Annotated in this window: 111 protein-coding genes, 2 tRNA genes and 1 pseudogene (1 of these 114 cut by a window edge); 56 read left to right on the top strand and 58 right to left on the bottom strand. The window is 38.0% G+C overall.

Going from position 1 to position 115,343, the window contains the following annotated elements; genetic code table 11:
* From NG743_RS11830 to hemB, 5 genes are all read right to left on the bottom strand, one after another.
* Positions 1-356: the 5' end (the start) of a GUN4 domain-containing protein gene (locus tag NG743_RS11830; RefSeq protein ID WP_257122033.1), read on the bottom strand. It extends 1,192 nt beyond the left edge of the window; the window shows 356 of its 1,548 coding nt (coding positions 1-356); the start codon lies at positions 354-356; the stop codon falls past the left edge of the window.
* Between the two features lie 518 nt (positions 357-874).
* The gene (locus NG743_RS11825; RefSeq protein ID WP_027404406.1) at positions 875-1,834 is read right to left on the bottom strand and encodes an IS110 family RNA-guided transposase; all 960 of its coding nucleotides are present in this window, start codon (positions 1,832-1,834) and stop codon (positions 875-877) included.
* Positions 1,835-2,195: 361 nt separating this feature from the next.
* The gene (locus NG743_RS11820) at positions 2,196-3,656 is read right to left on the bottom strand and encodes an S-layer homology domain-containing protein (protein ID WP_257122032.1); all 1,461 of its coding nucleotides are present in this window, start codon (positions 3,654-3,656) and stop codon (positions 2,196-2,198) included.
* Positions 3,657-3,869: 213 nt separating this feature from the next.
* Positions 3,870-4,292, bottom strand: a complete 423-nt coding sequence (locus tag NG743_RS11815) for a helix-turn-helix domain-containing protein (protein WP_257122031.1) — start codon at positions 4,290-4,292, stop codon at positions 3,870-3,872.
* 229 nt (positions 4,293-4,521) lie between these two features.
* Positions 4,522-5,499, bottom strand: coding sequence for a porphobilinogen synthase (gene hemB, locus NG743_RS11810; RefSeq protein ID WP_015078649.1), 978 nt, complete (start codon positions 5,497-5,499; stop codon positions 4,522-4,524).
* Between the two features lie 189 nt (positions 5,500-5,688).
* Between hemB and NG743_RS11805 the strand changes: the two genes are divergently transcribed.
* On the top strand, positions 5,689-5,880 hold the full coding sequence (locus NG743_RS11805; protein ID WP_027402990.1) for a hypothetical protein: 192 nt from the start codon (positions 5,689-5,691) through the stop codon (positions 5,878-5,880).
* Positions 5,881-5,905: 25 nt separating this feature from the next.
* On the opposite strand, the gene NG743_RS11800 is transcribed toward NG743_RS11805, so the two are convergent.
* Positions 5,906-6,265 (bottom strand): DUF4870 domain-containing protein, encoded by a 360-nt coding sequence (locus NG743_RS11800; RefSeq protein WP_257122030.1) that lies wholly within the window; start codon positions 6,263-6,265, stop codon positions 5,906-5,908.
* Between the two features lie 35 nt (positions 6,266-6,300).
* Positions 6,301-6,726 (bottom strand): Fur family transcriptional regulator, encoded by a 426-nt coding sequence (locus tag NG743_RS11795; RefSeq protein WP_027402988.1) that lies wholly within the window; start codon positions 6,724-6,726, stop codon positions 6,301-6,303.
* A 214-nt stretch (positions 6,727-6,940) separates the two neighbouring features.
* Here NG743_RS11795 and NG743_RS11790 point away from each other — a divergent pair, with 214 nt between their 5' ends.
* From NG743_RS11790 to NG743_RS11750, 9 genes are all read left to right on the top strand, one after another.
* Positions 6,941-7,513, top strand: a complete 573-nt coding sequence (locus tag NG743_RS11790) for a peroxiredoxin (RefSeq protein ID WP_027402987.1) — start codon at positions 6,941-6,943, stop codon at positions 7,511-7,513.
* Between the two features lie 452 nt (positions 7,514-7,965).
* A complete protein-coding gene (locus tag NG743_RS11785; RefSeq protein ID WP_027402986.1) occupies positions 7,966-8,190 on the top strand; it encodes a hypothetical protein in 225 nt (74 codons plus the stop codon).
* A 330-nt stretch (positions 8,191-8,520) separates the two neighbouring features.
* On the top strand, positions 8,521-8,778 hold the full coding sequence (locus tag NG743_RS11780; RefSeq protein WP_027402985.1) for a hypothetical protein: 258 nt from the start codon (positions 8,521-8,523) through the stop codon (positions 8,776-8,778).
* Between the two features lie 187 nt (positions 8,779-8,965).
* On the top strand, positions 8,966-9,202 hold the full coding sequence (locus NG743_RS11775) for a hypothetical protein (protein WP_257122029.1): 237 nt from the start codon (positions 8,966-8,968) through the stop codon (positions 9,200-9,202).
* A gap of 200 nt (positions 9,203-9,402) precedes the next feature.
* Entirely contained in the window at positions 9,403-9,648 is a 246-nt protein-coding gene (locus NG743_RS11770) for a hypothetical protein (protein WP_257122028.1), read from the top strand.
* Positions 9,649-9,835: 187 nt separating this feature from the next.
* Positions 9,836-10,090: a hypothetical protein gene (locus NG743_RS11765; protein ID WP_257122027.1), complete on the top strand. Its 255-nt coding sequence runs from the start codon at positions 9,836-9,838 to the stop codon at positions 10,088-10,090.
* A gap of 223 nt (positions 10,091-10,313) precedes the next feature.
* A complete protein-coding gene (locus tag NG743_RS11760) occupies positions 10,314-10,529 on the top strand; it encodes a hypothetical protein (RefSeq protein ID WP_193964428.1) in 216 nt (71 codons plus the stop codon).
* A 76-nt stretch (positions 10,530-10,605) separates the two neighbouring features.
* Positions 10,606-11,769, top strand: coding sequence for an aminoglycoside phosphotransferase family protein (locus tag NG743_RS11755; protein ID WP_027402983.1), 1,164 nt, complete (start codon positions 10,606-10,608; stop codon positions 11,767-11,769).
* 15 nt (positions 11,770-11,784) lie between these two features.
* Complete coding sequence (locus NG743_RS11750) at positions 11,785-12,867, top strand: T3SS effector HopA1 family protein (protein WP_027402982.1); 1,083 nt, start codon at positions 11,785-11,787, stop codon at positions 12,865-12,867.
* Positions 12,868-12,926: 59 nt separating this feature from the next.
* On the opposite strand, the gene NG743_RS11745 is transcribed toward NG743_RS11750, so the two are convergent.
* Together NG743_RS11745 and NG743_RS11740 are read right to left on the bottom strand one after the other, a co-directional pair.
* Positions 12,927-13,715 carry a peptidylprolyl isomerase gene (locus NG743_RS11745; RefSeq protein WP_027402981.1) on the bottom strand — a complete coding sequence of 263 codons (789 nt, stop codon included), beginning with the start codon at positions 13,713-13,715 and terminating at the stop codon, positions 12,927-12,929.
* A gap of 348 nt (positions 13,716-14,063) precedes the next feature.
* Positions 14,064-15,440 (bottom strand): glucose-6-phosphate isomerase, encoded by a 1,377-nt coding sequence (locus NG743_RS11740; protein WP_257122147.1) that lies wholly within the window; start codon positions 15,438-15,440, stop codon positions 14,064-14,066.
* A 391-nt stretch (positions 15,441-15,831) separates the two neighbouring features.
* Between NG743_RS11740 and NG743_RS11735 the strand changes: the two genes are divergently transcribed.
* The 6 genes and pseudogenes from NG743_RS11735 (at position 15,832) to NG743_RS11710 (ending at position 20,497) form a co-directional block, all read left to right on the top strand.
* The gene (locus NG743_RS11735; protein WP_027402979.1) at positions 15,832-16,965 is read left to right on the top strand and encodes a branched-chain amino acid ABC transporter permease; all 1,134 of its coding nucleotides are present in this window, start codon (positions 15,832-15,834) and stop codon (positions 16,963-16,965) included.
* A 56-nt stretch (positions 16,966-17,021) separates the two neighbouring features.
* Positions 17,022-17,591, top strand: a complete 570-nt coding sequence (locus tag NG743_RS11730) for a Uma2 family endonuclease (RefSeq protein ID WP_027402978.1) — start codon at positions 17,022-17,024, stop codon at positions 17,589-17,591.
* An 89-nt stretch (positions 17,592-17,680) separates the two neighbouring features.
* The gene (locus NG743_RS11725; RefSeq protein WP_193964335.1) at positions 17,681-18,466 is read left to right on the top strand and encodes an ABC transporter ATP-binding protein; all 786 of its coding nucleotides are present in this window, start codon (positions 17,681-17,683) and stop codon (positions 18,464-18,466) included.
* A 13-nt stretch (positions 18,467-18,479) separates the two neighbouring features.
* Positions 18,480-18,680: pseudogene (locus NG743_RS11720) on the top strand (type II toxin-antitoxin system HicA family toxin); the annotation flags it as partial.
* Between the two features lie 191 nt (positions 18,681-18,871).
* On the top strand, positions 18,872-19,084 hold the full coding sequence (locus tag NG743_RS11715; protein ID WP_027402976.1) for a type II toxin-antitoxin system HicB family antitoxin: 213 nt from the start codon (positions 18,872-18,874) through the stop codon (positions 19,082-19,084).
* 54 nt (positions 19,085-19,138) lie between these two features.
* Positions 19,139-20,497: a GTP-binding protein gene (locus NG743_RS11710; protein WP_027402975.1), complete on the top strand. Its 1,359-nt coding sequence runs from the start codon at positions 19,139-19,141 to the stop codon at positions 20,495-20,497.
* Between the two features lie 196 nt (positions 20,498-20,693).
* Here the strand turns inward: NG743_RS11710 and NG743_RS11705 are convergent, their stop codons facing one another.
* Positions 20,694-21,086 (bottom strand): type II toxin-antitoxin system PemK/MazF family toxin, encoded by a 393-nt coding sequence (locus NG743_RS11705; RefSeq protein WP_233455459.1) that lies wholly within the window; start codon positions 21,084-21,086, stop codon positions 20,694-20,696.
* Positions 21,087-21,097: 11 nt separating this feature from the next.
* Positions 21,098-21,379 carry an Rpn/YhgA-type helix-turn-helix domain-containing protein gene (locus NG743_RS11700; protein WP_027402973.1) on the bottom strand — a complete coding sequence of 94 codons (282 nt, stop codon included), beginning with the start codon at positions 21,377-21,379 and terminating at the stop codon, positions 21,098-21,100.
* A 258-nt stretch (positions 21,380-21,637) separates the two neighbouring features.
* Here NG743_RS11700 and NG743_RS11695 point away from each other — a divergent pair, with 258 nt between their 5' ends.
* Positions 21,638-21,898, top strand: a complete 261-nt coding sequence (locus tag NG743_RS11695; RefSeq protein ID WP_015078667.1) for a Calvin cycle protein CP12 — start codon at positions 21,638-21,640, stop codon at positions 21,896-21,898.
* Positions 21,899-21,974: 76 nt separating this feature from the next.
* Here NG743_RS11695 and NG743_RS11690 read toward each other — a convergent pair whose 3' ends face one another.
* The gene (locus NG743_RS11690; protein WP_257122026.1) at positions 21,975-26,294 is read right to left on the bottom strand and encodes an NACHT and WD40 repeat domain-containing protein; all 4,320 of its coding nucleotides are present in this window, start codon (positions 26,292-26,294) and stop codon (positions 21,975-21,977) included.
* A 134-nt stretch (positions 26,295-26,428) separates the two neighbouring features.
* Between NG743_RS11690 and NG743_RS11685 the strand changes: the two genes are divergently transcribed.
* Positions 26,429-26,983 carry a hypothetical protein gene (locus tag NG743_RS11685; RefSeq protein WP_257122025.1) on the top strand — a complete coding sequence of 185 codons (555 nt, stop codon included), beginning with the start codon at positions 26,429-26,431 and terminating at the stop codon, positions 26,981-26,983.
* A 12-nt stretch (positions 26,984-26,995) separates the two neighbouring features.
* On the opposite strand, the gene NG743_RS11680 is transcribed toward NG743_RS11685, so the two are convergent.
* Entirely contained in the window at positions 26,996-27,289 is a 294-nt protein-coding gene (locus tag NG743_RS11680; RefSeq protein WP_228044016.1) for a hypothetical protein, read from the bottom strand.
* A 228-nt stretch (positions 27,290-27,517) separates the two neighbouring features.
* On the opposite strand from NG743_RS11680, the gene NG743_RS11675 reads away from it, so the two are divergent.
* Positions 27,518-27,721, top strand: coding sequence for a hypothetical protein (locus NG743_RS11675; protein WP_027402968.1), 204 nt, complete (start codon positions 27,518-27,520; stop codon positions 27,719-27,721).
* On the opposite strand, the gene NG743_RS11670 is transcribed toward NG743_RS11675, so the two are convergent.
* From NG743_RS11670 to NG743_RS11640, 7 genes are all read right to left on the bottom strand, one after another.
* On the bottom strand, positions 27,718-28,119 hold the full coding sequence (locus tag NG743_RS11670; RefSeq protein ID WP_027402967.1) for a type II toxin-antitoxin system VapC family toxin: 402 nt from the start codon (positions 28,117-28,119) through the stop codon (positions 27,718-27,720). The genes NG743_RS11675 and NG743_RS11670 overlap by 4 nt on opposite strands.
* Positions 28,112-28,384, bottom strand: a complete 273-nt coding sequence (locus tag NG743_RS11665; protein ID WP_027402966.1) for an AbrB/MazE/SpoVT family DNA-binding domain-containing protein — start codon at positions 28,382-28,384, stop codon at positions 28,112-28,114. The genes NG743_RS11670 and NG743_RS11665 overlap by 8 nt, the downstream gene beginning before the upstream one ends.
* A gap of 89 nt (positions 28,385-28,473) precedes the next feature.
* Positions 28,474-28,806, bottom strand: a complete 333-nt coding sequence (locus NG743_RS11660; RefSeq protein ID WP_027402965.1) for an XRE family transcriptional regulator — start codon at positions 28,804-28,806, stop codon at positions 28,474-28,476.
* The gene (locus NG743_RS11655; protein ID WP_027402964.1) at positions 28,803-29,162 is read right to left on the bottom strand and encodes a type II toxin-antitoxin system RelE/ParE family toxin; all 360 of its coding nucleotides are present in this window, start codon (positions 29,160-29,162) and stop codon (positions 28,803-28,805) included. The genes NG743_RS11660 and NG743_RS11655 overlap by 4 nt, the downstream gene beginning before the upstream one ends.
* 83 nt (positions 29,163-29,245) lie before the next feature.
* Complete coding sequence (locus tag NG743_RS11650; protein WP_027402963.1) at positions 29,246-30,064, bottom strand: TlyA family RNA methyltransferase; 819 nt, start codon at positions 30,062-30,064, stop codon at positions 29,246-29,248.
* A 452-nt stretch (positions 30,065-30,516) separates the two neighbouring features.
* Positions 30,517-31,173 carry a DUF1361 domain-containing protein gene (locus tag NG743_RS11645; RefSeq protein ID WP_027402962.1) on the bottom strand — a complete coding sequence of 219 codons (657 nt, stop codon included), beginning with the start codon at positions 31,171-31,173 and terminating at the stop codon, positions 30,517-30,519.
* A 218-nt stretch (positions 31,174-31,391) separates the two neighbouring features.
* A complete protein-coding gene (locus NG743_RS11640; RefSeq protein WP_255549982.1) occupies positions 31,392-31,523 on the bottom strand; it encodes a hypothetical protein in 132 nt (43 codons plus the stop codon).
* A 1,067-nt stretch (positions 31,524-32,590) separates the two neighbouring features.
* On the opposite strand from NG743_RS11640, the gene NG743_RS11635 reads away from it, so the two are divergent.
* The 8 genes from NG743_RS11635 to NG743_RS11600 all read left to right on the top strand — a co-directional run bounded on the left by NG743_RS11635 (position 32,591) and on the right by NG743_RS11600 (position 44,536).
* Positions 32,591-33,310, top strand: a complete 720-nt coding sequence (locus NG743_RS11635) for an ATP-binding response regulator (RefSeq protein ID WP_193963614.1) — start codon at positions 32,591-32,593, stop codon at positions 33,308-33,310.
* A gap of 127 nt (positions 33,311-33,437) precedes the next feature.
* Entirely contained in the window at positions 33,438-35,066 is a 1,629-nt protein-coding gene (locus NG743_RS11630) for a peptide chain release factor 3 (RefSeq protein ID WP_257122024.1), read from the top strand.
* 308 nt (positions 35,067-35,374) lie between these two features.
* A complete protein-coding gene (locus NG743_RS11625; protein ID WP_257122146.1) occupies positions 35,375-37,501 on the top strand; it encodes a zinc metalloprotease HtpX in 2,127 nt (708 codons plus the stop codon).
* Between the two features lie 612 nt (positions 37,502-38,113).
* A complete protein-coding gene (locus NG743_RS11620) occupies positions 38,114-38,626 on the top strand; it encodes an RNA recognition motif domain-containing protein (RefSeq protein WP_027402959.1) in 513 nt (170 codons plus the stop codon).
* An 868-nt stretch (positions 38,627-39,494) separates the two neighbouring features.
* On the top strand, positions 39,495-40,763 hold the full coding sequence (locus NG743_RS11615; protein ID WP_027402958.1) for a glycosyltransferase family 4 protein: 1,269 nt from the start codon (positions 39,495-39,497) through the stop codon (positions 40,761-40,763).
* A gap of 243 nt (positions 40,764-41,006) precedes the next feature.
* Positions 41,007-41,282, top strand: a complete 276-nt coding sequence (locus tag NG743_RS11610) for a hypothetical protein (protein WP_027402957.1) — start codon at positions 41,007-41,009, stop codon at positions 41,280-41,282.
* Between the two features lie 290 nt (positions 41,283-41,572).
* Positions 41,573-42,685: an RRXRR domain-containing protein gene (locus NG743_RS11605; RefSeq protein WP_027402956.1), complete on the top strand. Its 1,113-nt coding sequence runs from the start codon at positions 41,573-41,575 to the stop codon at positions 42,683-42,685.
* 123 nt (positions 42,686-42,808) lie between these two features.
* Entirely contained in the window at positions 42,809-44,536 is a 1,728-nt protein-coding gene (locus NG743_RS11600) for an Rqc2 family fibronectin-binding protein (protein WP_027402955.1), read from the top strand.
* 1,164 nt (positions 44,537-45,700) lie between these two features.
* On the opposite strand, the gene NG743_RS11595 is transcribed toward NG743_RS11600, so the two are convergent.
* Together NG743_RS11595 and NG743_RS11590 are read right to left on the bottom strand one after the other, a co-directional pair.
* Positions 45,701-47,290, bottom strand: coding sequence for an iron uptake porin (locus tag NG743_RS11595; protein WP_193963792.1), 1,590 nt, complete (start codon positions 47,288-47,290; stop codon positions 45,701-45,703).
* A gap of 73 nt (positions 47,291-47,363) precedes the next feature.
* Positions 47,364-48,938 (bottom strand): iron uptake porin, encoded by a 1,575-nt coding sequence (locus NG743_RS11590; RefSeq protein ID WP_257122023.1) that lies wholly within the window; start codon positions 48,936-48,938, stop codon positions 47,364-47,366.
* A 254-nt stretch (positions 48,939-49,192) separates the two neighbouring features.
* Between NG743_RS11590 and NG743_RS11585 the strand changes: the two genes are divergently transcribed.
* The 6 genes from NG743_RS11585 (at position 49,193) to NG743_RS11560 (ending at position 54,864) form a co-directional block, all read left to right on the top strand.
* Positions 49,193-50,209 carry a metal ABC transporter solute-binding protein, Zn/Mn family gene (locus tag NG743_RS11585; protein WP_371316516.1) on the top strand — a complete coding sequence of 339 codons (1,017 nt, stop codon included), beginning with the start codon at positions 49,193-49,195 and terminating at the stop codon, positions 50,207-50,209.
* 273 nt (positions 50,210-50,482) lie between these two features.
* Positions 50,483-51,265: a metal ABC transporter ATP-binding protein gene (locus tag NG743_RS11580; protein ID WP_257122022.1), complete on the top strand. Its 783-nt coding sequence runs from the start codon at positions 50,483-50,485 to the stop codon at positions 51,263-51,265.
* A 153-nt stretch (positions 51,266-51,418) separates the two neighbouring features.
* On the top strand, positions 51,419-52,252 hold the full coding sequence (locus NG743_RS11575; protein ID WP_193963937.1) for a metal ABC transporter permease: 834 nt from the start codon (positions 51,419-51,421) through the stop codon (positions 52,250-52,252).
* A 73-nt stretch (positions 52,253-52,325) separates the two neighbouring features.
* Positions 52,326-52,398: transfer RNA gene (locus NG743_RS11570), tRNA-Phe, on the top strand.
* Positions 52,399-53,096: 698 nt separating this feature from the next.
* On the top strand, positions 53,097-54,236 hold the full coding sequence (locus tag NG743_RS11565; RefSeq protein ID WP_027402948.1) for a tyrosine-type recombinase/integrase: 1,140 nt from the start codon (positions 53,097-53,099) through the stop codon (positions 54,234-54,236).
* 499 nt (positions 54,237-54,735) lie between these two features.
* On the top strand, positions 54,736-54,864 hold the full coding sequence (locus tag NG743_RS11560) for a hypothetical protein (protein ID WP_257122021.1): 129 nt from the start codon (positions 54,736-54,738) through the stop codon (positions 54,862-54,864).
* Here the strand turns inward: NG743_RS11560 and NG743_RS11555 are convergent.
* Entirely contained in the window at positions 54,848-55,069 is a 222-nt protein-coding gene (locus tag NG743_RS11555) for a hypothetical protein (RefSeq protein WP_027402947.1), read from the bottom strand. The two genes, NG743_RS11560 and NG743_RS11555, sit on opposite strands and share 17 nt — an antisense overlap.
* Before the next feature lie 266 nt (positions 55,070-55,335).
* Here NG743_RS11555 and NG743_RS11550 point away from each other — a divergent pair, with 266 nt between their 5' ends.
* Entirely contained in the window at positions 55,336-55,533 is a 198-nt protein-coding gene (locus tag NG743_RS11550; protein WP_257122020.1) for a hypothetical protein, read from the top strand.
* Positions 55,534-55,630: 97 nt separating this feature from the next.
* On the opposite strand, the gene NG743_RS11545 is transcribed toward NG743_RS11550, so the two are convergent.
* The 16 genes from NG743_RS11545 to NG743_RS11470 all read right to left on the bottom strand — a co-directional run bounded on the left by NG743_RS11545 (position 55,631) and on the right by NG743_RS11470 (position 76,687).
* The gene (locus NG743_RS11545) at positions 55,631-56,596 is read right to left on the bottom strand and encodes a GDP-mannose 4,6-dehydratase (protein ID WP_257122019.1); all 966 of its coding nucleotides are present in this window, start codon (positions 56,594-56,596) and stop codon (positions 55,631-55,633) included.
* A 3-nt stretch (positions 56,597-56,599) separates the two neighbouring features.
* Complete coding sequence (locus NG743_RS11540) at positions 56,600-57,376, bottom strand: FkbM family methyltransferase (protein WP_257122018.1); 777 nt, start codon at positions 57,374-57,376, stop codon at positions 56,600-56,602.
* Positions 57,377-57,626: 250 nt separating this feature from the next.
* Entirely contained in the window at positions 57,627-58,808 is a 1,182-nt protein-coding gene (locus NG743_RS11535) for a glycosyltransferase family 4 protein (protein ID WP_257122017.1), read from the bottom strand.
* Positions 58,805-59,962, bottom strand: coding sequence for a glycosyltransferase family 4 protein (locus NG743_RS11530; RefSeq protein ID WP_190484383.1), 1,158 nt, complete (start codon positions 59,960-59,962; stop codon positions 58,805-58,807). Before NG743_RS11530 ends, NG743_RS11535 begins: the two co-directional genes overlap by 4 nt.
* A gap of 201 nt (positions 59,963-60,163) precedes the next feature.
* On the bottom strand, positions 60,164-60,940 hold the full coding sequence (locus tag NG743_RS11525) for a class I SAM-dependent methyltransferase (protein WP_190589115.1): 777 nt from the start codon (positions 60,938-60,940) through the stop codon (positions 60,164-60,166).
* A 157-nt stretch (positions 60,941-61,097) separates the two neighbouring features.
* A complete protein-coding gene (locus NG743_RS11520) occupies positions 61,098-62,315 on the bottom strand; it encodes a hypothetical protein (RefSeq protein ID WP_168642806.1) in 1,218 nt (405 codons plus the stop codon).
* Between the two features lie 278 nt (positions 62,316-62,593).
* Positions 62,594-63,595, bottom strand: coding sequence for a glycosyltransferase family 2 protein (locus tag NG743_RS11515; RefSeq protein ID WP_168642805.1), 1,002 nt, complete (start codon positions 63,593-63,595; stop codon positions 62,594-62,596).
* Between the two features lie 256 nt (positions 63,596-63,851).
* Positions 63,852-64,850 (bottom strand): class I SAM-dependent methyltransferase, encoded by a 999-nt coding sequence (locus NG743_RS11510; protein ID WP_257122016.1) that lies wholly within the window; start codon positions 64,848-64,850, stop codon positions 63,852-63,854.
* Positions 64,851-64,872: 22 nt separating this feature from the next.
* Positions 64,873-66,378 (bottom strand): flippase, encoded by a 1,506-nt coding sequence (locus NG743_RS11505; protein ID WP_257122015.1) that lies wholly within the window; start codon positions 66,376-66,378, stop codon positions 64,873-64,875.
* Between the two features lie 433 nt (positions 66,379-66,811).
* Positions 66,812-67,276, bottom strand: a complete 465-nt coding sequence (locus NG743_RS11500; protein WP_306459843.1) for a hypothetical protein — start codon at positions 67,274-67,276, stop codon at positions 66,812-66,814.
* Between the two features lie 251 nt (positions 67,277-67,527).
* Positions 67,528-68,355: a Uma2 family endonuclease gene (locus tag NG743_RS11495; RefSeq protein ID WP_257122014.1), complete on the bottom strand. Its 828-nt coding sequence runs from the start codon at positions 68,353-68,355 to the stop codon at positions 67,528-67,530.
* Positions 68,356-68,864: 509 nt separating this feature from the next.
* Entirely contained in the window at positions 68,865-69,425 is a 561-nt protein-coding gene (locus NG743_RS11490; protein ID WP_257122013.1) for a Uma2 family endonuclease, read from the bottom strand.
* A 737-nt stretch (positions 69,426-70,162) separates the two neighbouring features.
* Positions 70,163-70,735, bottom strand: a complete 573-nt coding sequence (locus NG743_RS11485) for a Uma2 family endonuclease (RefSeq protein WP_027402933.1) — start codon at positions 70,733-70,735, stop codon at positions 70,163-70,165.
* 917 nt (positions 70,736-71,652) lie between these two features.
* Positions 71,653-73,860 carry a GumC family protein gene (locus NG743_RS11480; protein ID WP_257122012.1) on the bottom strand — a complete coding sequence of 736 codons (2,208 nt, stop codon included), beginning with the start codon at positions 73,858-73,860 and terminating at the stop codon, positions 71,653-71,655.
* A 419-nt stretch (positions 73,861-74,279) separates the two neighbouring features.
* Positions 74,280-75,272, bottom strand: a complete 993-nt coding sequence (galE, locus tag NG743_RS11475; RefSeq protein WP_257122011.1) for a UDP-glucose 4-epimerase GalE — start codon at positions 75,270-75,272, stop codon at positions 74,280-74,282.
* Entirely contained in the window at positions 75,269-76,687 is a 1,419-nt protein-coding gene (locus NG743_RS11470) for a sugar transferase (protein ID WP_257122010.1), read from the bottom strand. The genes galE and NG743_RS11470 overlap by 4 nt, the downstream gene beginning before the upstream one ends.
* Before the next feature lie 1,026 nt (positions 76,688-77,713).
* On the opposite strand from NG743_RS11470, the gene NG743_RS11465 reads away from it, so the two are divergent.
* Positions 77,714-78,811: a tocopherol cyclase family protein gene (locus tag NG743_RS11465; RefSeq protein ID WP_027402929.1), complete on the top strand. Its 1,098-nt coding sequence runs from the start codon at positions 77,714-77,716 to the stop codon at positions 78,809-78,811.
* A 33-nt stretch (positions 78,812-78,844) separates the two neighbouring features.
* A tRNA-Arg gene (locus tag NG743_RS11460) sits at positions 78,845-78,918 on the top strand.
* Positions 78,919-79,332: 414 nt separating this feature from the next.
* Here the strand turns inward: NG743_RS11460 and NG743_RS11455 are convergent.
* The 3 genes from NG743_RS11455 to NG743_RS11445 all read right to left on the bottom strand — a co-directional run bounded on the left by NG743_RS11455 (position 79,333) and on the right by NG743_RS11445 (position 82,338).
* Complete coding sequence (locus NG743_RS11455; protein WP_027402928.1) at positions 79,333-80,376, bottom strand: 3-deoxy-7-phosphoheptulonate synthase; 1,044 nt, start codon at positions 80,374-80,376, stop codon at positions 79,333-79,335.
* Positions 80,377-81,077: 701 nt separating this feature from the next.
* Positions 81,078-81,455, bottom strand: coding sequence for a DUF1823 family protein (locus NG743_RS11450; protein ID WP_027402927.1), 378 nt, complete (start codon positions 81,453-81,455; stop codon positions 81,078-81,080).
* A 94-nt stretch (positions 81,456-81,549) separates the two neighbouring features.
* Positions 81,550-82,338 (bottom strand): dienelactone hydrolase family protein, encoded by a 789-nt coding sequence (locus NG743_RS11445; protein ID WP_193963587.1) that lies wholly within the window; start codon positions 82,336-82,338, stop codon positions 81,550-81,552.
* A gap of 537 nt (positions 82,339-82,875) precedes the next feature.
* On the opposite strand from NG743_RS11445, the gene NG743_RS11440 reads away from it, so the two are divergent.
* Positions 82,876-84,981 carry a M3 family metallopeptidase gene (locus NG743_RS11440; protein ID WP_257122009.1) on the top strand — a complete coding sequence of 702 codons (2,106 nt, stop codon included), beginning with the start codon at positions 82,876-82,878 and terminating at the stop codon, positions 84,979-84,981.
* Positions 84,982-85,166: 185 nt separating this feature from the next.
* Here the strand turns inward: NG743_RS11440 and NG743_RS11435 are convergent, their stop codons facing one another.
* Entirely contained in the window at positions 85,167-85,424 is a 258-nt protein-coding gene (locus NG743_RS11435; protein WP_027402924.1) for a hypothetical protein, read from the bottom strand.
* Between the two features lie 488 nt (positions 85,425-85,912).
* Between NG743_RS11435 and NG743_RS11430 the strand changes: the two genes are divergently transcribed.
* Complete coding sequence (locus NG743_RS11430) at positions 85,913-86,899, top strand: cyanophycin synthetase (protein WP_257122008.1); 987 nt, start codon at positions 85,913-85,915, stop codon at positions 86,897-86,899.
* 3 nt (positions 86,900-86,902) lie between these two features.
* On the opposite strand, the gene NG743_RS11425 is transcribed toward NG743_RS11430, so the two are convergent.
* Positions 86,903-87,253 carry a hypothetical protein gene (locus NG743_RS11425; RefSeq protein WP_027402922.1) on the bottom strand — a complete coding sequence of 117 codons (351 nt, stop codon included), beginning with the start codon at positions 87,251-87,253 and terminating at the stop codon, positions 86,903-86,905.
* A gap of 911 nt (positions 87,254-88,164) precedes the next feature.
* Between NG743_RS11425 and NG743_RS11420 the strand changes: the two genes are divergently transcribed.
* Complete coding sequence (locus NG743_RS11420; protein WP_257122007.1) at positions 88,165-88,788, top strand: hypothetical protein; 624 nt, start codon at positions 88,165-88,167, stop codon at positions 88,786-88,788.
* Positions 88,766-89,176, top strand: a complete 411-nt coding sequence (locus NG743_RS11415; RefSeq protein ID WP_228043856.1) for a type II toxin-antitoxin system death-on-curing family toxin — start codon at positions 88,766-88,768, stop codon at positions 89,174-89,176. Before NG743_RS11420 ends, NG743_RS11415 begins: the two co-directional genes overlap by 23 nt.
* Positions 89,177-89,235: 59 nt before the next feature.
* Here NG743_RS11415 and bchH read toward each other — a convergent pair whose 3' ends face one another.
* Positions 89,236-92,940, bottom strand: coding sequence for a magnesium chelatase subunit H (bchH, locus tag NG743_RS11410; protein WP_027402918.1), 3,705 nt, complete (start codon positions 92,938-92,940; stop codon positions 89,236-89,238).
* A gap of 163 nt (positions 92,941-93,103) precedes the next feature.
* Here bchH and NG743_RS11405 point away from each other — a divergent pair, with 163 nt between their 5' ends.
* Positions 93,104-94,093: an N-acetylmuramoyl-L-alanine amidase gene (locus NG743_RS11405; RefSeq protein WP_027402917.1), complete on the top strand. Its 990-nt coding sequence runs from the start codon at positions 93,104-93,106 to the stop codon at positions 94,091-94,093.
* 600 nt (positions 94,094-94,693) lie between these two features.
* Here the strand turns inward: NG743_RS11405 and NG743_RS11400 are convergent.
* Entirely contained in the window at positions 94,694-95,275 is a 582-nt protein-coding gene (locus NG743_RS11400) for a Uma2 family endonuclease (RefSeq protein WP_027402916.1), read from the bottom strand.
* 110 nt (positions 95,276-95,385) lie between these two features.
* Between NG743_RS11400 and NG743_RS11395 the strand changes: the two genes are divergently transcribed.
* The 9 genes from NG743_RS11395 (at position 95,386) to NG743_RS11355 (ending at position 98,366) form a co-directional block, all read left to right on the top strand.
* Positions 95,386-95,523, top strand: coding sequence for a hypothetical protein (locus tag NG743_RS11395; protein ID WP_228043855.1), 138 nt, complete (start codon positions 95,386-95,388; stop codon positions 95,521-95,523).
* A gap of 91 nt (positions 95,524-95,614) precedes the next feature.
* Complete coding sequence (locus NG743_RS11390; RefSeq protein WP_257122006.1) at positions 95,615-95,929, top strand: hypothetical protein; 315 nt, start codon at positions 95,615-95,617, stop codon at positions 95,927-95,929.
* Positions 95,930-95,934: 5 nt separating this feature from the next.
* Complete coding sequence (locus NG743_RS11385) at positions 95,935-96,222, top strand: HNH endonuclease (protein WP_234413254.1); 288 nt, start codon at positions 95,935-95,937, stop codon at positions 96,220-96,222.
* 52 nt (positions 96,223-96,274) lie between these two features.
* Positions 96,275-96,469, top strand: coding sequence for a hypothetical protein (locus tag NG743_RS11380; protein ID WP_228043854.1), 195 nt, complete (start codon positions 96,275-96,277; stop codon positions 96,467-96,469).
* 160 nt (positions 96,470-96,629) lie between these two features.
* On the top strand, positions 96,630-97,100 hold the full coding sequence (locus tag NG743_RS11375) for a hypothetical protein (RefSeq protein WP_027402914.1): 471 nt from the start codon (positions 96,630-96,632) through the stop codon (positions 97,098-97,100).
* Between the two features lie 80 nt (positions 97,101-97,180).
* Complete coding sequence (locus NG743_RS11370; RefSeq protein ID WP_027402913.1) at positions 97,181-97,498, top strand: hypothetical protein; 318 nt, start codon at positions 97,181-97,183, stop codon at positions 97,496-97,498.
* Positions 97,495-97,857, top strand: coding sequence for a hypothetical protein (locus NG743_RS11365; protein WP_027402912.1), 363 nt, complete (start codon positions 97,495-97,497; stop codon positions 97,855-97,857). Before NG743_RS11370 ends, NG743_RS11365 begins: the two co-directional genes overlap by 4 nt.
* Before the next feature lie 27 nt (positions 97,858-97,884).
* Positions 97,885-98,151, top strand: coding sequence for a ribbon-helix-helix domain-containing protein (locus NG743_RS11360; RefSeq protein ID WP_193963019.1), 267 nt, complete (start codon positions 97,885-97,887; stop codon positions 98,149-98,151).
* Positions 98,148-98,366, top strand: a complete 219-nt coding sequence (locus NG743_RS11355; RefSeq protein WP_306459842.1) for a type II toxin-antitoxin system RelE/ParE family toxin — start codon at positions 98,148-98,150, stop codon at positions 98,364-98,366. The genes NG743_RS11360 and NG743_RS11355 overlap by 4 nt, the downstream gene beginning before the upstream one ends.
* Positions 98,367-98,539: 173 nt before the next feature.
* Here the strand turns inward: NG743_RS11355 and NG743_RS26880 are convergent, their stop codons facing one another.
* Positions 98,540-98,647, bottom strand: coding sequence for a type II toxin-antitoxin system Phd/YefM family antitoxin (locus NG743_RS26880; protein ID WP_035082810.1), 108 nt, complete (start codon positions 98,645-98,647; stop codon positions 98,540-98,542).
* Positions 98,648-99,158: 511 nt separating this feature from the next.
* On the opposite strand from NG743_RS26880, the gene NG743_RS11350 reads away from it, so the two are divergent.
* On the top strand, positions 99,159-99,398 hold the full coding sequence (locus NG743_RS11350; RefSeq protein ID WP_193964824.1) for a hypothetical protein: 240 nt from the start codon (positions 99,159-99,161) through the stop codon (positions 99,396-99,398).
* Positions 99,395-99,808 carry a putative toxin-antitoxin system toxin component, PIN family gene (locus NG743_RS11345; RefSeq protein ID WP_027402909.1) on the top strand — a complete coding sequence of 138 codons (414 nt, stop codon included), beginning with the start codon at positions 99,395-99,397 and terminating at the stop codon, positions 99,806-99,808. The genes NG743_RS11350 and NG743_RS11345 overlap by 4 nt, the downstream gene beginning before the upstream one ends.
* A 29-nt stretch (positions 99,809-99,837) precedes the next feature.
* On the opposite strand, the gene NG743_RS11340 is transcribed toward NG743_RS11345, so the two are convergent.
* Positions 99,838-100,170, bottom strand: a complete 333-nt coding sequence (locus NG743_RS11340; protein WP_257122005.1) for a XisI protein — start codon at positions 100,168-100,170, stop codon at positions 99,838-99,840.
* Positions 100,158-100,526 (bottom strand): element excision factor XisH family protein, encoded by a 369-nt coding sequence (locus tag NG743_RS11335; protein WP_257122004.1) that lies wholly within the window; start codon positions 100,524-100,526, stop codon positions 100,158-100,160. The genes NG743_RS11340 and NG743_RS11335 overlap by 13 nt, the downstream gene beginning before the upstream one ends.
* A 490-nt stretch (positions 100,527-101,016) precedes the next feature.
* Between NG743_RS11335 and NG743_RS11330 the strand changes: the two genes are divergently transcribed.
* Entirely contained in the window at positions 101,017-102,996 is a 1,980-nt protein-coding gene (locus NG743_RS11330) for a coiled-coil domain-containing protein (RefSeq protein ID WP_257122003.1), read from the top strand.
* Between the two features lie 16 nt (positions 102,997-103,012).
* Here NG743_RS11330 and NG743_RS11325 read toward each other — a convergent pair whose 3' ends face one another.
* From NG743_RS11325 to NG743_RS11310, 4 genes are all read right to left on the bottom strand, one after another.
* The gene (locus NG743_RS11325) at positions 103,013-103,342 is read right to left on the bottom strand and encodes a XisI protein (protein WP_257122002.1); all 330 of its coding nucleotides are present in this window, start codon (positions 103,340-103,342) and stop codon (positions 103,013-103,015) included.
* The gene (locus tag NG743_RS11320; RefSeq protein ID WP_257122001.1) at positions 103,330-103,746 is read right to left on the bottom strand and encodes a XisH family protein; all 417 of its coding nucleotides are present in this window, start codon (positions 103,744-103,746) and stop codon (positions 103,330-103,332) included. The genes NG743_RS11325 and NG743_RS11320 overlap by 13 nt, the downstream gene beginning before the upstream one ends.
* A 120-nt stretch (positions 103,747-103,866) precedes the next feature.
* Positions 103,867-105,144, bottom strand: a complete 1,278-nt coding sequence (gene ahcY / locus NG743_RS11315) for an adenosylhomocysteinase (RefSeq protein WP_257122000.1) — start codon at positions 105,142-105,144, stop codon at positions 103,867-103,869.
* A gap of 452 nt (positions 105,145-105,596) precedes the next feature.
* Positions 105,597-106,406, bottom strand: a complete 810-nt coding sequence (locus tag NG743_RS11310; protein ID WP_027402899.1) for a hypothetical protein — start codon at positions 106,404-106,406, stop codon at positions 105,597-105,599.
* Positions 106,407-106,604: 198 nt separating this feature from the next.
* On the opposite strand from NG743_RS11310, the gene NG743_RS11305 reads away from it, so the two are divergent.
* Positions 106,605-107,867, top strand: coding sequence for a mechanosensitive ion channel family protein (locus NG743_RS11305; protein ID WP_257121999.1), 1,263 nt, complete (start codon positions 106,605-106,607; stop codon positions 107,865-107,867).
* A 529-nt stretch (positions 107,868-108,396) separates the two neighbouring features.
* Here NG743_RS11305 and NG743_RS11300 read toward each other — a convergent pair.
* A complete protein-coding gene (locus NG743_RS11300; RefSeq protein ID WP_027402897.1) occupies positions 108,397-109,608 on the bottom strand; it encodes an HhoA/HhoB/HtrA family serine endopeptidase in 1,212 nt (403 codons plus the stop codon).
* Positions 109,609-110,001: 393 nt separating this feature from the next.
* On the opposite strand from NG743_RS11300, the gene NG743_RS11295 reads away from it, so the two are divergent.
* Together NG743_RS11295 and menH are read left to right on the top strand one after the other, a co-directional pair.
* A complete protein-coding gene (locus tag NG743_RS11295; protein WP_027402896.1) occupies positions 110,002-110,385 on the top strand; it encodes a metal-sensing transcriptional repressor in 384 nt (127 codons plus the stop codon).
* Positions 110,382-111,197, top strand: a complete 816-nt coding sequence (menH, locus tag NG743_RS11290; protein WP_257121998.1) for a 2-succinyl-6-hydroxy-2,4-cyclohexadiene-1-carboxylate synthase — start codon at positions 110,382-110,384, stop codon at positions 111,195-111,197. Before NG743_RS11295 ends, menH begins: the two co-directional genes overlap by 4 nt.
* A 126-nt stretch (positions 111,198-111,323) precedes the next feature.
* On the opposite strand, the gene NG743_RS11285 is transcribed toward menH, so the two are convergent.
* The 4 genes from NG743_RS11285 to NG743_RS11270 all read right to left on the bottom strand — a co-directional run bounded on the left by NG743_RS11285 (position 111,324) and on the right by NG743_RS11270 (position 114,930).
* Entirely contained in the window at positions 111,324-112,088 is a 765-nt protein-coding gene (locus NG743_RS11285; RefSeq protein ID WP_027402894.1) for a WecB/TagA/CpsF family glycosyltransferase, read from the bottom strand.
* Positions 112,089-112,284: 196 nt separating this feature from the next.
* Positions 112,285-112,902, bottom strand: a complete 618-nt coding sequence (locus NG743_RS11280) for a TIGR04282 family arsenosugar biosynthesis glycosyltransferase (RefSeq protein WP_039204844.1) — start codon at positions 112,900-112,902, stop codon at positions 112,285-112,287.
* Entirely contained in the window at positions 112,899-113,603 is a 705-nt protein-coding gene (locus NG743_RS11275) for a 16S rRNA (uracil(1498)-N(3))-methyltransferase (RefSeq protein ID WP_193964754.1), read from the bottom strand. The genes NG743_RS11280 and NG743_RS11275 overlap by 4 nt, the downstream gene beginning before the upstream one ends.
* Before the next feature lie 583 nt (positions 113,604-114,186).
* A complete protein-coding gene (locus NG743_RS11270) occupies positions 114,187-114,930 on the bottom strand; it encodes a tetratricopeptide repeat protein (RefSeq protein ID WP_027402891.1) in 744 nt (247 codons plus the stop codon).
* Between the last annotated feature and the right edge of the window lie 413 nt (positions 114,931-115,343).

Here is a 115,343-nt window from a genome sequence, read left to right as displayed (position 1 = left end):
CTCAAATCAACAATTTTCAGGTTTTTCTCAATGTCGCGGACTTTGACATACAGCACGGAAAAGGTAGAATATTCGTTAGATTTTTGGCTAAAATCACTCACAGCTTTAGCTTTCACAGAACCACTTCCCTGAAACCAGGAAGCGTTCAGATTTGCCTCAAAATCAATTCCTAAGACGCTACTCAGTTCAGCACTAGATGTGACTCGTTTGAATAATAAATCGGCTGTTTGTCCAGTCTGCCCACCAGCGGGAACTAAGTCTCCATAATCCACATAGGTATCGTATATCTCACCTGTGAGGGGATTGTAGCCCATTGCCACATCCATGCCGGCACAATAATCTCTGATGATAGGCATAAAATTTGTAACCTGTGTGGTGATCAAGAGTCAAGTATTACCAGTGTTGATCATAGCTGTGTCCACAGCCTGAATTTTGACAAGTGCTGGCATTACCTTCATATTTTTGACAATAACAGCCGCTATAGGAGCAATTTCCATAACCGCAACGCAGTTCTTCGAGCAGCGTTTTCTGCAAAATACTTGGGAATACTACAGTCTGTTTGCTCTTGATTACGGATTTCTGTGCTGGGACTTGTTTATTTTTTGTAATCACGATATTCCACAACTTTGTAAAATTACGTTTACTTGTAATTATACCCAAAATGGACGCATCCTCAAATTCAACTTAACGTAAAACCCATAGCCTTGATTTGTAGCGACTGTCTTGATTGTCAAGCGATCGTTAAGGAAAAATTTAAAGTCTAGGAAAAAAGTCAGAAAATAGAGGAGAAAAACAGAACAGAACAAAACAGGTAAATTATAGGTTGCCATAAATTACCAAACTAGATTGGAGGTATAAAAACGACAGTAGAACTTTATGCAGAAATTGGTTGTGAGTCTTGAGAAATAGACCAAGGAAGATGATCTCGAATCATCGCATTTAAAATAACTAACATTTTATGAACGCAAGCAGTAATGGCCAATTTTTTGGGTTTACCACGTTCAACCAAGCGCTCATAAAAAGTTTTGATAACAGGATTATGACGCATGGCAACAACAGCACCCATATAAAGAATGGCACGAACATGGGCGCGACCACCATTAATCATGCGCTTACCTTTGTGCTGACCACTATCATGATTAATTGGTGCAACACCAACTAAGCGAGAGATTTGTTTGGCAGTTAATTGACCTAATTCTGGTAAGTCAGAAACTAAAGTGGTAGAAATTACTTGACCAATGCCAGGAGTAGTTTTGAGTAGATTGACTTTATCAATCCATTGTTGATTATTTTGGGTCAACGTCTCAATTTCTTGATTGAGTTGTTGAAGATGTTGCTCAAGATAATCAATATGGGATTCAATATCTGTCAAAGCTTTACCACGAGCGCGGTCACGGCGATTCTTTTCCGCTGTAGACATTTCTACTAATTGTCTTCGGCGACTAATTAATTCGCCTAATTGACGTGACATTTCACTTTCGATTGCTAACACCTCCGGTTTCATTGCTTCACCGAAATGCGCCAAAATCTGTGCATCAATGGCATCGGTTTTGGCTAACTTACCTGTAGCTTTAGCAAAGTCTCTTCCCTGACGAGGATTGATTAATGCTACTGGTAAAAGAGCCGCTTGCAATTGAATGATTAATTCTGTTTCTAGTCCTCCTGTTGCTTCCAGTACGATTAGGTTTAAATCGTTAGATTGAAGTTGCTTAACTAGATTAGCTATTTCTGTTTCAGTATTAGCAAATTGAAATGCTTTACCCATTGGACGGATATAAACATCAAGTGTTGCTTTACTTACGTCAATGCCTACCCATTGGGAGATATAATCCATTTTTAACTCTCCAATTTCAATTACTTCTTTTTAATTTGTTTTGTTTTTATTCATCCCCTTGATTTCACTCATCCTTGCACGATACGGGCTATATTATCTATGTCTTTGTTCATAGTTTTTACCCCAGGCGACTGTTCGAGTTCTGTCATGGAGATTGTTGTGGTGATCCTTGCTACAAAGCGGTCTTTTCTGACCCAGGTTGGGACGGTCTACCACTTCTTCTAACATACCTCTAAGATACAAGGTTGGGTTGTTCGCGTTAGCGTTGCGGAGCAATTAGCATGAAACCCAACGCATTTGTTGGGTTGCGCTGTCGCTTAACCCAACCTACAGAAAATTGACAAGATATTGTTTGTCCAATTTATTTTGCAGGTAAATCTGCCACTTCTCCAGCGCTCACCATTGCCCGATACAATAAAGCAGAAACATCGGCTCTAGTGGCAACTTTTTTAGGATTTAGTAATTTTTTATTAGGATAATTAGTAATTACATTATTTTCTGTTAAAGCAGCGATAAAATTCCGATGTTCACTTCTAATACTAGAAGCATCACTATAAACTGAAAGGATATTTTCGGTTGAACCAGTAAATTTATAATTCAATCCTTTGGCTAAAGTTATTAAAACATCTAGGCGATTCAGCTTTTGTGTGGGGTTAAAGTTTTTGCTGTTGAGAATAGTAAAAAAGCCCATTTCGTAAGTTTCTCGAATGGCATTATAAGCCCAATATCGCTTAGGAACATCTTTAAAATTAATTGCTTCTCGAACTTTAGTTTTAATAAAAACTTTTTGTAATAATGCTGCTAATTCGGCACGAGTTACTGGTGCATTGGGACGGAAAGTGCCATCGGGAAATCCACCAATTACTTCCATTGCTGCCAATTCAGAAATATATTCCCTAGCCCAATAGTTTTTGGAAATATCAGAAAATGAGACTTGAATACCCTTACCTACACCTATTGTCCGATATTCACTTAATAATTTGCCCAGTTCAAAACTGGAGTTGTCCTGAATTGGAGTCAACTTTACTAAACTACCAGGATTAGCAGTTAAGGCTTTTGCTAAGTTAGAATCAAAGGCATTGACAGATTTACCTGCTACAGCAAAATCACCTTCGCTAAAAGAGGTAGGATAAGCGCCAGTGGTGGCAACTTTGGCAAATCCTGCGGCTTGATATTGGACAATATTAATCTTTTCTGAACTATTCAAGAAAGTAACTTTTTGGTTATTAACTTCCGTGAAATAATCGTAGGCATTGGTATTATCAACAATGCTATCATTATTGGCATCAAAACCATAAAAGGTGCGGACTACTTTGTTTTCTGTGGGATTAGCAGATAAAATCAAGTTAACCGCCGTATTTTCCGGCAAACAAACAAATTCACTGTAACCAATAAAGCGATTACTGGTATCATATAAGCGGATGACGATGCGATCGCCTAATTTAAACCCTTTAACAAACTTAGCCTTTTGCTTAATCTTATATTTATAATCACCTAAAAACCTTTCTTGCCGATATTTATTACCATATTTACTCTTAATAGAAATCCGGGCAATTACTTCTTTGATTGTTCCCCCAGGTTGCCATATATAAAGCGTGAATGCTGATTTCTTCTCTGGTGAAAAACTCGTGTTAACGGGAGTATCAATTGCTTCGCCGTCAGATTGACCTACTAAAAGTTGTGTTTGTGGAGAATTACCTAATTTTGATGCAACTGGGGAAGAAAGTCTTGATACTGCTAATGCAGAAAATATTGGCGATAATGCGACAACAGAAACGGTTGCGACAACCAGCTTACTCCAACTTAAATTAATGGGATTCATAGTATTTATCTCACACCTGGCCAATGGACTTAATGTTCTCTAGAGCAAAAATTTTTGATGCTAGTGAACCGTACTGGTAACACAGGGCATTTTATATTACTTTTGTCAAAGAAGCAAAAAGGAGACAATTACCCATTACCAGTCTCAATGTGAACAAGCTGTTACACACGGCAGAATTTACAAAATAAATGTAATTATTAACACAGTTTAATTTTATAGATTTTGCGTAGGTAACGGTAGAAAAACAGCAGGTGAGAGATGGAAAAACTCTGCTAACTCTTGGATGTGACTGACAGTGAGTTGGCTTTTTTCTGTTAGGATATCTAACACCATAGATTCTGTCTTAAATACAGGAATCAAATCTTTTTGATGAAAGCCATATTCTTCCATAAGAGCTTTGAGCAATTCTATTCCATAAATATCAGGAACTGGTTCTTTTGTTTGCTCGTATTCGTACACTAAAGTACCAAGTAAATCAAGATAGTCTTGCTCATCTGGTGTTAATGGAGTATTGTCTAACAGAGAATCAATTACATTTTGAGTAGCAAGCAGTTCCTCATCAGATTTGATAGGTCTAGGAGGGAAAGTTTGTAATAATTTAATGTAGCTTGGCGCTTTATCTGAGGTCTTAATCATAATTTTTACCTTAACACCCGTTACGGTCGGTGATGCTTTTATTAATAGCATGGCCACGCAAGCTATCAAAATCTTAAACTTTGCGTCTTTGCGTCTTTGCGCCTTTGCGCGAAATATAATTCGTACCGTAGTAATATCACATCCAAAATACCAAAAATCTCACGCCCAAACACGAAGCCACTCAAAATCATCTTTGCGTCTTTGCGCCTTTGCGTGAGAAATTATCTGACTATAACCACCGAGCCGCATCCTTAGCGTGGTAAGTCAAAATCAAATCAGCACCAGCCCGTTTAAAGCCAGTCAAGGTTTCCATAACCACACGCTGCTCATCAATCCAGCCATTTAAAGCCGCAGCCTTCACCATTGCATACTCACCAGAGACATTGTAAGCTGCCACAGGTAAATTTGTAGCTTCCTTAACGCGCCAGATAATATCCATATATGCCAAAGCTGGTTTTACCATCAGCATATCAGCACCTTCAGCAATATCCAACTCAATTTCTTTCAGGGCTTCGCGGGCGTTACCGGGGTCCATTTGGTAAGTGCGTCTATCGCCAAATTGTGGTGTTGAGTCCGCTGCATCTCTAAATGGTCCATAATAAGCCGAAGCATATTTAGCAGCATAAGACATAATGGGGATATCTTCAAATCCCGCCTCATCCAAACCTGCGCGAATTGCTTGCACAAAACCATCCATCATCCCCGAAGGTGCGATAATATCTGCACCTGCTTGAGCTTGAGAAACTGCGGTTTTCTTTAATAATTCTAAAGTTGGGTCATTTAATACTCTACCTGTTAAATCACCAACTTGTAAATAACCACAATGACCATGACTTGTATACTCACATAAACAAGTATCAGCCATGACAATTAAATCAGGAACGGCATTTTTAACTGCGGTTGCTGCTTTTTGAACAATGCCACAATCATGCCATGCCCCGGTAGCATCTATATCTTTATCTGCCGGAATTCCAAATAAGATAATTGCCGGAATTCCTAAGTCATAAACCTCTTTAGCTTCTTCAACAATCTTATCTACTGAAAGTTGATAAACACCGGGCATAGATTTGACTTCCTTGGCAATACCTTCTCCAGGTACTGCAAATAATGGATAAATCAAATCGTTAGTAGTTAAAACGGTTTCACGTACCATACGGCGTAATTGGGTATGGCTACGCAGACGACGAGGGCGATGTATAGGAAACATAAATTTTTATCACTGATTTGACGGATTTAATGATTTCACGGAATGAAGGATTGTATTCGTAAATAAAAAGGAGTTTAAATTCCTTTCTAAACACGAAGAGTGTGCCGTAGGCAAACTGTTTTTTCACTGAATGTAACAAAAAACAATAAGATGGACACAGAATAAAGCGTCACAAAAGCAAGTTTATAGATGGCTCTATTCAGACAAACTACAAGCAGTGCTTTAACTGTCTTTTGCCCTGCTGTTGATGAAGCTGTGGGGCAATTTTATATTTTACAACTTGATAGACATTTGCTTATAACAAATTTGCAAAAAACAATCTTAAAAGATTATGCAATTAATTTTGGTAAATTGTTTAATCAAAAATCCATGATTAATTAAACTACCATATTTTCCCTGATTTGATCTAAAGAACTCGAAAAATAAACGGATAACGGCAAGGTTGATTAGGATTGCTAAAAACACCAGTTAGCGCCCAAATTGTCAATCCCCAGTGGAGGATATAACCTAAACCTGCGAGTGGAAACAAGATGAATAATGGTACAATCAACCAACCAATCAGAAAAAACAATGCCCCCAGAATTGTTCCATATAACCAAACGTTAAAATGGAAATTGATAGATTCTTTGGCGTTGTCTTTGACGACAGGATCATCTGATACAAATAGTATGGCTATAGGTAATCCAATGGAGACAACAGTGGTGCTAAAAAAAATTGCTCCATGACACAATGCTGATAATAATTTACGTTTATCGCTGTCGTACATTGTTTGCTCCTATTCAATTCTAGTTAATTATTATATCAAACATGAGTGCCGCAAGCATCGCACATTCCCTCAACTGTCACTTCATACCGTTCTACTTTTAACCCCTGTCGCAGTTGACTGACATCAATATTCGGGAAAGTATTCCAGTTGATATCTTCAATTGCGCCACAGCAGTTACAGCGGAAATGATGGTGAGGGGCAACGTTAGCATCATAACGAGATACACCTTCCTCTAATAGCACTTCTCGCACCAAACCCGCCTCTCGCAGTGCCTGGAGTGCCGCATATACGGTAGCTTGAGAGGAAGTAGGTGCTTCTTGATTCAAGTCCCTCAGAATTTGATCAACTGTCGGGTGATCTTCTCTGGCTAATAGGTTGGCATAAACGCCAAATCTTTGGGGGGTGACTCGCAACCCTCTATTTTTCAGGGTTTTGATAATATCATTGGCTTTTGGCTGCATAGGATTTACTTAATTATATAAAGATATAAGCCCCTATTATAACTTTTCCTTTTTAAGAACTAAACTTTTTTAAAAAATACATTATAAAATAAGTATTTATAACTATTGACTAATTCCTAAATCAGAATTATTCTGATTTACAAGATAAGCTACTGATGCACTAAGCAAAAGCAGCAGCGCGAGTTAAAATCTTCCATCTAAGAAAGAGGTATTTATGACTGTTATTACTCACGTTCCAAATGTAGTATTCAAGACTCGTGTACGGGATGAATCTATAGGTGGACCCAATCCTTACACTTGGAAAGATTTAACCACACAAGAAATTTTTGCCGGTAAGAAAGTAGTATTATTCGCTCTCCCTGGTGCTTTCACTCCTACCTGTTCTTCTACACATTTGCCTCGCTATGAAGAACTATTTGAGGAATTTAAAGCGCAAGGTGTTGATCAAATCATTTGTTTGTCAGTTAATGACGCATTTGTGATGTTCCAATGGGGCAAACAACAAGGTGCTAAAAATGTCTTCTTGTTACCAGATGGTAATGGAGAATTTAGCCGCAAAATGGGAATGTTAGTTGATAAATCTAACATCGGTTTTGGTATGCGTTCTTGGCGTTATGCAATGGTTGTTAATAACTGCGAAATTGAAAAAATGTTCATTGAACCTGGTTTTCAAGACAACGCTGGTGATGACCCCTTTGAAGTATCTGATGCCGATACAGTTCTTGCTTACATCAAAGGTGTAGAACGTCCTGCTGCGATCGCACCCCGTTTAGCATTTGTTGGTTAATTACTAAGTAGGTTGGCGTTGAAAATTGTCGTTATAAGTATTGGGACAGAATTAATTACACAATGTTATTGCGTAAGCGTTGCATGGCGTTAGCCATATGGAACGAAGTGAAATGAAGCAATCGCCAGGGTTGTGATTGCTTCCCTTCCCTCGCAATGACTGTAAATATTTTTGTCCAATTACTTACCCCGATGCAAAGGGGAGGGAACAGAAAGAAACTTCCACCTTTTGATAGAGGTTGATAGTTTTTAATTCATCTAAGGCAAGAGAAGTTACTTTTATGAAACTTCTTTTGCTTTTTTGTTTTGATAGACAAAAAGTTGGTAATTCTGTCCATTAAATCAGATATAAGAACTTGAATTTAGCCTATAAAAAACGAAAATACAAGAGAGGGAATGTTAAATTTATAGCTTTATTTTATCCCAGCTTAGATTGGGAAAGGAGAGCCAATTATGCCGATAACCGTCTCTGATATATATCCTCTGGGTAGGGAACAGATTTTCAATGATCTCAGCATTGAGGAATTGACGAATATTATAGGTGGTTACAGAAGCCGACGCGGAAATTATCGGTCTACAGAAACCCCATTATCTCTTAACATAGATACTCAACTTCAAGATTGGAGGACAGAACTCAATACAATGATGGATGATCTCAGACAACGATTCGATACTTAAGAAACATAGCAATAATTGAACATTTTCCTAAAAATCGTGTGTTTTCATGCTTATAAACAGCTAACACACGATTTTTTCTATGATTTAAATTAAAAATATCATCTTCAGGAAAAGAGAAGATACTTTTGTCTTTGAATCTATACCTAATATTTTATTAATAAACAGACTCAACTCATTTAATTATGTCTTTTTTAACTAGGTTTAAGCCTTGATTTTCACTAATTTTATGAATAAAAATTAAATCAGCAGTTAAGAGAAGGCACAAACCCAGCTTAACTGCTTTTCGCAGAATATCAATTGACTGATGATTAATCTAGGAGGAAAGAAATCATGGCTAGTATCAAACTTTCTCAATTACAAGCTAACGGTTCTGAATTGTTCCAAGATTCCGAAAGCTTTTTAAACGAAATGAATGATGTAGATACCATTTCTATTCAAGGTGGTAGCGGTTCTGGAATCCATGATTTAGTACACTACAGTATTAAGGGTAAGGAGTTTGTTTTGTTAGGCTTTGCTATTGATAGTGCTGTATCTCTAGCTAAATCATTTAGCCATAGCCATAGCCACAGCAATCACTATAGCAATTAAAATACATGAGATGAATAAGTAATTTTATATTGCTTATTCACCCCATGAAAATCTGGTTCAGTTAAGAATTTATCGCCCTAATTGCTCTATTTTTTCAGGGGAATTAGGATTACCGATAAAAAAACAAGCTTAACTGACTTTCGCAGAATATCAATTGACTGATGATTAATCTAGGAGGAAAGAAATCATGGCTAGTATCAAACTTTCTCAATTACAAGCTAACGGTTCTGAATTGTTCCAAGATTCCGAAAGCTTTTTAAACGAAATGAATGATGTAGATACCATTTCTATTCAAGGTGGTAGCGGTTCTGGAATCCATGATTTAGTATACTACAGCATTAAAGGTAAGGAGTTTGTTTTGTTAGGCTTTGCTATTGATAACGTTGTATCTCTAGCTAAATCATTTAGCTACAGCAATCACTAACTATAGTCATTAAAATACCTGAGATGAATAAGTAATATAAAATTACTTATTCATCCCATAAAAATCTGGTTCAGTTAAGGATTTATCGCCCTAATTCCTCTATTTTTTTAGGGGAATTAGGATTACCGATAAAAAAACAAGCTTAACTGACTTTCGCAAAGCATCAATTGATTGATGATTAATCTAGGAGGAAAGAAATCATGGCTAGTATTAAACTTTCTCAATTACAAGCTAACGGTTCTGAATTGTTCCAAGATTCCGAAAGCTTTTTAAACGAAATGAATGATGTAGATACCATTTCTATTCAAGGTGGTAGCGGTTCTGGAATCCATGATTTAGTATACTACAGCATTAAAGGTAAGGAGTTTGTTTTGTTAGGCTTTGCTATTGATAACGTTGTATCTCTAGCTAAATCATTTAGCCATAGCCATCACTATAGTCATTAAAATACCTGAGATGAATAAGCAATATAAAATTACTTATTCATCCCATAAAAATCTGGTTCAGTTAAGAATTTATCATCCTAATTCCTCTATTTTTTCAGGGGAATTAGGATTACCGATAAAAAAACAAGCTTAACTGACTTTCGCAGAATATCAATTGACTGATGATTAATCTAGGAGGAAAGAAATCATGGCTAGTATCAAACTTTCTCAATTACAAGCTAACGGTTCTGAATTGTTCCAAGATTCCGAAAGCTTTTTAAACGAAATGAATGATGTAGATACCATTTCTATTCAAGGTGGTAGCGGTTCTGGAATCCATGATTTAGTATACTACAGTATTAAAGGTCAGGAGTTTATTTTGTTAGGCTTTGCTATTGATAACGTTGTATCTCTAGCTAAATCATTTAGCCATAGCCACAGCAATAGCTACAGCAATCTCTAACTATAGTCATTAAAATACCTGAGATAAATAAGTAATTTTATATTGCTTATTCATCCTATAAAAATCTGGTTAATTTAAGAATTTATCATCCTAATTTCCATTAAATAACAGAGGATAAGGATCTTAAATAACTGACGAAACCAGATTAAATAATCAATTAATATCTGGTGTTTGCTTACACTTTACGGCTATGACAATTTTGTAATTAGTGGGTATTAAGCAAATGGCAAGAATTACAATTTCCGATCTAAACACAACCCAAGAGAAATTATTAATTCATGAAATTAGTAGCATAGAGTCTGTTTCTATAGTTGGGGGAAATAGGGGTAATTTTCATGAATTAGTCAAGTTCGGGATTAAGTCTATGGAGTTCATTTTATTAGCCTATGCTATAGATTCTATTTCCTATTTAGGAAGTTCATTTAATGGCAATTATTAAACCTGATTGTCTATAAAATCAGCCTATATTTTGTTAATTTGCCAACCCATTGTTAACTAATCTTTCATGTAAATTTATGCCACTTCTCATAAGTTCTACCAACGTTTTTGACTACTTGGTTAATCGCGGAATTTGTCCCCCACAAGATGAATCATTAAGCAAAATTGAGTTAAAACCAGCTAAAAACTTTAATTTATTAGTCAGTTTACCACAGGAACGTCAAATCTTAGTTAAGCAAGAGCGTCATGATCGAGATGGTAAGACTTTAGGTGAATTTAAAGAAGAATGGAGAATTCATGATTTTTGTCAAAAATTCCCAGAAATAAATCACTTACGTTCATATTTATCAGAAGCAATTCATTTTGATTTAGAAAACTCCATTATGGTGTTTAACTATCTAAATGAATATCAAGATTTGGCAGAATTTTATGCCAAGGATCAGGTATTTTCTCCTGAAATTGCTCAGTTACTTGGTACGACGCTGGCAAAAGTTCATCGTTCAACGATAGAAGATCAAAATTATCAAAAGTTCTTTAAAAATTCTCTAGAGGGTGCAAATTTGAGCAAAGGATTAGATAGAATTACACCACAAATATTTGGTAATCTTCCTGCTGATGGATTGAAATTTTTTGCTCTTTATCAACGTTACGATAATTTAGGAAAAGCAATTGCAGAATTAAATCAGGCTTTTATGCCTTGTTGTCTAACTCATAATGATCTTAAACTCAATAATATTCTTTTATCTGTGAATTGGGAAACAGAAATTGAAGAGAAATTACCTGGAAATAAAAATATTCTCAGACTGATTGATTGGGAAAGAGGTGATTGGGGAGATCCTGCCAATGATTTAGGAACAATAATCGCTAGTTATCTGCAAATTTGGTTATATAGCATAATCGCTAGTAAAACTATACCTATTGAAGAATGTTTGCGTTTAGCGGCTATTCCGTTATCAATGATTCAACCTTCTTTATCAGCATTAGTTACTGGTTATTTAGCTAACTTTCCAGAAATTTTAGAAGTTCGTCCAAACTTCTTGCCATTAGTGATGCAGTTTAGCGGTTTAGCCTTAATTAGAGCTATTCAAGCTAAACTGCAATATGAGAAAACTTTCGGTAATTCAGGTATCTGTATTCTTCAAGTTGCTAAGAGTTTATTATGTCGTCCCCAAGCATCTATTTCCACAATTTTAGGAATGGAATTTTCAGAAATAATCTCTAAAAATTTATCTCTTGCTTAAATAAGGAAACCCTATATGCAAGTATTAGATTCTCTAGATAGTCAACTTTTTCAACTACCACAGGAATTACAAACGTCTCTGCAAAATATTGCTAATTATCTGGAAATTGAATCATTTTATGCTATTAAGCATCCAGAATATAACTTATTAGCATTACCAGAATCAGTTATTTCTCGCTTTCAAAATTTACCATTGGATATTCAAAATAAACATTTAAGTATCCAATTACGTAATTTTCTCTACAGCGCTTATTATAATGGTTCTTGGCATGACTCTAGCAATGCCGATTCCCAGGATAATAATTTAAGTAATAATAGCTTATTTGGCATAGATTTAGCTTTCTATGAACGATTACATACAAGTAATAAAGGCACAGGCTATTGGAGTAAAAATTGGCTGGTAGTTAATGAAGAACCTGATGGATCTTTGGCGGTTCATAAAAATGGTTTGACTTTGCATATTGAGCGTGATTTATATTTATCACCGATTGATAAATATGCTACTCTTGGTAACTTAGTGTCCATTAAAATGCCTAAAAATCTAGTTCAAAATGGATTTTATATGGCAGTGTCTAATCTAGGAACTCAAGACAATCAAGATATTGTCAGAATCTACTTTAATGTGTCACCAGAAGGAGCAGCATCAGTGATGGATAATGTGACTAGGGAGTTCAATAATATGCAAGTTGCTTTCTCTTTTAAAGCTCTATATAATCCTGATGAATATAAACGTTATGATTCAGCAGTGCTTTATTTCAGTAAGCATCACTATAAAACTATTCATCCTATACTGCAAAAGATATATTTAGAAAATCGAGACAGTTTTTCTCAAGAAGTACCGTTGTTTACTAAGCCACTGGCACCGGGATTAAGTTGTGCTGAAGAACCAGAAGATAAATTTGGTGAAAAGGAAAGTTTTGGTACTAATCGTTGTCAAATGATTGCTAATGGTTTAATTACTGCTTGGCAAACGGGTAATAATTATCCTGAAAGTCGCATGAAAGCTATTCTAGAACAGTTTGCATTGCACAAAATTAATTTACAATATCCTTATCTTAATGCCCATTCAGAGGATATTTATACGACCTTAATTAAATAATAACAAATAACAAGATCCCCGACTTCTTCAAGAAGTCGGGGATCTAACTCTTGGCAATTTTAACTAGCTTCATTAAATATTTCTATTGGGGAAGGAGGAGAATTTATTTGATCTCCTAATGTGGCGACAATTTCTAATTTATTAATTTGCTCTCTTAACCAATTAGTAAATAAATCTCCGAGAATAGCTACGCGCATTTGTTCATTCAATTCGGGGGCAATGATTTCTTCAACTATAATGATATGGACTCCTTTGGGTGTAACGACTGGTTTAATAATTTCTGGGGGATTAGCTGCAAAAACTGCGGCAGCAATTTCTGGTCTAAAATCACTACGTTTGCGGATACCTTGATATCCTCCAGCGCGACGAATTTCGGGATTTTCGATATATTGACGAGCTACTTCTTGAAAACTAATTTCTCCTTCTTGGAGGGCATAAAATATTTCTAAAGCTAAATCTTCATCATCTAATATGACTTCATAGGTGACTACTCCGCTATAATCAAGTTGGTGAGCATAAAAGAATGGTTCAACTTTCTCGGCAAATAAATGATGAGCTAATTTTGCCGATAGGAGATTAATGTTTGCGATTTCTTCAAAGTTATCTAAGGTAAGATGATGTTTTTGTAACCATTCCCAGGTGTCTTCTGCTTTAATCAGGTTGTTAACTAATCGTAAACTATCTGCGGTTTGTTGTAATTCTGCTATTTCGATGGTAATGCCTTCTTTTTGGGCAGTTTCTGTGATAATTTTTCTGGTGGCGATCGCTTCTAATAAACTAGGAATTTGACAAGATATTTTTAGATGATAAATAATATCTTCTTGGGATATTTTTACAATATTAGACATGATTTAATCTCCTTAATTTACTAAATTTAGTAAAAATCATTTTTTCAAAATAAGAATTCAAGAATTATTGACCGCAGATGAACGCAGATGAACGCAGATAAAGATCGATGAATTAATGGATTTCATAATTTTGTGCGGTCTCATATAAAATTAGTATTACTTAAACTAAGTTATTAGGGTATCTATCATATTTACCTGATATGTTATTTTCTTATCTCTATCTAATGGTAGTTTTAATATTTTTGATAATTTATAGCCACAGAATTTGAAAATAAAAACCAAAAAAACCAGATCCCCGACTTCTTTAAGAAGTCGGGGATCTAAATTGCAGTCGGGGATCTGAAATTTTTAGCCTAGAGAAACAGTTAAGCTTCCAGGTTTAGCAAAATCACCAGTTAATACTACACCCCGATTATTGGTGTGTAAATGACGGAGAATTTTGTAAATTGCTTCTACTTCTTCAGCAGCACCGGACATATCTGCCAGTTCAGAAATAGAAAGTGCTTTTTTCTGGGTTTGCAACACTTCTAAAACTCGTTTTTGTAAATCGAGAATCACAGCGGCAGCTTTTTTACCAGCTTCCACACCTGGTTGATGATAAGCATTGACATTTATTAAACTGGCATATAAACCCACAGCCCGTTCATATAATGCAATTAACGCGCCAACTGTGCGAGCATTAACTTGAGGAATGCTGACTGTAATCGAATCGCGGTTATTCTCATACAATGCTTGACGAGTTCCTAACAAGAAACCACAGAGATAATCACCAGAAGTCACTCCAGGATCAACTTCTACGGATGTTCCTTGGCGATCTTCTAAAACTTCAATTAAGGTGGCAAAGAAGTTGGGGACACCTTCGCGCAACTGTTGCACATAGGCGTGTTGATCAGTTGAGCCTTTGTTGCCATAAACTGCAATCCCTTGAAATACAGTTTTCCCATCTAAATCTTTTTCTTTACCCAAAGATTCCATGATGAGTTGTTGCAAATAGCGGCTAAATAGCAACAAACTGTCTTTGTAGGGGAGGACTACCATATCTTTTTCACCTTTGCCATTTCCAGAGAAATACCAAGCAAGGGCTAATAAAGCGGCTGGGTTGTTTTTGAGATTGGGGACGCGGGTGGCATCATCCATTTCTTTTGCACCATCTAGCATGGCACGGATATCTATGCCCTGTAATGCCGCAGGTACTAGCCCTACAGCGGACATTTCTGAGGTACGTCCACCAACCCAATCGTACATGGAAAACCGGGCTAACCAATTTTCAGCTTTGGCGACTTTATCCAGGTTGCTATCTTGTCCGGTAATAGCGACTGCATATTTAGCAAAGTCTAATTTTTGGGCTGTGTAGGCTTGTTTGACCTCAATCATGCCGTTGCGAGGTTCGGGTGTGCCTCCAGATTTGGAAATGACTAATACCAAGGTTGTGGCTAGTTTATCGCCAAGTTGGGCAAGAACCCGATCAATTCCGGTGGGGTCGGAATTGTCTATAAAGTGAATTTGTAGGGGTGGTAGGTCGGGGGATAGGGCTTGGGTGACAAATTGTGGACCCAAGGCTGAACCACCAATACCAATGGAAATGATATCCGTGAAGCGGCACTCCTTGGGGGATGAATTGCCCCGGTGTGTACCTGGTCGGCAAAAGCTTCGATTTGTTCTAAGGTTTGAACTATTTCTTGGGTGAGTTCGGGGGTGGGGGCTAAATCTGGATTCCGCAACCAGTAATGTCCTACCATGCGGTTTTCGTCGGGATTGGCGATCGCCCCTTTTTCTAATTCCACCATATCCGCAAACGCTTTGTCAAACTTAGGTTGCAATGATGCCAGAAACGCATCATCAAACCTCATTCGACTAATATCTAGATATAGTCCTAATCCTGGATGAAAATACAACCAGTCCTGGTATCGTTGCCAAAGTACCCTAGAATCCATAGGGAAATCTCAAATAAAGTGTTGGTCAAACACAAGTTTAATGTATGCTTTTGGCGATCCCTGCTTTGTCTTATACAGTTTTTAATAGAATAACGGATATAGAGGGGTTTCAGTTTACATTGCGTTACATTAACGGCTGATAACTGATAACTCAAACATGACAAATGGCAAGTAACTAAATTATGATCGAATACCTGATTTTTCTCGCTATTTCTACCGCCACCTTCGCCCTGTTCGGACTAGGACTCAATCTCCAATGGGGTTTTACTGGTTTAATTAACTTTGGTCATATTGCTTTCATGACTTTGGGTGCGTATACGACGGTTTTATTAAGTCTCAAGGGCGTACCGTTACTGCTATCGGCGGGAATCGGAGCAGTTGTTGCCGCAATGCTTGGTTTAGTAATTGGCTTTGCAACTTTGCGGTTACGCGAAGATTATCTTTCAATTGTCACCATTGGTACAGGTGAATTAATTCGATTAATAGTCAATAACCAGAATTTGCCTGTAGGTAATACGTGGATATCGGGATCTTTCGGTGTGCAAAGTTATGTTATCCCTTTATCAACAACTCCCAATTTATTTTTCCGCTTGGTTATGATTATTGTTCTCTCTCTCTTAACAGGAATCACATTATTTTCTCTATGGCATTGGGTGCGAACTGCTCAAATTTCTGTAAATAATAATACAGTCAGAAATAGTAGTCTTAAACAAGAATTTACTTCTCGGTTAATAGTCGGAATTGCTTTAGGGTTATTAGCTGCTGCAATTTATATTTCTGGTGTGATTGGACTATATAATTATAATCCCAAAGCCGGGTTAATGTTGTTCATATTATTAATCTTAGCTTTTGTTTTTTGGCGGTTGGAAATTTTAGTGCGATCGCCTTGGGGAAGAGTGCTAAAATCTATTCGTGAAGATGAAGAAATTCCCAAAGCATTAGGTAAAAACGTCTTTTCCTATAAACTCCAATCATTAATGTTAGGTGGGGCAATTGCGGGGATTGCTGGAGCATTTTTTGCTTGGCAACTAGGCGCAATTTACCCCGATAACTTCCAACCCCAACTTACCTTTGATGCCTGGATTATGGTAATTTTAGGTGGTTCTGGCAACAATCTGGGAACTATTTTAGGTGCAGTTATTTTCTTTACCTATGATGCTATCACTAGAGAATTTTTACCCAAAATTGTTCCCCTAGATGTAGAACGGATTGGTGCGTTTCGGATCATGTTTATTGGGTTACTTTTAATGGTGTTGATGATTTGGCGACCTCAAGGGATTTTAGGGAAAAAGGAGGAACTGACTCTTGGTAAATAATTGGGCATTTGTGATGTTAAAATAGTTGATACGAGCCGTTTATGGGAGGAATAGCCATGATAGTTGCAACTGCTAACAAGATGACTTTTGAGGAATTTCTTAATTATGACGATGGGACAGATAATTTATATGAATTTGAGAACGGAGAATTAATTCCTATGCCTTTAGAAAGTGAGATAAATCGGCGCATAGCAATGTTTTTAGTTGCCTATTTTCTGCAATTGGGTATTCCCTATTACCGCTTGAGTATGAAAACAGAAATCGCTGTGAATAGTCGTCAGGTGGGGGTGCGTGTTCCTGATTTGACGGTGTTTTCTGAAGAATTAGCTCAGGTAATGCAGGGGGCTACACGCTCGCTGATTTTAATGGATATGCCGCTGCCTTTGCTGGTGGTTGAGGTAGTGAGTCCAAATCAGGAAAATCGTGATTATCGTTATAAGCGTTCTGAGTATGCAGCGCGGGGAATTACTGAGTATTGGATTGTTGATCCAATTGGGCAAAAAGTGACGGTTTTAGAATGGGTGGAGGGTTTTTATGAGGAGCAGGTTTATAGGGGAGATGAGATGATTTGTTCGCCTCTATTTAGTGATGTAAAGTTAACTGTGGCTGAGGTTTTACAGGGATGAAATTTGATCAAATCCGACAATCTTTATTTCATAACAATAATTAAAAACCAACAAAAAAACCTAGAAATGAAGTTGAGAAGAAAATTATAATGGTAAATAATATCGCATCACCCCAACTATCTCTTTTAGCTGCAACTGGACTTTCTAAAAATTTTGGCGGAATTAAAGCAGTTCAGGAAGCGAATATCGAAGTTATCAAAGGTAGCATTACTGGGTTAATTGGTCCCAATGGGGCTGGGAAAACTACTTTATTTAATTTACTCTCTAATTTTATTCGTCCCGATAAAGGTAGAGTGATTTTTGATGGTGAACCTATTCATCAATTACAACCATACCAAATTGCCCAACAGGGATTAGTGAGAACCTTTCAAGTTGCCCGGGTTTTGTCGAAGTTATCAGTATTAGAAAATATGCTTTTGGGAGCGCAAAAACAAACCGGTGAGAATTTTTGGCAAGTGCAATTTCAACCCCACATTGTTGCTAAAGAAGAAAAGCAACTAAAAGAACGAGCAATGTTTTTGTTAGAGTCAGTAGGCTTAGAAAAAAAAGCCGCTGATTATGCCGGTGGTTTATCTGGGGGACAGCGGAAACTTTTAGAAATCGGTCGGGCATTGATGACTAATCCTAAGTTAATATTGCTAGATGAACCTGCTGCTGGCGTAAATCCCAGATTAATTGATGACATATGCGATCGCATTTTAGCGTGGAATCGTCACGACGGCATGACATTTTTGATTATTGAACATAACATGGACGTAATTATGTCCTTATGTGATCGAGTTTGGGTATTAGCTGAAGGACAAAATCTAGCCGTTGGTAGCCCTACAGAAATCCAAAATAATACCAAAGTTTTAGAAGCATATTTGGGACAATGATATTATATTAGATATGCCTAAGAAAATTAGAGAACTGAAAAATTTATTACTGCAATCCGGTTTTACATATAAACCGGCAAAGGGAAGTCATAGCAAATGGATACATCCAAAATTATCTAAAGCTATTATCATTGCTGGTAAAGATGGTAGTGATGCTAAACAATATTTAGAGGATGTTTTAAAAGTATTAGATGAAACCGATAATCTCCAAAAACCTAACCCCCCTGCCCCCTTCCCTACGAGGGAAGGGGGTTTTCAAAGCCTCTCCCCGCTTCGGGGAGAGGTTTGGAGAGGGGTTTGTTTATACATTAAAAACTTCTCAAACACCCTCTTAGAGAAGCAAGTTAATGAAGCAATAGTAGAATTGAATAAAATAGAAACAGAAGAAAAGGAGGAATCAGAGGAATGAAATATACAATTATTATTCAATGGTCTAAGGAAGATGAATGTTATGTAGTTTCATTACCAGATTTTACAGATGTCATGCAGCCTTGTACTCATGGAGACACTTATGAAGAGGCTTTAAAAAATGCCCAAGAAGTTTTAGAAATGCTGATTTCATCTTATTTAGAAGACGGACAACCAATACCCGAACCGCAAATTATCGGCATTAATTAGATCCCCGACTTCTTTAAGAAGTCGGGGATCTGAAAATCCACAATCAAAAATCCTATGACTCGTAACCTGCAAGAAACACATTTAAATCGCGCCCGTGCTAGTCTCAGACAAGCATTATCTTGGTATGGATATCTCCGTAAATCGGGACAACTAGCCGCAAATCCAGAATTAGCAAGGTTGCTAAAACCAGAAATAGAAACTTTAAATGCCACACTCAATAAATTAGATGCCAATGTCATCAGAATTGCGGCTTTTGGTTTAGTCAGTCGGGGAAAATCAGCAGTATTAAATTCTTTATTAGGAGAAAAAATTCTGCAAACCGGACCCCTAAATGGTGTCACTCAATCGCCACGTTCTGTACCTTGGAAACCAGGAGATAAGGTATTAGTCGAATTAATTGATACTCCCGGTTTAGATGAGATTGCCGGAGATTCACGGGCGCAAATGGCACGAGACGTAGCGCGTCAAGCTGATTTAATTTTGTTCGTGGTTTCTGGGGATATTACGAGAACTGAATATCAAGGATTATTGGAATTACGTCAAGCCCAAAAACCTTTAATTTTGGTATTTAATAAAATTGATTTATATCCCGATACAGATAAAAATGCAATTTATAAAAATCTGCAACAATTAGGGGCAGGAAATACCCAAAATCAGCCATTGTTACCTGATGAAATTGTCATGATATCGGCTGAACCTGCACCAATGGAAGTGAGAGTAGAATATGCAGATGGAAGCGTTACTTCTGAATGGGAAACACCACCACCGCAAGTAGATGAATTAAAGCAAACAATCTTAAATATATTAAATCGAGAAGGACGATCTCTTTTAGCTTTAAATGCACTCATTCAAGCTAGAGAATCCGAAGAAAATATCGCCCAAAAAACCGTTCATATCCGCGAAAAAGAAGCAGAAGATATTATTTGGAGGTTTAGCCAATATAAAGCCCTAGCCATTGGCTTAAATCCCATTGCTTTTTTAGATATAATAGGTGGTTTAATTACCGATTTAGCTTTAATTCGGGCATTAGCTAAATTGTATGGTTTACCCATGACTAGCTATGAAGCCAGTGAATTATTAAAAACAATTTTATTTAGTTCCGGTGGTTTATTATTAAGTGAAATTGGCAGCAGTCTTATATTAGGCTTAGGTAAAAGTGCCGCAGCGATCGCCAGTGGTGATAATCCCTTTAATATTACTACTTTTTTCGGGAGTGCTATCGCGCAAGGTGGAATTGCCGGTTATGGTGCTTATACAGTCGGTAAAGCCGCCCAGTTATATCTAGAAAAAGGCTGTACTTGGGGACAATTGGGGGCTAATACTGTCATTCAGGAAATTTTGTCACAAGTTGATAAAAATACTATTTTGTATCGCTTACAGCAAGAATTAGGCGGTACTTTTGGTGAGTTTTGAGAGATTGAATCTAAGAGGGTGTTTGAAAAGTTTTGAATGTATAAATTGACCCCTCTCCAAACCTCTCCCCGACGCGGGGAGAGGCTTTGAAAACCCCATTCCCTGGTAGGGAAGGGGGGCAGGGGGGTTAGGTTTTTGGAGATTATGGGTTTCATCTGATACTTTTCAAACAACCTCTAAGTAGCCATCACAAACTTTATGATTTGGGATTTTTACCTCTTTTCCATGCTTTTGATGCTGGAAGTGTAGGTTCACAAGGCTTTTGTAAAATTTCAATAATGGTAGCAATAACTTGATTTATTTTTTCATCCCTTAATTTTCCGATATTCCTAATAACATTACTTTTGTCAACTGTTGCAATGATGTTAGGACGAATATAACAGGGACTTAAATTAAGTTTACCAAACATAAAATCCTGGTCTTCTAACTTAATTTCATATTCTCTACCTGGTTTACTGGTAATAGGACAGAGAATAATATTATTACTATCTGATTCTGCTATAATCAAGGCAGGTCTTCTTTTAGTAGCAGATGCGTCAGAAAATGGAAAAGGTACAGAGATAACGTCACCTTTAGCAAATTTTTCCATAAGCATAAATTCTATAAATCCTTCCAAGCTTCGTCTTCTTCTGGTTCAAGCCAAACTTTATTGAGTGATGATTCACTTAACTCAAGAAAATCTTTTACTAAAATTTCCAAATCATCTACATTACTAACTTGCAAATTTTGAATCTTTTCAAGTGGTAGATTAGTTAGTTTAGCTACTAGAGATAAATCAATACCTTCTTGTAGCATATTGAGTGCAACTTGAGTTAAACCTTCTTGTAACCCTTGTTCCCAGGCTTCACGTAAAGATTGAGATTGAAGTGCTAATTCACGCATAATTATAAGTTACAGATACTCTGTTTAAATTATAACTAAAATATTTAGATTATCTACTACTTTAGCATTAATAAATCCCTATTACGGAATGTTTAAGTCATGATTATATCATCATAGAATCAAAAAGTATATAAATTAACTAAAAATAATTATTGGAATTGTTACTTTGAAAAAGAGTTTACCAACTATGAGTAATTCTCTTCATTAGCAATCCTTAAAATTCCTAATTAACCTTTATTCTCCACTAACAAAGGTAACATGATCATGGTATCCCTAAACGAAGTTATCAACGGTAAAAAACCCATTGAAGAAGCAATTCTTGAAGCCATTACAGAAGCGCGGACAACCTGTACAGAAAATGGCAATAATTCCGCCAATTGTGCAGTAGCATGGGATATTGTCGAAGAATTGCAAGCAGAAAAAGCCCATCAAAAGCAAGCAAAACACCGCAAAACAGCCCTAGAAGACTACTGCGAAATGTATCCAGATGCGTTGGAATGTTTGATTTACGATCTTTAATTATCTTTAATTTAGATCAGGGTTTAGCATTGTGCTTTACCCCTACCCAATTTATGATCAAAAAATATAAAACCCCCTACTCCACAGCCCCCAACGCCTTCAAAGTTAATATTTCCGCCCGGCTTAACCCCTTCACCCCCTGAATCTTCAACCCTGCATATAACCTATGGTCAAAGGTAGCGATACAGTCCCCAGTCTGCACATTCCACAGTTTCACCGTTTCATCATAACTACCACTAGCCAAGGTCAGACCATCTCCACTCCAGGCTACTGACCTAACAAAATGGCTATGACCCTCTAGGGTTCGCACACAGTCCCCAGACTGGACATTCCACAGTTTCACCGTATTATCATTACTACCACTAGCCAAGGTCAGACCATCTCCACTCCAGGCTACTGAGTTAACCCAATCGCTATGACCCTCTAGGGTTCGCCCACAGTCCCCAGACTGGACATCCCACAGTTTCACCGTATTATTATTACTACCACTAGCCAAGGTCAGACCATCTCCACTCCAGGCTACTGAGCGAACCCAATCGCTATGACCCTCTAGGGTTCGCCCACAGTCCCCAGTCTGCATATCCCACAGTTTTACCGTTTTATCTTTACTACCACTAGCCAAGGTCAGACCATCTCCACTCCAGGCTACTGAGTTAACCCAATCGCTATGACCTTCTAGGGTTCGCACACAGTCCCCAGTATGCACATTCCACAGTTTCACGGTTTTATCTTTACTACCACTAGCCAAGGTCAGACCATCTCCACTCCAGGCTACTGAGTTAACCCAATCGCTATGACCTTCTAGGGTTCGCACACAGTCCCCAGTATGCACATTCCACAGTTTCACGGTTTTATCATCACTACCACTAGCCAAGGTCTGACCATCTCCACTCCAGGCTACTGAGTTAACCAGACTGCTATGACCCTCTAGGGTTCGCACACAGTCCCCAGTCTGCACATTCCACAGTTTCATCGTATTATCATCCAAACTACCACTAGCCAAGGTCTGACCATCTCCACTCCAGGCTAATGACAAAACCAAATGGCTATGACCCTGTAAAGTCCGCACACAGTCCCCAGACTGGACATCCCACAGTTTTACCGTTTTATCATTACTACCACTAGCCAATGTCTGACCATCTCCACTCCAGGCTAATGACATAACCCAATGGCTATGACCCTCTAGGGTTCGCACACAGTCCCCAGACTGGACATCCCACAGTTTTACCGTTTTATCTTTACTACCACTAGCCAAGGTCAGACCATCTCCACTCCAGGCTAATGACAAAACCAAATGGCTATGACCCTGTAAAGTCCGCACACAGTCCCCAGACTGGACATCCCACAGTTTCACCGTATTATTATTACTACCACTAGCCAAGATCAGACCATCTCGACTCCAGGCTACTGAGTTAACCCAATTGCTATGACCCTCTAGGGTTCGCACACAGTCCCCAGACTGGACATCCCACAGTTTTACCGTATTATCAAGACTACCACTAGCCAAGGTCTGACCATCTCGACTCCAGGCTACTGACAAAACCCAATTGCTATGACCCTCTAGGGTTCGCACACAGTCCCCAGTCTGCATATCCCACAGTTTCACCGTATTATCACCACTACCACTAGCCAAGGTCTGACCATCTCGACTCCAGGCTACTGAGTTAACCCAATTGCTATGACCCTCTAGGGTTCGCACACAGTCCCCAGTCTGCATATCCCACAGTTTTACCGTATTATCACGACTACCACTAGCCAAGGTAAGACCATCTCCACTCCAGGCTACTGAGTAAACCCCACTGCTATGACCTACCAATGTCAATAATTCCCGTCCTGTTAAAGCATTCCAAATTTGAACTCTATCATCACTATCTCCTGTAGCAAGGTATTTCCCATCTGGACTAAAAGCAACAGAATAAACTGATCCTAATGCCTTAGCAAAAAAAGCATCTGTTAAATTTGCTCCCGTCAGGTTGACATTATACAAACTGGCTAAACCAAAATTTACACCAGGTATAACTGTCTCACTCAAATCCTGTTTTTCTAAAGCAAACCGACTCCCTTTTAATAACAACTGTACCGCATTACTACCACAGTAACCTGTGATTGTTTCAGTTTTACCTTTGGTGGCTTTGACCTCTGCTAATAAACGTTGATTTGCTGTTGTTGACAACATGGGAAACATTAAATCTAAGACGGCTTTGGCTAAGAGAGTTTTCCCAAAAGTTTGACTTAAATCTATTTTTCCTTGGTCGTAGGGAAGAACCTCCACAACTTCCTGAAAATCTGCTGCTAAAATGCCTAATTCTCGTCCCAATTTATAGGATACAAAAAATTCTAATAATGAACGATGAGCAGGATAATAATCACCATCAGCATTTCTAATTAACATGGTTTGCCCCATCATGTCATAATGCCAATGATCTAAATCTTTTTGTTCCTGTACCGTTTCACCAAAATAACTACGAATTAAATCTGGAAATTCTTTATAATTTAAACTCATTTTGTCATTCGACAGCATTTCCCAGGATAATTCACACAAGAAATATAATTTATCTGCCATTGAGGTAAAAGTGCGGTCAGCTTTAATATCCCGTGCCATTTTCTGACGCACTGCATAGAGATAAACACGGGAAATATCCACAGGTTTACCAGCTTCAATATCCGGTAATGCTTCCATAATCAAATCAATCATTACCGGACGACGTGCCAAATCTAATAATTGTTCATTATTAATGATACTATCAACGGTTTCTGGTGTGGCTTTAAAATTAAGTACCTGTTTGATCTGTTGATCATCAAATTTTTCTAATTCTAAAACTTCAAATTGGGGTGGTTCTCCTGTGAGATTAGAAGTAGATGCTTGTAATTCTGCATTTAACAGGCTGCGTCCTTCTAATGCTTCGGGGAAATGTTCAGTCCGACAGGTTAAAATTGCTTTTGTTCCTTCTGTTCCCACAACTTTTGCTAATTCCCAGAAATTATTAATCATTGCTTGACGGTCTACCCGTGCGGCCATTTCGTCAAAGCCATCAAAAATTAATAATAATTTCCCCATGCCGTTAAGTTGTTCAAAGGCAGAATATCCAGGTAAACCAATTTGATGTTTACGAAAAAAGAACTCAGAAAATAGAGATTCAATACTCACCGCCTTAGCATAATCTCTTAAAGGAATCACTAAAGGAATACGCGGTCTTTGAGTACCTTTCTCTTTTGCTTCTAAATATTTTTTCAAAGCCAACCAAGCATAATGGAAAGCAAACCAAGTTTTACCTGTACCAAATTCCCCTAAAACCGATAAATGTTCTTTAACTGGGTCATCTAACCATTGATTAATATAACCCTCAATCCAATCGTCTTCTTTACCATAATGACTAACGCCAATATGACGTTTAGTTACTAAATCAATTTCTTCTTTAGTACAAGCCAAGGGAACATAATATTTATCAATTCCTCGGCTTTTAACTTCTGTTTCTAACCAATTAAAATAACCATTAAAATCAGCTTTTTTTTCGATTAATTCATCAAAGGTATAACAAAAAATCTGTTTTTTTTCTGATTTTTCAACTGTCTCTCTAGCTGCTTTACTAACTCGACGCGGTGCAACAATCCAACCTTGATCAACTTTTTGAGTTTCTACGATTGTTTTAACTGCATTAATATCATTAATTCCTGCTTCTGCTTCTACTCCGTGAATTAAAATGCGGTAATATCCTCCTAGTGGATGGGGAATATTAATAATCCATTCAAAATAATCTTTTTCTAAGACTTCGTATTGTTCAAATTTATAACCCAGTGTTTCAAACCATTTTTTTAATTGTTTAGCTAATTCCGTTTCTCTGGGAATTTCCCCAGGTGGTAATAATTGCTGTTGACTTTGGGCTAATTGGGCAATTTGTTTTTGAATTTCTGGTAAACTAAGTTGGTTAATTTGTTCACGAATTTGATTTAAACTATTTTGTAAACTATCTAATTTATGGTCTTGTAAAGTTTCCGTTGCTGTTCTAGTTCGTTTGGCAATTTCAATAAATAATCTGGCAAATTCAGTCAATTCTCGGCGATAATCAATATTTTGATCTTTGATTTTATCGCCAATATCAGAACTTTGAATAAAATTATCTAATGTTTGAATATTAAAACTTCTATTTTGACTAAATGCTTGCTGAAATTCTTTTTTAATTTCTGTTTCCTTAAATAACTGTAAAATAACTTTTTGTTTACCTACACCATACTCAATTAAAGTATAAACATAAACTCCCTCAAAATCATTTGGTGGTGTATCTGGTTTTAAACCAAATTTATTTAACAATTGTAATCGTATTTCACTATACTTTAATTTATCTAAGACTTCATGTACTGTTTCCCCAATTAATGCGTCAATAATTTTATCAAGCATAAACAAAACTTGGTATAATAAGTATTTACTTTTTATACCATCAAACACATTTATCTGTCAAGCTGCTAAAAAATCACGGTTTATTTTGAGTACGGTGTATGGCGTTCTTATAACAAAAGCAGTGAGGGTAAGTAATGAATCAGCAAGAATCTAATTATATTTTGTTCACCTCTAACCAAGAATTAGCAACCCCGATGGATTTATTACTTAATGAAGAATGGTTGAGAAAAAGTATCCAAGCTGAGGAAGAAGTAGGGGGTAATATTGGTGCTGGTTTAGATTGGGGTTCTGGTTTTGATCAACTGTTACTTAATCCCGAATTGTTTTATCGCTTAAAAACTTTGCGGATTTCTTTGAATCGAGAAGTGCGTTTGTTGCTCAAAGATTGGAATTTAGGAACTGCCACTTCTATAGCATCTGCTACCGCCAGAGAGAAGTTGCTGGAAAGATTCAGGCTACCTACATCTACTGTTAAAGAACATATTCAAGCTGTGTTGCAGAGTGATGAACTTTTTGGTGAGGAATTTATTTCTAATCATCAGGTATTGCGCGAATTGCTTGGGGTAATGTTGACAGAAAACGATTGGGAAAATATTGCTTCAGTTGCGGCGGATTCGTTGAAGCAGCAAATTATGAATCAGATTTTGGTTGAGAGAAGGCAACAACAATTCCAGTATCAATTAAAATAAGGAAATAATTATTCATGAGTCTTCATGAGTCCTTGTCTGATGTTTTGCCTGAATTCTGTCAGCGATCGCTTTTTTGCGTACATCTCTATCTGACAAATCTCCTGATCCTTCTAGTAAAAATTTGGGATAACCACCCATTCGTTCTAAAACTGTTTTAGCTGAAGTTGGATAATTGTTAACAGGTGTTTCTAGGGATGAGATAAATTGCAAGACAAGTGGGATTTGTTGATTCCTACGGAGCGTTTCGCTATCGCTAAGGTTGGAGATCGCTTGTAAGAGTTCTTGGTGTGGATTGGTGGAGTACATAGTGATTAATTGGTGTTATGATAATTGCAATTTTAGCAAATGTATCGCTCTTTGGGAATTGGGGGGTGGGATAATCATACAATGATACTCAGGAAATTTAGTAGTTGTCATAAATGTGCAAATAGAATTATTAATAGTATAGTAAAATAAATACACTGAGATCAAGGATTAAACTCTAGGACAAAATAAAGCTATAATTTTCTCAAGAATAAAGAGGTAAAACTATTTATGTCACAGCTTGAACAAATTGAAACTGCAATTCTCTCACTTCCATCTCATGATTTTGAGAAACTGAGACAATGGTTTTTAAACCTAGATTATGAACTTTGGGATGAGCAGATAGAACGTGATATTGCAGATGGTAAGTTGGAAGCATTAGCAGCAGAAGCGTTAGCGAAATTTACCGAAAGTATAAATGAGTTTGAACTTTAACGAATCAAATTAATTGTAATTCCCAGAGATAAACTAGTCCAGACTTTATCTGCTGTTAATACAGGTAAATTCAAGCGTTTACCTAAAGCAAGACAAGCACGATCTCCTAATGATAATCCTGTACTTTTGGTTAAAGGTCGAAATTTAGCTATAGTTATAGCATCTTGCTCATTGCAAGCAACAATTTCTAGACTATTTTCTAATAATCCTTCATCTCTCAATCGTTTAATAATTTCCTCTGGTGATTCTCCTAAATCAACAACTTTTGACAATACCTCTACCCAATTAATAATACTAATATAGCACCCATCAATCAACGCATTTTCTACAATTTCTGCTCCTGGTTCATCTCTAAGATAAGCTAAAAAGGCAGAAGCATCTAACACAGATTTATTCACTTAAATACTCCTGTCTGCGTTCGGTAATAAGTTCATTTACCAAATTTCTATCAGGTGATTTATCTTTTAATAAACCTCTTAATTTTTTAACTTGTTGTTTGAGGCTGACTAATTGGATTTTGCCATTATCTTCAAGAGTTAAAATTAATCTGTCTCCAGATTCTAAATTAAGTATTTCTTGGATTTCTTGGGGTAAAGTTAAACGTCCTTCTGGTTCAATATCAAGTGTATATTGTTGAGGAATTGATAAATTAGCAAGTGTCATAGCTGAATATTTCCTTGGTTTATAGCCATTTACATTTTAGCAAAACTCTAAAAATTAAAAAATCTCAATTTTTTCTCTATCTTCAACTCCTACTCATCAATATCCATTGCCAAATTTTCAAAATTAGTAATTGTTACTTCAACATCAGGGAATATTGCCGTTATTTTCAACTCTCCTCCCATAGCTTCAATAACTTGTCGGAGATGACTAACATACATATCAGTACGATTCTCTAATCTAGAAATAGCAGGTTGTTTAATTTGCAACTTTTCAGCTAATTGAGCTTGAGATATTTTTAAAGCTTGGCGTAATTCAGCTAATGCCATTTCCTCTTTTAATTTAGCTGTTTGAGTAGCAATTTTGGCTTTTCTTTCTGCCGATAAATCTTTAGTAAGATTACTAAACTTTTTATGTCCTGTCATATTAAACCCTCCTGACTAATTTCTTGCAGATATTCTTCATAAAGACGATCTGCTATGGGAACATATTTTTCATAAAATCGCTTATCTCCTGTTTTATCTCCACCAATAAGTAAAATTGCCACTCGTCGCGGATCAAAAGCATAAAATACTCTGATTGGTTTACCACGACTTTGAATACGTAACTCTCTCAGGTGAGAGTTTTTTGCACCTTTGACATCGGATGAATAAGGAAAGGGTAATTGTGTTCCCTTTTCTTCAAGTAGTTGAACAACGCTGACAATATCATCTTGTTGCTCTTCTCTAAGAGTTTGCCACCAAATATCAAACTCATTCGTATATTCTATTTCCCAACTCACTTTCTATTATATTACGTTGATGTAATAAATCATAGCTTTAATTTGTCAATTTTCACAACTTTTTTTGCCTATACTGATACTCATCATTTTTTCCCAAACTCCTGCATGACTTGTTTAGTAATTTCTTGAATTGCTGCTAAAGTTGGGGGTATGATTTCGCTTTCCATTCCCAACCATAAAAGATATTCAATATTTCCCGCAGGTCCTGTGATTGGCGACCAAGTTAAACCTTTATATTTCCATCCTAGCTCTAACGCCCCTTTCATCACATTAAAAATTGCATCTCCTTGGTCATCAGAATCGCGGACAACGCCTTTTTTACCGATGCGAGACTTGCCAACTTCAAACTGTGGTTTTACAAGTAATACAGCCTCTCTGGGAGCTTTTGTTAATTGCCATACTGCCGGCAAAATTTTAGTTAAAGAAATAAAGGAAACATCCACAACTATCAAATCAGGAAATATGGCATTTTCAGCATATAATTCTGCTGGTTGTAGTTGGCGTAAATTCGTCCGTTCTTTTAAAATTACTCGTTCATCAGTTCTAATTTTCCAATCCACTTGTCCATAACCAACATCTACACCATAAACTTGTTTTGCGCCAGCTTGTAATAAACAATCTGTAAATCCACCTGTAGAAATTCCCCCGTCTAAACAAATTCTGTCAGTTACAGAAATTCCAAAACATTCTAAAGCTTTGACCAGTTTTTCCCCACCACGAGACACAAAAGGAGGACGTTCTTTAACTTGAATTTGGGCGGTAATATCAACTTCTGTGCCGACTTTATCAATCTTATGTTGATTTACAGTTACTTCTCCAGCTTGAATTAGCCGCTGTGCTTGTTGACGGGAAGCACATAATCCCAAATCTACTAATAATGTATCTAATCGCTGTTTCACCAATTTCACTTTTTATAGTTTTTTATATTTGCTTTTCTATTTTAAATCTAAATAGGAATTTTTTGTTGATATCCCCAACTTCTTTAAGAAATCAGGGATATTAAATTTACAGTAGATTAATAACTCAAGTTGCTAGTTATCTCGTTGAGGCTGGTAATAGGTAATTGGTAATAGGTAATTGGTAATAAAAGCTCTGGTTTCATCCTGTTCATCCTTTAATCCTGGATATCCTGATAGCGCAGCGTGGCGTTAGCCATTTCTGACAATTTACCTAACTAGCAACTTACATTAATAAGTTACAGAATCTAAATTCAAAGTCGGACAGCAACCCAACAAATATCGGTAAATGTTGGGTTGAGGAACGAAAACCAACCTACGTAATTCTATTTTTTGAGCTTAACTGACAAGTATTGGAACAGCGAACCAATTTCACTCCTGAATTCTGGTGTATGTCATTAGTTAATATTGTGAATATGATGATCATTTAGTTGTGAACTAGCACCATTGTTAACAAAACTCAAAGTAATTCGTTTCATAAACCAATACAAAACCCAAAGAATTACAAAAGTAATCGTAATAATTATCAACGGCTGTTTACCAAGTATTTCCTCTACACCTTTCGTGATTATCGCATCTGGTTGAGTAATAAAGTCCCAACTGTTAAACCGTAAAAATCGTCCCCAATAAATACCAACAGCAGAAAGAGCATGAGTCATTAATTCAACAGAAAAAATCCATTTGCTTTTACCCGTTCGGTGTAAATAATAACCTAAATTTATCAAAGATATGACATAAGCCTCAAATCCGCCAAGAATGACCACAAAATACACAGGCATTAACACTAATGTAATCATCCATACTGACTGAACTCGCCGGATATCATCTATTAAATGAATAACATCAGTTAATAAATAAGGCGCATTTGGTAAAAAAGCATAGAAACTCAGAAATCCTAGCCACCAAATCCATGAACCTCCGCGTTTTTTGCGAAATAGCCAAACACTTAAAGCCAAAGGGATAAAAGCCAAGAATAGATTCCAAGTCATCCACCGCATATTAACTCGTAAAACATGGAAAACCGTTGTTATTAATTCAATCACTTCTGCTTTCATAGAATTGAAATGTATAGAATAAATGTTATTTCTTTCTTGACACAATATTTGCAGTTGTGGAGTCTTGATAACTCTAAAAACATTGTGTGTAAGAATCTATTTTAGATCACAGTTGCAGAAAACAGTTGTTTTTCAGAATTTTGGCTTTTACGTATTTTTTACGGTGATTGAGGATTTATCATAACTAAACCTTGATGTAGCAAGGTTGATTAGAGGAATTATGGTGATTTTTTCATGGCTTTCCATAAATTGAGATGTACAGGCAATACTTGTCGGTTAAGGAAATGTAGGTTGGGTTGAGCGAAGCCATAACCCAACAAAATCCTTGATAATGTTGGGTTTCGTTCCATTGCTTCGCGTCCACGCAGTGTCCCGCAAGGATACGTTTACGTTCCACAACCTAACCTTGTATCCCTGACGGGAGCAGGAGGTATCTTTCTAATCACCAGCTTATTTCTGCAAAATTGGGATGCTCCCGTTTCAAAGCCTGGTGTTGCTGAATTGGCCTATGATTTTTGGACGTAGAGATGTTTCATGGAACGTCTCTACAAGAGTCTTGAACGTATGCAAAATTATTTTCATCCCTAAAATCAGCAAGGACCAAAGCCTCTCCCCGCACCTCCTCCTAACTCCTCTTAGCAGAGGGAAAAGGAATAACATTTAATACCGGACAGGTTTACTAGAGGGGTTTGTTTATACATTAAAAACTTTTTAAACATCCTCTAAGGTATGATTTAGAAGTTTTAAATTTACAAGATTGTCATCAACTACTAAAATTGTGGTGCAGTTGGGTAATTTTTCCAAAATTTTTTCCTTATCCCCTAACTTGATCCAGTTGGATTCTGTCGAATATTAACTTATGAAGTCTCTTATGAAATCAGTATATACTGCCAAAACAAAATATACTCAAAACGGCTTGATTGTTTGATTCTAAACGTAGGGGTTTAGCAGTGCTAAACCCCTACACATCTGGTTTCTTTGTCATTTGGCAAAAGTTTAAATCTCACCCGTGTTTAGTATAATGGCGATCGCAGTTAATAAACAATTAAGTCTGTATGTAATACTTGCCCTAAAGCCACTGTATCTCCATAATTAATTTTCTTGTTCATACATCAGTTTGCGTAGTTAGGAGGTACAAAATCTAAATTGAAATCTGTACAAAAAGCCAGTTTTACTCCTGACTCGGTGACTCCTGATTCCTGCTATATCTATGGATATTAAGTATTACCATTTACTTTATTCAGTATACACGAAATCTGATATACTATAATCTTAATAAAAAGTGTAATTTGCTACATTTTATATTAAGTAACCGGAGTTGCACAGCAAATAATTTTTCTTTTTACCCCTTCTTATTTTTTTATTTCTCCTGACTCCTAATTTTTCATCACACCCTATTTAAGACTACCAATCAGTTATGAGCTTAATTCTAATTATTGAGGATGAAAATTCGATTCGGTTAAATCTCCAAGAATTTTTAGAACTAGTAAATTTCTCGGTTATTACCGCCGTAAATGGCAGAATTGGCTTACATTTAGCCAAAAATAGAAATCCAGATTTAATCATCTGTGATATCCTCATGCCAGAATTAAGTGGATATGAAGTGTTAACCGAACTGCGGCGTGATCCTAAATTGGCTGATATCCCGTTCATTTTTCTTACCGCTAAAGCAGAACGCAATGATTTTCGTCAAAGCATGAATTTAGGTGCCGATGATTACATTACCAAACCTTTTCAGCCTCGTGAAATCTTAGAAGCAGTCAACGCTAGGTTGAAACGACATTCAATTTCTAATCAAGCATATTTAGAAGAGTCCCAAAAATTAGAAATACTCGAACAGGAAATCAAAAAAAATCGGTCGGAACTGCAAGACTCCCAGCAACTAGCGCAAATGCGGGGAAATCTTCTAGATCAAGTCTCCCAAGACTTACGCAATCCGCTTTCTAATATCAATATGGCAATTTGTATGCTTAAACAGGTTGAAAATGAAAAAGACAGAGACAAATATTTATTGATATTACAGCAAGAATGTAAACGACAAATTGAGATATTAAATGAGATGAGTAGCTTACAGGAATTACTAACAGATGAAAATGCTAAGTTGCTGAGAACTTACAAACTATTGGGAAAACTTTAATTAATTGAGGAGTCACCGAGTCAGAAAGAATTAAGGAATAATGGGCGAATACTATGCTGTTCCCTATTCCCTGTTCCCTGCTCCTAAAAAAGATTACATTTAATGAAGTTAAAAACAAATAACCAATATGTCCATTGAACTGCAAACAGAACTAGGTGAAGCGGTGGAACAGCGTCGCAATTTTGCGATTATTTCTCACCCTGATGCTGGTAAAACTACTTTAACTGAAAAACTATTATTATACGGAGGTGCTATCCACGAAGCTGGAGCAGTCAAAGCCCGTAGAGACCAGCGAAAAGTGACCTCTGACTGGATGGCAATGGAACAACAACGGGGAATTTCCGTCACTTCAACGGTGTTACAATTTGCCTATCGCAACTGTCAAATTAATTTACTTGACACTCCTGGACACCAAGATTTTAGTGAAGACACTTATCGGACTTTGGCAGCGGCAGATAATGCGGTCATGCTGATTGATGCGGCTAAAGGCTTAGAACCCCAAACTCGGAAATTGTTTGAAGTCTGTAAAATGCGGGGGATTCCCATTTTCACCTTTGTGAATAAACTTGACCGTCCAGGTAGAGAACCTATAGATTTGTTGGATGAAATTGAGAAAGAACTGGGATTACAGACCTATGCAGTGAATTGGCCTATTGGCATGGGCGATCGCTTCAAAGGAGTTTTTGACCGCCAACAACAGCAAGTTCATTTATTTGAACGGAGTTCTCATGGTAGCAAGGAAGCAAGGGAAACTGTTCTTGATATAGGCGATCCCCAACTAGAAACCTTACTAGAAAAAGAACTTTACCACCAATTAAAAGACGAATTAGAACTCTTAGAAGGAGTTTGTCCAGAATTAGATTTAGACCTGGTACACGCTGGCAAAATGACCCCAGTATTTTTTGGTAGCGCCATGACCAATTTTGGGGTGGAATTATTCCTGGAAAACTTCCTCGACTTTGCCCTGAAACCAGGTACACATAGCAGCAGCGTCGGCGATATTCCCCCCACTTATCCAGAATTTACCGGATTTATTTTCAAACTCCAAGCCAACATGGACCCAAAACACCGAGATAGAGTGGCTTTCGTCCGGGTTTGCACAGGCAAGTTTGAAAAAGATATGACAGTAAATCATGCTCGAACTGGTAAAGTTGTCCGTCTATCTCGTCCGCAAAAACTATTTGCCCAAGAAAGAGAATCTATTGATGTCGCTTATCCGGGGGACGTGATTGGTTTAAATAATCCGGGTGTTTTTGCAATTGGCGATACTATTTATACAGGACAAAAACTAGAATATGAGGGAATTCCTTATTTCTCACCGGAACTTTTTGCTACTTTGAGAAACCCCAACCCGTCGAAATTTAAGCAGTTTCAAAAAGGTGTTTCTGAATTGCGAGAAGAAGGTGCTGTACAAATTATGTATTCAACTGATGAAGCCAAGCGTGACCCAATCTTAGCAGCGGTTGGTCAGTTGCAATTTGAGGTAGTCCAGTTCCGTTTACAAAATGAGTATGGTGTGGAAACCATTCTTGATTTATTACCCTACAGTGTCGCCCGTTGGGTTTTGGGTGGTTGGGAAGCCTTAAAACAGGTAGGACGTTTATTTAATACCACCACTGTTAAAGATAGCATGGGACGACCTGTGTTGTTATTCCGCAATGAATGGAACTGTCAACAGTTAGAAGGTGATCATCCAGGATTGAAGTTAAGTGCGATCGCCCCCGTCTTTTCCCATCAACAATCAGTAGAGAGTTAGGAGTTAGGAGTCAGGAGTCAGGAGTTCAGGAGTTCAGGAGTCAGGAGTCAGGAGTCAGGAGTTCAGGAGTTCAGGAGTCAGGAGTCAGGAGTCAGGAGTCAGGAGTCAGGAGTCAGGAGTCAGGAGTTCAGGAGGAAAAAGAATTTTCTCAATAACCAATGACCAATAACCAATAACCAATAACCAATAACCAATGACCAATGACCAATAACCAATAACCAATGACAACTGACAACTGACCAATTATCAGGGTATATCAACGAGCGTGCTATTTGTCACCGAGAACAGATTGGAGTACCAAAGTTTGTATGCCTTCCTATGCTGAATCATGTTTAGAGGCTGGTTTAGCTGCCCTCAAGCAGGGGAATTACTATACAGCGATCGCTAACCTTGAACCACTAGCCAAAAATCAAACCGAAGAAAAGATTTGTTTACAGGCACAAGTGGGGTTAGTTATGTCCTATGCCCGCACTGGCGAAATCTCCAAAGCGATCGTCCTGTGCCAAAATTTGATCGCTAATAGTAGTCCCCAAGTTCAAGAGTGGTCAAAACTTGCTCTTGAACACCTGCATAAACGCAAAAACCAGCAGAAAAAATCCCGCAAACCGAAGACTGGAATTATTTCCGGTTTAAATACCCCCCCACAACAGCTAAAAACCGCTTATGTTGGGGCTGATGGTAATACTAATATTCAACCCGTTAGCATTTACTGGCGAAATGCTAGACGTGCTAAAGTGTGGCAACCTCTACGCAAGCCTAATATTATTCCCTCCCGACTAATTGCCCTCTTCACATTCATGGCACTATTCTGGACGTGCCGAGAAGCACTGAAATTTGTATTGGGTTCAGTTAATCAAATTCTATATCAACTGCCATACTTAGAACCTATCCAGATTTTATATCGTGATCCTACCGACTTGATTCTAGGGTTATTTATAATCTTAATGGTATCGTCCCCTTGGTTACTCGACTGGGCGCTAACGAGATTTTCTGGTCAAGAAGAGTTGTCCAAAGAAAAATTAAACTCCTACAGTCGGGAAACAGTAAGGGTATTACAAAGGGCTTGTCAACAGCGGCGCTGGAATACCCCCCAACTAAGAATACTACCAATTGCTGCCCCTATGATCATCAGTTATGGCAATCTGCCCCGCACAGCCAGAATAACTGTTAGTCAAGGCTTATTAGAACAACTGGCAGATGATGAAATAGCTGCTATTTATGCTTTATCCTTGGGGCAAATTGGGCGTTGGGACTTTGCAGTGATGTCCCTAGTGTTACTCGTAACCATGCCATTTTATGGCATATATCAGCAAGTGTCAGTTTGGGAAAATCAACATCACAGTAAAATTTGGCGTTGGCTAGGTACAGCCTTAGCCGGCATTAACTATGGAATTTGGTGTCTGTTCACAGGCACAGCTTTACTTAATTCTCGGGTGCGACTTTACCATAGCGATCGCCTATCCGCAGAAATCACCGGTAATCCCAATGGACTAATTCGCGCCCTATTGAAAATATCCATTGGTGTAGCCCATGATGTCGGGTTAAAAGAACAGACCTGCTGGCAGTTAGAAAGCCTGAATCTGCTTTCACCCGTCGCATACCAGCACAGCATAGTTTTGGGTAGCACCGCTGGTCATCTACCTTTTGAATCATTCTTAAAATGGGAAAATTTTCATCCCTACCGTCAATGGTTAACAATCAACAGTTGTCATCCAGCGATAGGCGATCGCATCGAACGTCTTTGTGAAATAGCCCGCCATTGGCATTTAGACACCGAATTATATCAAACACCCCCATCACAACCCATCCTCATTAAGTCCCAAACCTTCTGTTTACAAATTGCCCCTTGGTTGGGAATCCCCCTTGGTCTTCTCTTCGCCTGTCTGATTTGGTTAGTTTGGCAAACAGCATACACCTTACATTTGTTAAACTTAAAATGGATTTATGATAATTGGTCTTTTGTTACAGGTTGTATGTTAATTGGTTTTAGCATTGGCACAGTCATGCGGATCAATGCTTTATTTCCCGAAATCATCCCTGCAAATGTTCAAAAAGACGAAAACTTGATCAACTTATTAGCAGATCCAGCAATTTTACCAATTGATAGCACTAAAATCCGTTTTACTGGTAAACTGTTAGGCCGTCTCGGAATTGGTAATTGTTTAGCACAAGACCTAATCCTACAAACTAGCCAAGGTTTAATAAAATTACATCATATTCCCTGGTTAGGAAAGTCATTCAATCCTCAAGACTTGATTGGCAGACAAATCACTGTCACAGGTTGGTTACGACGTGGGGCAACTCCCTGGATTGATCTCCAAACCCTAGAAACCCAAAGCGGCAAAAAAATTCATAGCCCTCATCCTATTTGGTCTACTGTCATCGCAGTCGTTGCCCAAGCTTGTGGTGCTTATATTATGCTTACAGGGTCTTAGTCATTGGTCATTAGTCATTAGTCATTAGTCATTGGGAAGAAATATTCCCCCTGCCCCCTGCCCCCTGCCCCCTGCCCCTGCCTCTTATCTTTTGCCCCTGCCCCCTGCCCCCTGCCCCCTGCCCCCTGCCCCTGCCCCCTGCCCCTGCCCCCTGCCCCCTGCCCCCTGCCCCCTGCCTCTTATCTTTTGCCCCTTGCCTTAAAAATGTGTTTTATGTTACGATGAAGCAATACTATTGGCTATTAGCGGAAAAGTTTCTGCTGAACTAGCTACGTAGAAAATACCATAATGTTAAGGAATGGTATTTTGTTCTGCGGGCAAGAATTAAGAAGAATGAATTTACTGTGGTGGATAGTTGGCTATTAAATTAACAATTCCTAAAATTAAAGTGATATTAGCCCACGATTGCATAATTGCTTTCGTGGCGAATAAGCTTGATCCCAACAAAAAAACTGTATTCTATAAGTTGATAGCATGACTCACGCCACGCTACAATATCGGATTGCAGAAATTGGTTTGTGGCAGTTTTAGTCCATAGTATCTATTCAAAAACCAAAGCCAATTTATTGTTTTTGTCTTGCCCTGTTTAATCCCAATTCGGAGGTATGTTCCATGTCCATTCGCCTATATATAGGAAATTTGCCCAAAGAAGAAATAGATCGTCAAGATTTGCAAGCTGTGTTTGCAGAAGAAGGCGATGCTGTCACCACCAAACTAATTAAAGACCGGAAAACAGGCAAATGCCGGGGTTTCGGGTTTTTAACAGTGAATAATGACGAACAAGCAGATCAAATTATTGAAAAATATAATGGTCAAATGTTCAAAGATACACCCATTAAGCTAGAAAAAGCTTTACCACGGACTAAAGGTGAGGAAGGTGAAGAACAACAACCACAACAACAAGTTCCCAAACCAATTATCCAAGGTAGTAGCGCCCCTAGTCCTAGCGGCAATAAAGAAGGTAATCGTCGGGATAGAAGTAAGAAATCTCGGCGTGGTAGCGGTGGTGGTAGTGCGCGTGAGACTGCTACTAGCGTTGATAACGAAGCTTTTCGTCCAGATCCCCGTTGGGCAGCGGATTTAGAAAAGCTAAAACAAATGCTGTCAGCACAAACTACGAACTAAATTGTCTGTTTAGTAAATATGCTTTGAGAGTAATTCTTAAAGCTTATTTTGGATTAGTGCCAGCAAGCAGGAATGTCTTTCGTCACCCAAGAAAGTCCAAATTTAATCAACAAGTGGTGCAGGTAGCTATATCAGGTTATCTGCACCATTTGTTTTGGCAATTTTTGCAGTTTGACCGAAAAATTTTAGATTTTGGATTTTAGATTTTGGATTGGGACTTTTCGGTACAAGTTCCCCGCCCCTTCAGGATGGAACTAATCAAAAATACTGGCTGCGCTGCGAACGCCAATCTAAAATCCTCAATCTCCACACTTGTTTGGTGGAGTCAATGCAAAATCTGTTGACGAGGTGATTACACAAAATTTGTGATTTTTTAGGAAAACTGTATCTAAATTAACAAAAATTCTCACAATGTAGGAATAGTATAAGCTAATACAATTAGCTTAATTAAATCAAGGGTTTTGAAAATGATGGTAATTAAGGTGATATTTTCGGCAATTTGATTTTGATGTATTGACTTTGAGGAAAATTATTTTGATTGATTGAACTTTGTAAATAATCAAGTGTAAATGTCTAACTTATGATGTGATGTGGCGTTGCTACTTCAGGTAGGTTTTATCATGGATTAACTAATATATCATGATAGATAATATCCGTTTGTCTATGTCAAAAGATAGGCAACAATATCTATCAAGGGTATTAAATATAAATATAGAAAGTGGGGAAAATTAACCAACATTTTGGCAATAGTTAAAATATAATAAATATTAATTATTCAAAATTCCCCGCAAAAACACAGATTTCAGTTTAATAAGCGCAAGTTGAAAATTCACTCCCATATTGTTGAAATCGGAAACAGAAAAAATCTATGAAAGCTACCACTAAAAAACACATTGCTTTAATTTCAGTTCATGGTGATCCAGCGATTGAAATAGGCAGAGAAGAGGCAGGAGGACAAAATGTTTATGTCCGCCAAGTGGGTGAAGCCCTCGCACAGCTAGGATGGCAAGTAGATATGTTTAGCCGGAGGGTCAGTGCTGATCAAGAACGGATAGTCCAACATAACCCTAATTGTCGGACTATTCGGTTAACCGCAGGCCCGGTGGAATTTGTGCCAAGAGATCAGGGTTTTCAATATTTGCCAGCTTTCGTAGATCAGTTACTAGAATTTCAAAAAGAAGCTGGGATTAATTATGATTTAGTGCATACTAATTATTGGTTATCTAGCTGGGTAGGAATGGAACTCAAGAAAAGACAAGGAACTAAACAGGTTCATACTTACCATTCTTTAGGGGTAATCAAATACAACACCATAGAAAATATTCCTCTGGTGGCAAGTCAACGTTTAATAGTAGAAAAACAAGTATTGGAAACGGCGGAAAGGATTGTTGCCACCAGTCCGCAAGAACAAGAACATATGCGATCGCTTGTTTCCCAAAAAGGCAAAATTGATATTATTCCCTGTGGTACAGATATTCAGCAGTTTGGTTCAGTGGAAAGACAAGCTGCCAGGGCTAGTTTAGGAATTGATCCAGAAGCTAAAGTGGTGTTATATGTAGGTAGATTTGACCCCCGAAAAGGCATAGAAACCTTGATCAGGGCAATGCGGGAATCTAAGTTTTACGAATCCAAACAATTGCAGTTGATTATTGGTGGTGGCTGTACACCGGGGAATAGTGATGAAAAAGAACGCGATCGCCTCACCGGAATTGTCAACGAGTTAGGAATGGGTGAATGCACCTCTTTTCCCGGTTGTCTGAGTCGGCATATATTACCAGCTTATTTTGCTGCTGCTGATGTTTGTGTTGTTCCCAGCCACTACGAACCCTTTGGATTAGTAGCTATCGAAGCGATGGCGTGCGGTACACCTGTAGTCGCTAGTGATGTCGGTGGATTACAATTCACTGTTGTCAATGAAGAAACTGGTTTATTAGTGCCACCACAAAATGTCCCAGCTTTTAATCACGCCATTGATCGGATTTTGGGTAATCCTATATGGCAACAAGAACTAGGAAAAGCTGCCAAAAAGCGTGTTATCAATAAATTTAGCTGGCATGGCGTAGCTGGTCAGTTAGATGAACTATATACCCAACTGTTGCAACAATCTGTTAAAGAACCTGTATTAGCTAGTAAATAGGGAAGTTGGGGGAGTTGGGGGAGTTGGGAGAGTTGGGGGAGTTGGGGGAGTTGGGGGAGTTGGGGAAGTTGGGGAAGTTGGGGGAGTTGGGGGAGTTGGGGGAGTTGGGGGGGGAGAAAGAATTTTCCCAATGACAACTGACAACTGACAACTGACCACTGACTACTGACTATTCCTGCAAAGTTGTAAGATAGGAAAGCATCAAGTAAGCTCTAAACATAGTTGCAGTTAGACGGTGAAATGATGGAAGTTCAAGAAATCAAAAAATTCCCGAAGCCCAGGAAACCAGACAGCGAATCCCAAAATTTTCAGCACGTCAAGATCCTTGACTGCAACGAACCAGTATGCAGGGTAATTTGTGAATGTTGGCACTGCAAACAGGGGATATTATCTGAGGTAGACGTATCATCTTCACAGTATTTAGAGGTAGAATGCCCAAGTTGTGGGAAAACTGCCGTGAGGTTAATGGCAGAAAAGGTGATTTCCACTACACCTATCCCTTCACCCTGGCAAGGATGATTTAATAGATTAGATCCCCGACTTCTTTGAGAAGTCGGGGATCTGGGTGTTACGTAAACTGAAAAATATTTATTTAGTCAATAACCCCACCCTGAAGAGGGATGGGGCTTGTAACTAACAAAGGTTATGTGTTTGACTAGCCCACTGAGACTAATTCTGATACGCACTTCCAAATACTTCCCCAGTTTGGATTATCTGCAAGACTGTTTGTTCAGTCGTTGGGTTAAGCCAAGACATTTTGAATTAGTTGGGCGAGGGGACTTAAACTTTACTCCAAGGATTATCTCTTTATGCGAGTACCTGTAATTTCAGTAGACAATATTCCATTAATGCCAACAAAACCTAGCCGCGCTAGACGTTGGATTAAAGAAGGTAAAGCAATTGGTAAATTCAACAAATTAGGTGTTTTCTATGTCCAGTTAAAATCTGAACCATCTAATACAAAAGCTCAAGAAATAGTAATTGGCTTAGACCCAGGAAAAATGTTTTCTGGTATCGCGGTTCAAACCAAGAAATATACCTTACAAATGTTGCATCTAGTTCTTCCATTCAAAACAGTTAAAGACAGAATGGAGCAAAGAGCTATGATGCGACGTAGTAGACGTGGTAGAAGGATTAAGCGCAAATTGCCCTATACCCAACGTAGTCATCGTCAAGCAAGATTTGATAATCGCCGAGGTTCAAAACTACCTCCAAGCATTCGAGCAAACAAAGACCTAGAATATAGAACAATAACTTTATTATGTGATATTTACCCAGTAAAAACAATTGTCGTTGAAGAGGTAGAAGCAGGAGGAAATAAGAGTTTTAGTCCTGTCATGGTAGGTCAAAGATATCAAATTAACCGATTATCCGAACTTGCTAACGTGACTCTAAAAAAAGGTTGGGAAACATCAAATCTTCGTAAATATTTGGGATTGCATAAAGAAAAATCGGAAAAGTCTTTGCAAATCCCGGAAACTCATGCAGTTGATGCTGTCACCTTAGCAAGTTCCGAATTTGTGAAATACCAAACATGGAACGACATTAAAAATCATGGTGCGTCTTGGGTAGGTAATGTAACTATTACTAGGTCGCAATTTACTATTTTACGTCGTCCTCCAATTAGTCGTAGGCAACTACATTTAATGGTTTTCTCTTCATGTGGGAATAGACGTAAATATGGTGGAACTACAACAAGGCATGGATTTAGAAAAGGTGATTTTGTGGAAGCTACCCAAGGTCAGAAAACATTTTTCGGTTGGGTTAGTGGAGACACGGAAAAACAAGTTTCAGTTAGTGATTGTAACTGGAAACGGTTAGGACAATGTACAGCTAAAAAAGTCCGATTGATACAGCCAAACACGGGTTTAATCGTGTTTTCAACTCGGAAAATGTTTAATTTAACGGCGTTGAGCCATTAAATTAAACGCGCTATCCCTCCCCATCCTGCTTGCGCTGAGGATGGGGTATCTCGCAGAAAACAAGATGAACCAAGAAAATAATCCAGAAAAAAGTAATTTTGTCGTGAAAAAGGGGTAATTGTTTTGCAACCCCTGGATTTTACCGCTTTAACCGCCGCTTGTGGCGAAATCCGCGCCAATTGGTTGCCTGCACGCATAGAACAGGTATATCAGCGCGATCGCTTTACCATTGCCATTGCCTTACGCACCTTAAATCAACGGGGTTGGCTGGATATTTCTTGGCATCCTCAAGCCGCCCATATTTGTATTAGTGAACCACCACCACGCGCCCCAGATACTTTTACTTTTAGTCAACAATTAAGACATCAATTAGGTGGATTAGCTTTAGTGGGAATTGAGGCTATTTCCCCTTGGGAACGGGTAATTGATTTACAATTTGCCCGTCGTCCGGGAGAAACTGCCCTTTATCACGTTTATGCGGAAGTGATGGGCAAATATAGTAATGTGATTTTAACTGATGCGAGTAATGAAATTATCACTGCTGCCCATCAAGTTAGTCAGCAACAATCTAGTGTTCGTCCCATTCAAACTGGACAAAATTACGAAACACCACCGAAATTAACGGGAAAAGTCCCCAATTTTAGCGAATCTATCGAACGCTGGCAAGAACGGGTAAGTTTAGTCCCCGGAGGTATTAAACGCCAGTTACTCAAAAGTTATAGTGGTTTAAGTTCGGCTTTGCTAGACACGATGCTGTTAGCGGCAAATATCATCCCAGATACGAATACTGACGAACTTACTTCCCAAGATTGGCAAAATTTATTTCAACGTTGGCAAGAATGGTTACAGGCTTTAGATTCAGGTAAATTTCAACCTGCTTGGACAGAAAATGGATATACGGTGATGGGTTGGGGTGGAATTGCACCAACAAAGAATATTCAAGAGTTAGTTTACCGTTATTATTCTGATCAACTGAATGAACAGTTATTTGGACAACTGCGTCATCAGTTAAGTCAAAAATTGTTGAATATTTTGGGTAAGTTACGCACTAAAGCGAAAACTTTTAGCGATCGCCTGCAACAATCAGATCAGGCTGAAGAATATCGTCAAAAAGCTGACCTATTAATGGCTAACCTGCACCATTGGCAACCAGGGATGCAGGAAATAATTCTACCAGATTTTGAAACCGAACAGCCAATTGCGATCGCTCTTTTGCCAGATAAAAACGCCGTCCAAAATGCCCAAAAGCTTTACAAACAGCACCAAAAACTCAAACGCGCCCGTGCTGCCGTTGAACCCTTACTATTTGCAGTCAAAGCAGAAATTGACTATCTTGAACAAGTAGAAGCGGCAATTTTGCAAATAGACAAATACCAAAATCCAGAAGATTTACAAGCCTTAGAAGAAATCCGGGATGAACTCATTGGGCAAAAATATCTAGAAGACCTAGAATATCGCAGCCGTAGCAGCAACGACACTCCCGGCACTAATTTTCATCGTTACCGCAGTCCGAGTGGCTTTGAAGTCCTCATTGGTCGTAATAACATCCAAAATGATCAACTGACATTCCGTGTCGCTGGAGACTATGATTTGTGGTTTCACGCCCAAGAAATTCCAGGGAGTCATGTCCTCCTGCGTCTAGAACCGGGTACAGTGGCAGAAGAAGCTGATTTACAATTTACAGCCAATCTAGCAGGTTATTTCAGTCGCGCCCGTCAAAGTGACCAAGTACCAGTAGTTTACACCCAACCCAAGCACGTCTACAAACCCAAAGGCACTAAACCAGGACTTGTGGTTTATAAACAAGAAACGATTATTTGGGGAAAACCGCAATTAGTCATTAGTCATTAGTCATTAGTCATTAGTCATTAGTCATTGGGAAAATTCTTTCTCCCCCCCAACTCCCCCAACTCCCCCAACTCCCCCAACTCCCCCTACTTCCCCAACTCCCCCTACTTCCCCTACTTCCCCAACTCCCCCAACTCCCCCAACTCCCCCAACTCCCCCAACTCCCCCAACTCCCCCAACTCCCCAACTCCCCCAACTCCCCCTGTTCCCTCTTACCTCTTACCTCAAATAGAAAAGCTACCCACCCGAAGACAGATATTTTTTGAGATATTTTCATGAAAAAACTGTACTGGCTGTTACAATCTTGTTAAGAAAAGTTGCCCGTTGAATTTTGGGAACGCGCAATTTGGTTTTGACTCTACTGAGAAGACAACTCGAACAACGTTTTTTTATAGACCAGCCCTGTGGGAGGGGTTGGTCTTTTTGTTATCATTCTCAAAATCACGTTAATCACACTCATCACAAAAATCACATCTTTCTCCCCAAGAAAACAGAAACAACATCTGAACTATGATTTGTGAGATTTATCTAAGAGAACACCAAAAAATAAATTACCCAATTTTGTGGGATGGGCATCCTGCCTGTCCTTGATGATTAGCAGGCTTTTTAGCCGGCACCACAAGAAATTTTTGGGTATTTTTTTAATTGGAAGTCCCTAAGAGAACTCCAAAAAATAAATTACCCAATTTTGTGGGATGGGCATCCTGCCCGTCCTTGATGATTAGCGGGCAATTCGTCCCGCACCACAAGAAATTTTTGGGTATTTTTTTAATTGGAAGTCCCTAAGAGAACTCCACAAAAAGAAATGCCCAATGTCATTCTGTTCGCGCAGCGTGCCAGAGGCATTACGAAACGAAGTGTAGTGAAGAATCTCTTGAGATGCTTCGTTTCGCTATGGCTAACGCCACGCTCCGCGAACGCTACACTCAGCATGACAAAACAGGATCATTTATTTTGTGGCTTACTCTTACATGGAACGTCTCTACCATCTTTTTTCGAGATGTCTAATTGCTAAGTAGTGAGACAGAATTAATTACACAATGTCATTGCGTAGGCGTTGCGTGGCGTTAGCCCTATGGAACGAAGCGAAATGAAGCAATTCCAAGGGTTGTGATTGCTTCCCTTCGCTCGCAATGACTGTAAATATTTTTGTCCAATTACTTATGATTAGAAACTGAAAGTAGTTCTCAAAGCACCAATTACTAAATTACTACTGCTATCATCGTGATTTGGGGCTGTTAGCCAAATTACAGCGGGGGTAATGGTGATATTGTCGCTGACCTTGTATTGATAAAATCCCTCAACATGATAAGAGGTATTTGGATCTTTAGTAATTCCAGTAACAGTAGAATTCGTGACCTTTGGTTCCATACCAAATATAATACCAGCTAAGTTACCTTTTTTACCCAAATCTGGTAAACCTAAAGTAACAGCATAGTTCCAAATTTCCGCTTTTCCTTTGGTACCAGTCAAAACTTGACTATTGGTATATCCAGCCCAACCACCTAAAACAAGCTTCTTCGTAATACCTAAAGATGCTTCCACACCGTAGGAATTACTGGAAAAGTTTGTACCAGCGGCAAGATTGGTAAACGTGGCGTTATTACTACCTGTAGCCAGTGACTTGTTATAGGAATTGATGTAAGTTAAACCAAGGGAAATGCGATCGCTTGGTTTGACTGTTAATTGTGCTAGACCGCCGTAGGGACCATCAAACAACCCATTTCCCGGAGTAGGGGTATTGTGCTGACTAGCCAAGTAACCTAAACTGAGAGTTAAATTTTCACCGAATTTTTGTTTTACACCTAGTCCTGCGCCACCCAATTGGGCATAGATGGGGTTTCTGGTTCCAAATGCGGACACAGCACCGGACCCACCATTCCCATCAAATAGATTCAATGTGGTGTCAAGGTCGAGAATTATACCATCATTGGCTATGATGTTGGCATAAGTGTTTTTACCAAGAGGGAATCCATAGGAAAGCGCACCTATGGAAACATTGTTATTAGGTGTGCCACTGGCAAAGGACAATTTACCTTCTGTAGTATTAAGACCAAAACTGTTAATATTATTGCTTTCTAACCTGGTAAACAGTGTGTCTTTTCCAGTAAAACTGGTGACAAGCTCCAGTCTAGTTCTAGCGCCTAATGTCGTATTCTTGCTAGTAATGTTACTATTACCGACTTTATTGCCAGAAGCAACACCACTAACAACCGCAACAACCTGTCCTTGCAGTTTGGTGGTAGTTGAAAATTGATTAGCTTCTAAATCAGCGGTTTTGGCTTCTACAGTGTCTACACGCCCTTTTAAGGTTGCTAATTCTGCGGAAAAGTCCTCTTGCAACTTTTGGATTGTTGCTAAATCTTGTTTTGATACTAAATCACTGGTAGCAGTAGCAATTAATTCATTGACTCGATCTAAACAGGCATTTAACCCGGCTGCAAATTCGTATCGTGACAACGCCCGATTACCCCGAAAAGTAGCGTTAGGATAACCTGCAACACATCCATAGCGTTCTACCAATGATTGTAATGCCTGAAATGCCCAATCATTAGGTTGAACATCGGATAACTGAGACACGGAGGTAACTTGAGATATTCCCTCTTGTTGATTATTTATATTTAATTGTTGAGAATTAGTATCAGTCTGGAGTTGATTATTTGCTGGTATTTCTTCAGCCAAGACTCCAGAACTTGTCCATAGTACAGCACTGATAACGGTCGAACTAGCAAGTAAATATGTTGAGAACTTTTGCATTTTTCTTCACACCTGGTTTTTTAAAAAAAATTGGAGCTATTAAGAATTATTCTTAATAACTCTGACTGGGAAACTAGAAACTAAAAGTAGTTCTCAAAGCACCAATCACTAGATTACCATTACTATCATCGTGATTTGGGGCTGTTAGCCAAATTACAGCAGGAGTAATGGTGATATTGTCACTGACCTTGTATTGATAAAATCCTTCAATGTGATAAGAGGTATTTGGATCTTTTGCAACTCCAGTAACAGTCGCGCTAGAACTTGTGACTTTTGGTTCCATACCAGCTATGACACCAGCCAAATTACCTTTTTTACCCAAATCAGGGAATCCAATAGTAACAGCATAGTTCCAAGTGTCAAACTCTCCCTTTGTACCTGTCAAAACTTGACTATTCGTATAACCAGCCCAACCACCGAGAACAAACTTCTTGCTAATTCCTAAAGATGCTTGAACACCATAGGAATTACTGGAAAATTTTTCACCTGAAGTGACGATATTAGATGTAGCGTTATTACTACCAGTGAGCAATGGTTGATTGTAGGAATTGATATAAGTTAAACCAAGAGAAATGCGATCGCTGGGCTTGACGGTTAACTGCGCTAAAGCACCATAATTCCCATCAAATAACCCGTTTCCAGGAGTGGGGTTATTAGCTGTACTACTTAAGTAGCCTAAACTTAGGCCTATTTTATCGCCAAGCTGGTGGTTAACTGCTATGCCTTTATCACCCAGTTGTCCATAAATCGGGTTTCTTGTCCCAAAAGTAGACACAGCCCCAAAAGCACCATCACCATCAAACAGATTGACTGTATTGGTAACATCGTCCGCTGCACCAGCATTAGCAATCAGTTTGACCTGAGTATTTTTGCCCAGGGGGAAAGCATACCATAGCCCATCTATAAAAGCATTGGTGTTACCAGTAGTACCAGCAAAAAATAAGTTGCCCTCATTAGTGTTAATGCTAGGACTGCTGATGTTATTAGCTTGGATTCTGGTAAACAGTGTGTCTTTCCCCGTAAAACTACTTACTAATTCAACCCGCGCCCTTGAACCTAAAGTGGTATTTTTCCCAGAAATATCCGCACCATTGACTTGTTTGTTTGATAATACATCACTAACAACTGCCACAACTTGCCCCTGTAGCTTAGTGGTGGTAGAAAATTGATTAGCTTCCAATTCAGCAGTTTTGGCTTCTACCGTATCTACACGCCCCCGGAGAGTGACTAATTCTCCTGAAAAGTCCTTTTGCAACTTTTGGATTGTTGCTAAATCTTGCTTTGATACTAAATCACTGGTAGCTGTAGCAATTAGTTCATTGACTCGATCTAAACAGGCATTTAAACCAGCCGCAAATTCATATCGTGACAACGCCCGATTACCCCGAAAAGTAGCATTAGGATAACCTGCAACACATCCATAGCGTTCTACCAATGATTGTAATGCCTGAAATGCCCAATCATTAGGTTGAACATCGGATAACTGAGATACGGAAGTAACTTGAGATACTGCCTGTTCTTGGCTATTATTAACCTGTTGTTCTGAATTAGTTACTGGTAATGGTTCTGCCTTTGCAGCAGCATTCATACATAATATGCTACTCACAACTGTTGAACTAGCAATTAGATAAGTCCAGAATTTTTGCATTTTTTCTCACACCCGTGTTTAAAGTTGATAATGCTACACTCGAATTAGTACAGCTATTGATAGTGATTTTTAATATACTACAGTCCTAAGTTAAGCTGATCACAATAAAAAGTTAAGAAATCCTTATGAACTGTAAATACCCTCAGTATACAGCAGTATTACCTGAAATTTTTTAATATTCTGTAATGCTTGATACAGTAGCATTTTTCTGATAATTTATATGAGAATGGATCTCATTATGAGATATAATCCCAATGAAGTTTTATTGTCAACCCCAAACCATGAGAAGTTTTAGAGAAGTCAAAATAGATAGAAAAACCAGAAGTTTCTTACCTCTGATTACCTTAATAATTTTGTCAGTAGTTTATGGATGCAATGATACTAACAGTGGCGAGGTTGTAAAAACAGAACCAACCCCAGTCCCAAAATCACCAAAAACTAAAGTAGTTACCACGTTTTTACCAGTTTATTTATTTACTAAAGCAGTAGCCGGAGATGTAGCAGATATAGATATTTTAGTTAAACCTGGTACGGAAATACACGAATATCAAGGGACACCAGCGAATGTAAAAGCGATCGCTACAGCTAAGGTATTAGTCAAAAATGGTTTAGGCTTAGAGGAGTTTTTAGCAGATACAATTAAAAATGCCGGAAATTCCCAACTAATGGAAATTGATGCTAGTAAAGGTATTCCAGCTATTAATAAAACTTCCCCCATAGATAAAACAGCAACGGGAGAACATGATCATAATCATGAACACCAATTGGGAAATCCTCATGTGTGGCTAGATCCAGTTTTAGCAAAACAGCAAATTATTAATATTCGAGATGGTTTAATTATCGCAGATCCGGTCAATAAAGCCAACTATCAGACCAATGCAGCGGCATATATTCAGAAATTAGATAATTTAAATAATGAATTTCAACAGACTATTAAACAAACACCAAACTGCACCTTTATCACCTTTCATGATGCTTTTCCCTATCTTGCCAAACGTTATAACATTAAACAATTAGCAGTAGTAGAAATTCCTGAAAAGCAACTTTCCCCAACAGATGTCCAAAAAGTGGTGAATACAGTCAAAAAATACCAAGTTAAAGCCTTATTTAGCGAACCAGGGTTAGATAACAAATTACTCACCAGTATTTCCCAAGATTTGGGGTTAACTGTGCGGACTTTGGATTCTTTAGAAACTGGTGATACCAATCCAGAGTATTATTTTAAAGCAATGAAAGCTAATTTGGAGAGTTTAGTCGCTGGGTGCAAGTGAAGAGTAGGGGTAAAGCAAAAGCTTAATGGTGTCAACTTAAGCCCTGGCGAATGGAATTCACGGCTACACAAACAAAGTCCGCCTGCGCGGACTAAGGAAAATTAAGGATTGGAAACCCACCCAGGTGGGTTTTGCCTGTGTAGAAGCGGTTTCTAACCGCCCGTTTTACTTTTCAAACAACCTCTTACCAATACTCCTCAATCCTTCTTTTTTTCTGACTTCTGACTCCTGCCATATCACTATAAATTATTGGCATCTTAAATCCTAAATTACATGACTGACGAACAAGCAGAATTTACATTACCAATATTAAAAGTTTCTGGGTTAACAGTCTACCAAAGCAGCTATCTAGCTGTGCGAGATGTTTCCTTTGAATTGTTAGCAGGAACAGATACAGCCATAGTTGGTCCGAATGGGGCTGGGAAAAGTACCTTAATCAAGGCTATTTTAGATTTAATTCCCCGAAGTGCTGGAACAATTGAAGTTTTTGGTCGCCCAATTTCCAGACTAGGAAATCTGCGGAATTGGATGGGATATATGCCACAAAACTTTATTTTTGATCGCAGTTTTCCCATTTCGGTTAGTGAATTAGTAGCTTTAGGAATAGGGAATAAAAAACATTCATTTTTCTCGAAATTTTGGCAACAAAAACGGGAAATATCAGCAGCAGTTATCACAGCTTTACACCGGACTGATGCTTATCGCTTGCGAAATCAGGCTATTGGGACTCTTAGCGGTGGTCAACTCAAACGGGTATTATTAGCTTATTGTTTGGTAACACCGCGAAAGTTGTTAGTATTGGATGAAGCTTTTGCAGGGGTAGATGTCCAAGGAACAACGGATTTTTATGCTTTGTTAAATGAATTAAAACGAGAAGAGAGTTGGACAGTGTTGCAAGTTTCCCACGATATTGATATGGTAAGCCGTCATTGCGATCGCGTCATCTGTCTCAATCAAACTCTTGTCTGTTCCGGTAAACCCGAAATAGCCCTTTCACCACAAAATCTTTTAGCTACCTATGGTCCTGGTTTTAGTCGCTATGAACATCATCATTAGGGAACGGGGGGCAGAGGAAGTTGGGGGAGTTGGGGGAGTTGGGGGAGTTGGGGGAGTTGGGGAGAAATTTCTTCCTTCTGAACTCCTGAACTCCTGAACTCCTGAACTCCTGAACTCCGAACTCCGAACTCCGAACTCCGAACTCCTCTCAGTATGACCATTAACTATCATGACTTGGTGAATTTATTACAATTTCCCTTTATGCAGCGTGCCATTATGGGTGCTGTATTAATGGGCATTTTAGGCGGGTTATTGGGCAGTTTCGTTACATTACGGCAATTATCCTTTTTTAGTCATGCCGTTGGTCATGCAGCCTTGGTAGGTGTGGCATTAGGCGTGTTACTCAACACTAATCCTGCCTGGATGTTACTCCCGTTTACCTTAATCTTTGGAGTTGTTGTTCTCTACCTAATTGATAAAACTGATTTGGCTAGTGATAGCGTTCTCAGCATAGTGCTATCTGGGGCATTAGCGATCGGTGTGATTCTCACCAGTTTTATTAAAGGATATCGCGGTAACTTAATGGGGGTACTATTTGGCGATATTTTGGCTATAGATAACACAGATTTAATTTTGACGCTATTGGTACTTGTTGGTAGTAGCGTTTTTTTATTATCAACTCTGCCGCAACAGATTCTGTTAACTCTTAATCCCGACGTTGCTCAAGTGCAAGGCATACCTGTACAGTTATATCGCTATGGATTCGTTGTTTTGCTTTCTCTTGCCGTAGCTGTAGCAATTAAAGCCGTTGGTGTTTTATTAGTAAATGCGTTTTTGGTAATTCCGGCTGCTACAGCCAAACTTATGAGTCACCATTTCAGCCGCTTCCTGATTCTATCGGTGGTTGTCGGCTGTAGCAGTAGTATTGCGGGAATGATGGTTTCTGGTTTGTTTAACCTAGCATCTGGACCAAGTATTGTTTTTGTGCAATTTCTGGTATTTGTGACTGTGTTTAGCTGGGTGAAGTTGACAATGAAGATTAGCTAAAAATTATTTTCAATAACCCCTTGACTAATCTTTTTTCTCATGCTAACGTTAATAACAGTGGTAAAAGAAGCCCGCCGGGATAGCTCAGTTGGTAGAGCAGTGGACTGAAAATCCACGTGCCACGAGTTCAAGTCTCGTTCCTGGCATTGATTAAAATAGCTGAAAACCTTAGTAATCAAGGTATTTAGATAAATTCTACTGTAATAAAGTAAATTTCCTTTGGGAGTTTTTGCATTTTTGGGCTTAACTTTGACTATGAATTGACTATCTATGATAGTCTAGATAAGAGGATAAATCATAGTCACAAGGACGGAAGGAATGTCAGTAACCCAGCCCTAAAGGGACTGGGCTTGCAAGAGTAATCAAGCAAGCCGTACTGACCAGACCACCCTAAGCATAGTCTAAGGGTAGCCTTTATTTGAGTCACGACACCCCGGAATGCGTAGCCCCTTCGGGGTTCAGCAGTCGCTCATGGGGGAAACCCCCAAGACCGCGCTGCTTCACTAGTTCCCTGCTCTGTCATTTGCAATTAAACAGTTTTAAGGTCACTGAAACAGTGCTGCAAGTCTAAAAAGCTCTTATAACTGGTCGTTCGCGCAGCGTGCCGTAGGCATCGGCTAACATTACCCCAGAAATGGGAGGCTATGAGTGAGCAAAACATTATGCGTACAGAGTTGGGAAATTTGAATCGGTAATTGTCCCGTTGAAAGTACATTACAAAAGTACACCGAATTTACCAACTCCAAGGCGGTAATGAAAAAAGATTCAAAGCCTTTATTACCGCCCATGTCGTTTCCCTCTCACCGGCTAAAGCCGCTGAGTTTCCCACTTACTGGGTATTCTTATGAAGGTGGAACAGAAAGCATCTAAAGGTTCAGTCGGTGTCGAAACGTTCCAAGACAGACTCAGACTGCGTTTACCACGTCACCTATATGGAGGAAAACAAAAGTATCTCACTTTGGGAATGTCAGATACATCAGAAAATCGCAAGCTTGCTGAGGCTAAAGCTAAACAGATAGAATCAGATATTGCATTTGAACGCTTTGACCCCACATTAGCTAAATATAAACCTCAAATTCATTTAACACTTGTTGCACCTATAACAGAAAGTCAGCAACTACCAACATTGATTGATTTATGGGATAAATACACAACTTATAAGTCCAAGACTTTGAGTATAACCACTATAAATAAGGATTTTCAGAAAACTAGAAACCATATTGCTAGTTTACCAACACACAACCTTTTAGAAGCGGTAATAATCAGAGATTTCTTGCTAGAGAAATTAACACCAAATGCAACAAAGCGTGTTTTGACTCAATTAAAAGCTTGTTGTGATTGGGCAATAGATTGTGAGTTGATTAGTAGTAACCCATTTATAGGGATGTCACAGAAGATAAGAGTAGCTGTGAAAGATGAAGATGAAACAATCAACCCATTTAACAAAAGTGAGCAAGAACAGATTATTGCGGCTTTTGAGAGAAATACGTACTACAATCACTACACAAATTATGTTAGATTTCTGTTTATGACGGGTTGTAGGACTTCTGAAGCTATAGGGTTAATTTGGGGACATATCAGTAGTAATTTAACTTTAATTACCTTCAGTGAAGCAGTTGTAGAAGGTAATCGTAAAGACACCAAAACTCATAAGAGCCGCAAATTCCCTATTAATCAATCACTCAAAGAGTTGTTACTTTCCATTAAACCAAGTAATGCTAATGCAGATACACCAGTCTTTAAAGCTCCCAAAGGCGGTTTAATTGATGCTCATAACTTCCTTAATCGAGCCTGGAAAACTGTGTTATCTGAGTTAAATGTTCCTTACCGTCCTCAATACCATACACGACATACGTTTATCACAAATTGCTTAGAGACTGGTGTGAGTGTTGTGCAGGTTGCTAAATGGGTAGGTAATTCACCTGAAATAATTATGAAACATTACGCGGGTACAATAAGACAGGTTCAAGTACCTGAGTTTTAACTGCATTATCAAAATGCAAATAACACCACTTCAAATAAATACAGTAATAAAAAGGGATAGTAATGAACACAGTTCTACTATTCTTTTATTTTGCACCATTTAACTATTGTCATTATCAGATAATCTGTAAACGCCATAAGCATCAAAACCGATTAGACTAACTAATCATTGTTTTGTTACCTATTGTTTGGATACAGTCAGTAATGATGATAAAGAGTATTATTTATATGGTATCACATATGTCGTTACACAAATAAGCTTTGTATTGACTTGATTAAACGCAATCATAAATCAACTCTTTCTATATGCCTCTAAAACAGCCGATATCACTTTTGCATGACTGGTTTCTACCTGAAACTCAAAACAGAGGTATTACAGGTCAATATTGCGTGAGTAGTTAGCTGATAGGGTTATCTGCTAAAGCTTGATAAATTTGTTGGATTAGGTTTTCAGATAACTATGATCTATACTTAATCGGCTACTTGCCACGATGTAAAATATGTCAGATAACGATTGGAGACAAGAGGAAACAGCTATAGCCGTTGCTAACGATAATACTGGTGAATGGGAGTTTCTATTGTTACCATCGTGGGAGGAAGCCAGACAAGCTGTTAGTTTTCATCGTTGAGAATAGATTCTAAAATTTCTGGGGTCATTCCGTTAGCAATGGCTTGTTGACTCGCTTCTTCCATGATATCTAAGAGTGGTTTTTGACTGACTGCTTTTTGCAGCATTATGTTGAGAAATATTTGGATTTTTTGCTGTTTTTCTGGTTCTGCTTCTCGGTACGCTTTGGCAATTTCTGGGTCAACTTGAATGGTAATGTTTTCCATGATAAGTTACAAGTTAATTAGTCTAGTTTTATTATAGCGATCGCCAGTTATTTCTGTTTTATACTATCCTGAATTATCTTAATCTCCTCTTCTGTTAACCTATACAATTTGTACACTATAGGGTGTGTTGGCTAGTGTTAAGGATGTTTTAAATGAGATGCAAGCATAGGAAATGAGAATTTCAGACCGGCTGTATGTGCAGGTTTTGACTTTAGCACAGGAAAAGAAAGTTTGAGGATAGGTAAGGTAATTTATCTCGTGAGTAGTTGTTAGTGAGATTTCAATGGCGAACTGCTGACGCGATCGCTATGAGTAGTATTTTTAGAAAGGGCAAGTATAGATTAGTATGGCTGGTTTTAGCGATCGCCCTTGGTTTATCTACTATAATTTGTGAGGACAGCGATCGCGTAAGCGCTGCTGCAAGCAGTTCGCTGCTATTGTTCTTGGTAGTGAAGGGATTGTAGTTACACCTATTGCTGTACCTTCATTGGGATATAGGTCAGAATTTTTACTTAAAATGTACTTCTATTTTTTTCACATACCATCAATATTTACAAGAAGTTAACTGTTTACTAATTCCTTCAGGTCATGATCTACCATTAGTTCTACCAATTGTTCAAAGGAATATTCAGGTTTCCAACCTAATTGGTTGTGAATTTTATCAATACTACCCACTAATTGCACTGATTCATCTGGTCTGTAAAAAGCCGGATCAACTACTACGTAATCTTGCCAATTTAATCCCACAAATTTAAAAGCACACTCTACCAGTTCCTTAACTGAGTGGGTTTCACCACTAGCAATAATATAATCATCAGGCTGCTGTTGCTGTAACATCAACCACATAGCGTGTACAGCATCTTTGGCGTAGCACCAATCACGATGGGCATCTAAATTTCCCAATTTTAATTGATTAGCTAATCCCAGCTTAATCATGGCCGCAGTTCGGGTGATTTTACGAAATACAAATTCTGCACCACGTCGGGGTGATTCGTGAGTATATGTAATACCGCAGCAAGTGTAAAGGTTATATTGTTGGCGATAATTGATAGTCATCCAATGGGCATATGCCTTGGCGACACCGTAGGGATTGCGGGGGCGGAAGGCAGTAAGCTCGTTTTGGGGAGATACGTCAGGCTGACCAAAAACTTCACTGCTGGAGGCTTGGTAAAATCTCGCATCAGATTTACAACGACGAATGGATTCTAAGAGACGAGAAACACCCAAAGCAGTGTATTCCGCAGTGAGAGATGGTTGTGTCCAGGATGTAGGAATATAGCTTTGAGAAGCCAGGTTATAAATTTCGTCGGGTTGGGATTCTGTAATCACATCCATGAGTGAGGATTGATCTAGGAGATCACCAGAAAGAATTTCAACAGTACCACTGAGGTGATTAATCCGTTCAAGGTTTCCAGAACTGGAACGACGGACTAAGCCAAATACTTGGTATCCTTTGGATAGGAGGAGTTCGGCAAGATATGAGCCATCTTGACCCGTTAATCCGGTGATTAGCGCTTTTTTAGTCATTTTTTATAATAAAGTATTGACGTATTTACAGATTCCTCGATGAGAAAAATGTTTGAAGCTTTTTTTTAGGTTTTGTGGAAAAAACTTGTTATCATCGCCAGCCTCAACGTAGATTAGTTTTATCCTTGAGAGAATATCTATATCTATTGAGTTTATTGCTATCTCTTCCAAACCTTCAATATCCATTTTGAGAATATCAATAAATTTATGAGAATCCAGAACTTGTGATAGTGCGAAATTAATATCGATAGTCTGAACTGTTATTTGAGATTCACTTTTGACTCCGATTCCTCCATATCTACCTGAATTTTCTACTCCCATCTGAGTTATACCACTTGTGTCGCTTATAGCAACCCTCTGATTGAAAGCTCTATCCTTAAATTGACTTATGTTGTTTTGAAGTTGCTCATATAGCTTAGGTACTGGTTCAAAGCCATAGACAATGCTGCTATTATTTCTAGATAAAAAATATAGTTCAGATACACCAATATTTGAACCGAGATCAACAATTACTTTAGGCTGATTGTCGGTATAATAAATTTCCCAACAAAATATTTCGTTAATAGTAAATGTGTCCAAGGAGTTCAATATCTCTATTGAATTAACTCCAATTGGAGTTTTGAGACGAACTATACGCGGATAATTACCATTTTGGAGGATATAGCCTTCCAGAAAATCCAGGATAGGATTCACGTATACAAAAGGTGCTTTTATAACTGATAGATAGTTTCTATAGTCAAATAATGCTCTGAAAACTCTACTCAATGATCTTCCAAACATAATTTATGTTACTCCTATGTATCCGACCTTCCGCACCCTAAACTGTCACACAACGAAAAATGGTCGTTTGGGGATTTGAGATTGGCGAACTGCTTGCAGCAGCGCTTCGCTATCGCCACCTAAGATTTCGACGATTTTGTATCAAAATTATCATCAAAGGTATTCAAAAATCCGAAATTACCGATTGTGACACTGGGGGGTGCGGAATGTGGGATGTATTATTTAGATTTCTTTGCTTGAAAACTTCAGTTTATCTGCTTGTATCAAGCATTATATGATTGTACAGGTTTTCAACTTGGTTAGCTGAAAATTCCCAGCTATATTTATTAACAACAAATTGTCTTGCAAGATTTCTAATCTCTCTAGCTAGATCAGAGTTTTGTAGTAGAGTAATCGTAGCTTTCGCAAAATCTTCTGGACTATCTGCTATCAAAATTTCCTTGTCAGGGTTTGCACTCAGAGAACCAAGTCCCAAGGTTGTAGTAACTACAGGTAGTCCAGAAGCCATTGCTTCCAGAATTTTGCTTTGCATACCTGATCCTGATTGCATGGGAGCGATCGCAATCTTAGCTTTTTTTAGAGTTTCTGGCATAGACTTTACAAAGCCAGTGACTATAACTCCTCTCTTTTGCTCTAAACTGCGAACTTCTGTTGTAGGGTTTGCTCCAGCAATCAAAAGTGTAATATCAGGAATTGTTTGTTGAATTATGGGTAGACAAAGTTCAACAAACCACTTAACAGCATGAATATTAGGTGCATAACTCATATTTCCAGAAAAAATTAGGGTTGGTTCTATTGGTGGTTGTTTTTGTAAACTAAAAAATTCAGTATCTATTCCGAAGGGGATAACCTTTACTCGTTCACTAGGAATTAGTTGTGCATCCTTTTCAGATACAACTACCAAATTATTAAATAAGTTAGGTAAATCACGTTCATAACGGGTGACTCGTCGAAGTTCCTTCTGAAAAATCAAGCGCTTAGGAAAAGATTCTAAAGCTACACGACGCTCTAAATTTAATTGCATCGAGTCAATCAGTTCTATAATTTTAGGGGTATGTATATGATGAAAATAAGGGGCTATCCTCATCATAAAAGTATGAACTACATCAAACTTATTGGCTGCCAAAATCGAATCTAGCTGTTGCTGAAATTTACTAGAAAAGTAGTAACAAGCTTGAAGAGGTAATTGTGAAGTAAATAAACCTTTTCCTACATTGATAAGTGATTGCCATTTAGGGAGATGAACAGGATATATTGCTTTACAGTACGGACGTATCCGATCAATATTTTCTAGTTCCCAGGCACTATGATAAAGGGTTAACAATGTAAGTTCATGTCGCTGACTTAATATGCGAAGGCGATGATAAGGTATAAACTGATCTCCTCGTAACAGAGGATAAGGAAATCTCGGAGTAACAAAAAGTATTTTCATAAGTTATTATCATCGGCAATAATAGATTTATAGATATCTAGAGTTTCTTCAGCCATTCTTCGCCAAGAAAATTGCTTTGCTCTTGCTAATCCACGTTGAATTAAGTTATCTCTTAAAGAATGGTCAACTAATAATTTATATACTGCTGATTCAAGTTCTTCTTGATTGGTGGGGTCTACTTGCAAAGCGGCATCTCCAACAATTTCAGGAATAGATGTTGTATTGGAGGTAATAACTGGAGTACCACAAACCATTGATTCTAAGGGTGGGATACCAAAGCCTTCATATAAAGAAGGATAGATAAATAATGTGGCACAATTATAGAGATATACTAATTCCTCTTGAGTAACATAGTCCGTAAAAATAACATCATTTTCGCATTGAAGCAAACAAACAAGATCATAAAATTCAGACTGCTTCCAGTTTGGAATTCCTACGATAACTAACTTTTCATTAATGTTTTTCGTTTGCTTTAGCTTTGAAAAAGCTCTAATAACTAATTTTGTGTTTTTTCGTGGATCTGTACCACCTAAAGTTAATAAATACTTTCCAGATAGATTAAAACTATTCTTGATAATTTTAGATGCGTTTCCCCTGTCAAGTATGCTAAATGAAGCATCCGGTGCTTCATAGGTAGTTATAATTGAGCTTGTTTGAAGACTGGGGAAGTGATGCAAAATATCACTTTTAGAAAAGTTAGAAACTGTAATCACTTTAGTAGCATTTCTAATAGTTTTGCTGACAATAGCACTTCTGTATATCCTACCTAGTCTTTGATAAGCAACATTTGACTTTGGCAATAGTACGGAATCTTTCAGATACATCACATCATGAATAGTGACTATCAGTTTTGTACTTTTTTTTAGAAAAACTGGAGATGTGTTAGCAGTGCAATGAAGTACGTCTATACCATCTTTAATTGCTTGTCTTGGCAGAACTAGCTGTTCCCATAGTAAATAATTGGCTGGGACTAGGATTCTAACTTCAAAATTTGCAGCTTTTGGTAAAATATTTTCAGAATCAGGTTGATCTGTATAAAGAAAATACTGATTTTCCTGATCTATTTTTGCTAAAGATTGCAATAAATTGAGGGTATAGTTGCCTATTCCCCTACGCTTTTTGAGTGCAAAGCGGGTATCAATTCCAATAATCAATTAAAGGTACTCCTTCAGTCTTGACGTAATCGTAAATAGCAGGTAGGGTTAATGACTATTTCATGTTGAAATAAATTATGGTGTTGATGCAAAGTAATAATCCAGCATAATTAAGGCTTATAGCCTATAACCCACCATAATTTATCGATAAACCTCTTTAGCAGAAACCAAAGAGAACCTTGACTAAATGAAATATCACGATTAAAAATTTTCAGTGTATTCGGTATTAATCTGAGCAAAGCAATATATTGATGTCGAGAAAGCTGATATAATTGGGAGCGATGTCAAAACTTTATCAAGATATGTTATTGGGGTATCTAGCTGTTCACGTATCGGGCGCAAGAATTTTAATTGTCTTCCTAGAAAGATGGGCAGAAAGCTATCATACCCAATCTGATCAACCCTGAAGCTGAACATCCTTAACATAAATTGCAATTCTGATTTTGACATACGTACTGCATGAGACCAGCGCCCGGATTTACGGGCGATGTATTCAGAAATAGAATACTCTGCAGGAAACCGAAATATGAAAAACCAACCGCCTGGTTTGAGGATTCTACGAATTTCTTTTAATGAATCGATAATGTTGTGAGCATGTTCTAGAGTTCCACTGGAAATCACAACATCAAATGAGGCATCAGGAACATGAATCTGAACAGGCGAAGTCAAGGGAAAATAGTTTATCCCTGAATCCAGAAATTCTGGTATTTTAAGATCTTTTGACCAATCACAAGCATCAACTTGATAGCCATTTTTTGCTAGCAGATAAGATAGCTGTCCGTAACCACAACCCCAATCAAGAATCCTGCTTCCAGGTAGCAAATAAGAAGAAATTTTAGCAGCATCTCGAACGTAAACTGCGGCACCTGGAAAATTATCAATATGTCCTACATCAGATGTAAAATCTGGATTTTTGACTGCAAAATTATGTGCTGCATTAATGATATATTGACAGTCTGATTCAAAGCTTTTAATCATTTTACAATTCCTTATATAAAAGAACAATTTCGTTGTCATCAAATAAACAACCTAATAAGTAATGGGACAAAATTAATTACACAAACATTTGGAATGAAATCCTTAATGGACAAAGGATTGGTAAATAAATAATATGTAATTAATTCTGTCCAGGTACTTAACTCTTGGAATCTGCTCGCTTATCTTGCTTTTTTCCAAAATTTAATATCAGTCTATAAGCTAAGAGCATTGTTAAATCTGCCAATCCAAAAAACAGAACAATCCGAAGCATATTTCGGACTATATTCATAGATTGTACTGACAGCAAAGCTACTAGAAATCGATCCTGTCTGTGGTCAAGCATTTTTCTATGTAAAAAATCTGCTAAATAGCCGAGCAAAAAACCCATAAGTATAATGCCAAACAACCCAAAGTGGGCATAGGCAATTTCAAGTCCTGGTGCAACAACTGAACCTTGAGAATATGGATACAAGGAATCTAAAAAGTCTGCTAGAGCAGCAACTAAATATTGGTCATTACGAATTACGTTTGGTATAAGTTGCGTAAATAAGGTGAGGTTCGATAACCCAAAATCATGGTCAATTCCACCAACTTGGCCTTCATAAGTTAGAATACCTGCTAAACCCACAAATCCTTCAACATTAGTACGATAAAACCAATTAACCGGGTTTTCGTCCTGACTGAAGCGGTTAAACAAGTCATCTAACTTTTCATGCCAGTCCAAACCAATATTTGTAGCACCATTATCTCTATACAATCCATATACAATAAAGATAAAAATAAGTATTAAAATACCACCAAGCATCCAACGACGCGAAACTTGTTTATGGCAGTAGTTAAATAATAACAGCACTTGAACAAGCATAAATACGCCTATAAAGCGGGAATTGATCAAAGTGAGGAAGAAAGTTATAGCGAAAATTAGTATGTCATAAATGTTTACCCTTTGTTTAACTGAAATTTTATGAAGCAAAGGCATCTTCCCTAAACTTACAAATATCAACAGCATAGTCTGACCACCAACAGATGTTCCTGGACTATCTATAGCTGCTTGCAATCCACCTAGAAGAAGTATCAACATCGCACCAAATATAATAACCCAACTTGCTATTAGGACATATGAAAAAAGAGAGTTTGTCTGTTGCGTTGGAATTAAAACTTGGTCGTATAACTGTGATGGCAAGGGTAGTTTGAATTTGTGCCGTGCCATAAATACATAAGTTATGACTAGACTAATAACACATAAACCAGCATAAAGATTTGCTAATCGTGTGCCTTCTAAACTTATTGATTGATACAGATGTACAATATTTGCCTCTCCTTGTTGGAACTGATTTAAAATCCACCATGCTTGTCCTTGAACTAAAACCAACATCGTGAATGAAATTAATATTATATACAAGTTACGGTTGCGACTATAAAGAAACTCTCGAACAATTAGAATCCCTAGTAGACCAATTTGTATGTATAGACATATCCAATCAAAAATCATATCGAACATATAATTTTGGCTTTTCAGTATTTGTTATGCTAAATTATTAGACAAAATGCCAAGTTAATTAGCATCTAATAACAAAGCAGGTTTTGCAATTTTAATGACTCTATCTCATTCAATTGCATATCGCTATCAATACACACTCCTTCGTTACTTCATTAGTCAGAGAAAACTGTTAAGAGTTTGGGAAGCTTGAAAATAATCTCTATAACTGCAAGTTTTTTGGGTTGGCTAATCTTGGGATTTATAAGATTAAAAAATAGAGATATGATAAAAAACAATAACCAAAAATCATAGCCAAAGTGCTTCTTCATTACGAAGATTTTGTTTTTATAAATATTTAACCATGATGTATAGACACGCGAATCATTACTGGAAGCACCTATTTTATGATAGACAACAGTATCTGCACATTTCATTTGAATCCCTTGTTTTTGGGCACGTATGCAATACTCATTTTCTTCAAAATACATAAAGATATTGCTATCAAACAGTCCAATCTTCTGTATAACTTCTCTACTCATCATTAAACTGGCTCCATTTATAAAATCCAGTTTTTTGGGAAAAATCTTGGTTTCGCTGACCACTCTACTAGTGAATGAAGAGAAATAACCACCCCCATAGGCTTGAACTTTTTCAGGTTGGGAATAAAATTTAAGTATAGATCCAGTCATGCTGAGACAATCATTAGAAGCTTCAACCATTTTTTTGATTGCTGCATTATCAATAACGGTGTCGTTATTAAGTAACCAAACATATTCACAGTCATTTTGTAATAAAGCGTAGCGTAAGCCAACATTATTTCCACCACCAAAGCCTAAGTTTGCGCCAGTCTGAATTAGTATCAAGTTAGCATCAGCATCTTCCTTATTTCCTCCTGCTTCTGCTTGGACTAGATCATATTGTACATAAGAAACTGGCTTAGAAATTGGAGGGAAGCTTAAAGAGTGGAAAGTATGGCTTTTTGGCAAAAAAATATCTATTTTACCTTCTGCCCAAGCTTTTATATAGTCTAAAGAGCCGTTACTTGAATTGTTGTCGCATACAATAACGCAATAATTAGGATAATTATTCCTAAAAACACTCTCTAAGCATTCTATAGTGTCAGCCCAACCATTCCAATTTACGAGGATAATGTAAACTTTATTTGTATTTATCATAATTAATATCTGATTTTTTTGTAAGCGTTCACGGGGGGTAGAATATTACTCTAAATGTTTACAGTTGTTTTTGTGCAAGGTTTTGGGATGATTTATGCCATAAATGCCTAAAGAATAAGTTTAAATCTCAGTATAAAAAGAACTTTTGCTTATTTAAAATAACCTGTAAAAATCAAATTTGGGTTGGTTTTCATGATGATTCCATTTAATCTTATACAGGGTATTTTTTTGATCACCCCCTGAACGGTCACTTTTTTTAGTGTTTTCTACACAATAGGACAAGATTTTCACCATCATCAAACTGATTTCTAGTTAAAAACACTTCATAATAGTGAAGTATTAATGCTATAAAGAAAATCAACAATTTTGGTTCTCGTGATACTTCGTGATTTCCAAATTTCTGGATACTAAGACTACCGTTTAACACACCTATTGAGTTAGTGGCAGTAGTCCAAGTATTAATATTATTGAATCCTGCTTCCGTAGCACATTTTCGTATTGTATTTTGTGCAAATAAATGAAGGTGTCTTGGTGGTTCCAGTCCACGCCAATTATATCTAAAGATTGTATGTCCCCAACTATTAATATTAGGAGTTACTAAAACTAAATAACCACCTGGTTTAAGAATACGGTAACACTCTTGTAATAAAACCACTGGTTTGGATACGTGCTCGATTACATGACTCATGGTGATTGCATCAAAAGTGTTAGCTGGATAAGCAATGCGCTCTAAACTACCAACGTGAACATTGAAACCATATCTTGTACGAACACCTTCCACTGCTTTAGAATCGAAGTCAACCCCTTCAACTTCCCAGCCAGCCAGTCTCATCTGATTTAGAAATTTGCCATTGCCAAAACCAACTTCTAGCAACTTGCCAGGACTGATATCATCCAGATACATATTATTAAGTCGTATCTCTTCTTGCCTGATTCCTAGAAAGTGTGAAGGTATTATCTTCACTACATGATAAAATTTACGGAGAAAAATCCCTAGCACACTTTGTTTCGTGTATTCTATGTTATGAGTATAGTAGTTTTGATATGCTTTTCCAATATCTTCCTCAAGCGGCATTGGATCTAACCATACCAAACCACATTCAGAATTTGAACATTTCTTTAAATTCCATTCACCTGGCGCACCAAACAGGCGATCCTTTAAACTCTGATACAGGAACTTACCTTCATTACCACATAAATAACAGTTTGGACAAGAAGAAGACCGAATTTCATTACTATCTTTTACTTCAACCATAATTCCTTGACTCACTAAAAAATTAAACTGCCTTTAGTTTCTTCTTGATCATTGTCCGTTCATCAGTTTCTAGAAGTATAAACCATGTTGTGACAACAAAAGCCAACAATGTGAATACACAATATATTCCTTTCGTGTAAAGCTCCAACTTTAAGGTTGCAAGAGCCAACATAAATACGGTTACACCTATAGCAAAACCCATAAATTGCATTAGTGATTTATTATTTGGTATAAACCTAGATGCTATATAGAACAAAAGTATAGTATCTATCATTGTCCTTAATACCCAGGCGTAAGATGCACCTACAATTCCAAAAGCTGTTGTAAACTTCCACAGTATCAGCATATAAAATGGCAGCTCAATAAAATGGAATTTTGCCGTAATATCTGGTCGTCCAACACCTTGAATAAGGGCAAAAGGAACTTGAGCAAGGCTATTAATTAAAACCCCAACAGCCAACCATTGCAATACCAAGGTGCTATTCTGAGCAAAATCTTTTCCTATCCAAAGAGTTAATCCCTCATTGGCAAAAGTAATAATTATTAAGGTAATGGGGAATAATATCAAAAAAATATATTTCACACCCCTATTAAACATTTGCTTTGCACGCAGAGGTTCTTGGACGAAACTAGTAGAAAAAGCGGGGAAAAGAACACTAACTAAAGAACTAGGAATCAGCCAGAGCTTAGTTACGACCTCATATGGTGTAGTGTAGTAAGCAACAGCAGTAACAGAAATTAAACCTCCAATTAAAAATCTATCCATGTATACCATAAGTGGACCAACAATGTTAGTTACAGTCATCCAGCCACCGAATTTTAATAAAAGGGTTAATAATGCTTTCTTAAATTGTATCTGATGCTGTAACCCTGGCATGGCGTGAAAGCATAGCCATATATAAATTCCCCAAGCTAAGAATCTAACTGCTAATAAAACAGCTATAACTGGAACAAGACTATGGGAAAATGGCAATACCAACAGAGGTCCTAGAAACATCAATAGACCCAAGGGAATGCGAACTGCATTAATCAGGTCAAATCTTTGTAAAGCAGATAATACACCCACAGTTCCTGCTGTGCTAGTAACCAGAGGCACTGAGGCTGAAAGTAGATAAAATACAACAACAGTCTCGCTTTGTAATTCAGTAGGAATCTTGAGAAGATTATAAACTATCGTAGGTGATAAAATTACAAAAACTAATGTTCCTATTAGCCCTAAAATCAACATTAAGAAAGAGGCTGTCCCAACTAAAGCAGGAATTTCTTCCTCACCACTTTCCTGTCCCAATTTTTCAGCTACAAGTTGAGTTAAGGCTCTACCCAAACCCAAATCGAACAAACTGAAATAACTAAGAACCATCCAAGCCAGGGTTAGTATACCAAAACGATCAGTACCTAGTCCTTTTAGGAGTTGCGGAATTGCAAAAACAGCTACTAGTAATGGCGCCCCCTGACCGATAAGACTGTAAATTGTATTTCGGGCTAATATTCGTCCACTTGTTAAATTCTGAAGTTGGGATTTAGTCATATTGAGCAACTGTTGAAAGTGAACGCCATTGGCGATGAATTTTTTGCGTCTTGCATATTGCCTTAATATTGGCTTATACAGCACTTTTATTGTTAAAGTGCCACACCTAAATGTCCAAAAGGTTTATGCGGCAAGGATTATAGGATTTAGTTTTGTGCCAAACAGTTGAGCAAAGTGCTGTAAAGTAGTTAAATATCGCCTAGATATCAATTTTATTGAGTCAAAGACATCATCAACAGTTAATTTTTAAATCTAATCCTACTAATACAGGTAGAACACCGTTTTTTTCATCGATGTTGGTTTGGTGATTCTGAATTCGCAATAATCCCCCTCAGTTTATCAATTGATTTAAGAAATGACAACTTTTTCTTGAAATTTAATTTACTTAGCATGAGCCAATTTTTATTTTGGGCATATTTCCTGGCATGAATAACTAACCTTGTCCAAAAACGAAGTTAAGTCCGGCAAATAATTTATCTAAATTGGATATACTATACTCTTGGATATTTTTAATAAAATTCTGTTCTCGCAGTTGTCCAAATTCCCATATTTTACCATTAGAAACAATACCATATAATAATTGTTCCGGTTGATTATTTAGCTTCTGAGCAGCAATTAATTCGGCTAAACATTGTCCCCAACCTTCCTCAAAGTTGTCTTTTTTAGCTTCTACTAATATTAAATAAGGAGACTCAAAAACAATTTTACCTCTAGGCGATCTTTTAGCAACAATATAATCAGGGATACCTGATAGTCTTTCATCAAAATTTAATGGCTGATGACTCCATATTAATAACTTATCTTTATACTTTTGCCAAATTTTAATTAAAATAGGAAAAATAACTCCTTCACAAATAGCATACTCTGAGTTAAATACAACTCCTTCCCGTAAAACCAATTCAAAACGATTACGAAAGTAATCATCAATCTCTAAGGGATTTTCTTGGATGAAATTCTCTTCTTGATAAGTTAAAGATGCTTGACCTGAAAACCCTGTAGAGACGTTCCATGGAACGTCTCTACAATCTTTTTTGGAGATGTCTAATCAAATTTTTTTGAGCTTTTAATGGTCATGCTATTTACGCCCTAGTGTACTAGATTTTGCCAATGGTGATTTTAGAGAAATTCTTGATAGTTTTTTCGATTCTACTAGAGTTCATTGAGATTTATTCCCTTTGCCCGTAATTGTGCCAGCAACTTCTCCATTCTCTGTTGTTCTTGTGCTAGTAATAATTCTGCTCCCTCTGCTCTTTGCAGAGCTTCTTGAGCTTGCTGTTGTGCCTCCTGAGCTTGCTGTTGTGCTTTCTGAGCTTGCTGTTGTGCTTCCTGAGCCAGTTCATGCTCCGTAGGTAAAAGAACCCCATCCAAAGTTGCCCACCGACACCAAACAGTATCGGCATAGCCAAACACCCCCGACCACTGCACTAAGGCTAACCCTAACTGCTTACTAACCAGTCTATTTTGGGCATCGGGAGTTATCGGCTCATAACCATCACTGCCCATACTAAACCCAGCAAAATCACTAGAGTTAAAGGGATCAAACCAGAAATACTCTGGTACTCGCAGCCGTTTTTGGTAAATTTCTTTTTTCTCTGTTTTATCCCGCGACGCGGTGCTTGCAGACAGTAACTCTACTACTACATCTGGACTTTTACCCTCTTCCCAAGTTACCCAGCATTTACGCTCACCTTTGGGAACATCTAGGACGGCAAACATATCTGGACCGCGAAAATCATGATTTTTTAATTGATGGGGGCTAAAATAAACAAACATATTTCCGCCCACAAAGGCATCTCTATCGCGTAGCCAATATGACAAAGGATCAACTAGTAAATCCATTTGCAGTTTATGGCGGTAAGTCTCCATGGGAATGCCATCATCGTAGAGTAATTCGTCTTGTGTCGGCGGCTTAACAAAATCTGGTGATAAACTATCTATCTGTGGGTTATTTAGTTTAGACAATGTTGATTCAGTCATAGTATCCTGCGATGGCATTCCCATAGGGACTAATTTAACATTGGTGGCGGGGAGATAACTTCTCTAAGGTATTGCTTGATTAAGCCATTCTCAACCAGCCAAATACATCATCAACAGTTAATTTTAACTCTACTCCCGCCAATACAGGCAGAATATCGGTTTTTTCCATCAGTATTGGTTGGCGATCGCACAAAAATACTAGAATACTTAAATCATCAGGATCAAGAAACCATCCTAATTTACACTTATGCTCTTAGAGAACACAAAAAAACAAATTACTCAATTTTGTGGGATAGGCATCCTGCCTGTCCTTGATGGTAACAGGCAAGATGCCTGCACCACAAGGGATTTTTGGGTATTTTTTTAATTGGAAGTCTCTAAGAGAACTCCACAAAAAAGATGAACTGCTTGTATTGTTAGCAGGCAAGATGCCTGCACCACAAGGAATTTTTGGGTATTTTTTTATTGGAAGTCTCTAAGACTCTTATCTTGTCCAATGTATTGCTTAGTTAAGCCATTTTCAACCAGCCAAATACATGATCAACAGTTAATTTTAAATCTACTCCTGCCAATGCAGGCAGAAGATCGGTTTTCTCCATCAGTATTGGTTGGCGATCGCACAAAAATACTAGAATACTTAAATCATCAGGATCAAGAAACCATCCTAATTTACATCCATGCTCCATACAATACAAGATATTGCCAATCACTTTATTTGATTTCTGTTCAGGAGAGAGAATCTCAATTACCCAATCTGGGGACTGTTCAAATCTATCTGGGACTTCTCCACTGCTAAGGAAAGGAATATGTTCCCATGTAAAAACTGCTATATCAGGAACAATTGACCTACTACCAAAGCTACACCTGAGTTCAGGAAAAGCATAGGCTAACTTCCCCTTTTTTGTAATCTGATTAATTCCATTACATAATTCGTACTGTAAACAACTGTGTCTTCCTTTAGGCATAGGTTTTTGAATAATATCTCCATCCAAGAACTCTAATGCAGGCTTGGTCTCCGGCATCATTAAGAACTTTTCTAATGTAATATCTTTTACGGCACTGATGGTCATATATTTATGATTGGGGTAGCCGACTGTGGAAATCGTTTAAGGGAACACCAAAAAATAAATTACCCTTTTCAAACATCCTCTAAGGGAATTATATCCTATAGATCAGAACTTGGGAAACGTATAAATCCTTTCCTACGAGGGAATGGGGGGGTTCAAAGCCTCTCACCGCACATCTCACTAACCCTCTCCTCTTAGGGAACACCAAAAAATAAATTACCCAATTTTGTGGGATAGGCATCCTGCCTGTCCTTGATGGTAACAGGCAAGATGCCTGCACTACAAGGGATTTTTGGGTATTTTTTTAATTGGAAGTCCCTAAGAGAACTCCACAAAAAAGATGAACTGCTTGTATTGTTAGCAGGCAAGATGCCTGTACCACAATAAATTTTGGGATATTTTTTTAATTGGAAGTCCCTAAGAGAACTCCACAAAAAAGATGAACTGCTTGTATTGTTAGCAGGCAAGATGCCTGCACCACAAGGGATTTTTGGGTATTTTTTTAATTGGAAGTCCCTAAGAGAACTCCACAAAAAAGATGAACTGCTTGTATTGTTAGCAGGCAAGATGCCTGTACCACAATAAATTTTGGGATATTTTTTTATTGGAAGTCTCTAAGACTCTTATCTTATCCAATAGACATCTCCGAAAATTAAATATGCGTGACATGAAACTCCTGTAGAGACGTTCTATGGAACGTCTCTACAATTTTTACCGGAGATGTCTAATGTATGGCTTAGTTAAGCCATTTTCAACCAGCCAAATACATTATCAACAGTTAATTTTAAATCTACTCCTGCCAATGCAGGCAGAAGATCGGTTTTCTCCATCAGTATTGGTTGGCGATCGCACAAAAACACTAGAATACTTAAATCATCAGGATCAAGAAACCATCCTAATTTACATCCATGCTCCATACAATACAAGATATTGCCAATCACTTTATTTGATTTCTGTTCAGGAGAAAGAATCTCAATTACCCAATCTGGGGACTGTTCAAATCTATCTGGGACTTCTCCACTGCTAAGGAAAGGAATATGTTCCCATGTAAAAACTGCTATATCAGGAACAATTGACCTACTACCAAAGCTACACCTGAGTTCAGGAAAAGCATAGGCAATTTTTTCAGATTCACTCACCAAATTAATTTCGCTGCTAAGTTTCCCTTGCAGTCGGCTGTGTCTTCCTTTAGGCATGGGTTTTTGAATAATATCTCCATCCAAGAACTCTGACGCAGGCTTGGTCTCCGGCATCATTAAGAACTTTTCTAATGTAATATCTTTTGTAATATTTTTTACGGCACTGATGGTCATATATTTATGATTGGGGTAGCCGACTGTGGAAATCGTTTAAGGGAATGTAGGAATAGGTGGACTTGGTTTGTGTAGTCGCGTATCCCTGACGGGAGCCGGAGGCATCTTTATAATCGCCGGAAACTTTTCAAACATCCTCTGAGATAATTATATCCTATAGATCAGAACTTGGGAAACGTATAAATTCTTCCCTACGAGGGAATGGGGGGTCAAAGCCTCTCTCCGCACCTCTCACTAACCTTCTCCTCTTAGAGGTTGTTTGAAAACTTTTTCGTGTGGGATCTGACACCCGCAGATCCCCCTAAATCCCCTTAAAAAGGGGGACTTTGAGGAATTTAGCCCCCCTTTGTAAGGGAACACCAAAAAATAAATTACCCAATTTTGTGGGATAGGCATCCTGCCTGTCCTTGATGGTAACAGGCAAGATGCCTGCACCACAAGGGATTTTTGGGTATTTTTTTAATTGGAATTCTCTAAGAGAACTCCACAAAAAAGATGAACTACTTGTATTATTAGCAGGCAAGATGCCTGCACCACAAGGAATTTTGGGATATTTTTTTATTGGAAGTCTCTAAGACTCTTATCTTATCCAATATATTGCTTAGTTAAGCCATTTTTAACCAGCTAAATACATTATCAACAGTTAATTTTAACTCTACTCCTGCCAATGCAGGCAGAATATCGGTTTTTTCCATTAGTATTGGTTGGCGATCGCACAAAAATACTAGAATACTTAAATCATCAGGATCGCAGACATTGTTTCGAGAGTTATACCTTAATTAGACATAGCTTTCCCCTGCTCCGGCCTTCTCAGTTACGAGGAGGTTGCGAGGGAGGAACCGAGATCAAAAGACCATCAAAGCTCAACTCCTAAAACACAGACAATTTAATTAATCTCGTCAGAGTGTAAAGACAAATTACACCCGACCAAAAAACCCTGACCGCACATTAGCCTCCGAAGACTTCTTCTTGTCTTCTTTACCTCCGTAATAACCACTGGCATAGTAATATCCACCATAACCACTTTCCTTACCAATACCATTCACCACCATGCCCAAAATAGGCACTCTCGCCTGCTCAAGTAATGACTTCGCCGCAGTTACCGCTGAATACTCCACTGCACCGGGACGGACAACCAGCAATAACCCATCCACATACTTGCCAACAATCAGGGGATCAGTAACAGCCGTTAAGGGAGGTGTGTCAATAATTACGAAATCATAATCCTTACTAGCCTCTTCAACCAAGGCAGCCATGCGCTGGGAATCTAACAGTGCCACTGGGTTAGGCGGAATTTTTCCTGCTGGTAACATATTCACCAGAGGGGATACTTCCTGGACAGCATTTTCTAACTGCGCCTGACTGGCCAAGATATTGCTTAATCCCAGCAAATTGTGTATTTCCCAAATCCAGTGCTGACGGGGAAGACGCATATCAGCATCCACTAACAAGACTCGTCTTCCTACATAAGCTGCTGCTAGAGCCAGATTTGCCGCCACAAAAGATTTACCCTCTCCTGGGGTTGCACTAGTCACCAAAATTACCCGCAATTCTTTGTCAGAGCAAGTGAACCCCAGGTTAGTCTGGAGCATTTCAAAAGACGTACTGACTGGTGAATAGGGGTCATCCAATAATGGCAACTCTTGCCGACCTTCCTGCCGATTTTTCGGATTTTTTTCCCCATATTGGGGAATCGTCCCCAGCAAAGGAAAGCCCAACAGCCGATTGGCTTCTTCAATATTTTTGAGGGATTGATTCATGGATTCCAACAGTAGCGCCGTTCCTGCGCCTAAAATAACTCCCAAAAATCCGCCTAGTGCTAGGTTGAGGGGAATCTTAGGAGAAATGGGACGTTCAGGAACTAAAGCTCCAGAAATGATCCGCGAATTACCTACATTCTGATTCTCTAAAACCTGAACCAACTGGAATTGCTTCAGAAATTCTTGGTAGGTGATTTGTGCGACAGTTAACTGTCTCTGTAGCTGTAGCTGTTGTTGTTCCAGTCGAGGCAAGCTATCCAAACGTTTTCTGTTAACTATAAATACCCTTTGCAATTCCTCCACTTGTTTTGTTAATGCTAACCTTTCTACCTCCGATTTGACAAGGTCTTGAGTTAATGCCTGTTTAAGTTCTCCTATTTGCAAATTCTGTTTAGATAGGGACTCAAAATTACCAACGGTCTGGCCGACTCGTTCTTCTAGTAATTTTTTCAGAGATGTCTCTTTCATGGCTAAATCCACGACCTTTGGATTATCACCAGTATAAAGACTTCGCGCCACTGCTAGTTCAGATTGGGTTTTTTGGTATTCTGTGAGGACTTGTTGTACACCGGGTGATTGACTTAAGGTACTGAGATCCACAGCCTGTTGTGTACCCAGTTTCATTTCATTCTGTAAAGCTACGGAACGAGTCAAGGCCGCCGCCAATTCCCCTTGGCTCTGGGTAATTGATTCATTCAGCTTTCCCAGAGATTCCAAACTAGTTTTCGCTTCTACATCCAGAGCCACCACTCGGTTGTTCTCTTTAAACCGGCGCAAGTTCATTTCTGCTTTCGTAACTCGGTGTTCAACCTCTGGTAATTGCTTGGATAAAAATTCTCGCGCTGACCTAGCTTCGGTGCGGTTAGTGCGAACATTACTCTCTAAGTAATATTTCATCAGGGAATTCACCACATCTGCTGCTTCCTGGGGATTTGTACTTCTGTAAGAAAGCTGCATCACATCTGTTCCTCGGACAGTCTTCAGCTTCAGTTTTTTGAGAAAAACTTCCAAAGAAAGCTGTTTGCCTTGATCATCTGTTAACTTCAGTGTGGTAATAGTTTTTATAACGATGGGATAGGAGCGGATGATCTCAGATTCAGTATCTACTGGGTTGCTAAGGTTTGTCAGTGCGCCCAATTCTCCCATCTGTTGAGAGAGACTTGAGAGTGATGAAGCCCCACTTTTTTTAGTGAAAACCAATTTCCCTTCTGACTCGTAAACTGGTTTTGTTGAGTAAGTGACAAGGGCTGTGACTCCGAAGACAAAAGCAAATACGACTGATGCCACAGGCCAACGTCTTTTGAATATTAGCCAGTACTGTTGAATATCAATAGGGGAATCTTGTTCTTCTTGGTTAATGGACATAAATTAATTTAAGAAAATATACTAAGTGTAGGAAGCGCTGTACAAGTTGTAAGTAGGTGAGCGTTGAAAATTGTCGTTATGGCAAGGCAAAAGGCAAGAGGCAAGAGTGAAGAGGGTTTGGGCGATTTTACATTTCTTTACACAGTTTGGTTTTATTGTGTTCACCTACTTAGATCATCCGTTTGAACAAAAATCACTCATCCCCGGCTTTTGGCATTTAACATTTGTAAAATAGCGATTATTTGTTACGCAGTTTGATTGTCGTATTGAGTAGGGTGCGTCAGACAGAGGAAATCTGTTTTTTACCAAATTATTGGGTCTGACGCACCCTACAAGAGTAAAATCACTCAAAACTCTCTTCCTGTTCCCTGTTAAGAGTTCCCTGTTCCCTTGCCCCAACGACAATTTTTAACGCCCACCTACTTATAGCTTTGTAACAGCTTACCTTTCTCCCAGGCGAGAAAGCTGGAGATGATATTATCCAGGTCATTATACTTGGGTTGCCAATTCAATACCTGTTTAATTTTTTCTGCATCAGCCGTCACACAGGCTGGATCTCCGGGACGACGCGCCACTTCAATCACAGGAAAATTTACCCCAGAAATGTCCTTAACTCGTTCCACAACTTCCCTGACACTATAACCTTTGCCATAACCACAGTTGAGAATTTGACTTTCTCCACCCCGTTCTAGATAGCGTAACCCATCAACATGGGCTGTGGCTAGATCTTCGACATGGATATAGTCTCTAATTCCTGTCCCATCTAGGGTGGGGAAATCATTGCCAAATATCTTGAATTCTGGTTGGCGTTTCAGGGCTGCATTACAAGCATTGGCAATTAAATGAGTTGCATTGGTTAAGTTTTGTCCAATTCTGCCACCGGGGTCGGCTCCTGCGACGTTGAAATAGCGGAGAATTACATACCGCAGCCGAGATGCCAGTCCGTAGTCTTGAATCATCCATTCGCTCATCAGTTTGGAGCGACCGTAGGGGTTAATCGGTAAAGTGGGAGTAAACTCTGTGACGGGATTTTCTCTAGGTTCGCCGTAAACTGCCGCTGTGCTAGAAAAGATCAATTGGTCAACACCCATGATACTACAGCACCGGAGTAAATTCAGGGTATTCCGGGTGTTATTGGTGTAGTAATCGAGGGGATAGGCAACGGATTCTGGTACAACTAGACTGGCAGCAAAATGCAGCACTGCGCTAAATTGATGTTTGCCAAAGACTTGGTAAAGGCGGTCTATATCTCCTAAGTCGCCAACAATTAGCTGACCATAAAGTACAGCTTGTGCTACTCCTGTAGAACAATTATCATATACAACCACATCATAGCCAGCCTCACCTAGTTGACGCACGACGTGGGAACCAATATAGCCAGCACCTCCAGTTACCAAGACTTTTTGATTCATCTGCCTTTACCTAATAAAACAACTCTGATGGTTTTCAAGACTATCACTATGTCCAACCATAATGAATAGTTTTTGATGTAGTAAAGGTCGTAAGATAGCTTTTCATAGGCATCTTCTAGAGAAGATCCGTAGGGATAAAGCACCTGCGCCCAACCAGTAATTCCTGGTTTGACTAAATAGCGCATTTCGTAATAAGGAATTGCTTCTTTGAGCTTGACATCAAACTCTGGCCTTTCTGGACGTGGACCAATCAGACTCATTTCTCCACACAGCACATTCCAAATTTGGGGGAGTTCATCAATTCGCAGAACTCGTAGCCAATATCCTACTCTGGTAATGCGGGGGTCACGTTGACTTGCCCATTGTGCGCCCCTCTTTTCCGCGTCTTGATACATGGAACGGAATTTGTAAACCCGAAATGGTTTACCATATAATCCTGTTCGTAACTGGCTATAAAAAATTGGTCCTGGACTATCTAATTTGATGATTAGTCCTACAAATATCATGAGTGGCGACACCAGCAGAGACAACAGACCAGTGACGATTATATCCATAACCCCTTTTATTTTGAGACTGTGACCACAAAATACTAGGTTAAAACCACTGCTGAAAGCAAACCACTCATCTTCGAGTAGAGATGAGGGAAGTTTGTAGCATAGGGTTTCCCAAATATCAGGTAGACGGTAAACGGGAATCCCTTTCAGTCGGAGTTGCATGAGACTGTGTACTTGTTGATCAGAGAGACCTTTTTGAGTTCCTACTACTACTCCTGATAAGGGTTGATGACTCCAATAAGATAAGTCATTGAGAGATCCTTCATGACTTAATTGGGGTTCGATTTCTGCTAATTCAGGGATATGTTGACCAGTTTCCGTCAAGATAACTAATCGCCCCAGTGGATTTTGGGTTAAGAACATTTGGGCAAATTTTATGGCATGATTGTTGGCTCCTAGCATTAACCAACGACTTTGTTGAGCTTGCGATCGCCACCAATTAAATGCCCATATTCTTAATATCATTGCCCAGATAGTAAAAATTCCCAGGTTAACTAATAATATACCCCGCATCCCTACTGGATTATCTTCCCAGTTTCCCGATAAATTAATTAACACGGAAGTTATGATGGCAACTATTAGACTGCTGATCAGGATGCGAGTCGGAGATTGTAACCCAGCAATTTCTTTCTCTGGATGGTATGTATTTAACAAATACATTCCTGTTAAAGTCAGTAGTATAAATCCATATACAAATGGATCAAATCCTATCAATGGATGATTCAGAGTCCCGTAAGAACTAATTCCTAAACAGACAAATAGGCCAAAAACATCTCCCATCATCAGAAATAGAGAGATAAAGCGTGGGAGTTTCACTAACTGAATACTGCCCCTATTAGTCTCAAATCCTATCTCTAGCATAAGTATTTTTTTAGAGCTTGGCTTGTAAAAACATGAATTTGTGAATCAATGCCTTTTTTGCATTTAAGGTAAGAAAAGATCTTAAGCCAGATGATATGCAATTGTGTAGCAGTAAACCTTGTACTTCACAAATCTTCCCAAATAGACACACCTTACTACACTGCGCGATTTTACAACAGTTCGTAATTGAATCTTAAATATATCTACCTGGTATTAAACACTTAATCACAACGCATACCAAATTGTCAAGTTTCTAGCCACTTGAGTTTAGACTCAGCGATAGAAATAGGAACAGCATCAAATTGAGTTAGTCAGAGACTTACATCAGAATTGAGGAGTCAGTATTCAGCGGAAGAAGCAACAGGGAACTGGAAAAACTCATGTTTAAAAACATGAGATTGAAATAATGACACTGTTTTTTCGTGCTACGCATCTTTTAAAAACATCTTTTTTTTGACTGAAGCTCTAAACTGGTGAAACTTTAGTTTCTTATCTGTTCCCTGTTCCCTTCTTTTGTAAAGCTAGATTGCTGTTTGGCTTTGAATTAAGATCCTGTACCTCATTAATCTATAATATGCTGCATCAACCTAAACGCTGTCTGGAAAATAGGATTAAGTATCATCGGGGAATGTGGAATGTTGATGGTTTGTAAAATGTCTTTTTGTGATGTGTAAGAAGAACTAACTTTTATTTTTGGTTTACATTTCTTGTTCAGTAATTACAGATGATGAAGCTTAAAATACGGAATATGTAGTGAAATTCAGTGGATACACCATTTTGTATCCGCTCAATAATCCGGGGGAAATCGTTCAATGACAACCCTCAAATGGCGTAAAATTTTTCCCGAATTAGGTAGTTGCCCCTAGTTATCCAGCCGATACCCCATTTTAGTCTAAAGTTTCCACATTGCCAATACCAAAAAATAAATATACTTGAGAATGTAATAACTTGCGTTTTTACATCCATATATCCCCTTTAAGTAAAAGCTCAAATTTTAACCTTACGAAGTCCAATAAAACACAATTTATGCTGAATATTCCCAAAAATTTCTTTGATTTCACCCAAACTCCCCATAGTGGCTACCATTGGGATGGGAGCGATCGCCGTTTTTTTGAGGGCTGGTATTACCGGGTAACACTGACCGAAATTCGGCAAACTATCGCCTTCATGTACTCCATCGAAGACCCAAGAGGCAATCAGCCCTACAGTGGCGGAGCAGCCCAAATCCTGGGTATAAATGATGAATACCTTTGTCGCACTTTTCCTGATATCAACAAATTTTGGGCAAGTCGGGATATTTTGGGATTAGGACATTGGGGAAAAACCAACTTACAAGTTTCACCTCTGTATCTTATTCCTCGTGAATTTGCACACCATATTCAAGAAGGCTATCAAGCCACAGCTACCTTAAACCAAGGCATAATTACAGATCCTACCACTGGTAATTATTGCCGATGGGAGTATGCAATTCAACCCATGTACGCATGGGGAAATCAAAATAGTCCTCAGCAATCAACCGCCGGTTGGTTATCATTTTCTCAGATATTTGAACCTGGTTGGCAAATTTTAATGGCTCATGGTTTAGCCAGCGGTTGGATAGATTGGCATGGTAAAATTTATGAATTCACAAATGCCCCAGCATACGCGGAAAAAAATTGGGGTGGTGCTTTTCCCCAAAAATGGTTTTGGCTAAATTGTAATGCCTTTATCAATCAACCAGACTTAGCTTTAACAGCCGGTGGCGGCAAACGTGGTGTATTATGGTGGATGGAATCAGTCGCCATGATTGGTATTCACCACCAAGGCAAATTTTATGAATTTGTTCCCTGGAATTCAGAGGTAACATGGCAAATTCAACCCTGGGGTAGATGGCAAATGCAAGCCAAAAACCTCAATTACGAAATTGAACTGACAGGGACTACCCATCTTCCCGGTACACCCCTCCGCGCACCTACAACTAATGGTTTAACTTTTTGTTGTCGAGATACCATGCAAGGGGAAATCACTTTAGAATTGCGAGAACTTAATAGCGGCAAATCTCAAGTTATCCTGACTGCAAGTAGTAATCTTTGCGGGTTAGAAGTCGGTGGTGATGATTGGGATTATTGTTGGCGATCGCAATAAAAATGCTGCTATTATGATATTTACGTCATCCTTGGGGTTGTAGCTCAGTTGGATAGAGCGAGCGCCTCCTAAGCGCTAGGCCGTGCGTTCGATCCGCACCAATCCCACTTTTAAGTAATTGGACAAAAATATTTACAGTCATTGCGAGGGAAGGGAAGCAATCACAACCCTGGCGATTGCTTTATTCAACTTCTTTCCATATGGCTAACGCCACGCTACGCTAACGCAATGACATTGTGTAATTAATTCTGTCTCACTACTTATTTATGATGGCTGATGCCTCCGGCGATAGCGAAGCGCCGCTGCAAGCAGTTCGCAGGGATACGCTCCGATTGCTCCGCGTTCACGCATTGTCTCGCAGGGATACGTTTACGTTCCACAACCCAACCTTGTATCTTAGAGGTATGTTAGAGGAAGATGCAGATTAATGAGGTACAAGATCTAACTAACTGCAAAGCCACACGCAAAGAGAAGAATTAAAATAATTCATGTGGTGTAAATACATAAAAACTGCTGTAAGTTTATTGTAATTTACTGTGAGCAGCCAAAATAATTCTTTCAGTTTCCTGCCAATTGATACATTTATCAGTTACGGAAACACCATATTTTAAGTCTTCACGATTCCCTGTAATTACTTGACTACCTTCATACAAATTCGATTCTAGCATCATTCCTACAATGGAATTAGTACCATCTAATACTTGCTGGATAATATTCTCAAACACCATAGATTGTAATCTGTAATCTTTATTAGTATTACCATGACTACAATCAACAACTATTCTTGGTGATAAGTTAGCTGCTTTTAATTGTTCCTCTACTAACTGAATATTCTCGGCATCAAAATTAGGCTGATTTCCACCACGCAAAATTACATGACCATGAGCATTTCCCCTAGTTTGAAATACACTCACTTGTCCCTTTTGATTAATACCCAGGAAATTATGGGGAGTTTTTGCTGATTTGAGGGCATTTACAGCAACTTGAATATTACCGTCAGTACCATTTTTAAAACCTACTGGCATAGATAAACCACTAGCCATTTCTCGGTGTGTTTGCGATTCGGTTGTCCTTGCACCAATTGCAGACCAGGAAACCAGTTCACTTATATATTGAGGTATGATTGGATCAAGTGCTTCTGTAGCAGTGGGTAATCCTAAATCTGTTAACTTTAATAGTAAGTTTCTGGCAATTAAAATTCCTTCTTCTACATGAAAAGAATCATCCATTTTCGGATCATTAATTAATCCTTTCCAGCCTACAGTAGTTCTGGGTTTTTCAAAATAAACCCGCATGATTAACAGTAATTTATCCTGAACTTTTTCTGCCAAGCCTAGCAACTTTTCTCCATATTCTATCGCCGCTTTTGGATCATGAATTGAACAAGGACCGACTACAATGAATTTACGTCGATCTTGAAAATCTAAAATATTTTCTATTTCTTGTCTGAATTTTAAAATTGTATTTTCAGCAGTTTTAGTTAAAGGTAATTTTGCCTTAACCTCATTAGGAGTTGGTAAAACATGAGAACTCTTAATGTTAGTATTAATTAATTTGTTGATCATAGCAGAAATCTCTTTATTTGTGTTATACAGCAGTAATCCTATCTAAATTATTTGTGAAACCGTTTTTGATTCTTGTTAGCCCTAAAGTAGTTAGTTAGAACAACAAGTTGCACAAATTAGCTAAGATTACTATATGCAAGGGTAGAATATATTAATATACACAGTTTTGTAAAAAAATACAAGATATGTCCGTGTTATTTCCATAACATTTAGACATAAATCCTGCCTCTAGTAGTTCGTCAAATTTATTTTGACGGGTAATGTTCCCCCCACTCCCCCAACTCCCCCAACTCCCCCAACTCCCCCAACTCCCCCAACTCCCCCAACTCCCCCCACTCCCCCACTCCCCCCACTCCCCCCTGCCCCCTGCCCCCCTGCCCCCCTGCTTGCCTTCACCCGTCATTTTCGCCTTGACAGACTACTAGTACAGCTTGGCGGAAATAAACCAACTATTCTAAATCCTCCAAAAGCCTATACTGTCTTCATTTTGACTTTTGACTTTTGACTTTTGACTTCCGCCTTGCGGTACTAGCCTTCATCCCTTGTCTAAAGCACAGATGTGGCTTCCTGAGTCAGCAACATCTTCAAGGGTTTTCGGCATTTTCCTTATAATTTAATTTTGCAAATCGGACGCAAGGCTTATATCCCCAACTACTTAGAGAAGTTGGGGATATTTTAAGTAATTGCTAAATATAGCAATTTTACTCAATTGTACCAGTGGTTATTAACATATAACTTAATAACCAATTTGCTGATGTGGCTCTGCGAGTTTGTCGAGGACCAAATTCACCAATTTTGTAGCCTTTAAAACCGAGTCTTTCCTTGAGTATCTGTTTATTTTCCTGGGGAATAGAACGAGTTAATTTCATAATTGCTGGACGAGAAGCAATAAAATCCGGTGGTTGTGAATATTCATCTCGCCATGTTGATGATACTTGACTATTATCCCAAGTTTCTGTAATCCCATCATAACGATAACCTAAGTGATACCATAATAATTGGTTTACAGTGGTATCATCAATTGTATCGTTAATAATTGCCCAAATTGTTTCTGTATTTAGCGGTGGAAGATTAGACATGATTTCCAGGTAAGGGGAAGGAATAGATAATAGGTAATAATTTTACCAATTACCAGTCTTTGCAGATATAATCAGTGATCAAACCCACAAAATATTACTTAGCAAATATTTCGGCAAAAAACTGTCGCATAGCTTGCCAAGAACGCTGATCTGCCATTGAATTATAAACAGCACCTTTGGGATTATTTTTGGCTTCTGGATTAGTGAAAGAATGAAGCGCACCACCATAGTATATTAGTTGCCAGTTCACATTACCTAGACGCATTTCTCTTTCAAAACCTTGGACTTGCGCTTCTGGGACAAAGGGATCATCAGCGCCATGCAATACTAATACCTTAGCTTTAATATTTTTAGCATCATTAGGATTGGGTGTGTCTAGGTTGCCATGAAAACTAACTACACCTGCAATATTAACACCACTACGGGCTAATTCTAAGACTGTACCACCACCGAAGCAATACCCAATGGCAGCAATGTGTTTAGAGTCAGTTAAGGGATAATTTTGTAAAACTTGTAACCCAGCTTTTGCCCGTTCGCGGAGTAATTTTCGATCTTGACGATAAATAGTTGCTTGTTTACCTGATTCTTCGATGTTTTTTGGTCTAATTCCTTTACCATAAATATCGGCGGCAAAAGCCACATATCCCAATTTAGCCAACTGTTGGGTTCGTTTTTTGGCATAAGACTGTAACCCATTCCATTCATGAACTACTAATACACCGGGACGTTTAACTTTAATAGCATCATCATAAGCAAGATATCCTTCCAATACTGTGTTTCCTTGCTTATACTCAATTATTTTGGTTTTAATTGCTGCTAATACATGAGCAGAACTCAACAAAACCACCGCAGGTGTCAGCAAAACAGAAAGTAAAAATTTCATACCTTTATTAAGTATTCAAAATTGATTATGGTGAATTATCGCCACAAAACTCGACAAAATAAAAGTAATTATTGGGAAAATAGTTGCTAAAATTCTGCTCTTAGCTTTCCTATGATATAGGAGTCCGGTTTGATTCTTGTTCATTATACCGAGACTCAATCGTTGATTCGATGGGGTTTACGGTTTACAGCTTGTATGGCTTACGCTACGCTATCAAAAATCAAATAGTAGCCCTATGTATCTGAGCCATCAAAAACAAATTCAGTAGTTATAAAGTTGCAGTAGTATGGTTTACGCCACACTACGATACACTATCAGAATGAACTTTTTGTATAACTGGCATAGGAATAGAGGTAGATTTAATTATTTTTCGTATAGAAATATACTTATTTAATTCTGGTCTCCTAATTTCTGTATCTGTTGAGTAAGATTGCCATTCTAGCAACGCGAAATTTTGTCGCAACGCTAAATTATTAGTTATATAAAGAAAAATCAATCGTTGTTCCCCACTAATTCATCGGCTATTAACTCACTACCATGCGTGCAACTGCTACTATTTATCAGAATCCCCTACTTCAAGGCTGTAGTTTACCCGTATTTGCGGATATTAAATCAGAGCAAGTCGAACCAGCTTTTAGTCATCTATTGGCAGAACTGGAAAAGCAATTAATTGACTTAGAGGCAAATATAGAGCCTACTTGGAACGGTTTAGTAGAACCTCTAGAAAAATTGACAGAAAGACTAAATTGGAGTTGGGGAATACTGAATCATTTAATGGGTGTAAAAAATAGTCCAGAACTACGTATTGCCTATGAAAAGGTACAGCCGCAAGTAGTTCAGTTTATGAATATCCTGGGTCAAAGTAAACCTATTTATAGTGCGTTCAAAGCAATTCGCAATAGTCCTAGTTGGGAAACTTTAGATTCAGCCCAGCAGAGAATTATCAAAGCTGCAATTCGGGATGCAGAATTGTCTGGTGTTGGTTTAGAAGGAAAAGATAGAGAGCGTTTTAATACTATCCAGATGGAATTAGCAGAACTGGCAACTAGGTTTGCTAATCACGTTCTAGATGCGACTAAAGGCTTTATTTTAATTCTCACCACCCCACAAGACATTGATGGCTTACCAAGTAGCTTTTTGAGTCTTGCAGCCCAAGTTGCTCGTGCATCTGGTGAAGAAAATGCCACCCCGGAACATGGACCTTGGCATATTACTTTAGATTTTCCTAGTTATTTCCCATTCATGCAGCACAGTACCAGGCGGGATTTGCGGGAAAAACTCTATAAGGCTTACATTACCCGGGCATCTTCCGGGGAATTAGATAATAATCCTTTGATTATACGAATTTTAGAGCTAAGAAAAGAACTAGCTAAATTAATTGGCTTTGAAACTTTTGCTGAACTGAGTTTGGCTAGTAAGATGGCTAAGGATATTTCCTCTGTAGAAAGGCTGTTAGAAGAACTCCGTCAAGCTAGTTATAATGCTGCTGTCAAAGATTTAGAACAACTCAAAGCCTTTGCCAAGGCGAAAGGAGCCGTAGAAGCCGAAAATTTGCAGCATTGGGATATTAGCTTTTGGGCTGAACGTCAACGGGAAGAACAATTTGCCTTTACTGCCGAGGAGTTAATTCCCTATTTTCCCCTGCCTCAAGTTCTAGATGGGCTATTTGGGCTGGTAAAAAGGCTATTTGGGGTGACGGTGACACCTGCTGATGGTCAAGCCCCAATATGGCATGAGGATGTTCGTTATTTCCAAATTGCTGATAAATATGGTGAACCCATTGCCTATTTTTACCTAGATGCTTACAGTCGTCCTGCGGAAAAGCGTGGTGGTGCTTGGATGGATGCTTGTATTCACCGTCGCAAAGTTACAGAAAATGGTTTAACTACTATTCGGCTACCTGTAGCTTATTTGATGTGTAATCAAACTCCCCCTGTAGATGGTAATCCGAGTTTAATGGCTTTTGATGAAGTTGAGACATTGTTCCATGAATTTGGACATGGTTTACATCATATGCTGACTAAGGTGAATTATCTGGGGGCAGCAGGTATTAATAATGTTGAGTGGGACGCAGTGGAATTACCGAGCCAGTTTATGGAAAACTGGTGTTATGACCGCCAAACCTTGTTTGGCATGGCGAAACATTATGAAACAGGGGAAGCATTACCAGAACATTACTACCAAAAATTGTTGGCGGCACGTAATTACATGAGTGGTTCAACTATGTTGCGGCAACTGGATTTTAGTAGTGTGGATTTGGAGTTACATTACCGCTATTGCCCTAATAGTCAGGAAACTGTGACAGATGTGCGAAACCGGATTGCTAGGTTAACGACTGTGTTACCACCATTACCCCAGGATGCGTTTTTATGTGCTTTCGGTCATATTTTTGAAGGGGGTTATGCAGCGGGATATTATAGCTATAAATGGGCTGAAGTTCTCAGTGCTGATGCTTTTGCCGCTTTTGAAGAAGTAGGTTTGGAAGATGAAGCTGCAATTCAGGCAATTGGCAGAAGTTACCGAGACACGCTGTTAGCACTAGGTGGCAGTCAGCATCCAATGGATGTATTTAAAACCTTCCGGGGACGAAAACCCAGTACCAAGGCTTTACTCAAGCACAATGGACTGCTGGCTGCTGTGTAAGTTAGAAGTCGAAGGGATGAGGGAATGAGGAGAATATTTATCTTGAATTGTGCCTCTTACCTCTTGTCTCTTGTGGATTTACAGGAATACCCGAAGTCCCTTGGGGAGAACCCCACCTCTGGTTTAGAGAACGCAAGGAATCCAAATTAAGTGGTTTCGGTGAACCAAGAATCTCGTTGAGAGTGTTAAATGACAACTTCTTCCCGTTGGCAATCAAAGAAAAGCTCAAAAACAGTGTTAGGAATCATCTGACGGATGTGCTGAATATAGCCTTCGGCATCAGAACGACTGCGAAACCGGGAAACAATTACTTTTTCTTGTTCTGTGACAACACGGGCTACAGCCCAACCATTCAGCCTTTTTTTGTAGGCGTTATCTTCTCTTGCTGTAGGCATGGCTTGATTTTCTGAGGTGATATTTTTGTAATCCGTATTTTGTGGCATGATTATTTTATGCGTATGAATTTGAGTGAAGGGCGTTAGTATGTCTCTTAGCTAAAGATGTACTAGCGTTTTTTATTGATGATGCCACCTTGTTATTACACATTTTCAAAATTGTCAATACGTGATGCAACAACTTATCTTTTAAGAATGTTTAGTTTTATTTGATGTCAATGGGTATTTACTGAGCAACTTAGTGTTTAGATACACATAACAACTAAAGTCATTGTGTAATAAGTAGTGATACAGAATTAATTATATACAATGTTATTGCGTAAGCGTTGCGTGGCGTTAGCCATATGGAATAAAGTGAAATGAAGCAATCGCCAGGGTTGTGATTGCTTCCCTTCCCTCGCAATGACTGTAAATATTTTTGTCCAATTGCTTATATGGCATAATTCAGGAATGATTTGAGGTTTCGGTTGGGAAATATTTACGAATATTGCCATACTTTTTCAGGGTAATTTTGAAAGAATCCGAGAAAATAAAAAATGTCAATTACATCAATCATCCAAAAAGTAGCATTGCAAATAGGGGCTGTGGTTTTAGTTGAACCAGAATATGAATTTGTGGGGCATATTACTTTTAAAAATGGGAAAAAGTCAGTTTTTAGTCATGCCAAATTGAATATTAATGGTTTCGCCTCAGCCGAATTAGCTAAAGATAAAGCCTATAGTAATTTTTTCCTGAAGCACTTTGGATATCGGGTGACAGAGGGAAAGACATTTTTTAGTGATCAGATGTGTGCTAAAATAGCTCATCCTCGAAATATTGATGATGGATTTAATTATGCACAATCAATGGGATTTCCTGTGATTGTTAAGCCGCTAAATCTGAGTCAAGGTATATTGGTGACTAAGGTGCATAATCAGGAGGAATATTATGATGTTGCTAATAAGATATTCCAAATTAAATCAGGGTTGATTGTTGAAAAGTTTTACAGTGGTAATGACTATAGAATTGTGGTGTTGGATGATGAGGTGATTACGGCTTATCAAAGAACTCCTTTATGTGTTGTTGGTGATGGTATATCTAATGTTTTGGAGTTGCTACAACAAAAACAGGAAAAAATTATTAATACGGGTAGAAAAAATGTGATTAAATTTGATGATTTTCGCATTTCCCAAAAATTAAAAACACAAAATTTTGATTGGGATAGTGTGATTCCTCGTGATCATACTGTTTATCTTTTGGATAGTGCTAATTTATCGAGTGGCGGTGAAGCGGTGGATTTTTCGGAAACTATTCATCCTGATTTTCAGAAGTTAGCAATTAATATGACTAAAGATATTGGACTAAGATTAGCTGGGGTGGACATACTTACCGATGATATTACTATGCCGATGGTAGATTATACGCTGATTGAAGTCAATGGTTCTCCTGGGTTAAATCACTATGCTGCTAGTGGTAAATTAGCAGCAAAGAGAGTGGAAGAGTTATATTTGAAAATTCTCCAGGTGATAGAGAATGAGAGTTAAGGGTTACAAGTTTTTTCTGAGTAGTGATTCAAGTTCCTCTGACAAAGAGTTCATATCTGCGACTCTAGCTACGAGTAAACTATCATGTCCGGCATCGTTTAAGCGGGATTTCCAATAGTTAATACTTTCAGCATTATTCATCCAAAAGTCAATGACTGTATCTACTACTTGATCTAAGTTCCAACCCCATTTAACGGGGATTGGTTCTATGGATGATAGAAAGGCATCTAATGTGCAAGTATGAGTTCCTATATATTCTATGCCTTGATGCTGCGGTTTTATAAAACTCTGTTGTTGGTGATTGAAAAAATGCAAAACAGGAGATACACCTACCAGATTGAAACTGTATTTAATCATAAGAATACCCGGTAAGTGGGAAACGAGCGCGTCTTTAGACCTGAGAGGGAAACGACACGAGCGGTTTTAACCGCTGTGGATATTAAAATTAAAACCAGATTTTTGATTGGAATCTGGAAACCAACTCCCATTTCTGGGGTAATGTTAGCTAGATGCCTCCGGCACGCTGCGCGAACGACCAGTTATAAGAGCTTTTTAGACTTGCAACACTGTTTTAGTGACCTTAAAACTGTTTAATTGCAAATGACAGAGCAGGGAACTAGCAACGCATTCCGGGGTGTCGTGACTCAAATAACGGCTACCATGAGAGTAAACTCAGGGTGGTCTGGTCAGTACGGCTTGCTTGATTACTCTTGCAAGCTCAGTCCCTTTAGGGCTGGGTTACTGACTCTAGTCCTCCAAATGAATTCATCAACTGTCGAGAAACTTGAATTTTAGGCAAGAATCTATTGCGGAAAAGTCCGCTAACTCTATCTAGGAAAAGGAGAATTTTTGCCTACTACATCAGTTTCAAGATTAAGCTAGAAATTAGCACTCAACCCCTGTGAGTGCTAGGGTTTATTTGGTTGTTACATTGTATTATCCATGATTTGGAGGATAATTTCAAGGTGAATAATATGCGAGTTACGCTATTGCTAACGCACCCTACAAAAGTTTAGTTTAAGCCAATAAAGTTCGATTTAACGATTTTTGGCTAAGGCTGGCTAAGGCTATATTAGTAACTGGCAGACTGGATTATTATGGGTTTTTCAGTTAAAATATTTTTAAGAAAGCGCATATAGCGGTTATCGCTAGGATGCAATACAATCTAGGGCGCAGACCCTGCGCCCCTATAGGCTTTACAATTCGCTGACTGTATCTCGCTCAAGTGCATACCGCTATAATATCACCAGACAGGTACGTAAAAAATGGTATACAGCTTTATACTCCCAGAAGAGACTATTACCAACTTTCAGGAAAAGATAGAATTCCTGGAAAAGTGCCTGAATAATGCTAACCCGCAAGATGAAATATTTGCAGAAATAATTGAGTTGGAAAATAGCGGACTAATATCTATCAATAAACTTATAGAGGAAGTGAAAAATCTACAGTACAAACTTAATAAAATTATTAAGTTTGTTAAGGTATTAAAGGAAAAAGTAGAATTGGATCAATCATCAGTTATACTTTTTGTTAGATACAATTTTCTGCTTAAAGAAATTTTAGAACAATGCTGTGAGTTTAGTTTTATCAAACATAGTAAAGAGATTTTTATGGACATAATTGTGTCTACTCTAGTGGTATATCAGAAAATTAAGAAGGAAGCTTATTCTGTAACCTATTCGCAGCATGAAATATACATTCTTACAGAAACAAAAAAACACGTAATACAATCAATCATTAAAGCTAGTGTACAATTTAAAATATTTACTGAAGATTTTTTTAAATCACTAGAATTGGAAGATGATATCACACCTAAAGAATCGGAAGCTATGTTAACTTCTTTAGCATCTACAAAAAAATGGGATTATGTATATAGAAAACTTGCATAGTCCTAAATTTATTGCAAAAGAAGATGTACTAAGTATACATAATAAGCAAATTAACTTATATGGTGGCTCATACGGTATCCGCGATGAAGGTTTATTAGATTCTGCGATTTACCAACCTCAAGCAAGTTTTGGAGGAGAGTTTTTACATCCTACTATTGTTGAACAAGCAGCAGCATATTTATTTCACATTACTAATAATCATGCTTTTATAGATGGAAATAAACGCACCGCTTTTGATGTTATGGTGACATTCTTGAACTTGAATGATTATGAACTGAACATGACACCAGAAGAAGCATATCAATTAACAATGCAGGTTGCTGATAATAAAGTTAGTAAAGAACAGTTAATTGAGATATTGAGAGATTGTATTATAGAATTATTTTAAAATATGATTTGAGATGTGGTGCGTTACGCTGTCGCTAACGCACCCTACAATTAAAGCTATTAAACTGTCACCCCTTCCAATTGTTCATCACTCAATTCATACAACTGACGCAATTTTTCTAACTTATCTGCGTCAGCTTGCCATAATCCGCGTCCTGATGCTTCTAACATTCTTCCCAGGATATTTTTAAAGGCTTCAGGATTGGCTTTGCGTAATTTTTCCGCCATTTCTGGATCTAAAGCATAGGTTTCTGCTGCTTGATCATATACCCAATCATCTTGGAAATCAGCAGTTCCACCCCAACCTATTAACGCCGTCATGCGTTGGGAAATTTCAAAAGCGCCCCCAGAACCTTGATTCGCCATTGCGTTAGCCCATTTAGGATTTAATAACTTAGTTCTGTATTCCATTCGCAATAAATCATCTAAATTGCGGGGTGTGGTGTCTTTAGAAAAACTTTCGACAAAACTGGCTTGTACTTTTTTGCCGCTTTGTTTTTCTGCGGCTTTTTTCAAACCGCCTGTATTGGCATAATATTCCTGAATATCGGTTAATCCATATTCTACCGAATCTATTTCTTGAATAATGCGATCGCTAGTTTTTAATAAGGTCTGTAATACTTCTGGTCTAGCTTGTCCTTTATCATTTCTACCATAACTAAAGACATTGCGACTTTCCCAAGTATTTCCCAAATCTTCTCCAGATTCCCAATTACCATCAACCACCCTATCATTAACTAAAGAACCAAAATCGCCAGAGGGATTAGAAAACAATCTTGCGGAAGAATTTTCCACACCTTGGGCTTTCAAAATCAAAGCGTGTTTTCTAATAAAATTCATTTCCTCCGGTTCATCAATTTCCGCAGCCCGTTGAAATAAATCATCCAATAATTCAATGATATTCACAAAACTATCTCGGAAAATACCCGATAGATTTGCTAACACATCAATACGCGGATGTCCAACTTCAGCGAGAGGTTTTAAATCATATCTAACTATGCGTCCTGTTCCTTCCTTGACAGGTTCAGCGCCTACCAATTCCAAGAGAATCCCCAAAGATTCACCCTTAGTTTTAATAGCATCCAAACCCCATAATAAAACTGCCACTGTTTCTGGATATTTCTTATTTTCATCTAAAGACTGAGAAATAATTTTCTTAGCAATTTCCTTACCTCGTTCAAAAGCAGCAGGAGAAGGCATCCGATAAGGATCTAAAGCATGAATATTCCTACCCGTCGGTAAAACACCAGCACCATCACGCAACAAATCACCACCAGGTGCAGGAGGAATAAACTCACCATTTAACCCTCTTAAAAGATTCGTTAACTCATCAGTAGATTGATTTAATAATCTTGTAATTTCCTCTTCCTCCTTCTCTCTGTGTTCTCTGTGGCTCTGTGGTTCGTTTCCAAAATAAGCATCCAAATAACCAGTTAACTCCTCCTGATTCGGTGCTTCACCTAAAGTATGTAAACCAGAAGAAAAAAGACGATTTTCGAGAACTTGGAGATACTCATACAACTTGACCAAATAATGATCAAAAGCATGATTACTAAACATCCTCACATTTTCCGGTGTAAAGGGAATACCCAACCTTTTAGCATCATCAAAAGGACAATCTACCTCCAAACCGGTATCAACAATTTTTTTACAAATCCCTTCCTTTAACAGATAATTCTTTTCTGGATCTTCCCGATATTCTGCGATTAAATCGCGTAAATTCACCAATTCCTTATATAAACCAGCGCGTCCATAGGGTGGGACATTATGAGAGATTAATACTCCATAACCACGACGTTTGGCTAAGATTGATTCTGAAGGATTATTTGCGGCATAGACATAGAGATTTGGCAGATTTCCCAAGAGAATATCAGACCAAGAATAGCCAGTATTTCCTAATGGTGAACCGGGCAACCATTCAACCGTTCCGTGCATTCCGAAATGAACAACTGCATCAGCTTCAAATTCATTTTGTAACCATTTATAATAGGCTGCATATTGGGGATGGGGGGTTAAATCTCTTTCAAACATTAACCGCATGGGATCACCTTGAATTCCCAAAGGTGGCTGGACACCTATCCACACATTTCCTAATTGCACACCACCAATATTAAACTCATCACCATAGGTTTTAATGCCGCTACCGGTGAGGTATTTCCATTGTTTTTCAATGCGAGTTGTGAAAAGATAACCTAACCATTTTTCTAAGGTTCTGGCATTAACGGTAGAACCCCCCCTAGCCCCCCCGTTTACGGGGGGGGATATGCCTTCCTCTCGGCTGGCGATAGGATTAATTTCATCTGCTTCTTTAATTTGTTGGATTAATACTTCACCATCTTCAGGAATATCACCAACTGTATAACCCTGTGCTTTGAGTGCATTTAGTAATTTAATTAAACTGCGAGGAACGTTTAATAATGCAGCAGTTCCCACTGCACCATAGCCAGGGGGAAAACCATATAAAATAATGGCTATTTTTCGTTGGGAAATAGGTTTTTGGCGGAGAGAAACCCAACTTTTGACTCTATTAGTTAATCGCTGCATTCGTTCAGGAACTAAATAAATTTGTTCACCGACTAAACCACCGAGGGGAATTGTATCAATCGCACCATCTAATTCTGGCAAAGCATACAGTACAACACTTTGCAATCCGCCTACACCTTGGCGCGTCCAAGAATAAATATCTTGAATTAATAACGGTGCAGCGACGATATAAGGGACATTTTTGGCTGTGAGAATGCGTTTAGCTACTTCCACCTGTCTTCCTGCTTCCATTGAACCAGCCGGACCACCAACTAGGGGAAATCCAATGGTAGAAACTATGGCATCAATTTTTACTGCTTCTGCGGTAAGGGAAGGAGTTTCAATGTTACCTCTTTGACGTTGTTGGGTTTCGTAGTCGCTGGTCATCCAATCTCTGACGGCTACGTGACCTTCTACGCCGTTGATAAAGATGGGTAAGGGAGTTAAACCGGCTTTTTCAAAATAGCGGATCAGTTGGGGAATATAGGGCAATTTGGTAATGACGTGCTTTCGATAAAGTAAAATACCGATGATTGGGCGCAGACCCTGCGCCCCTACGCCCTGGTCTCTTTTCCGATACCATTGTAAATATTCGCGCGGTGATCTAAAAAAACCTTGATATTCGGGATGCAACAAACCCATGTCGGGGGTTTCAATGGGTGGCGGTATATCTCCAATTTTTAAATCTAAGTATTTTTCCGCAATTGTCCAAAATAAGGCAGCGACGTTTTCTGAACCGCCGGCGTTCCAGTAACCATAGATAATTAACCAGTTACGAAGGTCTTGGACTTTTTGGACGGGGATGAATTTTAATAACTTGGGTCCAATTTTCAAGAAACTGATATAACCGGCGAGTTTGTCTTCTTCTTTACCGTTGCTGAATTTGTCAAGGATGAATTTAATGGGTTTGGGCATTCCTGCGGGTTTGTCACCAATAGCGAATGCTCCTATTTTGGTTAAACTAATTAATTCCAGTGCTGACTCGAAAATGAGACGGATAGGAATATTAGCGACGCGCTCTCGCAACCACACAACTTGGTCATAATCGAAGAGTAAACTGCCAAAGAACACATCTGCGTTTTTGAGGGCTGCTTCTACTTCCGGGCTATTGGTGGTAATATTGCGATCGCTAAATACTCGAATATCCAACTCTGGACACCGGGAACTAGCCAAATCAGCCGCTTTTCGGTACAAGTCCACGTTAAACGATTCAAACCCAGCAATCAAGACAATGCGTTTCATGCGCTTTTGCTACGAAATATTTCTTTACATTGATCTTAAACATTTTTGGGGATTAATGGGGGAATCTCTACCTAGAGATTAAAATAATGTCTATGCTTTTTGGAACTAAATTAACCAGTAGCAGACTCTTGGCATAGCAACAAAGTCAATTAAGGAGATAAAAATGAAATTCGGCATTGATATTGGTCACAACTGCCCTCCCGATAGTGGTGCAGCTGGTATTAAATCGGAAGATAAGTTAACAATGGAAGTGGGTAACAAGGTTATCGCTAAATTAGAAAGTTTAGGACATATAGTAATCTCATGTAAACCAAATAGTGCCAGTACAGTAAATCAATCATTAGGTAGTCGGTGCGAAAAAGCCAATAATAACCGAGTAGATTTTTTTGTATCTATTCATTTTAATGCTTTTAATGGACAAGCTAATGGGACAGAAGTATTTGCTATTAGTGACGCTGGCAAAAAAGTTGCCCAAAAAGTATTAGATGAAATTGTCAAATTGGGCTTTTTTGATCGTGGTGTTAAAAGTGGTTCACACCTATATGTTCTGAAAAGAACAAATATGCCAGGGATTCTCATAGAAGGTTGCTTCATTGATTCTGCCAAAGATATGCAAATATATGATGGTGAAGCAATGGCTAATGCCATAGTTGCCGGGTTAACAGGTAAAGTAGCAAATATTTCTGTAAATCCTGCTTCTAATGCTCCTGCAAATACTGTGCCTAATGCTCCTGCAAATTCTGTTATAGATGAAGAACAGAATAAAGATAAGAGCATTCTCAGACTACAACAGGCTTTAAATCGGCTGAAAATTACTGATAAAAATAATCGGACCCTAGTAGAAGATAATGGCATGGGGGCGGCTACATCTTCGGCAACGGAAAAATTCCAGAGAATTGTGGGAGTTTTACCAACAGGAATTGCTAGTAATACTACCTGGGATGCTATCAATCAAATATTAGCTAAACGAGTTATTCAAGGAACTCATGCTAGTGGTGTGATTATCAGATATTTACAATATCGTATAGGTGCTAATCCCGATGGTATTTATGGTTCGCAAACGGAAGCAGCACTCAAGAAATTTCAACAGCAAAATGGTTTAACTGCTGATGGTATTATTGGGGCAATGACTTGGCAGAAATTGATAGGTTAGCAGTAATTTTTTACCTAATATCTATCTAGACTTCATAAAGGATATTGCTGGTAAATAGGGGGTTATACTCCCTATACTAGTAGTCTGGAAAATGACGGGTGAAGGCAAGCAGGGGGAGAAGAGAGGCAGGGGGGAAGAACAGAAGTTTTTTCCGAAGAACTCAACTCGTCTCATTCCCAGTCTCTGACTGGGAATGAATTCTAGAAGGCTCTGCCTTCAATGATATTAGAGGCAGAGCCTCATCAACTGCATTCCTAGTCAGAGACTAGGAACGAGATGTGGTAGGGATTTGAGCTTAAGTTGACACCTATGAGTTTTTGCTTTACCCCTACACATCTGGGTTCTTTGTCATTTGGCGAAAGTTTAAATCTCACCCGTGTGTAGTATAAAAGTTCTATGGCTATTATTAGTCCTGAGTTAGCAGCAGCTTTTAATGATGAAACTAAGAGGATGTTTGAAAAGTTTTTAATGTATAAATAAACCCCTCTCCAAACCTCTCCAGCATTAAATGTTATTCCTTTTCCCTCTCCTCTTAGGAGCCTCTTAGGAGAGGGTTAGGGAGAGGCTTTGAAACCCCCATTCCAGCTAAGTAATCTTATTTTATTTACTTAAATTTGTAGGAAAAGTAACGTCTTCATAAACATTAGTTAGAGAACAAGAAAAATTCACACTGTTTAACTCTAATTGTTGATTTACTCTATAGCTATAAAGAACCCATCTTCCTTCAGCATTGCGCCGAAAACAATCAATCCTTTGCCGATTCTGGCTTACTAAAACATATTCTTGTAAAGTGTCTAATTCTTGATAATCACTAAATTTATCACCTCTATCTAAGGCTTCTGTAGAAGGTGATAAAACTTCAATAATTAAACTCGGATATCGTTTAAAATATTCAAATTGTGTATCTCTTGAATCGCAAGTTACCATAATATCAGGATAATAGAAAATATCTAGAGATTCAATTCTCGCTTTCATATCAGCGACATAAAGACGGCATCCTGTACCACGAATATGATTTCTTAAAAGGGCGACTAAGTTAGCGGTAATTGTCACATGAGCATCACTAGCACCAGCCATTGCGTAAATTTGCCCTTGGATATATTCATGTTTAATAGGGCTGGATTTTTCAGCTTCTAAATATTCTTCTGGGGAAAGATAGGGGTGAGATTGGCTAAGAGTCATATTAGAAAATTTTTATATTGATTATTTAGATAATATCATATATTGTGTTACAATGTTAGTTAGAATTGAGGTTAAAAATATGACTCCCATAACATCAAAAAAAGGGTCAAGTGATATTAGACGGAAAGCAGTATCAAATTCCTGTGAATGTGGGTAAAGGTATTAATGAAATTTTATTGGGTTCTGAGTGGTTGAAGTTGTTGCGTTTGGTGGTGGATTTTCCAGAGGGTATTTTAACTTTGGGATAATTTTTTATTTCGCGCAAAGATACAAAGGAGCAAAGGCGCAAAGGAAGAGAAGTGTTATAAAATATATATAGGTCAAATACCAGGATAAATCATGACTATTCGAATTAATGCTCCTCCTGCTATTGATTATGCACCTCTGGAATTACAAGGGGAATTAATCGCTATGCAAGAATTAACTATTGAGGAGTTATTAACTATTGCTCAAAGTCGAGTTCCAGAAAGTCAGCAAGAATTACATTTACAACTTTTAGAAAAAAATCAAAATAATCAATTAAGTGAATCTGATAGATTATTATTGAAATCGCTGCGAGTGAGTGCTGATTATTTAATGCTGAAAAAAGCCTATGCCTATGCACTTTTAAAATGGAAAGGTTATTCTCTTCCAGATGTTGAGCAATTAGTATAATACCAGTGTCATCTATTTCTAAATCTCTTCGTCAACAAGTTATTAATGAGGCGAGCTATAGATGTGAATATTGTCGCACATCTAGCCGTTTAACAGGTATGCCTTTAGTTATGGATCATATTTTGCCTAGTTCTTTAGGGGGAAATGATGAGCGAGAAAATTTAGCTGCTTGTTGTTATCGTTGTAATGAGTTTAAAGGAGCGAAAATAACAGCTAATGATCCTGTAACGAATGAATCTGTATCTTTGTTTAATGCTCGTCTACAAAGATGGTTAGAGACTTCCAAGAAATAAATTATCCCAAGAAACGAACCACAGAGGCACAGAGTACACAGAGAGAGAATTTTTGCATCAGTTTTGGGACATTTTTTTATTTGGAAGTCTCTTAGATCATTTTCAATGGGCAAATGGTGGTACTCATATTATTGGGATAACTGCTATTGGCAGAGGTACGGTTTTAGCTTTACGATTAAATAATGAAGATGTTGTCCAAGCTAGGGCTATTTGGATTGGTTTAAGTTGGCATCCTCCTAATGATTAATGATGGGGATTTTTGGGGTTTTTATTTCGCGCAAAGAAAAAATGAAACCCCAAACAAAGGTTTTTGTAATCTTACCTATTGACAAATGATAAGGGTTACGTATAATAGTACGTAATATTATCTTTATATTAAGTCAGCGTTTCTGGAAAACGCAGGTATCATGTCAATGGCAATTTTTAGCAATGCTTACTCAGATGAGTTAGTGACAGCTACTGAGTTAAATCGTCAACCTGGAAAGGTTTTAGATAAGGCTTATGAACACCCAATTACTATTACTAGAAATGACCAATCTTTTGCGCTGTTGCGTCGTGAGGATGTGGCTTATTTAGTGAAAGGTGTAACACAAAGTAAGGCGGTTTTTGAGGTGTTATCGGTGGCGTTTCGGTTATTGTTGGGTCAAGAAATTGGTTATGAACATCCTTATGGTTGGTTGCGGGTTTTTGATGCTGATGAATTGCAAGAGTTTATTAAAGAAGTGAGTGAGGCTTTTCGCTTAACTGATACTTCTAATCAGGCTTGGGATTTGATTGATGCTATTATTTATGAATGGAAAGAAAGTTCTATAGCTATTAGTAGTCCTGAATTAGCAGCAGCTTTTAATGATGAAAATAAAGAGGGAAAATCATGTTAAAATTCATGTTCAAATAATGATAAAAGTTGCAATTAAGCACAATTTAAGTTAAGATAATAAATAGAGTTAAAGTTAATGATATGACTCACATAACATCAAAAAAAGTGGTAAGAAGAGGAAGAATTTTTCCTGAATTGATTATATCACCAGAAGAATTAGCTAGACGAGAAGCAGAAGATGAAATATTTTATCAACGTTGTCGGGCAATTTTTGATCGTGTCCGTCCTGAATATATGGAAAGTCACTATGGTTGGTATATTGCCATAGAACCAGATAGTGGAGAATACTTTCTTGATCAAGATAATATCCAAGCTCATAAAAAAGTCCATGAAAAATATCCAAAGGCTAAGAATTATGTGTTTTGCTTAAATGAAACAGGAACGACTGGGAGAATATGATTCAGGGAAATTTTGGTAGTGAGGGGCAGCTATTTTTTGAGATTGATTTGATTACGGCTGATGGATTAAATCTACCTGTGGATGCGATGTTAGATACAGGATTTACCAAGTTTATGGCAATTAATACTCAAGATTTGGATGGACTGGATTGGGTTTTTCTTGGTAATGAACCTATGCAAACAGCACAAGGTGAATCAAGGTTTAATATCTATTTAGGTAAGGTAATATTGGATGGTAAGGAATATGAAATTCCTGTTCATGTGGGGGATAATATTACAGAAGTTTTATTAGGTTCTGAATGGTTGAAGTTTTTGCGTTTGGTTGTGGATTTTCCAGAAGGTATTTTGAATTTAGGATAATTTTTTATTTCGCGCAAAGGTGAAATCATGAATATCCAAATTAAACCGGAATTAGAGCAAATTATTCAAGCGCAAATTGCTACGGGTAGATATACAAATCCTGAAGATGTAATTAGTAAGGCTTTGAAGTTACTTTTGGAGTGGGATAAGGGTTATCAAAATTGGGTGGAAGAAACACGGGAAAAGGTTGATATTGCTATTGAACAATTGGATAGAGGGGAAGGTATTAATGGAGATGTTGTGATTTCACAATTGCGGGATAAGTTGCGTCAAGCGAGAGAGATAAAAGGATGAAAATACATATTATTTCTCCAGAAGCTAGTCGGGATTTATTAGAAATTATTGATTATTTTGCCAATAGAAATATTGATGCTGGAGAGCGTTTTGTTGATGAATTTGAGAAAAAATGTAAATATTTAGCTAATTTCCCCAATATGGGGCGTAGCTATGAATATATTAGGGTTGATTTGCAGGGTGTTCCTTTGGATGGTTATGTTATTTTTTATTGAGTTATTAATGGTGGGATTGAAATTGTGCGTGTAGTTAGTGGTTATCGAAATCTGGAATCTTTGTTTACAGAATCAATGGATGATTGAAACTTTATCTCACGCAAAGACGCAAAGGAAGAATACAAAAAATTTAACCCTCTGCAAAACCAGTAAACTGCCTAATATGAGGCGCTCTAAATCGCTTTACCTGCTTCAATGATAATAATACTTTCTCCTGCTGCTACTTGGTGAAGATAGCTAGTGAAGTTTTTCTGGATTTCATCAATGGTTATGGTTAACATGAGATGATTGTTTAGGAATGTTTCTAGTATATCAAGAAGTTATGAATATTTTTATTTCACGCAAAGGTGCAAAGGAAGAGAAGTGTTATAAAATATATACAGGATAAATAGCAGAATAAATCGTCAGTAACCCAGCCCTAAAGGGACTGGGCTTGCAAGAGTAATCAAGCAAGCCGTACTGACCAGACCACCCTGAGTTTACTCTCATGGTAGCCGTTATTTGAGTCACGACACCCCGGAATGCGAAGCTAGTTCCCTGCTCTGTCGCTTGTGATTAAACAGTTCTAAGGTCACTGGAACAGTGTTGCAAGCTCAAGCAAGCTCTTATAACAGGTCGTTCGCGCAGCGTGCCGGAGGCATCTAGCTAACATTACCCCAGAAATGGGAGTTGGTTTCCAGATTCCAATCAAAAATCTGGTTTCAATTTTAATATCCACAGCGGTTAAAACCGCTCGTGTCGTTTCCCTCTCAGGTCTAAAGACGCTGAGTTTCCCACTTACCGGGTGTTCTTATGAATGCTTACAAGACTTATATCACCATTGAAGACCCGAAGCAGGTAGTTTTATCTGATTTACCTTTTCAAGTTGGACAGCGTGTGGAGATTATTGTTTTAGCTGAAGATAACCCGCAGGTTACAATTAGTAATAAGTTGCGGAATTTATTTGATAAAACTCAGGCTATTCCTGGTGTGGAAGAGGTTACAGAGGAGGATATAGCCGCAGAAATTGAAGCTTATCGGCGTGGGGAATGAAAGTTATTATTGATACTAATGTTTTAGTTTCTGCTGTTCTCAAGGGGAGAGAACCAAGGGATGTTATTCAATTTGTTGTGGATAGTCCTAATTGTGATTGGGTTGTTTCTGAGGAGATTTTAGCAGAGTATCAGGATGTGTTAAGTCGGAAGAAGTTTAAGTTGACAGATGAAGTCAGAAAAGAATGGTTAGATGTTATAGATTTGGTAACTAAATTAGTTGATGTTCAGGTAACTATAGATTTTGCTAGAGATAGAAAGGATGAAAAGTTTTTAGCTTGTGCTATCGCAGCAGAGGCGGATTTTTTAATTACTGGAGATTCTGATTTTAATCAAGCACAGAATTTAGTGAATACTACTATTGTTTCTGTGTCTATGTTTAAGCGGTTGGTTTGTGATTTTAGGGAATAATCAAGCTATTAGAAAGATACATAAAAAATTTAACCCTCTGCAAAACCAGTAAACTGCCTAATATGAGGCGCTCTAAAACCTAACACAATATCTGTTTTCGGTACTCCTAACTCTACTAATTGATGAGGAATTCCTTCTTCTGTAAAATCGCGCTGAATCCAAATCTTTCCATCTTTAATACTAATATGAATGGGAAACCAATAAATTCTCTCTTCATCTTTCCATCCTGTAACCAATAATAAATAAACATCCCTTTCTGTATCAAAAACAAGTTCGATATTTTCTGAATCTTCTACACATTCTTCTTGTGCATACTTTTGAATGAAATTTTTAACTATTTCTCGATAATCTAACTTTTCCATAGTAAGATTTCCTCTCTTTTTACATCAAACACTAATAACTTAATGTCATAAGTCTGTAAAACAGTTTGAATAAAAGAATCCAGAAAAAATCCTTCATATATATCTTCAGATATAGCTAGATATAATATCCTGTGAGGATCTTTCTGTGTTAATACTACCTTATAATTCAAAAACTGACCAATAGCTGTATGAAATTCAGAAATGGCTGAAAGTCCTATAAAACTTTTTACCTCTACGGCTATTCTCACCTTAACTTTTTCAGTAAGTTCAAAAGATAAAGGATCATGAGTAATTAGCCAATTATCTTTTTCTAAAGCTAACCTAACTGCATTGTGAAAAAAGTCTTTTGCTGACATACAAACTTAAAATAACACCCCATCCTATTATATAAGAATCCGGTTTGATTCTTGAAAAGATACGTAGGGTGTGTTAGCGATCGCGTAACGCACCAAACTCTTGACAATGGTACGTTACTGATTCTATACTAGAATACCCTACAATGATACAATACATGGTGGTGTATTAATTTGGGAATTTACGAAAAGCCCTGGCGATTAGAAATCGCGGCTATACAAACGAAGTCCACCTGCGTGGACTAAAAGTAAGATTCTTGAACCCGCGAAGGCGGGTTTTGTCTGTGTAGACGCGATTTCTAATCGCCTGGTGGTTCAATATTTTTTATTTCGCGCAAAGTCGCAAAGGAGCAAAGACGCAAAGTAATACAAGTATCATAATATATGATATACAAGTAAATAAGGTTGAATAAGCTAACTTTACTCAATTAGTGATTAAAGAGGTATTTCTATGATATATATCATTACCATTTTGATAGCCATAATCTTAATTATGAGCTATCTTTTATTTACAAAGGATAACAACCAGCAACAGAAGATTGACACGCAAGGTTTTCGGAATGTAGCTAAATATAATTTAATTATTAAAGTTTTTTTAGATATATTTTCTCAATCTCAGCAGTTGAATACAAAATTTGAAAAATTGACTGGTGACAATGAATCTTTAAAACAGGAGATTCATAAATTTGAACAACAAATTAATATTTTACATCAGGAATATCAAACAATATTAGAACTGACTAATAAATTACAGATACAAAATACTATCTTTAATCAAAGAAATCAAGACTTAGAAACAAACCAAAAATCATTTATTCAAAAATTAGGTGGTATTGTTTATAAGGAAAATTTAGAAGATAAGACATGGGATTTAGTTTTGGAAAAAACTCAGGTATTAATGAATGAGCGAAATGAAGCATTGATAAAAATTCAAGCTTTTAACCGAGAAAATGAAGTTCTCAAACAAGAAAATAAATTTCTTACTCAAGAGAAAAATAACTTTAATCAATCTCAGGAAATTCTCAAGTCTATAATCACTACAAAAGATGGTGATATTAATTCCTTAACGCAGAAGTTGAGAGTTTTAGAATCACAAGTTAATGAGTTACAATCTAAACCTGATCATAATATTGAGTTACAGAATATTCAAAGTGAATTAAATAAGGTTCAATCTTTAATAATTCAAAAGGATGGTTTGATTCAACATTTAGAAATCGAAAAAGGTGAGAATTTACAAAAGATATCGTCATTAGAAGCGATTGTTATTACTGAAAAATCTAATTGTGAATCACTGACACAAGAGAAAACGATTTTGAATAGTCTTGTTCAACAATTAGAAGACGAAATTAAAGTTTTAAATGATAAATCTATATATAGTGATATAGAAAGGTTAGAATCTCAGATTGCTCAAAAAGATAATGAGATTAAGAAATCAGAATTTGAAAAAAATCAAAATCTTCAAAAAATTAATCAGTTAGAAATACAACTTACTGAAAAAGAATCACAGTTAAAAACAACTATAGAAGATAGTGATAATCGTAGTCAAGAATTAGAAAAGGAAAGAGACTCTTTAACTGGAAATTTAAGAGACGTTGAATGGGAATTAAGTGTATTGAAGAATAGTGGTAGTAGCGTTTTAATTGCTCAAAAAGATACTGTGATTAAAAAATTGGAATCTGAAAAATCTGAAATTCTTGAACGTGTCAATTCATTAGCAGAAAGTTTTGATGAATTGGCAGAGGATTTCAGTCAATTAACAAGTAATTTTAATGAGAAAAAATACCAACTAGAAGTAGTTAAAAGAGAGAAAGAAGTAGTTACAAGAGAGAAAAATTATCTGGATAACCGTGTTAAAGAGTTGGAAGGAGAAAAGTCTTTTTTAATTCAGAAGTTAAGAGATAAAGAATCAGAAGTTAGTAAATTACAGCAGGATATTTTATTTTTAAATGATAGGTTAATAGATAGAGAATCAGAAATTAGTGAATTAGAAGAGATAATTAATAAACCAAACATTATAGAAGAATTAGAGCAGTATCTAGAAGAATTAGAACAGGATCTAGAAAATTTAGAAAAGTATGTGGAAGATTTAGAACAGTATGCAGAAGATTTAGAAAATTATTATTTAGAGAAGTTAGAACCCTATTCAGATACTCCTGATATCAACGAATTAGAGAAGTTACAAAAACAAATTAATGAGAAAGATAATTGTATTAGGAATTTGAAATCTTATATAAGTCTTCTTTTGGAAAATCAGTCTTTAAAGGAGCTAGAACAGTATATTAATAAGATACATGATTATTTTTATGAGGAATATATTTATATATATACAAGCTCGTTTAGGTCAAGAATTTCTATAGGTATTGATATTGATATTATTGATTTTTTAAAATACCTTCTGTATGAAGAACAATGCAAAATCAAACATCTTTGCGGTATGATAGGAACACTAAATAGTTTGATGAGGTATAGATAGGTTATATCCTTAAATCCTAACCCACCGCAAAATCAGTAAACTGTCTCATATAAGGTGGCTTAAAACCTAAAACAATATCCGTTTTTGGTACTCCCAAATCTACCAACTCACTAGCTACCCCTTCCTCAGTAAAATCTCTCTGAATCCAAATTTTTCCATCTCTAATATCTACATGAATAATTGTCCCATAAGCCCTTTCATTATTTTCCCATCCTACATGAACTACTAAATAACTATTTCTTTCACAATCAAAAATTAACTCCTTTTCTGTTCCTTTGGAAGCATGATTTTCTGTATGTCTTGCTAATACAGTTTTTACCAATTCAGGATAATTCATTCCTTCCATAAAACAATCTCCTGTTTAATAGCTTCAAATATCAGTAATTTTAATTGATGTTCAGCAATGATTTCTTGAATAAACGGAATAAGAAAAAACTCTTTGTATATTTCATTACCAATTGCTAGATATAAAATGCGGTTGGGTTCTTTTTTTCTTAAAACAGAACGGTAATTAAGTGTTTGTCCTAAAGCTGTATGAAATTCACTAACGTCAGATGGACCCAAAAAAGATTTTATTTCAACTGCTATTTTTTGTCCTTCCTTTTCTGCTCCTAACAGTCTTTCTGCTCCTAAATCAATCCGAAAATCAAGAGTATCTACTGTAAATGATAAAGGATCGTCAGTAATTAACCAACCATCTTTTTCTAAAGCTAACCTAACTGCATTGTGAAAAAAATCTTTTGCTGACATACAAACTTAAAACAACACCCTCCTCCCATTATATCCTCCCTCTGCGCTCTCTGCGTCTCTGCGGTTCGTTAAAAAAAGGGATAAGCAAAACGCCTATCCCCAAAAAATCAACTAAATGACTTACGTTCCAGACTGCCAAGAATTGGTATAGTCAATTTGCGCTGCTGTCAAACTATCAATGAAAATACCCATAGCTTGCAACTTCAAACGAGCAATTTCTTCATCCACTTCTCTAGGAATAGAATGCAAACCAGCAGCTAAACTACCCTTATTCTTCACCAGGTATTCAACAGCTAAAGCTTGGTTAGCAAAACTCATATCCATAACTGCGCTGGGGTGTCCTTCAGCAGCAGCCAAATTAATCAAACGTCCTTGTCCGAGTACAACAACGGATTTACCATTTGTCAATTTATACTCTTCAGTGAAAGGACGGACATCCTTGATTTCCTTAGCATTAGCGGCTAAGTATTTCAAATCAAGTTCTAAATCGAAGTGACCAGAGTTACAAACGATCGCACCGTCTTTCATGACATCGAAGTGTTCACCGCGAACGACGTGCTTGTTACCTGTGACAGTAATGAAGATATCACCGTGAGGCGCTGCTTCCGCCATTGGTAGCACGCGGAAACCATCCATAACGGCTTCAATTGCCTTGATGTGATCAATTTCGGTGACAATGACGTTTGCACCCATCCCACGGGCGCGGAGGGCTGTACCCTTACCACACCAGCCATAACCGACAACGACAACAGTTTTACCAGCTAACAAAATATTTGTAGCGCGGATAATCCCGTCTAAGGTAGATTGACCAGTACCATAGCGGTTATCAAAGAAGTGCTTGGTGTCTGCGTCGTTGACGTTCATGGCGGGGAAGGTGAGAACGCCTTCTTTAAACATGGCGCGTAACCGCACGATACCAGTTGTGGTTTCTTCGGTGCTACCAATTAAATCTGCAATTTGGTGTTGACGATGTTGAACTAATTCTGCTACCACGTCGCTACCGTCATCAACAATGATGTTGGGGCGATGATCTAAGGCGATTTGCACGTGGCGGTTATATGTAGCGGCATCTTCGCCTTTTTGAGCAAATACGGCAATACCATGATCAGCTACAAGGCTTGCAGCTACGTCATCTTGAGTTGATAGGGGGTTACTAGCAATTAATACTGCATCAGCACCGCCGGCTTTGAGTGCGATCGCTAAATGTGCAGTTTCTGTGGTGACGTGGGCGCAAGCTGCCAGGCGTAAACCAGCGAAGGGCTTTTCTTTGGCAAAGCGATCGCGGATTTGCTTCAATACGGGCATTTCTCTTCCAGCCCATTCAATCCGTTGTCTTCCCAAGGGAGCGAGGGCGAGGTCTTTAACCTCGTGCTTTAATATGGGAGTTGTTGCAATCATGAAAAATTATCCTCTAAAAAATGAAACAGGTCTATAAACCTTTACGTACTTTAACAATATTTTCTGACAACTAGCCACATTTTCTCGTAAATACTGATTCCCGATTTATCAGCAAAAGTAATTTTGCCAATTATATGCCTAAATATATCAGATTTGATATAGTAAAAATATGGAACAAACTGATAAACCTCTAGTTTTATTACATGGATAAGTTCAGAAATTAAGTACAAATCATGAGAGAACGAACCACGAAGGAACGAAGAAAACGAAGAAAAGAGGGTTTCAGAGATATTTTGTGTAAGTCATAAGATAGTCAACCCAGGATTGCTAATGCTGAAAATGGCGATGATTCTGTTTCCATTGAGTTATTAATACGTGCAATGTTAGCTACTGGTGCAACTCCCCAGGATATCGTCCAGATAATTGCTAGTGTGCAGGGGTGAGAGTATTTTCTAAGTTAATGAAGCCAAAGTTTGTATCAACAGATGAGATTCTTTACCAATATCACCTTGTAATAAAAATTGATACCATTGTTGTAACTGTTGCCGAGCTAAAGTATAAAGCGGATCATCAATACCTGAGTGAAAAAGTTCTATTATCGCCTGTCTTTGAGTCTTTCCCCGTCCTAAAATCCTCAACCAGAGAGTGGAAATATCTATAGGTAGTTCATTTGTAACAACGATAGTAGTAGAAAAAATTGCAGGTAAATTATAAACACCTGGAATATTCACAGCAGATGATTTAATTCCAAATCCTTGAAAATGGTCAGGAAAAATAGAGGGAACGATGATCAATTGAGTTTTATTATCATCCTCTTCCGATTTTTCCCGATCTATATCTTTTAAAGTTTCATTTACAGGAATAATCCCGCCATTAGTTTCACTTGTCCACGTTAAAAAATGATTTATACAGTTTCTTACTTCCTGCGTGTTTGGTGTCCAGCGTAGAGGTTGAATAATACAGGGAGTTGAAGTAAGTTCTCCCAATAATCTCAAGGATATCCTAGATTTATTAATATCAGGTTCAAACAATACATCTACTATTTTTGCTTCCGCCACCACTTCGGGACTAACTAATATATTAGGGTTATTAGTAAAGAGTGTTTCTATATATGTACGTTCCCAACCAAATCGAGAAGGATGTTTATAGACTCTTAATTTAGGGTTGCGGGGAATAAGTTCATTCAGGAAAACATTACCATAATTACTAAGTAGTGCAGAAAGGTAATTTTGGGCAAAAATCACAAAAGATGGTCGAGACATAGGAAATTTTTCAAAAATATTATTTCTAAGATATTATACATTTAATTAGCCATATTTTATCATAAATACCTATTAGCTAGTAGATACTACCTTTATCTTCAATATAAGTAAGATTAAGACCTGATCTAACTTTTGGCTTTTTCATCCTTCTCTGATAAGACTATAGCAACCTTGCGAGTTACCCAAGGAGGTATTTGAGTGCTAGTTCAATTTTTAGCTATTACGGGTTCAATGATCATATCTATTGTACCTATACCTAAAGCTACAACCCAAACTCCAGAGAATTTACACAAAACTGCATTTATCAAAACAGCATTAACCCAACCACAACCAGAAACGCAAACTCAATTTTTCCAACAAGTTGGTATTGCTACTGCTAGTACCATCACTATGATGATTATGAGTTGGGGAGTCCGTCGTTTCCAAAAACGTTTAAGTAATAATTTACTAAAATCATTTGAGTCTAATTCCTTAGATGATCAACCCATTACCAAATTAATTAATCAACAACAGCAACATCTTCAAGAAGTTAAAACCAGACTATTTCAACTTGCACAAGCTGGAATTTGGGTCAGTGGCAATTTAATTATTTTAGGACTATTTCCTGCTACCCAAGCCTTACAAATTGGGATTCTCACCATTGCCAAAATTCCCATCAAATTAATTATTGTTGGTGTGGGAACTTATGTCATAGTCCGGTTTACTTATGCTATCATCGATCATTTTACCTCTACCATCATTAGTGGTGGAGCATTACTAACTCCAGAAACTTCCGAACGTCTACAATTGAGAATATCCACATTTTCCGGTGTCACTAAAAGTATCACCACCATTATTTGGGTAGGTGCGGGAATTTTAATGTCCTTAATTGCCTTGGGAATAAATATTGTTCCTCTTCTGGCTGGTGCCGGTTTGGTCGGTGTGGCTATATCTCTCGCTTCCCAAAACTTAATCAAAGACGCAATTAACGGCTTTCTAATTATTTTTGAAGATCAATATGCTCTGGGTGATATGATTACCGTCGGCACTGTGGGCGGTTTGGTGGAAAAGTTGAATCTGCGAATGACTCAAGTTCGAGATTCAGAAGGGCGTTTAATTACCATTCCCAATAGTGAAGTCAAGATTGTAGCTAATCTCTCCAGCCGCTGGTCACGGGCTGATTTAAGTATTCCGATTTCTTATCAAGCTGATGTAGACAAAGCTTTACAATTAATTGAAAATGTGGGTTTGGAGATGAGTCAAGATCCTGAATGGCAACATCAAATTCTGGAAAAGCCGAATGTTTTAGGCGTTGAACATTTTAGCGATCGCGGTATCATGATTCGCGTCTTAATCAAAACTCAGCCCCTCAAGCAATGGACTGTAGCCAGAGAATACCGTCGTCGTCTCAAAATCTCCTTAGACGCAGCCGGAATTTATATTCCCGTACCCCAACAAGCCAATTGGGTTACTGAATTTTAGCCTAAACAAGTTCAAAAATTTTCTAGTTATTCAGTCATCAAAAGACAACTTTTGCTATGAGACTGGGAATATAGCTAAGGCCACGCTACGCTATCATCATCTCGTTCCTAGTCTCTGACTAGGAATGCAGTTAATGAGGCTCTGCCTCTAATATCATTGAAGGCAGAGCCTTCTAGAATTCATTCCCAGTCAGAGACTGGGAATGAGATGAAAAGACAACTTTTGCTATGAGACTGGGAATATGGCTAAGGCCACGCTACGCTATCATCATCTCGTTCCTAGTCTCTGACTAGGAACGAGATGATGAGGCTCTGCCTCTAATATCATTGAAGGCAGAGCCTTCTAGAATTCATTCCCAGTCAGAGACTGGGAATGAGACGAGTTGAGTTCTTTGCGGGATAGAGGTTTTACGTTAAGTTGACACCAATGAAGCTTTTGCTTTACCCCTACCCGCAGAATCAAATAATTAAGTTGTGTTGAGTATAGGTTGACACCATTAAATGAAGCATACCCCCATACTCAAAACTAACTAAGAAAGGTCTTTCAACTCAGCGGTGCGGACGGAAAGCATCTGTGTCTGATTTCCTCTTTGCACTTTTATCTGCAACGCTTGACCAAGGGTACTGTCTTCCACTACACCTTGTAACTGTTCAGCACTAGTAATTTCTTTACTATCAATCTGTACAATCACATCACCGCGACGGATACCCGCAGTTGCAGCCGGAGAATTAGGGACAACTCGCATGACTAAAACTCCTTTAACTTCAGGAATTGCAAACATGGAATTAGGATCATTGTTATTTTGTTTTGCTAATTCCGGTGTTAATGTCACCATTTGCACACCTAAATAGGGGTGAGCAACTTTGCCATCTCGTTGCAATTGTACAGCGATCGCCTTAGCCTTATCAATAGGAATTGCAAACCCAATCCCCATCGCATCGGCGCGAATTGCGGTATTAATTCCAATCACTTCGCCTAAACCATTTAATAATGGTCCACCAGAGTTACCGGGGTTAATAGCTGCGTCAGTCTGGATGAAATCTAACCGTTTATCACTGATTCCTACTTGAGCGCTCGAACGTTTTAGGGTGCTGACAATCCCCAAGGTAACAGTATTATCAAATCCTAACGGATTACCCACCGCGATCGCCCAATCTCCCACCTGAACATTATTAGAAGCACCCAAAGGAGCAACAGGTAAATCTTTACCAGCATTAATCTTAACTACAGCCAAATCCGTAACTTCATCAATGCCTTTCACCTTACCCTCAAAAGTCCGACCATCTTTTAGACGGACTGTAACCTTATCAGCCTTATCAACTACGTGAGCATTAGTGAGAATTACGCCGCTTTTGTCAAGAATAAAACCAGAACCTAAACCCCGTAATTGTTCCGTCGGTGATTGTTGGGGAAAGCTATCACCAAAAAACCGCCGAAAAAATGGATCTTCCATCATCGGATCATTGCGGCGAGTAATCGTTCGTTCAGTATCAATTCTCACCACCGCCGCACCCACACGATTCACCGCTGCTGTCACAAAACTATGACTACCAATGACAGCAGTAGCAGAAGATGGTTTTTGAGCAACTTGTGTGAATGACTCAGTGACAGGATTTGGTCCCGGTTCTGCTGCTGAAGGTAACACCCGCAGGGAAGTGACAGTCAACACCACTCCCATAAAAATCGCTAACACATGGGTACTGAGTTGTCTAATAGACCGAGGCATTTGAAAAAATCGCATAATCACAACCTAATCTACAAGCCTAGTTTTTGCTGTTTCTTGATAAATCTATCTACATCTCATTCTAGTTTATTGACATTTTCACGTTTCGGGGATTTTGCCAAATCTTGGCTCAAACATGAATATTTCCCATCTGTCACTAATTCAGTAGCAGCAGTTAAACAACATACAAAATTCCTATCTCTCTAGGCTAAAATATTGATTAAGTAATTGGACAAAAATATTTACAGTCATTGCGAGCGAAGGGAAGCAATCACAACCCTGGCGATTGCTTCATTTCACTTCGTTCCCTATGGCTAACGCCACGCAACGCTAACGCAATGACATTGTGTAATTAATTCTGTCTCACTACTTAGAGCCAAAATGCCAAAACCAATATTCATAGAACAACTCATGAATGGAGCAACCCCCATCACAAACGACTCCTCACCTGTATCAGAACCAGGCGAACATATCCACAATCACAGTCATACGGATCATACACACATTGATTCTGTTCATCCTCATGTCCACAGTGAAGAGTCCTTACGGCGGATTATTAACCGACTATCACGTATAGAAGGTCACGTTCGCGGAATCAAGACAATGGTACAACAAAATACGCCATGTCCTGATGTATTATTACAAATTGCCGCCGTGCGAGGAGCATTAGATAAAGTAGCACGAATTGTCCTAGACGAACATTTAACTGAATGTATTGGTAGAGCCGCTCAAGCAGGTAATATAGAATCAGAAATTGAACAATTAAAAGCCGCTTTAGATAGATTTTTGCCTTGATTATCCATAAATATCAATTTCACTATTCTTTAAATCATCAACCAAACAAACCAATAATTCTGTTTTTACATGGCTTCATGGGGAATATTTATGAATTTGATCAAGCGATAAAACTACTAGTTGATGATTTTTCCCATCTTACCATTGATTTACCGGGACATGGCAAAACTCATGTTTTAGACGATGAATGTTATACAATGGCATCTACAGCCGCAGCCATTATCCAATTATTAGATCAATTAAAAATTGACCAGTGTTATTTAATTGGTTACTCAATGGGAGGAAGATTAGCCTTATATCTGACTCTGCATTTTCCCCAAAGATTTATTAAAGTTATCCTAGAATCTGCTTCTCCTGGTTTAGCAACAGAAACCGCAAGGTTGGCTAGAATTAAAAGTGATGCTCAAATAGCCAAAAAATTAACGAGAATGACAAATAAAGATGATTTTGTTCACTTTCTCCATAATTGGTATCAACAGCCAATTTTTGGGGATATTAAAAATCATCCACAATACCAATCTATGATAGCCAGTAGATTAGCAAATAATCCGCTAAATTTAGTTAAATCACTGCAATTTATGGGAACAGGTTCTCAACCTAGTTTATGGGAATTTCTACCTAAAAATACTATTCCTCTATTATTATTAGTTGGTGAGAAAGATGAAAAATTTATGAAAATTAATATGGAAGTTACCAAAAAATGTAACTTTGTTAAATTACAAATAATTGATCAAATTGCACATAATATTCATCTAGAAAGCACTGTAGCATTTGTGCAAAATATGCAAAAATTTTTTAGTAGGGTGTGTTAGCGACAGCGTAACGCACCATTATCAATAATTTGGTACATTACAGATTTCTCATTGTTGTTGTTATCGAATTCTGGGCGCAGACCCTGCGCCCCTACGTTGCGAACTGTTTCCCTATTACCGTTGCACTCAGAACTCCCAACTATTGACATCTTTATGAGTCCAACGATAAATTAAGGATTTAAAGGCGAACTCTGGTAAGGCTAACATTCGTTGCCAGCGCCAAGGTTCTTGATATAGTCTATATAGCCATTCTAAGTTATTATTTGCTAACCAACGGGGGGCGCGAGTTTTTCCACCTGACCAAATATCAAAACTACCACCAACACCTATCCAAATTGAGTGGGGACACAAATGACGGTGTTCAGCAATCCATAATTCTTGCCGTGGTACTCCCAAACCAACAAATATTACCTGTGGCTGGATTTGGATGAGAGTTTGCAATAACTGTTCTTCTGCTGCTGGGGAATGATAACCAGAATGTGTACCAGATATTTTGAGGGTGGGAAGTTGTTTCTGCCATAAATCTGCGGCTTTGGCGGCTATTCCTGGTGCGCCTCCATAGAAAAATATTGAGGTGGATGTTTGCTCTTGAGCTATTGTTTGTAAAAGTTTCTCGGCTAATTCAATTCCGGGAAACCGTTGGACTTTTTGTCCTAATAAAAATTGTAAATAGAGAACTACTCCTGCGCCGTCAGGAATAACTAATTCAGCATTTTTAATAATTTTTGCTAATGGGAGATTGCGCTCTGCTTGCATAGTCATTTCGGCATTGAGGGTGACTACGTGAGTCCCTTTACCTGCTTTTAAACAATCTAATAACCAGTTTGGATAATTATTCATTATATGCACTGGTAAGCCTAGTACGGGGAATGCTTGCGGGAATTTAAACATAGTTTTTTTAAAATCAGAATTTAGGAGAATGTTTGATAAAGATTAGTGTATCAAGTTTTTCCCTGAATGAACGACAAGAATTTGTCAAGTAAAACAGTTTAGGTGTTACAGCAATTCTCGGTTTCATGAAATATAGTGGAGGGCGCAGACCCTGCGCCCCTACAGGTTTGGCGATTGAAAACTGTACCTCATAACATCAGAAAGTGGGGTTAAGATCCTCTGGACGATCAATATCTGCTAAAGTTTGCAGATAGCTCATTGATAAGTTTAACTTCTGGGCAATTTCTACTGTTTTTACAAATACTTGAGCGGTTCCCCAGGAAATATTTGTAAATAATTCTGCTATTGGTTGTTGTAACCCAATTAAATAATAACCACCGTCTAGGGCAGGACCCAGGACAAGATTACAAACTTTTAATTCCTCGAAGGCGGTTGTTAAAATTTGCGAGTTTAGATCAGGGCAGTCTGTACCAATGATGATGACTCGCTCTGCTTTTTGATTAAACGCATTGATGAGCGATCGCTCCATTCTTGCTCCCAAATCTCCTTTGCCCTGAGATTGATATTTTAAATCATTTCCTAACCAATTTTGCATTTTTTCCAAATTACCACCTGTAAACCGCACTTCTACGGATACTCTGGTTGTCCTTTGCAGTTCTTTGACCTGAAAAATAGTGTGTTCGGTCATTTGTTTGTGCAAGTTAGCAGCACCAACGTCACCCAAAACAGGTATTAACCGGGTTTTTGTTGTCCCTGGTTCTGGGTAGCGGGTAAAAATAATCAGGTGTTGTTTTGATGGTTTCCAAGATATCATTCAAAATTTGCTGCTATTAAAGATATGGCAACTATGGGTGCGGTGACTGCGCGAAGAATCCGACGACCCAAGGAAATGGGACCAAATCCTGATTCTTTGGCTATTTCTATTTCTTGATTTGTCCAACCTCCTTCTGGTCCAATGGCAATAATGATCTCATTGGCGGTTTTATTGATTATCTGCTGTAAATGAGGATAATCTCCACGAGCTTCACAGATATAACGATGAGTGGCATAATTTTCTTTGATAGCAGTGTTGAAAGCTACTGGTTGGAGGATGGTGGGAACTACAGCCCGTTCTGACTGTTCAGCGGCTTCTGATGCTATACGCCGCCAACGTTCTAGTTTTTGGGGGCTAGGATTTAATAGGGTGCGATCGCTCAAAATAGGTGCAATACAAGTTACCCCTAACTCAGTACAACACCGGACAATTTCATCAAATCCATTGCCTTTGGGTAATGCCATCATCAAGGTAATAGCCACAGGTAATTCAGTTTTTACCTCCAGCGGTTCTAAAATCTCTCCTTGTTCCCCTCGTAACTGCGCTAACCACCATTTCCCCATACCATCCATAACAATAAATTTATCACCATCTCGCAAGCGCAATACCCGCAGCAAATAATGTTGTTGTTGAGGTGTTAATACAAGTTTGTTAGCTTGAAGTTGTTGGGGATGAACAGTGATGCGTTGAAGTTGGGACATATTAGCAGGAGTCAGAAGTCAGGAGGAAAAATTAGGGGAAATTCAGAGGGAACAGGGAACGGGCAACAGGGAACAGGAAAAACTCATGTTTAAAAACATGAGATTGAAATAATGACACTGTTTTTTTCGTGCTACGCATCTTTTAAAAACATCCTTTTTTTGACTGAAGCTCTAAACTGGTGCAAATGAGTGTTTCTTATTTGCTCCCTGTTAAGAGTTCCCTGTTCCCTTCTTTTGTAAGAATAGTCTTAGGGACTTCCAAGAAATAAATTACCCTAATAAACGAACCACAGAGGCACAGAGGACACGGAGGAATGAGGGTTTGAGAGATTTTTTGCGTTAGGTAGCTGAGTGTTTTTTTATTTGGAAGTCCCTTAAATCTGGGAAGGTGATATACTGCAAATGGTTCATAAGTTTAACCAAATATGAACCCCCTCTGGTAAATCTCTCTAGTATTAAATGTTATTCCTTTTTCCTCTCTTCTTAGGAGAGGGTTTGGGAAAGGCTTTGAACCTTGTTCTTTGTATGATAAAAAAGTCCAGCTTCTAGCCGTTTTGAGTATAGGTCTTTAGACCGGAGAGTGTCAATGTAACAATTGCTGAAACCGCTGTTCACCGCGAATTTTAGCAAAATCTGGGTCGGTTTTCGCTAAATCTTGATATTTTTTGGGTACAAGTTGAATAGCTTTTTTCAGGTTATCAATTGCTAGTTCCAGATTATTTTGCAAGGCATAATTACAAGCCTTGTTATAATATGCTTGGTGCAAATTGGGTTGAATAGTAATTGCTTGATTATAAGATGCCAAAGCTTCTTTGTAGCGTTGTAATTTAGTCAGAGCAATGCCTCGGTTAATCCAAGCTTCATGTTTATTGGAGTGAATAGCGATCGCTTCATCATAAGATTTAACAGCTTTTTCATAATTTCCTAAAGCCGTTAAAGCATTACCACGATTATACCAAGCCTCATCTTTATTTGGGCGAATAGCGATCGCCTTATCATAAGATTCTACCGCTTCTGGATACTGTTGCAAAGCAATTAAAGCATTACCACGATTTACCCAAGTCTCCGCACTATCAGCTTTAATAGCTATGACCTGATTATATACATTTAAAGCTTCTTGATAACGATGGGTATCCAACAAACCATTACCTTGTAGTAATAAATTTTTGGCTTTTTGACTATCTTGCACCTCTGTAATTAGTTGATTAACATTGCTTTCCTGGGCAACTTGTTGAGTATTATCTGGAGAAGAATTTGCCAAATCACTACAGCCAATCGCCAGAAAACTAATTAAACTAGAGGCAATTAATTTTCGCCAAACTACCATGTTGCACCTACAAAAATCATATAATTTATCCTAAAACTGATGGAAACTTTAGAGTCGTATCGAAATCAACTAATCATTACTAATTGTTTTTTATTTATGTAAACTCAAGATGAAAATTTGGATAAGGTTTTCATAAAGTATGAATATCATACCATATCTGCCAGAGTCAGATCCCCGACTTCTCTAAGAAGTCGGGGATCTTATTTATAGCTGTTGTAGCGGAGTCATTCGGTGAGTTGTCAAAAAAAAGAATCATCCCACATAAAAATTCTAAATGATTCGTGATAAAATTACCTGCTTGTTGCTTGTGGGGACAAAAATTTGATTTACGACCGCACAGAACCATAATTATCCGCATTTATCTGTGATCAATTGTCCAGATTGATCTGAGATTGCGGATAAAGATTATATAA

Source organism: Dolichospermum heterosporum TAC447, assembly GCF_024584745.1.
Lineage (GTDB): Bacteria > Cyanobacteriota > Cyanobacteriia > Cyanobacteriales > Nostocaceae > Dolichospermum > Dolichospermum heterosporum.
The sequence above is the reverse complement of the archived record's forward strand: the minus strand, read 5'-3'. Positions and strand labels throughout refer to the sequence as shown.

Coding starts and splice junctions, on each gene's coding strand:
- NG743_RS11480 (WP_257122012.1), bottom strand. CDS start 73,860: ATGTCCATTAACCAAGAAGAACAAGATTCCCCTATTGATATTCAACAG.
- NG743_RS11735 (WP_027402979.1), top strand. CDS start 15,832: ATGATCGAATACCTGATTTTTCTCGCTATTTCTACCGCCACCTTCGCC.
- hemB (WP_015078649.1), bottom strand. CDS start 5,499: ATGTTTCCTATACATCGCCCTCGTCGTCTGCGTAGCCATACCCAATTA.
- NG743_RS11280 (WP_039204844.1), bottom strand. CDS start 112,902: ATGATATCTTGGAAACCATCAAAACAACACCTGATTATTTTTACCCGC.
- NG743_RS11725 (WP_193964335.1), top strand. CDS start 17,681: ATGGTAAATAATATCGCATCACCCCAACTATCTCTTTTAGCTGCAACT.
- NG743_RS11700 (WP_027402973.1), bottom strand. CDS start 21,379: ATGCGTGAATTAGCACTTCAATCTCAATCTTTACGTGAAGCCTGGGAA.
- NG743_RS11625 (WP_257122146.1), top strand. CDS start 35,375: ATGCCTTCCTATGCTGAATCATGTTTAGAGGCTGGTTTAGCTGCCCTC.
- NG743_RS11820 (WP_257122032.1), bottom strand. CDS start 3,656: ATGAATCCCATTAATTTAAGTTGGAGTAAGCTGGTTGTCGCAACCGTT.
- NG743_RS11800 (WP_257122030.1), bottom strand. CDS start 6,265: ATGTACGACAGCGATAAACGTAAATTATTATCAGCATTGTGTCATGGA.
- NG743_RS11275 (WP_193964754.1), bottom strand. CDS start 113,603: ATGTCCCAACTTCAACGCATCACTGTTCATCCCCAACAACTTCAAGCT.
- NG743_RS11405 (WP_027402917.1), top strand. CDS start 93,104: ATGAAATTCGGCATTGATATTGGTCACAACTGCCCTCCCGATAGTGGT.
- NG743_RS11675 (WP_027402968.1), top strand. CDS start 27,518: ATGTCACAGCTTGAACAAATTGAAACTGCAATTCTCTCACTTCCATCT.
- NG743_RS11805 (WP_027402990.1), top strand. CDS start 5,689: ATGGCTCTATTCAGACAAACTACAAGCAGTGCTTTAACTGTCTTTTGC.
- NG743_RS11755 (WP_027402983.1), top strand. CDS start 10,606: ATGCCACTTCTCATAAGTTCTACCAACGTTTTTGACTACTTGGTTAAT.
- NG743_RS11485 (WP_027402933.1), bottom strand. CDS start 70,735: ATGACCATCAGTGCCGTAAAAAATATTACAAAAGATATTACATTAGAA.
- NG743_RS11660 (WP_027402965.1), bottom strand. CDS start 28,806: ATGACAGGACATAAAAAGTTTAGTAATCTTACTAAAGATTTATCGGCA.
- NG743_RS11375 (WP_027402914.1), top strand. CDS start 96,630: ATGTCAATGGCAATTTTTAGCAATGCTTACTCAGATGAGTTAGTGACA.
- NG743_RS11295 (WP_027402896.1), top strand. CDS start 110,002: ATGAATGGAGCAACCCCCATCACAAACGACTCCTCACCTGTATCAGAA.
- NG743_RS11815 (WP_257122031.1), bottom strand. CDS start 4,292: ATGATTAAGACCTCAGATAAAGCGCCAAGCTACATTAAATTATTACAA.
- NG743_RS11300 (WP_027402897.1), bottom strand. CDS start 109,608: ATGCGATTTTTTCAAATGCCTCGGTCTATTAGACAACTCAGTACCCAT.
- NG743_RS11610 (WP_027402957.1), top strand. CDS start 41,007: ATGGAAGTTCAAGAAATCAAAAAATTCCCGAAGCCCAGGAAACCAGAC.
- NG743_RS11545 (WP_257122019.1), bottom strand. CDS start 56,596: ATGACTAAAAAAGCGCTAATCACCGGATTAACGGGTCAAGATGGCTCA.
- NG743_RS11420 (WP_257122007.1), top strand. CDS start 88,165: ATGGTATACAGCTTTATACTCCCAGAAGAGACTATTACCAACTTTCAG.
- NG743_RS11330 (WP_257122003.1), top strand. CDS start 101,017: ATGAGCTATCTTTTATTTACAAAGGATAACAACCAGCAACAGAAGATT.
- bchH (WP_027402918.1), bottom strand. CDS start 92,940: ATGAAACGCATTGTCTTGATTGCTGGGTTTGAATCGTTTAACGTGGAC.
- NG743_RS11370 (WP_027402913.1), top strand. CDS start 97,181: ATGACTCACATAACATCAAAAAAAGTGGTAAGAAGAGGAAGAATTTTT.
- NG743_RS11585 (WP_371316516.1), top strand. CDS start 49,193: ATGAAGTTTTATTGTCAACCCCAAACCATGAGAAGTTTTAGAGAAGTC.
- NG743_RS11490 (WP_257122013.1), bottom strand. CDS start 69,425: ATGACCATCAGTGCCGTAAAAGATATTACATTAGAAAAGTTCTTAATG.
- NG743_RS11320 (WP_257122001.1), bottom strand. CDS start 103,746: ATGTCAGCAAAAGATTTTTTTCACAATGCAGTTAGGTTAGCTTTAGAA.
- NG743_RS11825 (WP_027404406.1), bottom strand. CDS start 1,834: ATGGATTATATCTCCCAATGGGTAGGCATTGACGTAAGTAAAGCAACA.
- NG743_RS11775 (WP_257122029.1), top strand. CDS start 8,966: ATGGCTAGTATCAAACTTTCTCAATTACAAGCTAACGGTTCTGAATTG.
- NG743_RS11685 (WP_257122025.1), top strand. CDS start 26,429: ATGAATCAGCAAGAATCTAATTATATTTTGTTCACCTCTAACCAAGAA.
- NG743_RS11555 (WP_027402947.1), bottom strand. CDS start 55,069: ATGGAAAACATTACCATTCAAGTTGACCCAGAAATTGCCAAAGCGTAC.
- NG743_RS11515 (WP_168642805.1), bottom strand. CDS start 63,595: ATGATAAATACAAATAAAGTTTACATTATCCTCGTAAATTGGAATGGT.
- NG743_RS26880 (WP_035082810.1), bottom strand. CDS start 98,647: ATGTTAACCATAACCATTGATGAAATCCAGAAAAACTTCACTAGCTAT.
- NG743_RS11665 (WP_027402966.1), bottom strand. CDS start 28,384: ATGACACTTGCTAATTTATCAATTCCTCAACAATATACACTTGATATT.
- NG743_RS11695 (WP_015078667.1), top strand. CDS start 21,638: ATGATCATGGTATCCCTAAACGAAGTTATCAACGGTAAAAAACCCATT.
- NG743_RS11565 (WP_027402948.1), top strand. CDS start 53,097: ATGAAGGTGGAACAGAAAGCATCTAAAGGTTCAGTCGGTGTCGAAACG.
- NG743_RS11745 (WP_027402981.1), bottom strand. CDS start 13,715: ATGTCTAATATTGTAAAAATATCCCAAGAAGATATTATTTATCATCTA.
- NG743_RS11495 (WP_257122014.1), bottom strand. CDS start 68,355: ATGACTGAATCAACATTGTCTAAACTAAATAACCCACAGATAGATAGT.
- NG743_RS11510 (WP_257122016.1), bottom strand. CDS start 64,850: ATGGTTGAAGTAAAAGATAGTAATGAAATTCGGTCTTCTTCTTGTCCA.
- NG743_RS11760 (WP_193964428.1), top strand. CDS start 10,314: ATGGCAAGAATTACAATTTCCGATCTAAACACAACCCAAGAGAAATTA.
- NG743_RS11605 (WP_027402956.1), top strand. CDS start 41,573: ATGCGAGTACCTGTAATTTCAGTAGACAATATTCCATTAATGCCAACA.
- NG743_RS11615 (WP_027402958.1), top strand. CDS start 39,495: ATGAAAGCTACCACTAAAAAACACATTGCTTTAATTTCAGTTCATGGT.
- NG743_RS11435 (WP_027402924.1), bottom strand. CDS start 85,424: ATGCCACAAAATACGGATTACAAAAATATCACCTCAGAAAATCAAGCC.
- NG743_RS11560 (WP_257122021.1), top strand. CDS start 54,736: ATGTCAGATAACGATTGGAGACAAGAGGAAACAGCTATAGCCGTTGCT.
- NG743_RS11445 (WP_193963587.1), bottom strand. CDS start 82,338: ATGAAATTTTTACTTTCTGTTTTGCTGACACCTGCGGTGGTTTTGTTG.
- NG743_RS11430 (WP_257122008.1), top strand. CDS start 85,913: ATGTCAATTACATCAATCATCCAAAAAGTAGCATTGCAAATAGGGGCT.
- NG743_RS11705 (WP_233455459.1), bottom strand. CDS start 21,086: ATGGAAAAATTTGCTAAAGGTGACGTTATCTCTGTACCTTTTCCATTT.
- ahcY (WP_257122000.1), bottom strand. CDS start 105,144: ATGATTGCAACAACTCCCATATTAAAGCACGAGGTTAAAGACCTCGCC.
- NG743_RS11635 (WP_193963614.1), top strand. CDS start 32,591: ATGAGCTTAATTCTAATTATTGAGGATGAAAATTCGATTCGGTTAAAT.
- NG743_RS11335 (WP_257122004.1), bottom strand. CDS start 100,526: ATGTCAGCAAAAGACTTTTTTCACAATGCAGTTAGGTTAGCTTTAGAA.
- galE (WP_257122011.1), bottom strand. CDS start 75,272: ATGAATCAAAAAGTCTTGGTAACTGGAGGTGCTGGCTATATTGGTTCC.
- NG743_RS11765 (WP_257122027.1), top strand. CDS start 9,836: ATGGCTAGTATCAAACTTTCTCAATTACAAGCTAACGGTTCTGAATTG.
- NG743_RS11575 (WP_193963937.1), top strand. CDS start 51,419: ATGACCATTAACTATCATGACTTGGTGAATTTATTACAATTTCCCTTT.
- NG743_RS11790 (WP_027402987.1), top strand. CDS start 6,941: ATGACTGTTATTACTCACGTTCCAAATGTAGTATTCAAGACTCGTGTA.
- NG743_RS11415 (WP_228043856.1), top strand. CDS start 88,766: ATGTATATAGAAAACTTGCATAGTCCTAAATTTATTGCAAAAGAAGAT.
- NG743_RS11350 (WP_193964824.1), top strand. CDS start 99,159: ATGAATGCTTACAAGACTTATATCACCATTGAAGACCCGAAGCAGGTA.
- NG743_RS11440 (WP_257122009.1), top strand. CDS start 82,876: ATGCGTGCAACTGCTACTATTTATCAGAATCCCCTACTTCAAGGCTGT.
- NG743_RS11345 (WP_027402909.1), top strand. CDS start 99,395: ATGAAAGTTATTATTGATACTAATGTTTTAGTTTCTGCTGTTCTCAAG.
- NG743_RS11340 (WP_257122005.1), bottom strand. CDS start 100,170: ATGGAAAAGTTAGATTATCGAGAAATAGTTAAAAATTTCATTCAAAAG.
- NG743_RS11525 (WP_190589115.1), bottom strand. CDS start 60,940: ATGATTAAAAGCTTTGAATCAGACTGTCAATATATCATTAATGCAGCA.
- NG743_RS11450 (WP_027402927.1), bottom strand. CDS start 81,455: ATGTCTAATCTTCCACCGCTAAATACAGAAACAATTTGGGCAATTATT.
- NG743_RS11690 (WP_257122026.1), bottom strand. CDS start 26,294: ATGCTTGATAAAATTATTGACGCATTAATTGGGGAAACAGTACATGAA.
- NG743_RS11355 (WP_306459842.1), top strand. CDS start 98,148: ATGAAAATACATATTATTTCTCCAGAAGCTAGTCGGGATTTATTAGAA.
- NG743_RS11465 (WP_027402929.1), top strand. CDS start 77,714: ATGCTGAATATTCCCAAAAATTTCTTTGATTTCACCCAAACTCCCCAT.
- NG743_RS11400 (WP_027402916.1), bottom strand. CDS start 95,275: ATGACTCTTAGCCAATCTCACCCCTATCTTTCCCCAGAAGAATATTTA.
- NG743_RS11270 (WP_027402891.1), bottom strand. CDS start 114,930: ATGGTAGTTTGGCGAAAATTAATTGCCTCTAGTTTAATTAGTTTTCTG.
- NG743_RS11730 (WP_027402978.1), top strand. CDS start 17,022: ATGATAGTTGCAACTGCTAACAAGATGACTTTTGAGGAATTTCTTAAT.
- NG743_RS11535 (WP_257122017.1), bottom strand. CDS start 58,808: ATGAAAATACTTTTTGTTACTCCGAGATTTCCTTATCCTCTGTTACGA.
- NG743_RS11590 (WP_257122023.1), bottom strand. CDS start 48,938: ATGCAAAAATTCTGGACTTATCTAATTGCTAGTTCAACAGTTGTGAGT.
- NG743_RS11680 (WP_228044016.1), bottom strand. CDS start 27,289: ATGTACTCCACCAATCCACACCAAGAACTCTTACAAGCGATCTCCAAC.
- NG743_RS11325 (WP_257122002.1), bottom strand. CDS start 103,342: ATGGAAGGAATGAATTATCCTGAATTGGTAAAAACTGTATTAGCAAGA.
- NG743_RS11770 (WP_257122028.1), top strand. CDS start 9,403: ATGGCTAGTATTAAACTTTCTCAATTACAAGCTAACGGTTCTGAATTG.
- NG743_RS11780 (WP_027402985.1), top strand. CDS start 8,521: ATGGCTAGTATCAAACTTTCTCAATTACAAGCTAACGGTTCTGAATTG.
- NG743_RS11455 (WP_027402928.1), bottom strand. CDS start 80,376: ATGATCAACAAATTAATTAATACTAACATTAAGAGTTCTCATGTTTTA.
- NG743_RS11750 (WP_027402982.1), top strand. CDS start 11,785: ATGCAAGTATTAGATTCTCTAGATAGTCAACTTTTTCAACTACCACAG.
- NG743_RS11285 (WP_027402894.1), bottom strand. CDS start 112,088: ATGTTTAAATTCCCGCAAGCATTCCCCGTACTAGGCTTACCAGTGCAT.
- NG743_RS11520 (WP_168642806.1), bottom strand. CDS start 62,315: ATGTTGGTTTTAGTTCAAGGACAAGCATGGTGGATTTTAAATCAGTTC.
- NG743_RS11785 (WP_027402986.1), top strand. CDS start 7,966: ATGCCGATAACCGTCTCTGATATATATCCTCTGGGTAGGGAACAGATT.
- NG743_RS11640 (WP_255549982.1), bottom strand. CDS start 31,523: ATGGAACGAAACCCAACATTATCAAGGATTTTGTTGGGTTATGGCTTC.
- NG743_RS11540 (WP_257122018.1), bottom strand. CDS start 57,376: ATGTTTGGAAGATCATTGAGTAGAGTTTTCAGAGCATTATTTGACTAT.
- NG743_RS11795 (WP_027402988.1), bottom strand. CDS start 6,726: ATGCAGCCAAAAGCCAATGATATTATCAAAACCCTGAAAAATAGAGGG.
- NG743_RS11365 (WP_027402912.1), top strand. CDS start 97,495: ATGATTCAGGGAAATTTTGGTAGTGAGGGGCAGCTATTTTTTGAGATT.
- NG743_RS11580 (WP_257122022.1), top strand. CDS start 50,483: ATGACTGACGAACAAGCAGAATTTACATTACCAATATTAAAAGTTTCT.
- NG743_RS11505 (WP_257122015.1), bottom strand. CDS start 66,378: ATGACTAAATCCCAACTTCAGAATTTAACAAGTGGACGAATATTAGCC.
- NG743_RS11620 (WP_027402959.1), top strand. CDS start 38,114: ATGTCCATTCGCCTATATATAGGAAATTTGCCCAAAGAAGAAATAGAT.
- NG743_RS11630 (WP_257122024.1), top strand. CDS start 33,438: ATGTCCATTGAACTGCAAACAGAACTAGGTGAAGCGGTGGAACAGCGT.
- NG743_RS11710 (WP_027402975.1), top strand. CDS start 19,139: ATGACTCGTAACCTGCAAGAAACACATTTAAATCGCGCCCGTGCTAGT.
- NG743_RS11390 (WP_257122006.1), top strand. CDS start 95,615: ATGACTATTCGAATTAATGCTCCTCCTGCTATTGATTATGCACCTCTG.
- NG743_RS11310 (WP_027402899.1), bottom strand. CDS start 106,406: ATGTCTCGACCATCTTTTGTGATTTTTGCCCAAAATTACCTTTCTGCA.
- NG743_RS11470 (WP_257122010.1), bottom strand. CDS start 76,687: ATGCTAGAGATAGGATTTGAGACTAATAGGGGCAGTATTCAGTTAGTG.
- NG743_RS11645 (WP_027402962.1), bottom strand. CDS start 31,173: ATGAAAGCAGAAGTGATTGAATTAATAACAACGGTTTTCCATGTTTTA.
- NG743_RS11595 (WP_193963792.1), bottom strand. CDS start 47,290: ATGCAAAAGTTCTCAACATATTTACTTGCTAGTTCGACCGTTATCAGT.
- NG743_RS11715 (WP_027402976.1), top strand. CDS start 18,872: ATGAAATATACAATTATTATTCAATGGTCTAAGGAAGATGAATGTTAT.
- NG743_RS11360 (WP_193963019.1), top strand. CDS start 97,885: ATGAATATCCAAATTAAACCGGAATTAGAGCAAATTATTCAAGCGCAA.